General features: G+C 62.9%; 86 protein-coding genes. 39 read left to right on the forward strand and 47 right to left on the reverse strand.

The genetic code is table 11. The features are described from left to right. Window positions 1-640 (forward strand): aldehyde dehydrogenase family protein (locus M653_RS0116205; protein WP_027144297.1); only part of this gene is annotated, 640 nt, incomplete at its 5' end. Between the two features lie 274 nt (window positions 641-914). On the opposite strand, the gene M653_RS0116210 is transcribed toward M653_RS0116205, so the two are convergent. From M653_RS0116210 to M653_RS0116260, 11 genes are all read right to left on the reverse strand, one after another. After that, window positions 915-1,829, reverse strand: a complete 915-nt coding sequence (locus M653_RS0116210) for a hypothetical protein (RefSeq protein ID WP_027144298.1) — start codon at window positions 1,827-1,829, stop codon at window positions 915-917. A gap of 316 nt (window positions 1,830-2,145) precedes the next feature. Continuing rightward, entirely contained in the window at window positions 2,146-4,830 is a 2,685-nt protein-coding gene (locus tag M653_RS0116215; protein WP_027144299.1) for a nitrate reductase, read from the reverse strand. A gap of 3 nt (window positions 4,831-4,833) precedes the next feature. Continuing rightward, a complete protein-coding gene (nirD, locus tag M653_RS0116220) occupies window positions 4,834-5,163 on the reverse strand; it encodes a nitrite reductase small subunit NirD (protein ID WP_027144300.1) in 330 nt (109 codons plus the stop codon). 211 nt (window positions 5,164-5,374) lie between these two features. Further along, window positions 5,375-7,825 carry a nitrite reductase large subunit NirB gene (nirB, locus tag M653_RS0116225; protein WP_027144301.1) on the reverse strand — a complete coding sequence of 817 codons (2,451 nt, stop codon included), beginning with the start codon at window positions 7,823-7,825 and terminating at the stop codon, window positions 5,375-5,377. A 20-nt stretch (window positions 7,826-7,845) separates the two neighbouring features. Next, window positions 7,846-9,147, reverse strand: coding sequence for a nitrate/nitrite transporter (locus tag M653_RS0116230; protein WP_027144302.1), 1,302 nt, complete (start codon window positions 9,145-9,147; stop codon window positions 7,846-7,848). A 64-nt stretch (window positions 9,148-9,211) separates the two neighbouring features. After that, window positions 9,212-9,538: a twin-arginine translocation signal domain-containing protein gene (locus M653_RS1000000137695; protein WP_245262169.1), complete on the reverse strand. Its 327-nt coding sequence runs from the start codon at window positions 9,536-9,538 to the stop codon at window positions 9,212-9,214. A gap of 210 nt (window positions 9,539-9,748) precedes the next feature. After that, window positions 9,749-10,975, reverse strand: a complete 1,227-nt coding sequence (locus tag M653_RS0116240) for a CmpA/NrtA family ABC transporter substrate-binding protein (protein ID WP_027144303.1) — start codon at window positions 10,973-10,975, stop codon at window positions 9,749-9,751. Window positions 10,976-10,977: 2 nt separating this feature from the next. Further along, window positions 10,978-11,580 (reverse strand): ANTAR domain-containing response regulator, encoded by a 603-nt coding sequence (locus tag M653_RS0116245; protein WP_027144304.1) that lies wholly within the window; start codon window positions 11,578-11,580, stop codon window positions 10,978-10,980. A gap of 129 nt (window positions 11,581-11,709) precedes the next feature. Continuing rightward, a complete protein-coding gene (locus M653_RS0116250; protein WP_027144305.1) occupies window positions 11,710-12,030 on the reverse strand; it encodes a hypothetical protein in 321 nt (106 codons plus the stop codon). Window positions 12,031-12,152: 122 nt separating this feature from the next. Next, window positions 12,153-12,953 (reverse strand): endonuclease/exonuclease/phosphatase family protein, encoded by an 801-nt coding sequence (locus M653_RS0116255; RefSeq protein WP_027144306.1) that lies wholly within the window; start codon window positions 12,951-12,953, stop codon window positions 12,153-12,155. Between the two features lie 142 nt (window positions 12,954-13,095). Further along, window positions 13,096-14,559 (reverse strand): phosphatidylserine/phosphatidylglycerophosphate/cardiolipin synthase family protein, encoded by a 1,464-nt coding sequence (locus M653_RS0116260; protein WP_027144307.1) that lies wholly within the window; start codon window positions 14,557-14,559, stop codon window positions 13,096-13,098. 320 nt (window positions 14,560-14,879) lie between these two features. On the opposite strand from M653_RS0116260, the gene M653_RS0116265 reads away from it, so the two are divergent. From M653_RS0116265 to M653_RS0116295, 7 genes are all read left to right on the forward strand, one after another. Then, complete coding sequence (locus M653_RS0116265) at window positions 14,880-15,068, forward strand: hypothetical protein (RefSeq protein WP_027144308.1); 189 nt, start codon at window positions 14,880-14,882, stop codon at window positions 15,066-15,068. A 405-nt stretch (window positions 15,069-15,473) separates the two neighbouring features. Continuing rightward, window positions 15,474-15,992 (forward strand): AraC family transcriptional regulator, encoded by a 519-nt coding sequence (locus tag M653_RS0116270; protein WP_027144309.1) that lies wholly within the window; start codon window positions 15,474-15,476, stop codon window positions 15,990-15,992. Between the two features lie 197 nt (window positions 15,993-16,189). After that, window positions 16,190-21,076 carry a YadA-like family protein gene (locus tag M653_RS0116275; protein ID WP_027144310.1) on the forward strand — a complete coding sequence of 1,629 codons (4,887 nt, stop codon included), beginning with the start codon at window positions 16,190-16,192 and terminating at the stop codon, window positions 21,074-21,076. A gap of 91 nt (window positions 21,077-21,167) precedes the next feature. Further along, window positions 21,168-21,716 (forward strand): invasion associated locus B family protein, encoded by a 549-nt coding sequence (locus M653_RS0116280; RefSeq protein WP_027144311.1) that lies wholly within the window; start codon window positions 21,168-21,170, stop codon window positions 21,714-21,716. Between the two features lie 13 nt (window positions 21,717-21,729). After that, window positions 21,730-22,422, forward strand: a complete 693-nt coding sequence (locus M653_RS0116285; protein WP_027144312.1) for a hypothetical protein — start codon at window positions 21,730-21,732, stop codon at window positions 22,420-22,422. Window positions 22,423-22,468: 46 nt separating this feature from the next. Next, window positions 22,469-22,930 carry a DUF4189 domain-containing protein gene (locus M653_RS0116290; protein ID WP_027144313.1) on the forward strand — a complete coding sequence of 154 codons (462 nt, stop codon included), beginning with the start codon at window positions 22,469-22,471 and terminating at the stop codon, window positions 22,928-22,930. 66 nt (window positions 22,931-22,996) lie between these two features. Beyond that, the gene (locus tag M653_RS0116295) at window positions 22,997-23,545 is read left to right on the forward strand and encodes an invasion associated locus B family protein (RefSeq protein WP_027144314.1); all 549 of its coding nucleotides are present in this window, start codon (window positions 22,997-22,999) and stop codon (window positions 23,543-23,545) included. A gap of 19 nt (window positions 23,546-23,564) precedes the next feature. On the opposite strand, the gene M653_RS0116300 is transcribed toward M653_RS0116295, so the two are convergent. Then, on the reverse strand, window positions 23,565-24,875 hold the full coding sequence (locus M653_RS0116300; RefSeq protein ID WP_027144315.1) for a divalent metal cation transporter: 1,311 nt from the start codon (window positions 24,873-24,875) through the stop codon (window positions 23,565-23,567). 284 nt (window positions 24,876-25,159) lie between these two features. On the opposite strand from M653_RS0116300, the gene M653_RS01000000132715 reads away from it, so the two are divergent. Together M653_RS01000000132715 and M653_RS1000000135660 are read left to right on the forward strand one after the other, a co-directional pair. Continuing rightward, window positions 25,160-25,468 carry a hypothetical protein gene (locus tag M653_RS01000000132715; RefSeq protein WP_032935361.1) on the forward strand — a complete coding sequence of 103 codons (309 nt, stop codon included), beginning with the start codon at window positions 25,160-25,162 and terminating at the stop codon, window positions 25,466-25,468. Window positions 25,469-25,556: 88 nt separating this feature from the next. Then, window positions 25,557-25,982 carry a c-type cytochrome gene (locus tag M653_RS1000000135660; RefSeq protein WP_084636721.1) on the forward strand — a complete coding sequence of 142 codons (426 nt, stop codon included), beginning with the start codon at window positions 25,557-25,559 and terminating at the stop codon, window positions 25,980-25,982. Here M653_RS1000000135660 and M653_RS01000000132720 read toward each other — a convergent pair. The 7 genes from M653_RS01000000132720 to M653_RS01000000132725 all read right to left on the reverse strand — a co-directional run bounded on the left by M653_RS01000000132720 (window position 25,954) and on the right by M653_RS01000000132725 (window position 34,311). Continuing rightward, complete coding sequence (locus M653_RS01000000132720) at window positions 25,954-27,393, reverse strand: cytochrome c (RefSeq protein ID WP_245262176.1); 1,440 nt, start codon at window positions 27,391-27,393, stop codon at window positions 25,954-25,956. The genes M653_RS1000000135660 and M653_RS01000000132720 overlap by 29 nt on opposite strands. A 26-nt stretch (window positions 27,394-27,419) precedes the next feature. Further along, entirely contained in the window at window positions 27,420-27,761 is a 342-nt protein-coding gene (locus tag M653_RS0116325; RefSeq protein ID WP_027144317.1) for a hypothetical protein, read from the reverse strand. A gap of 1 nt (window position 27,762) precedes the next feature. Next, on the reverse strand, window positions 27,763-28,365 hold the full coding sequence (locus M653_RS0116330) for a cytochrome c oxidase subunit 3 (protein ID WP_027144318.1): 603 nt from the start codon (window positions 28,363-28,365) through the stop codon (window positions 27,763-27,765). Continuing rightward, window positions 28,362-30,302: a cytochrome c oxidase subunit I gene (ctaD, locus tag M653_RS0116335; protein WP_051442696.1), complete on the reverse strand. Its 1,941-nt coding sequence runs from the start codon at window positions 30,300-30,302 to the stop codon at window positions 28,362-28,364. Before ctaD ends, M653_RS0116330 begins: the two co-directional genes overlap by 4 nt. Next, entirely contained in the window at window positions 30,299-31,279 is a 981-nt protein-coding gene (gene coxB, locus M653_RS0116340) for a cytochrome c oxidase subunit II (protein WP_027144320.1), read from the reverse strand. Before coxB ends, ctaD begins: the two co-directional genes overlap by 4 nt. A gap of 258 nt (window positions 31,280-31,537) precedes the next feature. Beyond that, complete coding sequence (locus tag M653_RS0116345) at window positions 31,538-32,413, reverse strand: cytochrome c oxidase assembly protein (RefSeq protein ID WP_027144321.1); 876 nt, start codon at window positions 32,411-32,413, stop codon at window positions 31,538-31,540. A gap of 143 nt (window positions 32,414-32,556) precedes the next feature. Continuing rightward, a complete protein-coding gene (locus M653_RS01000000132725) occupies window positions 32,557-34,311 on the reverse strand; it encodes a thiamine pyrophosphate-dependent enzyme (protein WP_032935362.1) in 1,755 nt (584 codons plus the stop codon). A gap of 73 nt (window positions 34,312-34,384) precedes the next feature. Between M653_RS01000000132725 and M653_RS0116355 the strand changes: the two genes are divergently transcribed. Both M653_RS0116355 and M653_RS0116360 read left to right on the forward strand, forming a co-directional pair. Further along, window positions 34,385-35,854, forward strand: coding sequence for an Nramp family divalent metal transporter (locus tag M653_RS0116355; RefSeq protein WP_348626235.1), 1,470 nt, complete (start codon window positions 34,385-34,387; stop codon window positions 35,852-35,854). Window positions 35,855-35,940: 86 nt separating this feature from the next. Then, on the forward strand, window positions 35,941-36,438 hold the full coding sequence (locus M653_RS0116360; RefSeq protein WP_027144323.1) for a hypothetical protein: 498 nt from the start codon (window positions 35,941-35,943) through the stop codon (window positions 36,436-36,438). Window positions 36,439-36,494: 56 nt separating this feature from the next. Here M653_RS0116360 and M653_RS0116365 read toward each other — a convergent pair whose 3' ends face one another. Then, window positions 36,495-38,606, reverse strand: coding sequence for a catalase (locus M653_RS0116365; RefSeq protein ID WP_027144324.1), 2,112 nt, complete (start codon window positions 38,604-38,606; stop codon window positions 36,495-36,497). Window positions 38,607-38,840: 234 nt separating this feature from the next. Here M653_RS0116365 and M653_RS0116370 point away from each other — a divergent pair, with 234 nt between their 5' ends. Beyond that, the gene (locus M653_RS0116370) at window positions 38,841-39,425 is read left to right on the forward strand and encodes a sigma-70 family RNA polymerase sigma factor (RefSeq protein ID WP_181165831.1); all 585 of its coding nucleotides are present in this window, start codon (window positions 38,841-38,843) and stop codon (window positions 39,423-39,425) included. Here M653_RS0116370 and M653_RS1000000137305 read toward each other — a convergent pair whose 3' ends face one another. The 11 genes from M653_RS1000000137305 to M653_RS0116425 form a co-directional block, all read right to left on the reverse strand. Further along, the gene (locus M653_RS1000000137305) at window positions 39,426-39,578 is read right to left on the reverse strand and encodes a hypothetical protein (protein ID WP_181165834.1); all 153 of its coding nucleotides are present in this window, start codon (window positions 39,576-39,578) and stop codon (window positions 39,426-39,428) included. It abuts the gene before it with no gap. Window positions 39,579-39,764: 186 nt separating this feature from the next. Beyond that, a complete protein-coding gene (locus tag M653_RS0116380) occupies window positions 39,765-39,983 on the reverse strand; it encodes a hypothetical protein (RefSeq protein WP_027144326.1) in 219 nt (72 codons plus the stop codon). A 29-nt stretch (window positions 39,984-40,012) separates the two neighbouring features. After that, complete coding sequence (locus M653_RS01000000132730) at window positions 40,013-40,912, reverse strand: class I SAM-dependent methyltransferase (RefSeq protein ID WP_245262170.1); 900 nt, start codon at window positions 40,910-40,912, stop codon at window positions 40,013-40,015. 70 nt (window positions 40,913-40,982) lie between these two features. After that, a complete protein-coding gene (locus M653_RS0116390; protein WP_027144327.1) occupies window positions 40,983-41,975 on the reverse strand; it encodes a GNAT family N-acetyltransferase in 993 nt (330 codons plus the stop codon). Continuing rightward, window positions 41,972-43,036: a glycosyltransferase family 4 protein gene (locus M653_RS0116395; RefSeq protein WP_027144328.1), complete on the reverse strand. Its 1,065-nt coding sequence runs from the start codon at window positions 43,034-43,036 to the stop codon at window positions 41,972-41,974. Before M653_RS0116395 ends, M653_RS0116390 begins: the two co-directional genes overlap by 4 nt. Window positions 43,037-43,138: 102 nt before the next feature. Then, window positions 43,139-44,071 (reverse strand): beta-xylosidase, encoded by a 933-nt coding sequence (locus tag M653_RS0116400; RefSeq protein ID WP_027144329.1) that lies wholly within the window; start codon window positions 44,069-44,071, stop codon window positions 43,139-43,141. Then, window positions 44,064-44,825: a TIGR04290 family methyltransferase gene (locus M653_RS0116405; RefSeq protein ID WP_027144330.1), complete on the reverse strand. Its 762-nt coding sequence runs from the start codon at window positions 44,823-44,825 to the stop codon at window positions 44,064-44,066. Before M653_RS0116405 ends, M653_RS0116400 begins: the two co-directional genes overlap by 8 nt. Window positions 44,826-44,827: 2 nt before the next feature. Next, window positions 44,828-45,631, reverse strand: a complete 804-nt coding sequence (locus tag M653_RS0116410; RefSeq protein ID WP_027144331.1) for a sugar phosphate nucleotidyltransferase — start codon at window positions 45,629-45,631, stop codon at window positions 44,828-44,830. Then, window positions 45,631-46,731, reverse strand: a complete 1,101-nt coding sequence (locus tag M653_RS0116415; protein ID WP_027144332.1) for a glycosyltransferase — start codon at window positions 46,729-46,731, stop codon at window positions 45,631-45,633. The genes M653_RS0116410 and M653_RS0116415 overlap by 1 nt, the downstream gene beginning before the upstream one ends. A 14-nt stretch (window positions 46,732-46,745) precedes the next feature. Further along, window positions 46,746-47,342, reverse strand: a complete 597-nt coding sequence (locus tag M653_RS0116420; protein WP_027144333.1) for a histidine phosphatase family protein — start codon at window positions 47,340-47,342, stop codon at window positions 46,746-46,748. Further along, on the reverse strand, window positions 47,339-48,442 hold the full coding sequence (locus tag M653_RS0116425; protein WP_027144334.1) for an inositol-3-phosphate synthase: 1,104 nt from the start codon (window positions 48,440-48,442) through the stop codon (window positions 47,339-47,341). Before M653_RS0116425 ends, M653_RS0116420 begins: the two co-directional genes overlap by 4 nt. Before the next feature lie 156 nt (window positions 48,443-48,598). Here M653_RS0116425 and M653_RS01000000132735 point away from each other — a divergent pair, with 156 nt between their 5' ends. Then, window positions 48,599-50,341, forward strand: a complete 1,743-nt coding sequence (locus M653_RS01000000132735; protein WP_032935363.1) for a hypothetical protein — start codon at window positions 48,599-48,601, stop codon at window positions 50,339-50,341. A 9-nt stretch (window positions 50,342-50,350) separates the two neighbouring features. Here the strand turns inward: M653_RS01000000132735 and M653_RS01000000132740 are convergent, their stop codons facing one another. The 9 genes from M653_RS01000000132740 to M653_RS0116475 form a co-directional block, all read right to left on the reverse strand. Beyond that, entirely contained in the window at window positions 50,351-50,536 is a 186-nt protein-coding gene (locus tag M653_RS01000000132740; protein ID WP_084636728.1) for a hypothetical protein, read from the reverse strand. 95 nt (window positions 50,537-50,631) lie between these two features. Next, window positions 50,632-51,678, reverse strand: coding sequence for a UDP-glucuronic acid decarboxylase family protein (locus M653_RS0116440; protein WP_027144335.1), 1,047 nt, complete (start codon window positions 51,676-51,678; stop codon window positions 50,632-50,634). A gap of 23 nt (window positions 51,679-51,701) precedes the next feature. Further along, window positions 51,702-52,805 (reverse strand): glycosyltransferase, encoded by a 1,104-nt coding sequence (locus M653_RS0116445; RefSeq protein WP_027144336.1) that lies wholly within the window; start codon window positions 52,803-52,805, stop codon window positions 51,702-51,704. Beyond that, complete coding sequence (locus M653_RS0116450) at window positions 52,802-53,896, reverse strand: glycosyltransferase (RefSeq protein ID WP_027144337.1); 1,095 nt, start codon at window positions 53,894-53,896, stop codon at window positions 52,802-52,804. Before M653_RS0116450 ends, M653_RS0116445 begins: the two co-directional genes overlap by 4 nt. Continuing rightward, window positions 53,893-55,023 (reverse strand): glycosyltransferase, encoded by a 1,131-nt coding sequence (locus tag M653_RS0116455; protein ID WP_027144338.1) that lies wholly within the window; start codon window positions 55,021-55,023, stop codon window positions 53,893-53,895. Before M653_RS0116455 ends, M653_RS0116450 begins: the two co-directional genes overlap by 4 nt. 2 nt (window positions 55,024-55,025) lie before the next feature. Next, a complete protein-coding gene (locus tag M653_RS0116460) occupies window positions 55,026-56,126 on the reverse strand; it encodes a glycosyltransferase family 4 protein (protein ID WP_027144339.1) in 1,101 nt (366 codons plus the stop codon). Then, the gene (locus tag M653_RS0116465; protein WP_027144340.1) at window positions 56,111-57,403 is read right to left on the reverse strand and encodes a TIGR04295 family B12-binding domain-containing radical SAM protein; all 1,293 of its coding nucleotides are present in this window, start codon (window positions 57,401-57,403) and stop codon (window positions 56,111-56,113) included. Before M653_RS0116465 ends, M653_RS0116460 begins: the two co-directional genes overlap by 16 nt. Next, window positions 57,400-58,479, reverse strand: coding sequence for a GDP-mannose 4,6-dehydratase (locus M653_RS0116470; protein ID WP_027144341.1), 1,080 nt, complete (start codon window positions 58,477-58,479; stop codon window positions 57,400-57,402). The genes M653_RS0116465 and M653_RS0116470 overlap by 4 nt, the downstream gene beginning before the upstream one ends. Beyond that, window positions 58,476-59,582 carry an NAD-dependent epimerase/dehydratase family protein gene (locus M653_RS0116475; protein ID WP_027144342.1) on the reverse strand — a complete coding sequence of 369 codons (1,107 nt, stop codon included), beginning with the start codon at window positions 59,580-59,582 and terminating at the stop codon, window positions 58,476-58,478. The genes M653_RS0116470 and M653_RS0116475 overlap by 4 nt, the downstream gene beginning before the upstream one ends. A gap of 213 nt (window positions 59,583-59,795) precedes the next feature. Here M653_RS0116475 and M653_RS0116480 point away from each other — a divergent pair, with 213 nt between their 5' ends. Then, window positions 59,796-60,068: a hypothetical protein gene (locus M653_RS0116480; RefSeq protein WP_027144343.1), complete on the forward strand. Its 273-nt coding sequence runs from the start codon at window positions 59,796-59,798 to the stop codon at window positions 60,066-60,068. A 196-nt stretch (window positions 60,069-60,264) separates the two neighbouring features. Here M653_RS0116480 and M653_RS0116485 read toward each other — a convergent pair whose 3' ends face one another. Together M653_RS0116485 and M653_RS1000000137310 are read right to left on the reverse strand one after the other, a co-directional pair. Continuing rightward, complete coding sequence (locus tag M653_RS0116485; protein WP_245262172.1) at window positions 60,265-60,777, reverse strand: response regulator; 513 nt, start codon at window positions 60,775-60,777, stop codon at window positions 60,265-60,267. Window positions 60,778-60,865: 88 nt separating this feature from the next. Then, complete coding sequence (locus M653_RS1000000137310) at window positions 60,866-61,111, reverse strand: hypothetical protein (RefSeq protein ID WP_198028794.1); 246 nt, start codon at window positions 61,109-61,111, stop codon at window positions 60,866-60,868. Window positions 61,112-61,193: 82 nt separating this feature from the next. On the opposite strand from M653_RS1000000137310, the gene M653_RS0116490 reads away from it, so the two are divergent. Beyond that, entirely contained in the window at window positions 61,194-64,304 is a 3,111-nt protein-coding gene (locus tag M653_RS0116490) for a CheR family methyltransferase (protein ID WP_027144345.1), read from the forward strand. Next, window positions 64,301-64,678 carry a response regulator gene (locus M653_RS0116495; protein ID WP_027144346.1) on the forward strand — a complete coding sequence of 126 codons (378 nt, stop codon included), beginning with the start codon at window positions 64,301-64,303 and terminating at the stop codon, window positions 64,676-64,678. The genes M653_RS0116490 and M653_RS0116495 overlap by 4 nt, the downstream gene beginning before the upstream one ends. A gap of 21 nt (window positions 64,679-64,699) precedes the next feature. Here the strand turns inward: M653_RS0116495 and M653_RS1000000137315 are convergent, their stop codons facing one another. Next, window positions 64,700-65,197 (reverse strand): hypothetical protein, encoded by a 498-nt coding sequence (locus M653_RS1000000137315; protein ID WP_198028791.1) that lies wholly within the window; start codon window positions 65,195-65,197, stop codon window positions 64,700-64,702. A 254-nt stretch (window positions 65,198-65,451) separates the two neighbouring features. Here M653_RS1000000137315 and M653_RS0116510 point away from each other — a divergent pair, with 254 nt between their 5' ends. Continuing rightward, window positions 65,452-65,718: a hypothetical protein gene (locus M653_RS0116510; protein ID WP_027144348.1), complete on the forward strand. Its 267-nt coding sequence runs from the start codon at window positions 65,452-65,454 to the stop codon at window positions 65,716-65,718. A 302-nt stretch (window positions 65,719-66,020) separates the two neighbouring features. Here M653_RS0116510 and M653_RS0116520 read toward each other — a convergent pair whose 3' ends face one another. Next, window positions 66,021-68,321 (reverse strand): FdhF/YdeP family oxidoreductase, encoded by a 2,301-nt coding sequence (locus tag M653_RS0116520; protein WP_027144350.1) that lies wholly within the window; start codon window positions 68,319-68,321, stop codon window positions 66,021-66,023. A 200-nt stretch (window positions 68,322-68,521) separates the two neighbouring features. Between M653_RS0116520 and M653_RS0116525 the strand changes: the two genes are divergently transcribed. From M653_RS0116525 to M653_RS0116560, 7 genes are all read left to right on the forward strand, one after another. Then, window positions 68,522-68,740, forward strand: coding sequence for a hypothetical protein (locus M653_RS0116525; protein WP_027144351.1), 219 nt, complete (start codon window positions 68,522-68,524; stop codon window positions 68,738-68,740). 76 nt (window positions 68,741-68,816) lie between these two features. Further along, complete coding sequence (locus M653_RS0116530; RefSeq protein WP_027144352.1) at window positions 68,817-69,419, forward strand: hypothetical protein; 603 nt, start codon at window positions 68,817-68,819, stop codon at window positions 69,417-69,419. A gap of 109 nt (window positions 69,420-69,528) precedes the next feature. Beyond that, window positions 69,529-69,756, forward strand: coding sequence for a hypothetical protein (locus M653_RS0116535; protein WP_032935367.1), 228 nt, complete (start codon window positions 69,529-69,531; stop codon window positions 69,754-69,756). A gap of 389 nt (window positions 69,757-70,145) precedes the next feature. Continuing rightward, window positions 70,146-70,607 (forward strand): hypothetical protein, encoded by a 462-nt coding sequence (locus tag M653_RS0116545; RefSeq protein WP_051442699.1) that lies wholly within the window; start codon window positions 70,146-70,148, stop codon window positions 70,605-70,607. Then, window positions 70,604-71,824: a divalent metal cation transporter gene (locus M653_RS0116550; RefSeq protein WP_027144355.1), complete on the forward strand. Its 1,221-nt coding sequence runs from the start codon at window positions 70,604-70,606 to the stop codon at window positions 71,822-71,824. Before M653_RS0116545 ends, M653_RS0116550 begins: the two co-directional genes overlap by 4 nt. Then, window positions 71,824-72,183 (forward strand): hypothetical protein, encoded by a 360-nt coding sequence (locus M653_RS0116555; RefSeq protein WP_027144356.1) that lies wholly within the window; start codon window positions 71,824-71,826, stop codon window positions 72,181-72,183. The genes M653_RS0116550 and M653_RS0116555 overlap by 1 nt, the downstream gene beginning before the upstream one ends. 2 nt (window positions 72,184-72,185) lie before the next feature. Beyond that, the gene (locus tag M653_RS0116560) at window positions 72,186-72,518 is read left to right on the forward strand and encodes a hypothetical protein (RefSeq protein ID WP_027144357.1); all 333 of its coding nucleotides are present in this window, start codon (window positions 72,186-72,188) and stop codon (window positions 72,516-72,518) included. A gap of 29 nt (window positions 72,519-72,547) precedes the next feature. On the opposite strand, the gene M653_RS0116565 is transcribed toward M653_RS0116560, so the two are convergent. Together M653_RS0116565 and M653_RS0116570 are read right to left on the reverse strand one after the other, a co-directional pair. After that, window positions 72,548-72,874 carry a hypothetical protein gene (locus M653_RS0116565; RefSeq protein ID WP_027144358.1) on the reverse strand — a complete coding sequence of 109 codons (327 nt, stop codon included), beginning with the start codon at window positions 72,872-72,874 and terminating at the stop codon, window positions 72,548-72,550. Between the two features lie 56 nt (window positions 72,875-72,930). Next, complete coding sequence (locus M653_RS0116570; RefSeq protein ID WP_027144359.1) at window positions 72,931-73,182, reverse strand: DUF982 domain-containing protein; 252 nt, start codon at window positions 73,180-73,182, stop codon at window positions 72,931-72,933. Window positions 73,183-73,472: 290 nt separating this feature from the next. On the opposite strand from M653_RS0116570, the gene M653_RS0116575 reads away from it, so the two are divergent. Beyond that, window positions 73,473-74,216 carry a DUF4142 domain-containing protein gene (locus M653_RS0116575; protein WP_027144360.1) on the forward strand — a complete coding sequence of 248 codons (744 nt, stop codon included), beginning with the start codon at window positions 73,473-73,475 and terminating at the stop codon, window positions 74,214-74,216. Between the two features lie 21 nt (window positions 74,217-74,237). Further along, window positions 74,238-74,840 (forward strand): general stress protein, encoded by a 603-nt coding sequence (locus M653_RS0116580; RefSeq protein ID WP_027144361.1) that lies wholly within the window; start codon window positions 74,238-74,240, stop codon window positions 74,838-74,840. A gap of 80 nt (window positions 74,841-74,920) precedes the next feature. On the opposite strand, the gene M653_RS0116585 is transcribed toward M653_RS0116580, so the two are convergent. Next, the gene (locus M653_RS0116585; protein ID WP_245262177.1) at window positions 74,921-75,565 is read right to left on the reverse strand and encodes a GntR family transcriptional regulator; all 645 of its coding nucleotides are present in this window, start codon (window positions 75,563-75,565) and stop codon (window positions 74,921-74,923) included. A gap of 340 nt (window positions 75,566-75,905) precedes the next feature. On the opposite strand from M653_RS0116585, the gene M653_RS0116590 reads away from it, so the two are divergent. From M653_RS0116590 to M653_RS1000000137705, 12 genes are all read left to right on the forward strand, one after another. After that, window positions 75,906-77,033, forward strand: a complete 1,128-nt coding sequence (locus M653_RS0116590) for a BMP family ABC transporter substrate-binding protein (protein WP_027144363.1) — start codon at window positions 75,906-75,908, stop codon at window positions 77,031-77,033. A gap of 45 nt (window positions 77,034-77,078) precedes the next feature. Further along, window positions 77,079-78,194 carry an ABC transporter permease gene (locus tag M653_RS0116595; RefSeq protein ID WP_051442700.1) on the forward strand — a complete coding sequence of 372 codons (1,116 nt, stop codon included), beginning with the start codon at window positions 77,079-77,081 and terminating at the stop codon, window positions 78,192-78,194. Beyond that, window positions 78,194-79,120 (forward strand): ABC transporter permease, encoded by a 927-nt coding sequence (locus tag M653_RS0116600; protein WP_027144365.1) that lies wholly within the window; start codon window positions 78,194-78,196, stop codon window positions 79,118-79,120. Before M653_RS0116595 ends, M653_RS0116600 begins: the two co-directional genes overlap by 1 nt. Next, complete coding sequence (locus M653_RS0116605; RefSeq protein WP_156938208.1) at window positions 79,117-79,836, forward strand: isochorismatase family cysteine hydrolase; 720 nt, start codon at window positions 79,117-79,119, stop codon at window positions 79,834-79,836. The genes M653_RS0116600 and M653_RS0116605 overlap by 4 nt, the downstream gene beginning before the upstream one ends. Before the next feature lie 10 nt (window positions 79,837-79,846). Then, window positions 79,847-81,376, forward strand: coding sequence for an ABC transporter ATP-binding protein (locus M653_RS0116610; RefSeq protein ID WP_027144367.1), 1,530 nt, complete (start codon window positions 79,847-79,849; stop codon window positions 81,374-81,376). Further along, window positions 81,376-82,044, forward strand: coding sequence for a cysteine hydrolase (locus tag M653_RS0116615; protein WP_027144368.1), 669 nt, complete (start codon window positions 81,376-81,378; stop codon window positions 82,042-82,044). The genes M653_RS0116610 and M653_RS0116615 overlap by 1 nt, the downstream gene beginning before the upstream one ends. Beyond that, window positions 82,037-82,387: a cupin domain-containing protein gene (locus tag M653_RS0116620; RefSeq protein ID WP_027144369.1), complete on the forward strand. Its 351-nt coding sequence runs from the start codon at window positions 82,037-82,039 to the stop codon at window positions 82,385-82,387. The genes M653_RS0116615 and M653_RS0116620 overlap by 8 nt, the downstream gene beginning before the upstream one ends. Beyond that, complete coding sequence (gene atzF / locus M653_RS0116625; protein WP_027144370.1) at window positions 82,384-84,183, forward strand: allophanate hydrolase; 1,800 nt, start codon at window positions 82,384-82,386, stop codon at window positions 84,181-84,183. The genes M653_RS0116620 and atzF overlap by 4 nt, the downstream gene beginning before the upstream one ends. A gap of 273 nt (window positions 84,184-84,456) precedes the next feature. After that, window positions 84,457-85,527: a LuxR family transcriptional regulator gene (locus M653_RS0116630; RefSeq protein WP_027144371.1), complete on the forward strand. Its 1,071-nt coding sequence runs from the start codon at window positions 84,457-84,459 to the stop codon at window positions 85,525-85,527. Between the two features lie 575 nt (window positions 85,528-86,102). After that, on the forward strand, window positions 86,103-87,170 hold the full coding sequence (locus M653_RS01000000132745; RefSeq protein WP_051442698.1) for an OmpA family protein: 1,068 nt from the start codon (window positions 86,103-86,105) through the stop codon (window positions 87,168-87,170). Window positions 87,171-87,211: 41 nt separating this feature from the next. Beyond that, the gene (locus M653_RS0116645) at window positions 87,212-88,102 is read left to right on the forward strand and encodes a hypothetical protein (protein ID WP_156938209.1); all 891 of its coding nucleotides are present in this window, start codon (window positions 87,212-87,214) and stop codon (window positions 88,100-88,102) included. A gap of 790 nt (window positions 88,103-88,892) precedes the next feature. After that, a partial coding sequence (locus M653_RS1000000137705) for a hypothetical protein (protein ID WP_027144373.1) occupies window positions 88,893-89,158 on the forward strand: 266 nt, incomplete at its 3' end.

Below are 89,158 nucleotides of genomic sequence, written 5' to 3' on the forward strand. Positions count from 1 at the left end.
TACGACGCTGCGCCGCCTGTTCGTCCATGACAGCGTCTACGACGCCTTGGTGCCGCGGCTGAAGAAGGCCTATCAGAGCGTTTCGGTCGGCAATCCGCTGCAGACCTCGTCGCTGGTCGGGCCGTTGATCGACAAGGCAGCGTTCGATGCCATGCAGAAGGCCCTGAGCGAAGCGACCGCCCATGGCGGCAAGGTGACCGGCGGGACACGGGTCGAGAATGGCCATCCGGATGCCTATTATGTCCATCCGGCGCTGGTCGAAATGCCAAAGCAGGTTTCGCCAGTAACGGAAGAAACCTTCGCGCCGATCCTCTATGTGATGAAGTATTCGGATTTCGACNCCGTGCTTGACGAGCACAATGCGGTCGGCGCCGGCCTGTCGTCATCGATCTTCACCCGCGACCTGCAGGAATCCGAGCGCTTCCTCGGTGTCGATGGTTCGGATTGCGGCATCGCCAATGTCAATATCGGCACCTCAGGGGCCGAGATCGGCGGCGCCTTCGGCGGCGAGAAAGAAACCGGTGGCGGCCGCGAGAGCGGCTCCGATGCATGGAAGGCCTATATGCGCCGCGCCACCAACACGGTGAACTATTCCAAGGCGCTGCCGCTCGCCCAAGGCGTCTCGTTCGACATCGATTGAGAACGCCGCCCGCGATCGGTGTCGATCAAGCTCGGCGAGCATCAATCGACACAGGTGGAGGGTGTACACGCAGCAGTAACGCTGGACAGGCTCTGACGCCTGTCCAGCGCCGGCTTTTCCTGACTGGGCGCTGGCCGAGCCAGCCGACGCTGCCGAGGTCCTCGGCGTCGCGCAGCCACGCAAACGCGGAACCGGTCAATCCACCTGTTCTGGTACAATTCCGGACGAAAACGCTTTACATTTTTCCTGGAATGACTCTCATGCGCGGCGCTGCTCAGCCGTCGCCCTGCGATGCCGGAAAACAGGCCTTGAAGGCGGTGTCGACGACGGCCAGCTTGGCGGCCTGGACGGTCATGTATTCCTCGTAGAATCCGTGCGACACCCACATCACCGAATGGCCGCGCTGACCAAGCCAGCCAACGCTGCCGAGTTCCTCCGCCGTGCGCAGTTTGCGGCCGAGATGAGTCCGCGACAGCTTAAGCCATTTGGCGAAGTCACCGATCGAAACCACGCCGGTCGGAATCCGCTCCAGGCCGGCGTGGTCGGGGTCGATGCCCGACATCAGCCAGTCCATGACGATGCCGCCATTGTTGAGCCAGATGAACAGGGAGAAGGTCTGGTTGGGTTCGCGCACCGGCTTGGACGCAAGCAGGCCGTCAGCCACCAGCGGCTGCAGCGTGGCAAGCATCTCGGGCCGCTCCAGGAATCTGGCCAGCCGGTCGCCGCCGTCGATGTGGTCGAGCGTGCGCAGATGGGCTGTTACCCAGCCGGTGAATCGCTCGATGGTGGCCGCTGTCGGCTGCAGGGGATGCGTGCGGCCGTCGCCGCCCGCCACATACTCGGCGATGTTGTAGTGCAGCATCTCCTTGATGAAAGCGTCCGCCGTGTTGCGGCTGGCCACCGCGTTCTTGTGCACGACCTCGATGAAACGCGATACGGTCAGCTCCTTGCGGCGGTCATTCGGGTCTCGCCTGAAGTGCATGGCAAGACCAACATGACCCAAAAGCCAGCGCTGCTGTGTGGCAAAGATGGAAGCCAGGCGCGGGCTTTCCTCATAGATGCGGATCAGGGACTGCGACTGTTCCTGAACGTAGCGGTGCAAGGCCGGATGGCCGGCTATGTCTTCCAGATTCAGCGCTGATCTCCCGATGCTTTGAATCAACTCGGATGGCGAGGTTGCGTTCCCCATTTTTCAGTCTTCAACACGCCTGTCCAGACGTACCAATTGCGGAGGACAGCGCCAGCCGAGCCACAGATCCACGGCGACGATTTCATGGCGCATTCGCCAACTGCTTGCTATGGCTTGGAAAACACCTCCCAACTGGTCAGCCGAACGGTAGCCACGCGAGCGGCGTCACGCGACGGTCGCCCGCAGGGGCATTTCCGGTTGCTGGTCCATGGCGGCGTCTTTCACCCCATCACCCGCGAAGTCGAATTACTGCTGGACAGGTTCGATCCCACGTTCCGGCCGGAGTTCAGTCCGGCCTGGCGGGGTCATGTCGCCTTCACTCGGCGGCCTGAATCCGGTTGGCCGCGATGATCGCGCGGATCTCGGACCGGCAGGAGCCGCAATTGGTGCCTGCCTTCAGCGTGGCGCCGATGGCGTCCACGGTGGCGCAGCCAGCGGCCACGGCAGCCGTGATCTGGTTGACCCCGACGTTGAAACAGGAACAGACGGTCGCGCCGGCATCGGGCCGTTCGGCACCGGCGCGGCCGGCGACGATCCGGAAGCGCTGACGCTGGCTGGCGTGGACCTCGCCGAGCTGCTCGGCCGCCCAGCCGCGCGACACCGCGACCGGACCGGGCGCGATGAACAAGGCACCCGTCAGATGCTCGCCATCGAAGGCGGCGATGCGGTGTTGGCCGGCCTCGCGGTCGTGATAGGCGAGAACTTCGGTATCCGCGGTATCGAAGAGCGAACCGGCGAAGGCCGTCCAGTCGACATCGTCATTGGCAAAGGCAAGCTCGACCCGCCAGCCGCCCCGGCATCTGGCTACCGCCCAGTAGTCGGCGGCCATCGTCGCGGGTCTTTTGCGTGTCACGGCAAAGCCGAAGGTCCTGGCGGTGAATTTCTCGATGCTGGCCGCGACATGCTTCAACGCCGGCTGGCCTGACACCGGATCGGTAAGCGATGCGGTGAGCGTGTCGAGCCGGGCCCTGGCGGCGAATTGGTCCGTCCAGTGCATCGGCGCGAACAGGCTGCCCTGGCGCTGGCGCGTGGTCACAAGCGCGCGGACCAGCACCTCGCCGCGAGGGGTCGAGACGCGTGCGATGTCGGCATCGCCAATGCCGTGGCGTTGCGCATCCACTGGGTGGATTTCGACAAAGGGCTCGGCGATGTGCTGGGACAGGCGCGGGCTTTTGCCCGTACGCGTCATGGTGTGCCAGTGGTCGCGGATGCGGCCGGTGTTGAGGATGAGCGGGAAGTCGGAGGTGATGCGGGTTTCGACGGTTGGGCGGACGGCGATGAAGCGTGCCTTGCGGTCGGGCGTGTAGAAGTTACCGTTGGCGAAGAAGCGGGTGGATTGGTGCCCGGTCGGGGTGAGGGGGGTGCCTGGGCTCGGCGCTGGCCATTGGAAAGGCGCTAGCGCGTCGTAGTCTTCTCTATCGACACCAGCATAAGCGCCGATGTCGAAATCGCGCTCGCCGTCATTCTCGAATGCCGACAAGGCAGCGTGCTCGGCGAAGATCTCCGCCGGCGTTTCATGCGCAAACGCCCCGTCAAAGCCCATGCGCCGGGCCACCTCGGCAATGATCCACCAGTCGGGCCGCGCCTCGCCGGGGACCGGCAAGAACGCGCGCTGGCGCGAGATGCGGCGCTCGGAATTGGTGACGGTGCCATCCTTCTCGCCCCAGGCCGTCGCCGGCAGCCGGACATGGGCATGGCGGACCGTGTCGGTCTCGGCCAGCACGTCCGAGACCACGACGAAGGGACAGGCCTTGATCGCCGCTTCGACGGCGCCTGCATCCGGCATCGAATCGACCGGGTTGGTGGCCATGATCCACAGCGCCTTGATGCGTCCGTCGGCAACCGCCTTGAACATATCGACCGCCTTGAGGCCCGGTTTGCCGGCAATCGCCGGCGCATTCCAGAAGCGCTGCACGCGTTCGCGATGCTCGGGGTTTTCGATCTCCATATGGGCGGCGAGCATATTGGCCATGCCGCCGACTTCGCGGCCCCCCATGGCGTTGGGCTGGCCAGTGACAGAGAACGGCCCGGCGCCCGGTTTTCCGATACGGCCAGTGGCGAGATGGCAGTTGATGATCGCATTGACCTTGTCGGTGCCCTGGGACGACTGGTTGACGCCCTGGCTGTAGACGGTGACGGTCTTTTCCGTCCTGGCGAACAGGCTGTAGAAACGGCCGAGCTCGTCTTCGCTGAGCCCCGTGGCGGCAGCGACGCCGGCAAGGTTGAACGCCGAGGCGGCGAACAGTGCTTGTCCAAAGCCGGACGTATGGGCCGTGATATAGGCACGGTCGAGCGCATTGTGCTGGCCGAGCCAGGCGAGCAGGCCGGTGAACAGGGCGACGTCGCCATCCGGCGCGATCGCCAGATGCATGTCGGCGATGTCGGATGTCATGGTGCGGCGTGGGTCTACCAGCACCACCTTCATCTCGGGCCGTTTTTCGCGGGCGGCCGCGATGCGCTGATAAAGCACCGGATGGCACCAGGCGAGGTTGGAGCCGACCAGCACGATGAGATCGGAGAGTTCCAGATCCTCGTAGGTTCCCGGCACGGTGTCCGAACCAAACGCGCGGCGGTGGCCGGCGACCGAGGACGCCATGCAGAGACGCGAATTTGTGTCGATGTTGGCCGAGCCGACAAAACCCTTCATCAGCTTGTTGGCGAGGTAGTAATCCTCGGTCAGCAACTGGCCGGAGACGTAGAAGGCGACCGCGTCGGGACCATGTTCGGCGATGGTTTGGGAGAAGGTCGAAGCGACGAGGTCGAGCGCCTCGTCCCAAGAGGAGCCGAAGCCGTGGATTTGTGGATGGAGCAGCCGGTCGTCGAGGCCGGTGGTCTCGGCGAGCGCGGAGCCCTTCGAGCAGAGCCGGCCGAAATTCGCCGGATGATCGGGGTCGCCACGGACGGACACCTGCCCGTCCGCGGCGACCTTTGCCAGTACGCCGCAGCCCACCCCGCAATAGGGGCAGGTGGTCCTCACCTCGCGTGCTTCGTCAATCTCCATGGTTCAGGCCGCGCGGCTGGCCAGCGCTTCCAGCGCGATGAACAGGCGCTCGCCTTCCCGCTTCACGGGAATCGTGCGCACGGCGCCCTCGTCGGCGCCAAGCGCCTTGCCCGTCTCCAGCGAGATCACCCAATTGTGCAGAGGACACGTCACGGCCGCGCCATGGACGATGCCCTGGCTCAGCGGTCCGCCCTTGTGCGGGCAGTGGTCCTCGATGGCGAAGACCTCGTCGTCCGCCGTGCGAAAGACGGCGATCTTGCCTTGCGGTGTGGCGACACAGCGCGCGCCACGCCGGGGAATATCGGAGATGGTTCCGATCGATATCCAGTTCATAGCATTGCCTTTGCTTGATAGGAACGCGCCCAGGCGCCCCCCTCTGTCCTGCCGGACATCTCCCCCTCAAGGGGGGAGATTGGCAGCTTCAGGCTCACCGCCCATTCTGCAACGTTGACAATTGGCGAAGACCGCGATGAGGATCGATCTCCCCCCTTGAGGGGGAGATGGCCGGCAGGCCAGAGGGGGGTGCCTCGCGCTGACATCTCCATCACTCCGCCGCCTGCGCAAACCCGACCGAGGCCATGGGCCGGAACTCGTGCTTGTCCTTGCCGGAGACGCGCTCGGACCACGGATCGACCTGGGCGAATTTCTGCGAAAAAACAAAGCGCTCGTAGTAGGCCTGGCGCTTCTCGCCGTCGTCCATGATCTGGCGCTTGACCTCGGCTATGCCGATGCGCTTGGCCCATTTGTAGATGCGTTCGAGATAGCGGCCCTGCTCGCGATACATCTGCGTCAGCGCCACGATGTGCTGCAGCGCTTCGTCTTCGGTCCTGACCAGGCCGAGCACTTCCGTGCCCTTGATATCGAGACCGGCGGCACCGGCGAAGTGGATCTCGTAACCACTGTCGACGCAGATCACGCCGACATCCTTGCAGGTCGCCTCGGCACAGTTGCGCGGACAACCCGACACCGCCATCTTGACCTTGGCGGGGGTCCACGAACCCCACATGAATTTCTCGATGCGGATGCCGAGCCCGGTCGAATCCTGCGTGCCGAAGCGGCACCAGTCGGAGCCGACGCAGGTCTTCACCGTGCGCAGCCCTTTGGCATAGGCATGGCCCGAGACGAAGCCGGCTTGGCCGAGATCGGCCCACACCGCCGGCAGGTCCTCCTTGCGGATGCCCAGCATGTCGATGCGCTGGCCGCCGGTGACCTTGACCATCGGGATCTCGAACTTGTCGACGACGTCGGCGATGGCGCGCAGTTCGGCCGCATTGGTCACGCCGCCCCACATGCGCGGCACCACCGAATAGGTGCCATCCTTCTGGATGTTGGCGTGGACGCGCTCGTTGATGAAACGCGACTGGTAGTCGTCGGCATACTCGTCCGGCCAGTCGCAGACGAGATAGTAGTTGAGTGCCGGCCGGCATTTGGCGCAGCCGCAGGAGGTCTTCCACTCCAGTTCCTGCATGACCGCCGGAATGGTCTTCAGGTGCTTGGCCTTGATCAGCCGGCGTACTTCGTCATGGCCGAACGTGGTGCAGGAACACATGGGCTGCACCGCGGCCGGGTTGTAGGTGTCGCCGAGGGTCAGCACCATCAGCTTTTCGACCAGCCCTGTGCAGGAGCCGCAGGAGGCCGACGCCTTGGTGTGGGCGCGCACGTCATCGAGCGAAGTCAGGCCCTTGCCCGTGATCGCGCCCGTGATCTTGCCCTTGCAGACGCCGTTGCAGCCGCAGATTTCCGCATCATCCGGCAAGGCTGCAACGGCCGCCATAGGGTCCAGCGGGGCACCCCCCTGGTAGGACTGGCCGAAGATCAACGTATCGCGCATTTGCGATATGTCGGTCTGCTTCTTCTTCAGGTCGTTGAACCAGGCGCCGTCAGCCGTCTCGCCATAGAGCACGGTGCCGATGATGCGATCATCCCTGAGCACCAGGCGTTTGTAGACGCCGGCGGAACCGTCGCGCAGCACGATCTCCTGGCGGTCGTCGCCGTCGGCGAAGTCGCCGAGCGAAAAGAGGTCGATGCCGGTGACCTTGAGCTTGGTCGGCGTGTCCATGTGGACGAAGGCGGCGGTCTCGTCGCCGGCAAGCTGATGAGCGGCAACACGCGCCATCTCGTAGAGCGGCGCCACCAGCCCGTAGACCGTGCCGCCCACCTCGGCGCACTCGCCGAGCGCGAAGATGTCGGGGTCGTTGCTGCGCATCCCGGCATCGACGACGATGCCGCGGTTGACGGCGATGCCTGCATCCTTGGCCAGCGCCGCATTCGGCCTGATGCCGACCGCCATCACCACCAGGGTCGCCGGGATGATTGTGCCATCGGCGAGTTCCACCTGCTCGACCTTGCCATTGCCTGTGATCGCCTGGGTATTGGCCTTGGTGATGACCTTGATGCCGCGTTGTTCGACGGCGCGCTGCAGGAGATAGCCGGCGGCCGGATCGAGCTGCCGCTCCATCAGCGTCGGCATGACATGGAGCACGGTGACATCCATGCCTTGCGAATTCAGCCCGGCCGCGGCCTCGAGCCCGAGCAGGCCGCCGCCGATGACCACGGCCTTGGCGCGCGACTGGGCGGCAAGCATCATCGCGCGGACGTCATCCAGATCGCGATAGGTCAGCACGCCCGGCAGGTTGTGGCCGGGCACCGGGATGATGAACGGTACAGAGCCGGTGGCGATGACAAGCTTGTCGTAGGGCTCGGTCACGCCGTGATCGGAGGTGACGGTCTTCGCTTGGCGGTCGATGGCTACGATCTTGTGGCCCTTGTAGAGGGTGATGCCGTGCTTGATGTACCAGCCGTCGCCATGGATGATGATTTCCTCATAGGCCTTTTCGCCTGACAGCACGGGCGACAGCATGATGCGGTCATAGTTCACGCGCGGCTCGGCGTTGAAGATGGTGACGGCGTAGCGGCCCGGCGCCTGTTCCAGCAGATGCTCCAGCATGCGCCCGGGGGCCATGCCGTTGCCGATGATGACGAGTTTTTCGGTCATGTGCTTACTCCGCTCCCGTGTCACTCTGCGGCGTAGGAAAGGTCTGGAGCTTCGGCGGCTGTCGCGCGCTCCATGCGCCGGATGGAAAAGTGCATCCAGGCAAAGCAGGTGACGACGATCAGGAAGAGAAGCATGAAGCAGCTCGACCAGACGCCGGTGAGGTCGTTGAGCGCGCCAAAGGCGATCGGCAGGATAAAGCCACCGAGACCGCCGATCATGCCCACCACGCCACCAACCGCGCCGACACTCTGTGGATAATAGGCGGGAATGTGTTTGTAGACGGCGGCCTTGCCAAGGCTCATGAAGAAGCCGAGCACGCAGGCAACGGCAATGAAGGCGAGCGGGCCGATCTCGAAATGGAAGGCGATCGGCCCGCTGATGCCGCGTACGACGTAGTCTGCCGAGGGGAGAGACAGAATGAAGGTCGCGACGGCACTGACCGCGAAAGTCCAATAGAGTACGGTGCGGGCGCCGATCCGGTCGGAGAGCACGCCGCCATAAGCGCGGAAGACACTTGCGGGAATTGAATAGGCCGCGCCGATCATGCCGGCGGTCGCGAGACCGAAGCCGTAGACGCCGATCAGATAGCGCGGAAGCCACAGCGACAGCGCCACGAACGCACCGAAGGCGAAGAAATAGTAGAAGGCGAAGCGCCAGACCTGCAGGTTCTTGAGCGGCGCGAATTCCTGCCAGAAGCTCCTCACAGGTGTCGCCTTGCCGGCACGACGCTCGCGAATGACTGGGTCGTCGCCGGTGGTGAACCAGAAGACGACAGCCATGACGACGAGTGCCGCCGCCCAGATCAGCGCAACCGACTGCCACCCCCAGGAAAGAAGCACGAACGGCGCCAGGAACTTGGTGACCGCGGCCCCGACATTGCCGGCACCGAAGATGCCGAGGGCCGTGCCCTGCTTGTCGGCGGGGAAGAAGCGCGAGACATAAGACACGCCGACGGCGAAGGAGCCGCCGGCTAGCCCGACGCCGAGCGCGGCGACCAGCATCTGCGCGTAGGTGTGCGCAAAAGCCAGCAGGAAGGTCGCGATTGCCGCCGCAAGCATGGTCGCGGTGTAGACCAGCCGCCCGCCAAAGCGGTCGGTCCAGACGCCGAGCACCATGCGTACGAGGGAGCCGGTGAGGATCGGCGTGCCGACGAGCAGGCCGAATTCCGTCTCGTTCAGCCCGAGATCCTGCTTTATGCGCACGCCGATGATCGAAAAGATCGTCCACACCGCGAAGCAGACGGTGAAGGCGATGGTGGACATTACGAGCGCCTGCCGGGGAGCAGTGTCCTGGCTGGGCGCGGCTGGGAGATTTGCGGTCATGTCAGGCTCCGGTTTGCGGCATCGCCGCGCTCGTTCTTGGGTGGTGCATGCGGTGCGGCATAGGTCAGCGCGAAGAGGCCGCGCCTTGCGCGATCGTTTGCGGAGCCTTGCCCTCTGGTTTGGCGCCGGTGGGAAACAGCAGGAGCGCCACGGTGAACAGCACCGCGGTCATCGCGCTGCTCACCAGAAAATCGCGGCGGGTGAAATCCTTGAGGGATGTTGTTCCGATCCGTTTCGTCATCGTCGTCTCCGGTTGGGCGCCTGGGGAACGGCGCTCCGTTGATTGCGTGTTCGGGTCCAAAACAAAAAAGCCGCCGTCCAGGCCCTCGCGTCCGTACATCCGGGATCGCGTGTAGACCTGAGCGGCAGCTTTGCCTGTGGCGCCCGCCATTGGACGCCTGTTCGATTGCCCGAGAAGGGCTCGGTTATTTCAAAGCAGGAACCGTGCCAGTTTCTGAGCTGGCCGGAATGTCTAACGAAATCAGTTAGATCACCGACTCATGGTTCGGTCGCGCCAGCAACGGATAAGGTCAAACATTGACCAATCCAGTCGATGGATCGCATAAATTTTGTGCAATGCACAAGAATGGCGCGCGAATGATCAGCGGCGCGACTGGCCCGCAATATAGGCGTCGATCTCATCGGGATCGAAGATCTGGCCGTCGAAGAAGCCGTCCGGGCCGAGCACCAGGCTTGCGCCCGCCGAGCCCACCGGGGTCGCCACCTTGAGCGCGCCCTCGACCTTGGCATTGGCGCCGGGCAGCGCGACGCCGAGCGGCTTCAGCGCCGAGCGGTACAGGTCGGGCCGGTAGCAATCGCGGGCGATGGCAAGGTTTTCCGGCGTGTGCGCGACATGCCCCCAGCGGACCATCTGCGTGTAGAACCACAGTGAATGGCTTTTCCAGGGGAAGTTGGCCGCCTTGTCGAACGGCACGAAGAAGTCCTCGATGTCCAGCTCCGCCCCGCCGCCCAGCCGGAGACGGCCGGTCAGGATCGGCATCTGGACGACCGGCGGCAGGCCAAGGAAGCCACGTTGCGCCATCACCGCGGCCAATTCGTCGCGGTTCGCGGGATCCTGGCACCAGCGCGCCGAGTGATGCAGTGCGCGCAAGAGCGCCGCCAGCGCCTCGGGGCTCTGTTCGGCCCAAGCCTTGCGCACGCCGATCACCTTCTCGGGACTGTTGCGCCAGAGCAGCGCCTTGACGGTAACGATATGGCCGATGCCGGCTGCCACGGCGGCGCTGTTCCAGGGTTCGCCGACGCAATAGCCGTCGATGCGGCCGGCTGCCAGCGCGTCGGCCATGAAGGGCGGCGGCACGATGACGATCTCGATCTCGCGCGAGGGATCGATGCCGCAGGCGGCAAGCCAGTAGCGCAGTTCGTAATTGTGCCCGGAATGGGGATGCACGACGGCAAAGCGCAGTGGGTCGCGGCCGGCGGCCGCCCGCTCGCGGATGAACGCGCCAAGGGCCGCGCCGGCGCGAGCCGGATCGAGATCGGGCACGGCGCCGTGCGCCGCCATGCCGGCCCAGACGGCGTTGGAGATGGTGACGCAGTTGCCGCCGAGCCCCAGCGAAAAGGGCACGATGGTCTCGGAGGCGAGGGGGGTGAGGCCAAGATTGCAGGCGAGCGGCATCGGCCCGAGCATGTGCGCGAGGTCGAAATGGCCGATGGCGATGCGGTCGCGGATGTTGGCCCAGGAGGTCTCGCGGTGAAGGGTGAGATCGATGCCTTCGCGCGCGGCAAAGCCCAGTTCGCCGGCCGCGACCAGGACGGCGCTATCGAAAAGCGGCATGAAGCCGGCGGTGATCTGGTGCTCGGCGCCCATGTCTATTCGTCCTCCGCCGGTCCGAGAAGCCCGGCGGCAGTCACCAGGCTCTGGGCGATATCGCTGATCTTGCGGTTCTGGTTCATCGCCGTCTTGCGCAGCAGCGTGTAGGCGGCCTCTTCGGTCAGGCCGCGCGACTTCATCAGGATGCCCTTGGCGCGGTCGATCACCTTGCGGCTCTCGAGCTCGCTGCGCGCCTCTTCCAGTTCGCGCGCCATGCGCGAGAAAGCGTTGAAGCGGCTCACCGCCATGTCGAGGATCGGCTTGACGCGCTCCTGCCTCAACCCGTCGACGACATAGGCCGAAACGCCGGCATCGACCGCCGCCTCGATCGAGGCCTGGTCGGAACGGTCGACGAACATGGCGATCGGCCGCTTCACCGCACGCGACAGCTGGAACATGTTTTCCAGCATGTCGCGGTTGGGGTTTTCCAGGTCGATGACGATGACGTCGGGCTCGATCTCGGCGATGCGGCGCGCAATGCCGCTGACGTCATGGATGACGGTGACCCGCTCATGGCCCGCCTCGCGCAAGCCGGCCTCGATTATCGAAGCGCGGATGCGGTTTTCGTCGATCACCAGGACGGCGAGTGAAGTTCGGATCATACCCGCATTGTGGGCATGCTGGGGAATTTGTGCAATGCGGCAACAGCCGCGTCCGTGGAAAGACGACTGCCGTCAACGGCTATCCTTGGCGGCAGCCCGCCAAGGATAGGATCAGGAGACGGAGCGGCCTCAGCCGCAGACGCGAACGTCCTCGAACACTCTGTGATGGTGGCGCCAATGCACGATCGTTTCCGTGTGGCAGCGGTGGTGCCGGCGGTGCCAGCGGTAGCCGCCATTGTCGTAGTCATTGTACTGAGCGTTCTGGTCGCCATCATACTGGTTGTCATAGCGGCGCTCATGATGACGGCGAACGACAATCCCGGAATCGTCATCCGAGGAATATTGGTTGTCATCGTCGGACTGGATCGTCAAACTTGCGGCTTGCGTTGGCGCAATGACTGAAGCCGTCGCGGCAAACGCCAATAGGGTAGCCAAAATCACCTTCTTCACGTTTCGTCCTCCTGCGGGTTGACTGGCATCAACTCGCAACAGGACGGGCTTGTTCCAGCTACATACCACACGCTTTCCAACGCGGTGGACATCAAGACGTGACCGAAGCGCGGCAAAAATCACTACAAATGGACGAAGGCGGTCAGCGGCAGATGGTCGGAGGCCACGCGCGACAGCGGCGTGTCATGCGCTTCGACGGCCGCGATAATGCCGTGCCGGTTGGCCATGATCCGATCGAGCGCCAGCAGCGGCAGGTTGGACGGGAACGTGGGGACTGCCGGCGGCTGCGGGCCGAAGGTCGCGTGCAGCGTGTTCAGCGCGGAGCGGTTTCCGAGCCGCCACTCGTTCAGATCGCCGAGCAGGAGCGTCGGCTTCTCATCGGGGCTGTTCATGAGATCGAGCACGACCTGGGCCTGCTGCGAGCGGGAGCGGCGCAGCAATCCGAGATGGGCCGCGATGATGCGCAAGGATTGATTTCCGTCGAAATCAATCTCCGCCACCACTGCGCCGCGCGGTTCGAGACCCGGAAGCCTGATCTGATGCACGTCGCGAACGACGCCCCTTTTGAACAGCAGGACATTGCCGTGCCAGCCATGGCCTTTGCCGGTTGCGGAAATGGGCACCGGCACGAGCCCGGTTTCCAGTTCGAGGCGGTGCAGGTCGAGAAGCCCGACACGGTCGCCGAAACGATTGTCGGCCTCCTGCAGGGCGATGACGTCGGGGGCGATCTCGCGGATGACGCGGCTGGTGCGGTCGGGATCGAATTTGCGGTCGACGCCGATGCATTTGTGGACGTTGTAGGAGGCGACCAGCGTCCCGGTGACGCCGTCCTTCTTCGGCGACGAAGCGTTGGCCTTGCGCATCCGCCTGTCGCGAATGGACAGGAGCATACTGGCCGGCAGGCTGCGCCCGCTCATTCGCATAACCCGCCCATCATCCCTACGGTTCTCACCATGCACCTAGAAATAGAGTCTTTCGGCCAATGTTCCATCGTTGGTGACATGCTACCGGGCAAACACGTCGTTTTGTTAAAGATAGGATTTTTCTCGCAGATAATGGTTTTTTCTAGAGATAGGGCGAACCCAGCCAGAGGATGCGGTCGAACAGGCGGATGATGAAGGGACGCGCCCGCAAGGAGGCCAGCGTGACTGGAACAGCCGTTTCGATCGCCGTTTCGATCCGGGTGTCGATTTCGGTGGCGAAGCCTGCGTCGAGGACCTCCAGGTCGATCTCGAAGTTGAGCCGCAGCGAGCGGGCATCGAGGTTGGAGGACCCGACATAGGCCCACACGCCGTCGATGGAAAGCAGCTTGGAATGGTCGAAAGGGCCATCCGTGCGCCATATGCGGCAATAATTCTTCAGGATCTGGTCGAATTGCGCGGTCATGGCGCGGTCGACAAGGAAAAGGTTGTTCACCGCCGGCACCACGACATCGATCTCGACACCACGCCTGGCCGCGGTGACCAGGGCACTGATCAGTTCCCGGTCCGGCAGGAAATAGGGCGACATCAGGCGTATCGACTTGCGCGCCACCGAGAAGGCGCCGATCAGCAGTTTGTGGTTGGTTTCGTTGCTGGCATCCGGCCCGGATGCGACCGCACGCACCAGCATCGGCTGGCCGGCGGGCGGTGAAACCGGCACGATCCGCCAGGCATCGCACTTCAGCGCCTCCCTGGTGGCGAACCGCCAGTCTTCCGCGGCGACCGAAAAGAGATCGGCGACAACGGGTCCGGTGACCTGGAAATGCGTGTCCCTGGCGCTGTTCGACCCGGCGAACTCCGACGAAAAACCCTTGCGGATGTTCATGCCGCCGGTAAAGGCAACCGTGCCGTCGATCACCAGGATCTTGCGGTGGGTCCGCAGGTTGGCATAGGGCAGGCGCAGGCCCATGACGATGTTGCCGTTGAAGACATCCGCCGTGATGTTGGCGCGGCGCAGATGTCCCAGGATGCTGGGGACGGAGTAGCGGGCGCCGACGGCATCGATCAGCACACGCACGGTGACGCCGCGCCGGACAGCGCCGGCCAGCGCCTTGACGAAAAGCAGGCCGACGGCGTCATTGTCGAAAATATAGGTCTCCAGCAGGACGCTGCGCTCGGCCCCTTCGATTGCCGCGCACATTGCGGGGTAGGCCTCGTCGCCGCTCTCCAGCACGTCGATTGCATTTCCCGGGTTGAGCGCGCGCCGCGCCACCCTGTCGCCCAGCGTCCTGAGGCCGGCGAAGCGCTGTCCATAGCACTCGACGATCAACGCCTCTTCGGCGGCGACGTCGCGCTCATGCTTGGCCGACACCAGGCCCTCGGCGAGCGGGCGCTGCGCGCTGATCGTGGCGCGGCGGATGCGATTGATGCCGGCCACGGCATAGATCAGCACGCCGAGGATCGGCGACAGCACCATGACGCCGACCCAGCCGGTGGCGGCGCGGACGTCCTCCTTGGTCATGACGGCGTGGGCAATGCCGATGGTCGCCATCACCACCGAGATGATCGCCAGTATTTGGGTCCAGTGAATCACCAGGGTCTCGAACATTGCCGGGACTATCCAGCGAGCGCCCGCGGAAGGCAATGCAGCCGGGCGATGTCCACATCCGACCATTGGCCGCGCGTTACCGGGTTGTGTCTACGGATGCAAGAACGGCTGGCGCTTGGTTATTTGAGCAAGCCAACCAGGACGCTGAAAGCGGCGTTCACCCCTGACCCCAGGAAAGCATAGGGCCGTTGTGATCCGGCGTCTTCCCGTGCTGCTTTGGTCATCCAGGGCTTCCTGTACTTTGGTGCCGCATCCATTGTATATCAGAGGGAACAAAATTGCCGATGTAACACTTCGGCTGAAGGCGAGGGGGGCGCCGGATGATCACGTTCAACTTCGAAGGGCCGGCCGACGGCGATATGTCGGCCGATTGCCAGGACCAGTTGCTGCCTCTCATCAATGGGATCGTCCAGGCGGCGGTGGCTGCCGGCTGGAACCGGGACGACGTTCTTCTGGCTTTCGTGGAACTCGCCTGGGATCTGTACGAGAACCGGCGCGGTGATCTGTAGCCGTTCATTTTTCTACCTTTTCCCGAATAAAGATTTTTCTTTGCGCGTGGGAGTTCTTCCCAAGTCAATGTGCGTGCGTTACGCTGTCTTCGGGTCGGGGAAACGGGATTTGAGGCGGCGTCGAGACGGCTGAGGCAGCGTGAATGAAAAATGCGGACGAGGCTCGGGAAAGCGGCGTTTCCCGGGGCATCGATCGGAAGCGGATAGCTCGATACGTCCTGGACAACATTCCTGAAAATGCCGGTCCGCGAAAGGCCGGGCAAGGGAACGTGATCCATTCGGTCCGCAGACCCGGCTCGCGGACATTCCTGGCCAGGGAATACCCCTTAGCGATCGTGCCTGCGCCGATGCGGCCCGCGCATCGTTCGCCGTCGGGACGGGTCGACCATGTGAACGGGCCTGACGATGCAGGCCCGTTGCGATCAATCACGAATTATTTTCCGGGGGAACGAGGAAGGAGTCCTCGGGTTGAACTCCATCCGGGACCTGTCAGGAGGCCGAAGAATGCCGGGCGATGATGATTTCCCCGGGTCGGTTTCCCGAATCAATTCGGCCCGGCAGCCGGAGTTCAATGCCAAAGGCGGGCTTTCTCCGCGCGGCGCACGCAAGGTGCAGGACTTCCTGCGCGAGAACTTCACGCGCAAGCTGGCGCTTGCCGAGATGGCAGCGGTCTGCGGGCTTTCGCCCTCTCACTTCGTGCGGGCGTTTGCCAGGACGTTCGGGGTGCCGCCGCACCAATATGTTCTCGACCTGCGGCTGGACCTTGCCGAAAGGCTGCTTGCCGACAGCCGCATGACGATCGCCGACATCGCCCATTCCAGTGGATTTTCAAGCCAGAGCCATTTTACCACCATGATGAAGAAATACCGGCAGGTGACGCCATTGCAGGCACGGATGCGCAAGCTTAGCGCCAAGATTAGATGAGGCTCCGTTCGCGACATTGTTTGATTACTTGGTTCTAAAGCAGTGGCTAAGGTAACGAGCCGTTAACCTCCGCCGGGTTGCTCGGCTCTTTTCTCACAAGACAGCAATATCGTGAAATACCGCAAGTCGGAATCATGTCTTGCTCTCCTGGATTGGAATTGTCAGACGATTCCATGCCGGCCAGCGGAGAGGGCACCATGACCGACACTCAGATTTCGAGCGGCTCGCTTCTTGTGCAGCGTCGCGCGGCGCATTTCGCCGGGCACTGGATCGTGGGGGCCGATCTGGGCTCGCGCTCGGCCCGGCGCCGTCTGATGGCTGTGCTGCGCATGGCGCATGGCGTGCTCGGGATGGGGCGCAAGCGCCTGGGGCTGGGAACGCTGGGCGTCGGCGGGATGCTCGGGGCCGTCGTCGGGGTCATGTTCCCGCAGACGGCGTTCGCCCAGCTTGCCATCGGGAACGGGGTTCTGACCAACACCGCGAACTGCACGACTCCCTCTGCAGGGGTGCAAAGCACAGCTATCGGTTGCGGCAGCACCGCTACTGGCTCTGCTTCAACCGCCATCGGGACTGGCGCCACGGTGAACGGCAACGATGGGGTGGCGTTGGGCACCGGTATCACCGCAACAGGCAATGCTTCGATCGCCATCGGCTATACGATGAGTGCCACTGGCCTCAACGCCATAGGAATAGGGGTCTTCGCGAACGCCAACGGCGTCAATGCTCTTGCCGTAGGCGGGAACGCTCGCGCACTCGTGGATGGAGCATCGGCCTTTGGTGTCAACAGCACCGCGAACGGGGCGAACGCCGTCGCGCTGGGCTCAACGGCCAGCGCTTCGGGTGGTGCCTCGGTGGCGATCGGATTGTCCTCCAACGCCTCGTCAGCAAACGGTGCAGCCATAGCCATGGGGGTCGGCGCCAAGGCAAACGCCGGTACTGGCGGCGGTTCTCCCGTTGCCATTGGCACGAACGCCAATGCAAGCGGCACCGCTCCTGCCGGCTTCACGTTCGAGGCGGTCGCGCTCGGCACAGCCGCAGCCTCAACGGGGGCATGGTCGGCCGCCGTAGGCTCGAGCTCTTCCGCGACCGGGACAGGGGCAAGCGCGTTCGGCACGTCCGCCACAGCCTCGGCGAACCAGTCCACGGCGATCGGAAACGGAGCAGCTGCGTCCGGTGTCGGAACCACGGCCATGGGTTACCTGGCCAAAGCCACCGGGACGAATGCCGTTTCGATTGGCAACCAGGCCAGCGCCGGGGGGTTGAACTCGCAAGCGCTCGGCAACGTCGCCAACGCTTCGGGCAATTTCGCGTTGGCTCTGGGCAATCAGGCCGTGTCGAGCGGAGTGGGCTCCGTCGCGGCGGGTTCGGGAGCCCAGGCCACGGGGGTCTCGACCACGGCGCTTGGCAACAACGCCGCGGCGACGGCCGCGAACGCAAGCGCGCTGGGCCTGGGCGCCACTGCGGGCGGTGTAGACGGCACGGCGATCGGCAAGCAAGCCAATGCGAGCGCGCAGGACGCCATAGCCCTGGGCACCACCTCAATTGCGAGTGGCACGGCCAGCACAGCGGTTGGTAACGTCGCCGTTGCCAGCGGGGCAAACGCCTCCTCGTTCGGATCCGGAGCAACTGCGGCTGGAGACAATTCTCTCGCCGCCGGCGTCAGCGCCAGCGCCGGCGGAAGCGCCAGCACCGCTCTCGGCATCGGGACCGTAGCCAGCGCCGACAATTCCACTGCCGTCGGACGTGAATCCCGCGCCACGGGACTCAACAGTACCGCGCTCGGCCGCGGCGCCCAAAGTAGCGCCCTGAACTCCATCTCTCTCGGCGCTGGGACGAGGGCGTCCGGAATAGGCGCCGTCTATGTCGGCTCAAGCACTTTTGCAACGAGCGCCAGTGGAGACAACGCCATCGGCATCGGCACGGACGTGACGGCATCGGATGCCGACGCCATTGCAATGGGGCGCGACAGCCAGGCGACGGCAGCCAGCGCCATCGCGGTCGGTCTACAGTCCGCTGCGCTCGCCGCCGACTCCATCGCCATCGGCACCGGCGCGACTGCCGATGGCGGCAAGGCCGTGGCCATCGGCGCTGGCAACACCGCTTATGGCGACGGCGCGGTCGCCATAGGCGATCCGAGTTATGCCAGCGGTACCGGCGCCTTCACGGGCGGCGCCAACAACATCGCCAACAGCGACGGCACGGCAACCGCCACCGCCGCCAACCAGGCGGCGGGCGCCGTCGCCATCGGCAACAACAACAAGGCGATCGGGCAAGGCTCCGTGGCGCTCGGCAACGGCTCCACGGCGGGGGCCGCCGGCCTCGCGGGCAATGTCGCGCTCGGCAATGGCGCGACGGCGGCGGCGAGCTCCGGAGACGTGGCGCTGGGCTCCGGTTCGACGACCGTGGCTGCGGTTGCCACGCCCAGCGCCGTCATCAACGGCACGACCTACGCCTTCCAGGGCACCGCGCCCACCTCGACGGTCAGCATCGGCGCGCCCGGCGCGGAACGCACGCTCACCAATCTGGCGGCCGGGCGGATCAGCGCGCTCTCGACCGACGCGATCAACGGCTCGCAGCTCTTCGCCACCAATCAAGCGGTCGATGCCATCGGCGCCGCCATCACCAACATCAATGTTGGTGGCGGCATCAAGTATTTCCACGCCAACTCGACGCTGGCGGATTCGCAGGCGCTGGGCACCGATTCAGTCGCCGTCGGCCCCAATGCCGTGGCCAACAATGCCGGCGACGTCGCGATCGGCCTCAATTCGGCATCGGGCCCCACGACCGCCGTCGGCGGCACGACGATCGGCGGCGTCAACTACACCTTCGCCGGCGGCACGCCGGCCGGCGCCTTCTCCGTCGGTTCGGCCGGCGCCGCGCGCCAGATCCAGAATGTCGCGGCCGGGCAGTTGAACGGCGGTTCCACCGACGCCGTCAACGGTTCGCAGCTCTTCGCCACCAACCAGCAGGTGACGCAGAACACCACCGACATCGCCGCCATCGGCGGCAACATCACCAATCTCGGCAACACGATCAACAACATCGCCGGCGACACCTCGACCGCCTATACCGACGCCAATGGCGTGGGCATCCGCTACGCCCGCACCAACGAGGCCGGACTGGCGCAGACCGATTCCTTCGCCCAAGGCGTCGGCTCGACGGCCGTCGGCTACCAGGCGACCGCGACCGGCGTCAGCGCGCTGGCGCTCGGCCGCGACAGCGCGGCCAGCATCGACGGCAGCGTGGCGCTCGGGTCCGGTTCGGTCTCCGACCGCGCGATCGCTCCCGCTTCCGGGCAGATCGCCGCCGGTCCGTCGAACTTCATCCAGTACAACACCACCGACAAGACGCTGCTCGGCGCCGTTTCGGTCGGCACCGCCACCGCCTACCGGCAGATCACCAACGTCGCCGACGGCACGCAGGACCAGGACGCCGTGACCGTGCGCCAGCTGGCGGGGGCGATCGCCGCGGTCTCCGCCACCTCGACGAAATATTTCCATGCCAATTCGACAGCGGGCGACTCGCTCGCGGTCGGTGCGGAATCGGTCGCGGTCGGCCCGACCACGGTCGTCAACGGCGACAATGGCGTCGGCATCGGCAACGGCGCGATCGTCGACCAGACGGCGCCCGGCGGCACGGCCATCGGCCAGAACGCCCATGTGATGCTGGCCGACGGCATCGCGCTCGGCACCGCCTCGACCGCTTCCGGCGTCCAGTCGGTGGCGCTCGGCGCGGGCGCCCAGAGCACCTTCGCCAACAGCGTCGCACTGGGTGCCTCGTCGATCACCTCGGTCGGCGCGCAGGCGGGCTACACCGCCTTTGGCCTGACCGCCGCGCAGACTTCCGCCGGCGAAGTGTCGTTCGGTGCCGCGGGTGCCGAACGCAAGCTCACCAATGTCGCGGCGGGCTCGGCCGACACCGACGGCGTCAACGTCTCGCAGTTGCGCGGCGTCTCGCAAAACGTGTCCAACCTGTTCGGCGGCGGCACCACGGTCAATCCCGACGGCTCGATCACCGGCCCGACCTACACCATCCAGGGCAACAATTATTCGACCGTCTATGATGGCTTCACCGCCGTCGACAATGCGCTGACCAACATCAACAATGGTGGCGGCATCAAGTATTTCCACGCCAATTCGGGACTGGCAGACTCGATCGCCGGCGGCACCGACGCCGTGGCGATCGGGCCGGAGAGCGTGGCGAGCGGCACAGACAGCCTGGCCGCGGGCCATGGCTCGACAGCCGCCGGCCAAGGCGCCGTCGCGCTCGGCCAGGGCGCACAGGCCAACAACGCCAGCGATGTGGCGCTCGGTTCGGGTTCGGTGTCGCAGACCGCGGTCGGTACGCCCAACACGGTCATCAACGGCAAGACCTACGCGTTTGCCGGGACGACCCCGACCGGAACCGTCAGCGTCGGCGACGCCGGCTCCGAGCGGACGATCACCAATGTCGCCGCCGGACGCATTTCTTCCGGCAGCACCGATGCGATCAACGGGTCGCAGCTCTACGCCACCAACACGGCGATCGAGGACCTGACCAAAACGATCGGCGGAATCGGCGGCACTGTCCAAAACACCGTGCAATACGACACCGTCAACAATCCGAACGGATCGACGACCAAGACCAACAAGATAACGCTGCAGGGCGGCGATCCGAATGCGCCTGTCGTCATCTCCAACGTCGGCCCCGGCGTTGCCGGCACCGACGCGGTCAACGTCAACCAGCTGAACCTGAATCTGGCCCAGAGCAAGACCTATACCGACCAGGTGGCGGTCACGACGCTGCAGCAGGCCAACAATTATACCGACCAGAAACTGGGCCAGCTCAATTCCGACATCAGCGGCATCAGGGACGAAGCCCGGCAGGCGGCGGCAATCGGACTGGCGGCAGCCTCGCTGCGCTATGACGACCGTCCCGGCAAGCTGAGCGTGGCGGCCGGCGGCGGCTTCTGGCGGGATTCGAGCGCCTTTGCCTTCGGCGCGGGCTACACCAGCGAGGACGGCCGCATCCGTGGCAATGTGTCGGGCACGGCGGCGGGTGGAAATGTCGGTGTCGGCGCCGGCCTGAGCTTCACCTTGAACTGAGGTGGACAACAGGGCGGCAATGAACAGGCGAACCGGCCATGACAGGCTAGACGCGAATCCGGGAAAACCGTCGGGTTTCCCCGGATTTGCCATGGCATGCCTGACCTGCCTGGCGCTTGCCGGCGGGCCGGTGCCGGCTGCCGCGCAGGTGGCTTCGCCCTACAGGATCAAGCCCTCCGACGTGGTCGTGCCTCCCGATGTGAAGCTCGGACAGTACCAGCGCACCATCCGTCCCTTCGAGAACTGGACGCTGATCTGCGACGAGAACCTCAAGGCGCGCAAGAAGGTCTGCAACGTCTCGCAGGTGATCGAGGACGGCGCCGGCAAGATGGCGTTCAGCTGGTCGCTCGCGGCCACCCAGGACGGCAAGCCCTACATGATCCTGCGCACCGCGCCGAACGCCAGGAGCGATGGGCTGGTGTCGCTGAAGTTCGATGGGCGCGCCGAACCGATCGACGTGCATCTGAATGGCTGCAACGAAATGGTCTGCGTCGGCATGCTGCCGGTGGGACCCCTGATGCGCCAGGAGATAGCGCAAAAGGCGACGCCGGCGATTTCGTACCCGACCGTCGATGGCCAGACCATTACCGTCACCGCAACGCTCAAGGGGCTGTCCGAGGCCCTTGCGCCAGTCAAATAACCGAGGCAGCACCGTGAGCCAGCAAGACCCATTCATCTCCGCGACGCGCAGCAATCCGACGGTCGATCCGGACCGCAAAAGGATCGTCGAGCCGGACCGCAAGAGGACGGTCGAGCCGCCGCAGCGGTGGCCGCGCATCGTCGGGTTTTCGCTGTTGGGCCTGGCCATGATGGGCATCGGCTTCGCCGGCGCGAACTATGCCGCGATCGCCGGCCTGGTCGGCAGCCCGACGGCCGCACAGGCCGAGGCCGCCGCCGCTCCCGCGCTGCCGGACACGCCCTTCCTCCAGCACGTCAAGCAGGCCGGCGTACAGGCCTGCTCGACCGTCTTCCCGGTGCTCGGGCAGCTTTTGACGACCGGCACGAAATACAGCGTCAAATCGCTGTGGAACGACCAGGCCGCCGACAAGCACGCCGTCCAGGCCTTTGTCGGCATGGACTATGCCACCGACCGGTACAGCGGCCCGGCGGCCGGCGTGGTCTTCGCATCGCCCACAGCGTCGGGCTGCGAGGGCGCGATGGTGCGGGTGGCGCCGTTCGCCAGCCCGTGCGCGGACATTCCGTCCATTCTTCCGCAAGGCAGCAAGATCACCGACCATCTCGGACAGGTCGAGGTGTACGAGCTTGGCGGCAGCACGGGTGAAGCGCTTCTGCTGCCGACGGGCAACACATGCGTGGTGATCTCGATCGCATCGGCGGCCAAGTGAGGATGTCAGGCGAATGGGCGAGGCGCCCGGGAAAGGATTGCGGACCATGAAATCGCGACGTTTGACAGTCTTGTGCATGGCCTTGCTGTGGAGCGGGCAGGTGGTCTCGGCCGATCTGGTGGAGCCGTCCGAACCGCCGCAGGAGGAGAAAGGTATCTGGGCGGCAATCGCCTACTCCCAGACCGATACCAAGTACGGCTTCTTCTGGGGCGCCGACAAGCGGCAGGAAGCTAAGGACATAGCGCAGAAATATTGCGAGAATGCCGGTGGAAAAGCCTGCAATGTCGTTGCCGTGTTCCGCAATCACCGCCATTGGACCGACGACGACGAGACCGGATTTCCCTACAAGCATTGCGGCGCGCTCGCCGTGGCCGACAAGGTGGAGCACAGGTTCACCCCCTGGGGCGTGAACTCGGCCGAGACCCGCCGGGAGGCGGAGGACCTAGCGCTCCAGGCCTGCGAGGCAGGGGGGATCCAATGCAAGATCCGCGAATGGGTCTGTACGTGAGAATAACGGCGTCTCGAAGCCGACCCTTTGGGCATTTGCCCGGCACAAAAGAGAAGGCCGCATTCATTGGTTCATAGACATTTTTCGCTGAAGGCAGCCGCCATCTGCGCGGCTGCCTTCTCCGCTTCGCTGCCGGCTGCTTTCGCCCAACAGCAGCAGGCGGCGTCGCTCCCGAATGGCGCATCGTCGCTCCAGGAAAGCTATCAGGACTGGCAACTGGCCTGCGGCATGCAGGACAATGCCCGGGTCTGCACGGTCACGCAGGACCAGACGCAGAAAAACGGCCAGAGGCTTCTGGCCGTGGAACTGCGCGTGGGGCAGAAGGGCGGATTGACCGGAACCTTGCTGCTGCCCTTCGGCATCCTGTTCGAGCCCGGCGTGGCGGCGCAGATCGACGACCAGCAGCCCGTCGGACCGTTGAAGTTCAGGACCTGCCTGCCGAATGGCTGCGTGGCGCTGTTTCCGATCGACCGGGCGCTGACGCAGAGGCTCAAGGCAGGCACCGAGCTCAAGCTCAACGTCACCACGGCGGCCGAGACCCCGCTGAGTTTCCCGGTGTCGCTGAAAGGCCTTGGCGCCGCCCTCGATCGCATGGTCGCGCTCAGCGCACGTTGAGGTGCAAGGCGACGGGGCCTCAAAAGGCCCATTGCAGCGCGAGGCCGACCACGGACAGTCCCATTGTGATTGTCGCGAGCCATCCGAGAAAGCACAGCCAACCCCCAACGGCGAATTCGCCCATGATGTCGGAACGTCCGGTCATCAGCATCATGACGACCATTACGGGAACCGCGCATATGCCGTTGATGACGGCGCTCCAGTAAAGCGCCTTGATGGGATCGATCGGCGTGAGCATGATCCCCATTCCCAGCGCCACGGCGGCGGCCAGGGTCGCATAAAATGCCATCGCTGCCTTCGGCTTGCGCTCCAGTCCCACTGGCCAGCGGCACGCCTCGCCCACGGCGAATGCGGCCGAGCCCGCGAGAACCGGCACCGCGAGAAGGCCGGTGCCGATAATCCCCATTGCAAAGATCACAAAGGCGAATTTGCCCGCGACCGGCTCCAGGGCCTTGGCCGCATCAGAGGAAGAATTGATGTCGGTCACCCCGGCCTTGTGCAGGGTGGCAGCCGTTGTGACGATGATCGCGATGGCTATCAGGTTCGAAAAAGCCATGCCCACCAGGGTGTCGGCGCGAATGCGCTGGAAGGCACCCGGCGCTTGCCACGGTGCCCGCTTCAGCGGCTTGGCCTTGGGGTCGATCGTCTCCTCTTCGACCTCTTGCGACGCTTGCCAGAAGAACAGGTAGGGAGAAATCGTGGTGCCGAGTATGGCCAGAAATGTCGTGAAGAAGGCCCGGCTCCATTCCATGTGCGGAAGAACGACCCCCTTGAGGGCCTCGCCCCATGGGATATCAGCCAGAAACGCAGCCACCACGTAGGCAAAAAGGCTCAGCGTTGTCCATTTCAGGACCGTGACGTACCGGCCGTAGTCGAGAAAGACGATCGCCAAAACACAAGCCAGGCCGAACGCAACGACGTAAAGCGAGCTTGGGCCGCCCACCAGCAATCGCAAAGCATCAGCCATCGCGCTCAGGTCCGCCCCGATGTTGATCACGTTGGCGGCGAACAAAAGCAAGGCTACAAAATATATCAGGGGAGACGGGTAGTGTCGGGCCAGATTGCCGGAAATACCTCGACCCGTCGTGCGGCCTATCCGTGCTGCTATCTCCTGGATCGCGACCATGAGCGGAAGAGTGAACACCATGGTCCAACCGACGTTGAAGCCCAGCTGGGCGCCCGCTTGGCTGTACGTGCCGATGCCCGAAGGGTCATCGTCCGAAGCGCCTGTGATGAAACCAGGTCCGATTATGTGCAGGAATCGCTGGAAGGGCCCTTTTGCCCGAATATTGCTCTGTTTTTCAGAGACTTCGGCGCTTATGTCCCTCATGGAGGTGCTCCAAGAACGCGGTCCCTTCGATATCCGCTTGAAGCAGAATTCAGCGCTCGCCGTTCGGTTCCTTTAGCTATCGCTGTAACATCATTGGTGCTTGCTTTGCCGGAAACATGATATTTCTCGCGCGGGTCGGTTTCCGCGACAGGTGAGGGCCATCATCAAACCGATCGGCAAAGAACCCATCCCATAAGAATTTCGCTGAAGACCGGTTCACTCGGAACATATCAGCGAGCGACTGGTTTGGTGGAGGCAGCACACACAACCATGGGAGATCCTCCATGATTACCAAACTTCTCTCCGCCACGGTGCTTGCGGTCGCTCTGGCCACGTCAGCCATGGCACAGTCGAACGGCACCGGATCCAACAGCGGTTCAGGCTCGATGTCCGGCACCACCAATGGCGCAAATGGGACTGGGACCGGCACCGGCTCTGGTGCAGGGGTAACGCCCACCGATCCGAACGCTACTAATTCGACAAAATCGTCGAGCGGCATGACCGACCGCTGCAAGGATGCCGCGGGCAACGACATCGACAACAACACCGCCTCCGGCGCGACAACGTCGAACATGCAGAACTGCAACACATGAGCCGGTGGCTAGGAGCACCGCCCGAAGTCGCTCTTCTCTCCGGGGCGACCAATCGGGCGGCGTTCTCGTTGCAACGCCGCAGGCGCAGATGAGCCGACAGGCCGTCAAGCAGGCGCCATCGGCCCTGCCGTGGGCGGCAGGCGCTTCGGCGGCTACCCTTATTGCGTTGTCGGTCTGCGCGATCGGCTTGATGCGCAGCAGCAATCTGCGAGAAACCACCATCCTGCAGGCGGTTGGTGGAGATCCTGACCGCGCCGTCCCGGCAATGATCCGCAATGGCTGTGGCGGATGCCACGAAATTCCGGGAGTCCCTGGTGCCCGTGGCACCGTCGGTCCGTCCCTGCGAGGCGTCGCCGAGAGAGAATATGTCGGGGCGTCGCGAACGTCCCCAGACGCGATGATGCGTTGGATCAGCAAGGCGCGCGACGTCGATCCCAAGACGGCCATGCCCAACACAAATCTGTCGCCCCAGGAGGCGCGCGACATCACCGCCTATCTTTATGCACGAACATGAGACGCGCTGAGGGCAGTGCTGGGCGCAGTCGTTTTGCCAGCAGAAACAGTAGACCAAGGAGCAATCCGGCGCCTCCAACCGCCAGCGCCTGTCCCGCCAGAACCAGGACTGTCTGCGCCGTTGACGTGCCGGCCCGCATCTGACGCACGTCGGCCGCCGTAACGCTCGCATCCGGATTTCCGAATTGCGCGGTCACATAATTTGCAAGTATCGCCACCTGGGCGTCGTCCAACCAGCCGGCGAAGGCCGCCATTGATTTGCGTTCCGCCACGTCACCAGCCTTGACGCCTTCAAGGATCGTCATCACGACATTGTCAGGCACGGCCGCGCCGGGGGAGGTGTTGTGGGTCAGTGATGGGGCGGAGCCGTCCGCTGATCCGCCTCCATTTGCTCCATGACACCCCGAACAGAGCGACCGATAGAGATCGCCGCCGGCCGCGGTTCCGCTACCTTGCGCCTTGCTTCCAGCATTGTCCGCGATCGTGGGCACATTGCCCCATGAAAAACGCGGCTGCCTTTCGTCCCCGGGTCGTGCGGGCACATCCCTGAGATAGGCGACCATGGCACGGATGTCGTCGTCCGACAGATGTTGCAGGCTGTTCATGACCGTTTCCGCCATCGGGCCGCTAGCATATGCCTTTCCGGGCACGGCGCCGGTCTTGAGAAACCGAAACAGCTCTTCATCGCTCCAGCCGCCGACGCCTGCGATCTTGTCACTGGTGATGTTGAAGGCTTGCCAGATGCCGGCGCTGCCGCCGGCAAGCTTGCGATTGTCATCCATGCCGAATGTCGTATTTCGCGGCGTGTGACAGGCACCGCAGTGACCGAGCACTTCGACAAGATAGGCCCCTCTGTTCCATGCGGCGGTTCGGCTCCGATCCGGCATGAAACCGCCGCTGTGCAAGTTCGCGAGCTTCCACAGCGCCAGAGTCCATCGCTGGTTGAACGGAAAAGGCAGGATGTTTGCTGGGCGCGGCTGGGAGATCGGCGGCTGCGCCAGCAGATACGACCGGATCGCGAGCACGTCCTCGCGGCTCATCGCTGCGAAGCTGTCATAGGGCATGGCGGGATAAAGGTCGGCCCCGTCACGCCTGACGCCTTGCTGGACGGCTCGTATGAACTCGTCCGCGGAATAGCGCCCGATCCCCGTATCGAGGTCCGGTGTGATGTTGGTGGAAAAGACGTCGCCAAACGGCGTTGGGACGCGATAGCCTCCGGCGAATGAGCGGCTGGGATTGGACGTGTGGCAGCCGATGCAGTCGGCCGCCCGGGTAAGATATTCACCCTTCTGGATTTCGCTCGCCTGCAGGTGCGTGCAAAACGCCAACGATGCCAAAACGGACGCGATCGCATAAGAGATGGCGGCCGGGACTGGAGCGCTCACCGCATGCCGAAGCGCACGGCGGCGCACGGCCAATAGCCCGCTTCGTGGCGCCATCACAGTTCGCACCCGCTGAAGGTCAGCCCTGCCAACATTTGTGTCAGCATCACGAGCGTGAACAGCGCTCCAATGCCGACCGAAGTCCTGGCCAGAAACATGCGAGTGCGCGCTTTAAGGGGCGGGCTCGTGCCATGGCCTCGGTCATGAATCGCGCGCCACGACAGCAGCGCGCCTGCCGTGGCGGCGGCGGCACCTATCAACGAGAACAAGGCAGTGGGCCAAAAGCTGGCGTGGCATTGCCAGAACGCGGTTGAATAATCGAGCTGCAGCGTTATGGCCCACGCGGCTGGTCCACTGACCAGGCCTGCCCAGGAAACGCCGGTGCGGATCGCCTGCATCTCACATCCTCGGGACCCAGTAGATGATAAGATAGAGCACGACCCATGAGACGACCACGAAGTCCCAATAGAAGGCGTTGTCCGAGACGTCGCTGAAGCGTCGGCCGGCCTTGCCTTTTGGCGTGAACATGAGAACCGCAAGGACGATCGTGTCCCCGACATCGGTAAGAAGATGCGTTGTGTGCAGTCCGAGCAGGAACCAGACGATCGAGCCGTAGGCGTTCTGATCCCAGGAAATCCGCAGCGCCGGAAATTCCCAAACACGAACGATCAGCGGAAGAATTCCGGCGATCGACATGATGATCATGCCAAGGCGAACTTTCGCGAGGTCCTGACGGCGCGCCCAAAGTTCGAGCAGATGGTTGGGCACGATGCTCGCCAGCAGAATAACCAATACTGTCGTGCCTGGCAGCAGATCTGGTGCTGGCGCCCCGATCGGCCAATGCGGGGCCAGCACAGCCAGATAGAAATAGGTACCGATCGCCAAGGCGAAACCCGTCGCCTCAAGGGCGATGAAGGCAAGGGTTCCCCACCACATCGGGCTTGCCGCCCCGAAATCATATGTGGGCAGGTGGCTGACATCGGCGACAGGGCGCTGCCTCATTCCTCGTCCTCCGGTTCGCCTTTCGGCCAGAACCAACAGATGAAGCCAATCGAGACCGGTATAGCGCCCCAGACCACCGCCCATGGCGTGAATATCGAGCCGAGAAATGCGCCGCCAACCGCGATGGCCGAGAGCAGCGGCCAAATCGAATTGTCGGCCGATGGCACCCTCAGTTGCGGCACCGCGTCGGCGACCGTGCCGGCGAGCACCTCGCGGGCATCGACGCGCAGGCCTTCGACGACGAGGAGCATGTCGGGTTCGGCCCAGAGCGGTTCGCGGTGGTTTACCACCGGCAGCCGCGAAAAATCGTAGGAGGGCGGCGGCGAAGCCGTCGCCCATTCGAGCGTGCTCGCCTGCCAGGGATTGTCTCCGGCGATGCGGCCGTTGCGAAGGCTGAGCAGGATGTTCAGGAAGAAGAGCGCAAAACCGGCGAACACCACCAGCGACGAGAGGCTGATGAAGAGGTTCATCTCGCCCCAGCCGCTCGCCGGCGGATAGGTGTAAACACGGCGCGGCATGCCTTGCAGACCCAGAATGTGCATGGGGAAGAAGGTGAGATTGAAGCCGAGAAAGACCAGCCAGAAGTTCCAGCGGCCAAGCCTCTCAGACAGCATGCGGCCGGTGATCTTGGGAAACCAGTAATAGACGGCGCCGAGCAGGGGAAAGACGGCCCCGCCGACCAGCACGTAATGGAAATGGGCAACCACGAAATAGGTGTCGTGCACCTGCAGGTCGAGCGGTACCGAGGCGACCATGACCCCGGTCAGTCCGCCGATCACGAAGGTGAAGATGAAGCCAAGCACGAAAAGCATGGGCGTGGCGAAGCTCGGCCGGCCGCCCCAGATCGTCGCAATCCAGCAGAAGATCTGAATGCCGCTCGGAATGGCGATCATCATCGAGGAAGCGGTGAAGAAGCTCTCGCCGAGCTGAGGCAGACCGGTGGCGAACATGTGGTGCACCCACAGGCCAAAGGAGAGGAAGCCGATCGCGACCAGCGACAGCACGATCCCGAGATAGCCGAAGACCGGGCGCCGGGCGAAGGTCGGCAGGATCGCGGAGACAAAGCCGGTCGCCGGAATGAAGATAATGTAGACCTCGGGATGACCGAAGAACCAGAACAGATGCTGCCACAGCAGTGCATCTCCCCCCGCGGCAGGATCGAAAAATTTCGTGCCGACCAACCGGTCGAGGATCAGCATCGTGCTCGATACCATCACCGCGGGCATGGCGAACAGTATGACGAAAGCGGTGACGAGGACCGACCAGACATAGAGCGGGATGCGGTCGAGCGACATGCCCGGCGCGCGTTGTTTGAACACTGTCGCAATGATCTCGACAGCGACCGCGAGTGCGGACACTTCCGTATAAGTCACCATCTGCGCCCAGAAATCGGGGCGCTTGCCGATGCCGTATTCAGGTCCGGCGAGTGGAACATAAGAGAACCAGCCGGCGTCGGCGCCAGTTTCGAAGGCAAAGGCGATCCAGATCATCAGCCCGCCAAAAAGATAGACCCAGTAGCTGAAGGCATTGAGGCGCGGGAAGGCGACATTGCGGGTGCCGATCATCAGCGGCACCAGGTAGATGGCGAACGCCTCCATCACCGGCACGGCGAACAGAAACATCATCGTTGTGCCATGCATGGTGAACAGCTGGTTGTAGAGATCGGGACCGATGTAGCCGGCTTCGGGCCGGGCAAGCTGGAACCGCATCGCCAGCGCGGACAGACCTGCAAGGATGAGGAACAGGAAAGCCGTCACGATATAGCGCCGGCCGATCAGCTTGTGATCGACAGTGACCAGCCAGCCATAAAGGCCTTTCGGCGTTCGCCAGGCATGCGCCAGAAAGGCGCGCAGCCTCGCCTCATCGAGGCCGGTGTCCCGCACGCCTTTCAGCACCTCCTGTTCATGCTTGGCTGACGTTCCCGCAACGCCGCTCATTCGAGGCTTCCAAGATAGGTGACGACGGCATTGAGATCGTCGGCGCTGAGGGCAATGCGCGGCATCTTGGCGCCGGGCTTCATGGACTGCGGATCGGCTATCCAGGCAGCAAGCGCCCCTGGGGTCATGGCCAACGTATCAGCAGCCAGTGCGCGTCGGCTTGCGAGATGGGTAAGATCAGGTCCAAGCGTTCCCCCGGCCGGTGTGCCTCTTATCGTGTGGCAGAGTGCGCAGCCGGTGGAAAGAAAAGCCCGCTGACCGCGGCGTTCTTCGTCGCCGGCCGGTGCGGGCGTCGCGGCCTCTTGCTTGGATCGCCATGCATCGAAAGCTTCGCGGCTTTCCGCAACGACGGTGATGGCCATATGGGCGTGCTGATAGCCGCAGAACTCGGCGCACTGGCCGCGATAGGTTCCGGGTTTGTCCGCAATAAGCGTGAGCTCGCTTGGCCGGCCCGGGATGAGATCCCTTTTGCCGGCGAGGCTTGGCACCCAGAAGCTATGAATGACATCGAGCGAATCGAGCTCGACCTTGACCGGGTCGCCAACGGGAATATGGATCTCGTTTGCCGTGACGATCGCTTGCGACGGTTCATTCCCGAAGTAACGGACCTCCCACCACCATTGATGCCCGGTGACCCGGACGGTGAGCGTTTCCGTTCCGCTCAGCGAAGCAATGGATTTGCCCGCGAAAAAGCTCATCGTCGTCAGTATGACGAGCACGAGAACGGTCAAAGCGATGGCGCTTGCGACAAGGCGCGTAAACCGACGTTCCTGCCGGACATCGATCTCAAGTGGCAAATGCGTTGTCTCGGTCAGACGGCGACGCAGAAGCGCTGCCGCCAAGACCAGCATGACAAGCAGCCATGTGCCCGTCGCAACCGCGCTGAAGGACCAGATCAGGTCAAGGATCCTTCGGGCATTCGCACCGTGTGGATGAAGCGCGGACTGCCAGTCGCTGCATCCGGTCAGGACCAGCATTGGCGCTGTGCTGGCCCACTGTTTTGGCCATGTGCAGGTGAGCGGCATCAGCGGTCGTTTCCGCGTACGAGGGCGGGCCACCGGACTCACGCACCTTGCCATGAAGGATCCACCATCGTTGCCAAGGCCATAACGCGGTTGGTTGCAAAAGGATGCTTGGCAACGCTACCGTCCCTGGAAAGAGCGCGAACTCAGGGAATACTTTGTCGAACCAAGGCGAGGGGCGGCCGTTCTTCAGCATACGGCGGAAGCGCGGCTCTAGATGATGGGCAGGTGGGAAGCGTGCCGCCGCCCGCTTGTTCCAATCCAGAAAGCGGCCAGGAGCAGTGCGGCTCCGCCATAGATCAGGCCGGCCGGAATCCACATCAACAGGCCCGCCAATTGCTGATCCTCGAGTGGGCTGAGGCCCCACAGTTTCGAGCCGATGGCATTTTCCGGGTACCACAGCCTGCGCGAAACGACAAACAACGCCCCGAGCAAGCCGGTGTGCAGCGAGGTGAAGAAAAGATGCATGACCGCACCGCCACAGTCTTGTTCGCGGCCAGGGCGGGGCAGCAGCACCCACCAGAACAGGAGCCCGGTGCCGAGAAAACTCGCATGCTGGGCATAGTGCAGAAAGCCCTGCTGGAGCGCAGCCTCAAACAGCGCTGGAACATGCCATGTCCATATCGCGATTCCGTGCAGGAAAGTCGCGACCACAGGGCGGCTCATGACAGCCCAGATCACCTGAAATATGTTTGTGTGCCCAGCCGCGCCGAGCGTCTGGCGCAGCCGCGCGGGCAGCGCCCACATCATTGCCGCCATCGGTCGGGAAGCGACCAGCAGCGGTGCCGCGATGGCCATCAGCAGTTCGTGCTCGACCATGTGAGCGGCAAACACATGTTCGCCCAATGCGTGGATCGGGCTTACAAGCGCGACCGCCAGTGCGGCCCAGCCGGCGAAAAACAGCAAGGCCTGCCGCGACCGCAAAGGACGTCCGCGTCCGCTCCGACGCCAGAGCCGGCTGGCGCCAGCAATGTACAGCGACACAGCCGCCGCGAGCGGAAATGTAATCGGAAACGCCAGCGTCCAACCGGCTTGCGGGGCGCCGCTGCCATAGCAGATAGAGGTCGAGAAGAGTGCGTCGAAGCTCATCCTCCGCCTCTGGGGCATTGCTCTCCTGGCTGCATTTCGCGACTCCAGAGTATTTCCGGCGAAAACAGGTTCGCCTCCGATGCTCTATATGTTTGTTACGCAATTCCGAACGCAAACCGCTTCGCATTTTCGCGGGAATTGCTCTAGGCATCCATCATCGACTTCGCCGGCTCCCGGGCAATATTTTCTTCGATGCGCTCGTGCCCCGGCGTCTGCGGCAAGGCCTGGCGGAAATTCTTGGCATAGTCGGGCGGCATCCTGGGCGGCATCAACGGCTCATAGGCATCGACCAGCGCTTCGATCACAACCGGACCTTCGGTTGCGAAGGCCTCGTCGAGAATAGTCTCGATCTGATCGGCCCGCTCGATGCGAAAACCGCTTGCACCCATCGCTTCCGCCGCCTTGGCAAAATCGATCGGCTGCAGTTCGCAACCGAATTGCGGATTACCCAGAAACATCATCTGCTCCCAGGCGATCTGATTGAGCATGTTGTTCTTGACGACCAGAATCTTCAGCGGAATCTTGTAGCGCACCGCCGTCGAGAATTCGCCCAGCTGCATGGCGAAACCTCCATCTCCCACGATAGCGGCGACCGGTCGACCGGGAAATGCAATGCCGGCGGCGATGGCATAGGTAAGGCCGCAAGCCATGGATGCCAGCGATCCGGATACGCCAAACGCCTGGCCGCTTCGAAGATCGACATGGCGGGCGGCAAGCTCCGTGTTCTGACCGGAGTCGGTGACCAGCACCGTGTCGTCGGCCAGTCTTTGACCGAACGCCCGAGCAATCGTTTGCGGCTTCAGCGGATGCGCCCGCGCGTCTTCGGATTGCCTCATCATCTGGCGCCATCTCCTCATGGTTTCCTGGGAGTGTTGCAGGAATTCACCGGAAGGCTTTTGGGTCAGACGTTGATTGAGCGCGCGCAGTGTCTCGGCGGCGTCCCCGACAAGGCCGGCCTCGACCGGAAAGCGCAGGCCAATGCGCTGCGCATCGCAGTCGATCTGGACGCCACGGGCCTGCCCGGGCTTGGGGTAGTATTCGATGTAGGGGAAGGTGGAACCGACGATCAGCACCGCGTCGCAGGTCTCCATCGCTTCTTGTGAAGCCAGGGTTCCGAGGATGCCTATCCCGCCGGTCGTGTGAGGATGGTCGTCCGGCAGCACCGCCTTGCCCAGCAAGGCCTTTGCGACAGGTGCCTGCAGCAGATGCGCGGCATGTTCGAGTTCCGCGGCCGCGCCGACGGCGCCGCGTCCGGCCAGGATCGTCACTCGCGAGGCGCGGTTCAGAATGGCGGCTGCTTCGTCAAGCTCGGCGTCCAGCGGCATGGTGTGGCCGGCGAACATTTGCTGCGGCGTGTGCGCCGGGCGGTTGCGTTTGCTGCGCTTTGAGGGATCGCCCTCTTGCTCCTGCACGTCACTGGCAATCGAAAGATGGGCGACGCCCTTACGCGCCAGCGCGGTTCGGCAGGCGAGGCTGGCAACGTTTTCCATATGCGCGGCATCGGAGACATGGGCATTGTAGACGGAGACATCGTCGAACACGCGCGTCAGATCGACATCCTGCTGCGTGAACGTCTCGATCAGATCGTGGAACTGCATGCCCGTGATCGCAAGCACCGGAGCCTGGTCGAGCTTGGCGTCATAAAGGCCGGTCAGAAGATGCGTTCCGCCGGGACCGGACGTTGCCAGGCAGACGCCTAGCTTTCCTGTCCATTTGGCATAGGCGCACGCCATGAAGGCAGCCGACTCTTCGTGCCGGACCTGCACGAAGGCTATCTTGTCCCGCCGGGTGCGCAACGCTTCCATGACGCCGTTTATGCCGTCTCCCGGCAAGCCGAACACCACGTCCACGTCCCACGCGATGAGTGTGTCGACGAGAATTTCTGCTGCATTTGCCATGTCAGGATCGCTCCGGTGATAGGGCCGAACCGGTGAAGCACGGGTTGGTTCCTTCATCACAAGAAATCGTGACATGTCGGAAAGCGGCGGCCGGGCGGCTGTCGGGACCCCAACGTACTCCAGGAACAAAAAGCCTGACCAGTGGTTCGAGCCGCGTCTTGGCGCAGCTTCAAATCCCGCTTTGTCGGCACCTGGTTGGAATGTTTGTCATGACGTTTTGCATGCCCTCGGTAAAGATGCGCTTCCAATGAGCGAGCCACTGGATAGTGCCGGCCAGAGGAAAAGCGAGCGAAAGGAAGGCGGCGTTGTCCGGGCCCTCGGGCTTGGACTGATTACCGGCGCGGCTGACGACGATTGTTCGGCGATCGGTACCTACGCCAGTGCCGGAGCCCGATTTGGGCCCGACCTGCTGTGGACAGCACCGGTTACTCTGCCGATGATGTATCTCGTCGTCTATCTTTCATCCAAACTTGGTCAGGTTTCGGGTCGTGGGCTATTCAAGGTCATATCCGATTTCTATCCGCGTTGGCTGCTATGGTCTGTTCTGACGGGCGTGCTGATTGGCAATACGATCGAGGCAGCCGCCGACCTTGGTGCCATGTCGGCGGCCGTTATGTTGTTCGTTCCGCTGCCTGGTCCACTGATCGTCATTGTCGTCGCGATCGTCATTTTTGCCCTGCAGGTATTTGGATCCTACACCTTGATCCGCGATGTGTTCCGATGGCTGGCGCTGGCGCTGCTTGCCTATGTGGTCTCCGCGCTGCTTGCCAAACCGGATGCGGCTTCGGTCCTTCGCGGCACGCTGCTGCCAAGGATCGAGTTCAGCCGCGAATACCTGTCCATCCTGGTCGCCATCGTCGGGACGACGCTCTCCGCATATCTCTACACCTGGCAGTCGAACCAGGAGGTGGAGGAGGAGATTGCCAAGGGCAGAACGACCCTTGAAGAACGCAAGGGCGCCACCGAGGGCGAACTCCGGCGATCCCGCCGCGATATCCTGATCGGCATGACGTTCTCCAATCTGATCATGTATTTCATCATTCTTTCGACAGGGTCGACGCTCTACAAAGCCGGCCAGACTCAGATCGACACCGCTGCGCAGGCGGCCGAAGCGCTGCGGCCGCTTGCCGGCGATGCGGCGGGAATTCTTTTTGCCGCAGGCGTAATTGGCGTCGGCCTTCTGGCTGTGCCGGTCATGACGGCTGGCGCTGCCTTTGATTTCGCCCAAGCGATGGGATGGAAGAATGGCTTGAATGCCAAACCCCGGCAGGCTCCTAAATTCTACATGGCGATCGGGATAATCACGCTGGTGGCGGTGGGTCTCAATTTCCTCGGCTTCAATCCGATGAAAGCCATGGTCTGGTCGGGCATCGTGCAAGGGTTTTCCACGCCTCCGCTCCTGCTTCTCATTCTCATCATGACCAACAATCGCAAGATCATGGGTGACAAGGTCAACAGCAAAAGCACGAACATCCTGGGTGGCGCGACGACCCTGGCGATTTTTTCGGCGTCGGCGGGTCTGGCGGCAAGCTGGTTCCTGTAATTCGCGGGACGTGAAGTATCTTCAGGCGTGGCGGAACATCGGCGATCAATTGTCGTTGACACGCTTGTGAGAGAGAGGACACCGCCATGTCAAACTTCCAGGCCGCCACTCCGGATCGTCTGCGGCAACTCAGGCTAGAGGCTTCAGCTCATTTCACTCCGATGATGCTGCACGAAGCATTGCTGCGGCTTTCCCACGCCTGTGGAGGTGAAAGCCTTGAGCGGTTCGAGAAGGCCATGGTCGCCCAGATCGAAGCGACGAAGGACGACCGGGCCGATTTCGAAACGATCAAGGAATTCGCGATCGAGCAGCTTTATGCCGTGATCCGGGAAGCGAACGATTCGCCCAAGAAGAAACAGTCGCTGGAAAAGACAGAAACCCGCAGGACGCCCGGCCGCTCCGAAGAACCGCAGACGCTCGAGGATCAACTGCAGGCCGGGTTGGAGGATTCTTTTCCCGCGAGCGACCCGCCAGCGGTCGTGTCCACAGCCATTCCAGGCGGAGCAAAGAAGCTGGTCGGGACCGACGAGGTGCTGAAAAAGCAGCGAGAAGAGGCGGCCAGGAAGGCCAGCCAACAACCATAGCGCCAAGGCCTGGCTGCAAACCAGGCCCGCAGTCAAGAGCTGGCATCGCTGTCCTATCAAAGCTTGACGGCTGTCTCCCGCGCCCACAGGCGCAGTTTGCGACAGGTCTGCACGAATGTCTTCACGGAAGCTGCGGTATCAAGCCCTATCAGCCCCTCATCGGCATCGGGAGCGACGCCCGCCCTGGCCAGGAGAGGCCCGGCTCCCGGTGTGAAGCCGATGAACTTGCAATGAGCGAAGGCATCGGACACGAAGTCCTTCGCGGCCGCCTCATTGAGCAGCATCTCGGCGCCTTCCTCGGAGAGGAGCAGCACCACCGCGTCGAACAAGACCGATGGACCGCCGTCGATCATGTGCCTGGCCTCGATGTTGGTGCCGTCAGCCGCCTCGACGCCGCCAACCTTGGGCGCAACCACCTCCATTACCGCGCCTTCCGCTTCGATGGCGGAACGCAGTTCTTCGAACAGTGCGATGTCGGCTCCATTGCTAAGCAAGGCGCCGACTTTGCGGCCTTTGAAACTGTCGGGCCCGTTTTCGATGATGCTGAGCGCCGGCGACGGCGGCAAGTCGTTGCGCGTCGGAACCGCTGTCTCGGCGGGTTCGGGCATATCGCGAATGCCGAGCTTACCGGCGACGGTAGTCGCCAGGGTTTCGTCGATGTTCAGCAAATGCGAGACCATGCGTTCGCGGATCGCCGGTGCCTGGACCTTGCTTAATTCAAACGTCAGCGCCATGGCGATGTGACGCTGCTCCGGCGGGGTCTGGCTGTTGAAAAATTGCCGGGCCTGGCTGTAGTGATCGGCGAAGCTTTCCGCGCGCAGGCGTATTTTCTGGCCTTCCTCGGCATTGCCGAAGGAACGGAAGCCGCGTTGCGGATCCTCGCGCGGTCCCAATCCCCATGAATTCGGCTCGTAGTTGGCGCGTCCCACTGGATTCCGCATGGCCATGTGACCGTCCTGTTGAAAATGGGCGAATGGGCACTTCGGGGCATTGATCGGGAGATGGGTAAAGTTCGGGCTGCCCAGCCGTTTCAATTGGGTGTCGAGATAGGAGAAGTTGCGGCCCTGCAGAAGCGGATCGTTGGAGAAGTCGATCCCGGGCGGCACATTCTGCGTCATGAATGCGACCTGCTCGGTCTCGGCGAAGAAATTGTCCGGCATCCTGTCCAGCACAAGCCGCCCGACCGGGATTGGCTCGAGTATCTCTTCAGGAATGATCTTTGTCGCGTCCAGGATGTCGAAGTCGAAGTTGTCGGCAAACGCCTGATCGAACAATTGCACCGTCAACTCCCATTCCGGGAAATTGCCGGACTGGATGGCTTCCCACAGATCGCGACGGTGAAAGTCGGGGTCGGCGCCATCGATCTTGACCGCCTCGTTCCAAACCACTGATTGCATGCCGAGCTTAGGCTTCCAGATGAATTTGACGAAGGTGGATTCGTCTTTCGCGTTGACGAGGCGGAACGTGTGCACGCCAAAGCCCTGCATGAAGCGGAAGGAGCGCGGGATCGCGCGATCTGACATGATCCACATCACCATGTGCATCGATTCCGGCATCAGGCTGATGAAGTCCCAGAAATTATCGTGCGCGGTCTGGGCTTGAGGGAAGGCCCGGTCCGGCTCCTGCTTGGCGGCATGGATCAGATCGGGAAACTTGATCGCGTCCTGGATGAAGAAGACCGGAATATTGTTGCCGACCAGATCCCAATTGCCTTCCCTGGTGTAGAGCTTGACCGCAAAGCCGCGCACGTCCCGGGCGAGATCGAACGAGCCCTTGTTGCCGGCAACCGTCGAGAACCGCACAAAAGCCGGCGTCTTTTCGCCGGCTCTCTGGAAAATGTCGGCACGTGTGTATTGGGCCAGTGACCCGTAGGTCTCGAAGTAGCCATGCGCGCCGTAGCCGCGGGCATGGACGACCCTTTCCGGGATGCGTTCGTGGTCGAAGTGAAAAATCTTCTCGCGAAAATGAGAGTCCTCGATCAGCGATGGTCCGCGTTCGCCGATCCGCAATGTGTTTTGATCATCGGAGACGGGTGTTCCGAGCGCTGTGGTCAGAGTGGGCGTCTCACCTCCGGCGATCTGGTGCAATTCCCCGCCGTTTCCACGCGCGCTATCCGGTTCCAGTCCACTTGCCGATTGGCGAGCGGAGCGACGGGCGGATTTGGCCATGAAAGATCCTCGATTTGATGCCGGAAGATTAAAGTATTCAGGGCGTCAAACTGCCGGTGTGCGGCTTTGTTCCCAAAAAGAACGGGTGCGCTGCGGATCCATCATCGAAGGAGGCGTCATCGTTGCGGCCTGCCGAATTTCTGAAGAGTTGTCCTCGGTGCGAGGAACGAACCAAACTTCCATGCATTTAGCAGGGGCTGCATTCGTACACTCTTTCTTCTGGGAGCTGGACCATTGTCATCCGGAGGCTACATTTCGGCCGACCAGGAAACCAATGAAGTTTCCATCGTTGACCTCATACCCGCCCTCCGGGCTTTCGCGCGTACCTTCTGTCGCGTCCCCGACGATGCCGACGATCTGGTGCAGGAGACGCTGACCAAGGGGCTCGCCAACATCGACAAGTTCGAACCCGGCACACGCATGAAATCGTGGCTCTTCACCATCATGCGCAACACTTACTATACCCGGATCAAGATTGCTGCCCGGGAAGCGCCAGGCCTGCTCGACTGTGCATCTTCAAGGCCGATTTCGGAAGCGACCCAGGAATGGAGCGTTCAGAGCAAGGAAGTTCACGGCGCCATTCAAAGGCTACCTGAACACCAACGCGAGGTTCTGATGCTGATCGGCGTTCTGGGAGTAAGCTATGAGGAAACGGCCGAGATATGCGGCTGCGCGGTAGGGACGGTCAAAAGTCGGCTGAATCGTGCCCGCGCCAATATTCTCGAGTTGCTTGGGGAGAGTTCACTGCAGACATTGATGGAGAGACGAAATCATCTATCGGATGGTCAACTCGGTATCGAGGGTGACAGCCGCAGATAGTCAGTTCTTCACGTCACGTCGACGCTTCTCGATCAGCGCGTTTTGCAACTCCATCGCCAGCCTGGTCAGCCGGTCTGGAATTTTTTCCTGCTCTATGGCGTCGAGGAGAGAAGTGATCTCCTGGTCCATAGCCAGACCGAATTGCGGGTCCACCGTATCATCCCTCGAACGAGACATCCAAATTCTCTTGATAATAGCAGTCCCTTGACCTTAGTGTGGTGACAAATGCTCGAGATTACAAGGCGATATCCACCGCCGGCATGATTACCGGCGGCCCTTGCACAGGTTTATTTCCTTAATCTTACATCGCCGCGGGCCAAGAATGCGGTGTGACGCCGTTCAATCCTTCGGCAACTGGTTCGCGGCATGGTCCTGATATTGGTCGGACTTGATGCGATTGCCATCCAGTCCGCGCTCCTCGCTGTGCTGTTTCTTGTCGCGATTGGACAGAACCGCGTTTTCTCCGACCTTGTCCTTGGGCAGGTCGGTCATCGCGCCGGCGCCGGTACCCTTGCCCTGGGTGCCGCGGCCGAAATGTTTTTTGTCGCCGGATGCCATGATTTCCTCCTTCGGATCGGTGACGCTCTTCAGCGCCTCTTGTTCGACGTCCGAACTGGCGGCGCGCGGTAATGTTCCGCCGCACGAGCAAGCAGGAAGGCGTCGCCATCCCACGACCGAAACGGCTTCTCGCCATTGATGACGACCCGCAATTGGTGAGCTTCCGCCAGACGGCCGATATCGGTGCGGTCCAAAAAAAGCGATCCGCGATAGGAATAGTTCAGCAGGGCCAGCCAGCCCGGCCGTTTCAGAATGCGTGCGATCTCATCGAAATGCCGCTCGGCCATGCCGGCCAGAACCAGATAAGGAAAGCTGTCGACCGCCAGCACGCAATCGAAACTGCTGTCGTCGAATTCGGTCAGATCAAGACCGCAGGTTTGACGCAACTCGACATTGCCCAACGCGGCGCATCGGTCGGAGGCAATGGAGATCATCCGCGAGGATATATCGATGCCCACCATCCGGTTGAATGATTTGGCAAGCGCACGCTCGAAACGGCCGATGCCACAACCAATGTCCAGAATGTCCCGGCCGGTTCCGGTGAAGTCCTGCTCCTTGAGCCATGCAGCGACTTCCTCGGTCGTGGCCGACAGCCTTTCCTCATCACCGAGCGATGCGAGCTGGACACTCGCTGTTTGCGAAATCGCTGCCGCCGCATCGAAGCTCAACGCCAGCCGCCTGACGACAGCGGCATCGGTCTCGTCGTCGTCGCGTGCGTGCCGAACGGCCGCTCCCGTCGCTCGCAAGGTCGCAAAGGCGCCGGGTTTGCGGCGAAGCAGCCCGGCTACCTCTTGCAGCCGTTCCTTTTCTTGCGAATTCGAGGGAACGACCTCCAGCACGATCTCCGCCAATTCCGCCACCCTGATCTCCACCCGCAGGTGAAGCGCCAGCCTGGCGACGACGGCTTCGGCGCAAACACCATCGGCCATGCAGCCTTTTACGACCGATCTAATCGCCATCCGGCGCTGGGCGGATTTTGACCCGGCTGCACTCATGCTATCAGCTCCGCGTCCAGATCCTGCGCATCGTCCACCTGTCGATGGCGCCCCAGCCGTATTTGTAGGCCTCCTGACCACGCAGGAAATCGAACTCGCGGGCACCCTCGCGGATCGACTCCGCGATCGCGTGGCCGATCAGGATCGCACCTGGACTCTCCTCGGCATAGGCAGGGTCGAAGCCGCCGAGATAGGCATAGGCGCGACCGCGATGGTGGAAGCCGTAATAGGCGCCGACGGTCTTGCCATCAATTGCCAACAGCCAGCATCGGACTAGGCCGCGAGCGTCGAGCAAGGGTACTGCGCGCCTGTGGAATTGCTCCACGGCGACATCGGCCAACACGCCACCTCCGTGTCCGGCCCAGCGCGCGTGGTGCAGGCGGATCAACTGGTCGAGGAAACTTTGGGCATCGCCTCGTGCCGACGACAACGCGGTCCGGCCGCGTCTGGACGCCGCTTGGTGCGCCCGTCGTAACTGCCGCCTGCGTCGGGAGGGCACGCAGCCCGCAAGGGTTTCGTCGCCGGCGATGGCGAGCACGGGGCAAGCGCCATGTGCGGCTGGCCGCCCCGCCTTCAGATCGGGGTGTGTAACCGCAAGACCGGCACCGCCTTCCGGCAAATCCGACAGAATCCATTGCGACCAGCCGACCGAGAGGATCTTTTCGGCAATGATCGCGACGACCTGAGCCTCGGTGCCGGGGACACACAGGATGTCCAGATAGTCGCTGAGCGAGATGCCGACCGGAAGAAGTTTCGACCCAGCGGTTCCGTGCTCGAGATAGAGCGGCGCCAGCCCAATCAGATCGCCTCCGCGCCAGACCGCGACCGTCGCCAGGTCGCCGGGCGCGAATGTGCGCCACCATGGCACCAGCCAGGCGGGAGATTGAAACGGCGTCGCCGAGGAACTCTGCTCCCACAATCTCCACCAATGCGGCGCAAGGGTATCGAATCGCGCCGGATCATCGATGATCTCGCTGCGCAACACAGGCTTGCTCACGGTGTGACGGCGAGGCGCCCGGCATCGGTGCCGAGTCGTGCCAGCGCTTGATAGGCGTCCATGTAAGACGAGATCATTCGTTCCAGCGAAAACCGCCGCCGCGCCTCGGCCCGGCATGTCTCGGGGTCGAGGCTGGACGCCGCAATGATGGCTTGCGCCATCTCGTCGATCGTATTGACGAGAAAGCCTGTCCTGCCATGCTCGATGACATCGGGAAGCGCACCATTCGGAAAGGCGACCACCGGTGTGCCGCAGGCCAGCGCCTCCATGGCGACAAGTGAGCTGGTCTCGGCGGCAAGGCTCGGGATGACCAGACAGCGCGCTGCGTTGAGAAAGCGCCGCTTGGCGGTGAAACCGAGCGGACCAAGGAAGCGGCGGCGGCCATCGAGGCGAGGTTGGACCTCGTCGCGAAAGTAGCGCGCGTGCGTTTCATAGGGATAGACCTTGCCGCCGACAACCAGCGGCACACCTGCTTGCTTGGCTGCGTCCAGCGCCAGGTGGATGCCCTTTTCCGGGCAGATCCGGCTGAGAACCAGTGCAAAGTCGCGCTTCGCTTGCGGCAGGCTGAGCGCCTCTATGTCGACGCCGTTCGGAATCGGCGCCGCCAGTCTGGCGCCTGATGGCGCGGTTTTCTGCTGGGCGGCCGAGACCGCATGAAGCCACAGGTCGTCGCGCGTCGGGCGCAGTGCCTCGGCCGGATACCAATCCAGCGGCAGGTGAAGCGTCACCAAGGTCGGGCCACCGTCTGGTAGATAGGCATCGAAATCGATGCCGTGTAGATGAACCACATCGATCGGCCAGCTGGCGCGGGCAGCGGCGATCGCGTCGCGATGAGCCTGCTGCGCGCGGCTCTTGGCCGCCTCGTCGAGCACGCCGCTTTCCGCCGGTGTCTCCACAAGCGTGCCGCTCGCGCTGGAGCCCCGGCAGCCGACGACGATCGACCGGTGACCCGTGCGAACCAGTGCCCGATCGAGCATCGACAGGACCTGTTCGGCACCCCCGACCGCATCCGGTCCGACAGGCGCGAGGGGATAGGCGACATTGAGGACGGTGAGCGTCATGGCCGGCCGAGCCACGGTGCCAGAGGCAGTGAATTGGTGGACCCGTGAGCTTCTACTTCGGTCGATGCAGTCAATGATCGCGGACCGGGTCGCATGAGAGCCTCACGCAGCCGAGGCCCGCTGCGTCGGGCGCGAGGCGGATATCATGACGGGCGCGTAGCGGCGGACCATCGTTGCACAGAACTCGGCGAATTCCTCGGGCACCAATGGAGGGCTGGTGTGGTGAGGCATCATTCCACGATGTTCAGGCGTGAAGCAGAAGGTGGCCGTGACGTCGAAATCCGCAAGTGCCTCCATCTGTCGATCGAACCAGTCCAACGCATTCGGCCTGAAGCTGTCGGCCCAGGAAAGCCCCGTGCGCATGTTGGTGACGCCGAGCCGCTTCATCCAGGCGACGGCGTCGTCCAGTCGCGGGTCCTCGAAATGAAACCACTGCACCAGCCCCATTGCGGGTGTGTAGCGCAGGAATTCCTCCAGCGCCGGCTTCGGCGTGCCGTCCTGGCGCAGCAGCCCCATGTGGAAATGACGATAGTAGGAGGATCCCTCCGCTTCGCGATGCCGCGTCGTTGCTTCCCATTCACGCGGAAGGTCGTAGAGGCTGTACCACTGGATACGTGGTGCGTTGCCGAGCAGCAATTCGGCGGTGCGCTTCAGTCCCCAGACCTGTATTTCCTCGGCCCCGAAGGTCGATACGCCGACCTCGCTGACCCAGATGGGGAGATCGGTGACGTTCGCGATCTCGCCGATCTTCTGCGGCCATTCCTGAATTTGCCACAGGTTCCAGTCGAGAGGAAAGCCGTGCACCGCGACGGCATCGACATGGTCCAGCACGCCGTATTCCTTCATGCGGGTGATAAAGCCGGGGTCTATCGGCGAGATGCCGCCAAGCACTTTTGTCAGAGCCGGGTTCTCGGACGCGATCGCGTCCGCCGACAGGACCGCCATCCTGGCAAAGCGGCTCCAATCGGGGTCAAGCTCGGGGTCCCAATGCGATTTGTTGTTGGGCTCGTTCCAGATCATCGCGGCTTCAATCATGGAGCTTTCCTTTCGACGGGTAAATCGCACCGCCGCCGGCCGGCGCGCCGGCAGCGCGGCAGAAATAGACCTCCTGCTCGGGATGTAGAACGATCTCGAAACCGGCGCTGCGCAGCATCGCTTCGGTGCAGGCCCGGTTCGGTATCCACCAGTTGGTCGGATCGTCGGCATAGCGGTGTTCGATGAAATGCAGCTTGGGAAATTCCGGCCGGTCGAACAAATCATGCGTCCAGAAATGATAGTTCTCTTCCAGCTCGGGCAGCTCCTTGCTGCCTCGTTGCATCGACTGGAAGATCATCAGATCGCCGGCGACGTGCTCACGGATCAGGTCGAGGGCGAGCAAGGGGTGGCGCAGATGGTAAAGCACTCCCATGAACAGCACGACGTCGAATGTCTCGCGCAGGGCACCGACGTCGTAGACCGACAGTTTCTGGAATTCGATCTCGCAGTCCGCGATCTCGGCGGCAAAGCGGGCCTGCGCCAGATAGGCCTCGTCGAAATCGATGCCGAGGACGTGGGCGGCGCCTCGCCGTTTCATCTCGATTGAGTAGAAGCCGGCGTTGCAGCCAATATCCAGCACGGTCTTGCCGGCCAGATCGGCGGGTATGGCGTCGGCGAATTTGCGCCATTTGATCAGCGGGTAATTGCCGAGAAAATGGTCGGGCGCGGTTTCGACGCCGGCCAGTTCCATGTTGTGGAACCACGGGCCGAGCGCGTCGATGCGCCGGCGGATTTCGGCATGGGAATGCAACATGTTCAGGCTCCTTCGCCCGGAACGACGGGTACATGCGAATGCGTGCCGGGCATGATCGTTGCGGACTGTTGATGAGCTGACGGGACGCCGTTTTCAAGCAACCGCAGGGCTGTGCGATAGCCGTTGAAAGTGCCGACATCGACATAAGCGGAGCCGGCTTTGATCCCGTAGGCTACACCCCCGGCCGCAAGGTAGGCGTTGATCAATGTACCGATATATTCGTCACGACCATCCCGCTCGCGCCAGAGTGCCGCAAGCCGATGCAGGATCTGGCCGGGCATCTTGAACGCGCCCCAAACCCAGTTCGTGGAGGCATCCTGTCGCTTGACCTGGATTTCGATCACGCGCTCGTCGTCCTCGGTACAGACGGCGTCGAAGAATTCCGGGCTGTCCACCGGGAAGAGCAGAAATGAAAGCTGATCGTCGGGCAAATGACAGAATCCGTCCTCGGGAAACCAGATCGTATCTGGAAGGCCGACCAGGACGACCTCGTCGGGCGCCACGAGGGGCGCTGCCCGGAAAATCGCATCGCAGAGACCGATGGGGTTGGGCTGCACCACAAAGAGCGCCGCCGCGTCGCCGTAGCCGGCTGCGTAGTATTCGAGAATGTCGGATTTGCCCGATCCGATGATGAAGCAGATCTTGTCGACGCCGGCCTGGACCATGCGCCGCACCAGATACTCGCTTACAGCGCAGGGACGTTCGGTCTGGCCGTCGATCCGGCTGCCAACCGGCAGCAGCTCCTTCGAGAAACCGAGCGGTTGAATGCGGCTGCCGCGTCCGGCAGCGGGCACAATGCCCAACATCAGACTGCTTCCTCGATCGGTTCGCCGACCGGATTTTGCAAGGCGTCGGCCAGCATTCTATCCAGTTCCGCTGCACGCCTGGCGGACGTGTGCTCGCTCAAGACCCGCTCGCGGGCACGCCTTCGGATGCCGTCGAGTTCGTGCTCGGGCAATTGCAGCGCGGCGACCACGTCATCCGTGTCATGCGCCAACAGGACTTCGCGGCCGGGTTCGAAGAAGTCCGCGAGGCCTGGCCATGCGTCGGTGATGATGGCAGCCCCACACGCGGCCGCTTCGAAGAGCCGTCCCGACGGGCACCAGCCCTTTTGTGCCATGGCTTCCCGGGTGACGTTCAGCGTCAGCCGCGACGATGAGAAGAACGCCGGATGGTCGGCGGGCGGCAGATGCCTGACGAAGAAGATGTTGTCGCTCCACGGGAATTCCTGCGGATACTGTGCGCCGCCAATGATGAAGCGTTGATCGGGCAGGCGCATGGCCGGGCGGACCAGCAGCTCTTCGACGCCGGCCTGGCGATCCGCCGCGTAGGTCCCGAGATAGGACAGATCGCCGGCGAATTCGGCCCGCTTCTCGGCCGGCCGATGCCGGTCGGGATCGACATGCCCGTAGAGGGGCATCACCTGGCGCGCACCCAGAACGGTCTTGAGCGCCTCGAGCGCCGAGCCGCCGGTGTAGCTCAGGACGAGGTGGTAATCGGCAAGGCCCTCTGGTCCGAAATAGGGCGGACGCTCACCGTGCTCGACGCGGGCAAGCGTGACTGGAGTATCGAGATCGTAGAAGACACGCAGCCCGCGACTTGCCTGCTGGGCCAGGCGCGAAGCCTCAACGGCGTCGGGGCAGTAGGAGGTGACGAGGACGACATCCGCTTGCTTCATCGCCCGCTCCGCAACGCGGCGGATGTCCTCCCAGTCCGGATAGATCACGACATTGCCGCCGTCGAGCTGATCCAGATCGCGGGCCCCGGCATAATAGGGAGTGTCGCGCTCGAAAAAGGTGATGGACCAGCCCAGCCGGGCGAGAGCGCGGATCAGCCCACGCCACAGCGTGGCGTGGCCGTTCCCCCATGAAGACGTGACGGTGAGACCGAAAATGACCATCCGCATCCGGAATTTCCTCGTCAGGCCGCTTCATTCATTCGCAGGAGCTTGGAGCCCCAATCGCCCGACACGATGGTCGTGATCGAGGCGGGATCGATGTCGAAGCGGAAGCAGTCGCCGACCGGCAAGCCAAGCACATTGCAGACGGCGGCCTTGATCACGTCGGCGTGGCTGACCAGGGCGACGCACTGGTTCTGATGCAGTTCGCGGACGCCGTTCATCAGCGAGACCATGCGCTGCTGGACATCCAGCATGGTCTCGCCGCTCGGGGTCCTGGCCTCCTGGCGCTGGTCGTTCCAGGCGCGCCAACCGGCGTCGCCGTTCAATTCATCGAAAGTCTTTCCCGACCAGTCGCCGAAGTCGATCTCGTCGAGTTCGGCGCAGATCGCGATTTCGCCGACGCCGCAGGCGAAAGCGATTGGCAGCGCCGTCTCCTGCGTGCGCTCGCGCGGGCTGCACAGGATGGCTGCAATCGTCTCTTGGGCCATGCGGCGGCCAAGCTGCTCGGCCTGAGCCTTACCGGCCTCGCCGAGGCAAACGCCGGCCATGCGCCCGGCAAGATAGGAGCCGACATTGTCGTGCGCCGCGTGGCGGATCAGGAAGAACGTGGTGGTCATTCCGCGGCATCCAGCAAAGGCTCATCCTTGCCGGCGATGAAAGCGAGCGTGCGCTGCCGGGCTTCGGCGTCGGTGAACTGTTCGGGAGGCGACTTCATGAAATAGCTGCAAGGACCGGTCAGCGCCCCGGCGATGCCGCGGTCGAGCGCCAGCTTGGCGCAGCGCACCGCATCGATCACCACGCCGGCTGAATTGGGCGAATCCCACACCTCCAGCTTGAGCTCGGCATTCAGCGGCACGCCGCCGAAGGTGGTGCCTTCGACACGAATGTAGGCCCATTTGCGATCGGTGAGCCAAGGCACATGGTCGCTCGGTCCGACATGGATGTTGCCCGGCTCCAGCGGAACATCGAGCTGGCTGGTCACCGATTGTGTCTTGGAGATCTTCTTCGATTCCAGCCGCTCACGTTCCAGCATGTTGAGAAAATCGGTGTTGCCGCCGAAATTCAGCTGATAGGTGCGATCGATGCGCACGCCGCGCTCGCGAAAGAGGTTGGCCAGCAGCCGGTGCACGATGGTCGCGCCGACCTGGCTCTTGATGTCGTCGCCGACCAGCGGCAGCCCGCGTTGCTGGAAGCGCCGGCGCCATTCCGGACGCGACGCGATGAAAACCGGAATGCAATTGACGAAGGCGCAGCCGGCCTCGAGCGCGCATTCAGCATAGAAGCGTGTCGCCTCTTCCGAACCCACCGGCAGGTAGGAGACCAGCACGTCGGCTCCGCTGTCGCGTAGGGTATCGCTGACATTGGCAACCGGTTCGGGCGCCTCTTCGATCTCGTCGCGCAGATATTTGCCGATGCCGTCGAGCGTCGGTCCGCGTTCGACGCGAACACCGGTCGTCGGCGCGTCGGCAAAGCGGAACGTGTTGTTCGGGGCGGCGTAGATCGCATCCGCGACGTCGCGGCCAACCTTGCTTTTGGCGACATCGAATGCGCAGACAATTTCGATGTCGTCGACGTGATAGCCACCGAGATCGGCATGCATCAGCCCCGGGATCGGTTCGTTGCTTTTTGCATGACGATAATAGGAGAGGCCCTGCACCAGGGAGGATGCGCAATTGCCGACTCCAACGATGCCAACACGAACCTTTTTCGATCCCACGAAACTGCCGCCCTATGCTGTTCAAAGGTAAGTTCCTTGCGCCGAACCACCACCGTGCCGGAATGTTCCTTGGTCGCTCGAAAAATTGCGCGAGACGGCATGGATCGAAGCTGCACCCGCCGCGTTGCCCGCACGGCAAGCATTGGAAATCGATCGATGATCGTCTACGGCGACCACAAGCGGACCGAGAACGCACGACAACTTCAAGAGGCAGCGATCGACTTGGCCCAAAGCCTCGATCGGATGTCTCGCGGCATCCGGCGCCATGCTGCATTGGTCGGGCTATTCATCAGCGTGTCGGAATTGGTTCAGGGGCTCGCCGATGTGGACTTCAAGGTCCTGGGCGTCGACACCAATTCGCCTTCGCAACGGCAAGGCGCCGAGTTGCTGGTCGGGCTTGCGGCAGAGGTGGCGAAGTCGTGGCGAAGCGGTTTCGCCGTGGGCGGTGGCATCGATCCGCGACTGCTCCAATTGCTGGCGGCGCTCGAGTGCAAGGCAGAGGTTTTGACCGGATCGGGCGAGGGTTACGCGCATTATGCGCTTTATCCCGAGAGCTATCTGGGCGCGGCGCAGGAATCAGGTCTCGACGCGAACACATGTGTGATCGGCATCCGCAGTATCGGCTTGGGGCTTGCGGCCATGGTGGCCGCCGCCATCGGTGCGCCGCCGCCGATCAGTCTGCGTCCGATCGGCCATCCTTTCGATCGGCGGGTCAATGCCGATCCGCGGTTGGTCGCTGCCTGGAGGAACGAGCCGTCGGCTCGGTTCGCTGTCGTCGACGAAGGTCCCGGCCTGTCGGGAAGTTCGATCCACGCCGTCGTCGCGTGGCTGCGGGACCTGGGTGTCGATAGGAGCCGCATTCACCTGTTCCCCAGCCATTCGGGCGATCCGGGCGCCGAAGCGTCGCAGGACGTCCGGGAGACATGGATGCGCTGCCGCAAACATGTGGCGATGACGTTTGAACGCACCTTTCCCGAAAGCTCGCAAATTCCAACGCTGCGCGATTGGGTAGCCGAGGCGGTCGGCAGTCCGGAATTGCGTTTGACCGAAATATCGGGCGGCGCGTGGCGAACCCTTCACTATGCCGACGAAAAGCGCTGGCCACCGAGCACTCGCGGCACCGAACGGCGAAAGTTCCTGGCGTCCGCGGGTCCAGATTGCTGGCTCGTCAAGTTTGTTGGCCTCGGCGAAACTGGGCAGCGCAAGATGCGGGCCGCGACGATGTTGCATCAGGCCGGATTCGGGTCGCAAGTCGCCGGACTCTGCCACGGTTTCCTGGTTGAACGGTGGGCCGACGGCACCACGATGGATCAACTGCCGCTGCCCAGACAAAGACTTGTCGCGGAGTTCACGCGCTATCTGGCCTGGCGAGCGACCAATCTGCGAACCCGCGAACCGGGTGCTTCATTGCCCGCCCTCGCGGAGATGGCCGTTCACAACGCTTCCGAGGCTTTGGGCGAAAACCAGGCGGCGAAACTGTGGAACTGGTTTTCGAAACAGGCTGTCCCGCAGGTATTGGAACGCGTCGAAATCGACGGCAGGCTTCACCCCTGGGAGTTTCTGATCGGTGCAGACGGCACGCTGGTCAAGACGGATGCCGTAGACCATTGCCGGGGACACGATCTGATCGGCTGCCAGCCGATAGAATGGGACATTGCCGGCGCTTGCGTCGAACATGGTTTGTCCGAAGGCGAGGCGGCGTCGTTGATCGGCGGCATGGGTGACCGCATCGACGTCGGGCTCATCGAGTATTTCCAACCTTGCTACCTGGCGTTTCAGCTGGGGCTGTGGAGCATGGCCGCTCAATCCGAGGACGGACGGGAACGAGCAAGGCTGGCGGGGACAGCCAACCGATATGAGGCAGGACTGACACGGTTCCTGGACAAGGCCAGGGCGTGACAGTCGCCATCAATCCAGGCTTCGCAGCATGTCGGCTTCCTGCTCGAGAATACTGGCCACTTCTTCCCGCTGCAGGTGGGTCATCATCAGGCTGACGCAGCACTCCAGATAGGTGATCGAGGCTCGCCGCAGATAGGCGGCCGTCTCCTGTTCCGCCATCTTGTCGATATCCGGTGCGGATCGCTTGGGTCGCATGAGGATGTCCTCCATATCTGGTCCTCTCGCCAAACCACAAGCTTGAGCGGATGTTCCGCCCGAATCGATCGCGAAGGGATGGCTGCGGTCCGGCATCAGACAGGGAGGTTCTGCAGCCCGCCTGATGTGGACCTCGCCCTCGTGGCGCGACCTGCTATTTGATCGCCGATCGGAACGCCTTCGAGGCTCGCGAAATAGCCGATCGTCCGGGCGAGCCCCTCGTTGAGAGGCACTCTTGGCATCCAGCCGAGCAGCGCTTTCGCGCGCGAGATATCGGGCTGCCTGCGTCGAGGATCGTCCTGCGGCAGCGGCAGAAACGTCATCTCCGATTTGGTGCCGGTCATTGCCTTCACCAATGCCGCCAGCCGCATAATGGTGAATTCTCCGGGATTGCCAAGATTGATCGGTTTGCCCGGATTGGGATCGAAGTCCATCAGACGCATCAACCCGTCGATCAGATCGGAGACGTAGCAGAAAGACCGCGTCTGCAAGCCGTCGCCGAAGATCGTCAGCGGGCGCTTCTCGAGCGCCTGCATGATCAGGTTCGAGACGATGCGGCCGTCCGCCGGATCCATCCTCGGACCGTAGGTGTTGAAGATACGTGCGACACGAACATCGGCCTTGGCGGCTCTCAGATAGTCGAAGCAAAGTGTTTCGGCGGTGCGCTTGCCCTCGTCGTAGCAGGCGCGCGGGCCGGTGCAGTTCACATGGCCGACGTAATCTTCCCTCTGCGGATGTTGCTCCGGATCGCCATACACTTCGCTCGTGGAGGCCTGCAGCAATCGGGCATCGTTACGGGCGGCGAGTTCGAGCAGATTCAATGTTCCGATGACGCAGGTTCGCGTGGTGTGGATCGGATCGGCCTGGTAACGCGGCGGCGAGGCGGCGCATGCCAGGTTGAAGATGCGATCCACCGGCTCACCAAGCTCCAATGGACGGCAGATATCCTGCTCGATCAACCGGAACCCCGGCTTGTCCATGATCGCGCTGATGTTCTCCATGCGACCGGTGAGAAAGTTGTCGGCGCAGATCACGCGCCAGCCATCGCGTAACAATGCTTCGCAAAGATGCGAACCGAGGAAGCCCGCGCCACCGGCGACAAGCACCGTCTTTGCCCTTTGCGCCTTTTTTGTTCGTCGCATCGCGATTTTCTCCTGTCTGCCAGTCATGCTGCACTTCCGATGTCGAGGTCGAGGACCTCCGCCTCCTTTTGCGTAAGCGCCGTGATGAATTCGCGAGCCCTGGCCACGCCGGTGTGGGACGCAAGGACGAGTTCGCGTGCCCGGTCGGCCATGGCGAGACGTGTGCGAGCCGATTCCCGGGAAAGAATGACGACGACATCGTCCGGCTTCTTGGCCGTGTGGATCGTCGATGCGGGAAAGAAACTGTCGAGGCCTGGCCAGCGGTCGCTGATGATCGGCGTGCCGCAAGCCGCTGCTTCGAAAAGGCGAACGCTGGGCGACCATCCCGCTGCAATCATTGAACGGCGGGTGACGTTCAGCGTGTAGCGTTGGCGGCTGTAGAACGCGGCGTGCCCGGCCGGCGGCAGATGTTCGATGCGCTCGACATTGTCGGGCCAGTCGATGTCGGTGGGATATTGCGAGCCGGCGACGACGAAACGGCGGTCCGGCATGCGCCGTGCAGGCTCGAGCAGGAGCGCGTTGAGCGTGGCTTGCCGGTCCCCGCTATAGGTGCCGAGATAACCGAGATCCCAGCGGACCGGGTCGGCCGTGCGGTGATGCCGTTCCGGATCGACCGAACAGTAGAGCGGCTCGGCGCGGCGTGCGCCGAAGGTCTGCGCCAGATCGTTAAGCACCGGGCCGCCGGCGAAAGAGAAATAGATGTCGAAGTAGGGGATCTGGCGCCAGCTCAGATAGTCGCAATCGTCCGCCGACAGCTTTGCCAGGGTCACCGGCGTGTCGATGTCGTAGAAGCAGAGTTGTCCTTTGCAAAGTGAAGCGACGATGTCGATAACCGCCCGCCCTTCCGGCACGAAGGAGCCGATGACCACGATATCGGCCTGTTCCAGGCACCGTGCATGGTCGCGCTGAAGTTCCGGTACGGTTTCGTAGTAGCGCAAGGCGCAGAAGTCCGGATCGCGCAAATCGCGGTGATTGGCGTACCACGGCACATCGCGCTCCAGAAAAGTCACGCGATGGCCGAGTTCGTGAAGACCTTTCAGCAGACCTCGAAAAGTGGTGGCGTGGCCGTTTCCCCAGGACGAGGACAGCGACAGGCCGAGAAAGACGATGTTCAACTGCTTGGTCATTCGGCCGCCTCCACGGTCCCCTGCGTCAAATGGCGTTTGAAGACTGCATCGGTCACGGCCGCGCGCAGTGCGTAGGTATGGTCGGCGAGAACACGGCGAAGCGCGGCTTGGCCGATTGCCTTTGCCCGACGGGGGGTAAGCGCCTGCATGATTTCGGCGACATCGTCGCCGTCGCGCGCCACAAGGATCTCCTCGCCGGGTTTCAGGAACAGCTCGACGCCCAACCAGGCATCGGTGATCAGGCAGGCGCCGGCGCCGGCCGCCTCGAAGACACGCGTGGCCGGTGAAAAACCGTTCGCGGCCATGCTGTCGCGGCTGATGTTCAAGACGGCCTTTGGCGTGACATTGAAGGCGTTGTGATCGCGGGTGCCGACATGGCCGAGCCAGCCGACATTGGCGGGGAGCGGCTTGTCGCCCCAGCCCGATCCGCCGAGCAGAAAACGTTGTTCCGGCAGTTGGCTCGCAGGATCGAGGAAGAACGATCCGACACGGGCTTCACGATCCGGCAGCCTGTTTCCGAGGAACGCCAGATCGCAGGCAAAACGCGCATTGCCGGCGACCGGGTGGTGCGTTTCGGGATCGAGCGCATTGTAGATGGGCACGCACTCGTTCGCGCCCATGGCACGATAGGCCCAGACGACGGGATCGCCGCCGCCATAGGTCAACACAAGGTCTATTTCCAGCAGCGCACGATGGAGCGGGTGGTCCGGCTCGTCGCGCAACCGGGCGAGCGTGGCCGGCGCGTCGACGTCCCAGAATACGGTGAGCGCGTCGCTGCGGGCGTGATCGAGCACGGCGCGCAGCAGCGCCTCATCCTCGAAGCCGACACCACTCGCCTTGACGACGATATCGGCCTCGGCGGCCCGCTCCGCCACCTGCATCAGCGCGTGCCGGGTCGCCTCATAGACAACGACGGAGCACCAGTCCGGCGCCTCGATGTCGCGGTTTTTCTGCCGGTCATAGACGTCAGGCTCATAGAAGGTGATTTCATAGCCCAGTTGCGAAAGCGCCTTCAGCAATCCACGGTAATAGGTCGCGGCACCGTTCCAGTAGGACGACAAAAGGCTCGATCCATAGAATGCGATCTTCATTCGGCGGCTTCCTTTGCGGCGGTCGGGTCGACGGTGTGCAGGTTCGTGCATTGCCAGAGCACGTCGAACAATTCGTCGACGCGGTGACGACAGGTGTGCCGCGAGCGGATGGTCTCAAGACCCGAGGCCACCAGGGAGGCCGCGAAATCGGCATCGGCCAGCACCGCCTGTAGGTGTTGCCGCATTTGCGAGCCATTCTCGGCAAACAGGAAGTCGACGCCGGGCCTGAAAAGCCGCTCGACATCGGACCACGGTGCTGAAATCAGCGGGATGCCGCAGGCGAGCGCCTCGAACATGCGGATCGTCGGAATTCCAGGCAATCTTTCACGATAGGGGCGCCGCGGGATGTGCACCGTGACACGATGCGTGGCAAAGGCCTTCGGCACGTCGGCATTGGCGATCCATCCTTCGTAGCGCAGACCGGCAGCGGCCAGATCGGCAAGTGCCGGCTTGGGATAGCGGACACCGTGAACAGTGGGCTCAAGGCCGAGATCGCGCACCGGTTCGATCAGGAACTCCCTGAGTTCGGCGGTCCGCTCGTCGTCGCCCCAGTTGCCGATCCAGACCAGATTGGACGTAGCGTGGATTTCCGGGTGCGGCTTGAACAGGCGATCGTCCGCCGCTTCATGCCAGGTGAAGACACGCTTGCCCCAGCCGGCGCGCAGATAGCTCTCGCGCAACGCTTCGCCAAAGGCGAGAACGCCGTCATAATGCTCCAGATGGAGCGCCGAGATTGCCTCGGTGGCCGACACGGCCCGGTGATGGGTATCGTGAAACAGAAGGATGAAGTTGCCGCCATCGGCCCGCGCACGGCCGATGCGGGCGACAAGGTCCGGGTCGGTCCATTCGTGGACGATCACCACGTCGGCCTCGGCGATCCAGGCTTCGTGGTCGAACCCGGCATCATAGGTCACGGGCATCAATTCGGGGAAATCCTTGCGGAAGCGTTCGATCGCGAAGGATCCCTTCTCGGCCAGCAGGTTTGACCGGCTCCAGCCGTCCGCGGGCTCCAGAGCGATGGCCTGATGCCGGCGCGCCACCAGTTCGCGCATGACGCCGCGAAGGAAATGGGCATTGCCGTGGTTCCAGTCGGAGACGAGCGAGTGGGTGTAGAACAAGAAGCGCATGATCAGCGCTCCGCCACGGCTAGCGCCGCCTTTTCGTAGACATCGCGCATGGCCGCGGCCTGCCTCGCCAGCGTGTACCTGCGGCTTCGGCGAAGGGCAGCCTGGCCGAGCTCTCGCCTATGCCCGGCATCGCTGGAAAGACGATTGATGCAGGCAGCGAGATCGTGCGGGTCGCGCGCGTTGAAGAACATCGCGGCCCCGTCCCAAATCTCGCGATAGGTCGAGATGTCCGAGAGCACCAGGGGCGTTGCCGACATAGCCGCTTCCAGCGCCGCCAGACCGAACGGTTCGTAGAGCGACGGCGATACAAAAATGCCGGCGCGGGCCATCAAGGAGCGCACCTCGTCATACGGCAGCGCCCCGAGAGAAACGGCGTGGTTGACGGTGGCACGCTCGCCGTTCGGGCCGTGAATCGAACCGGCTGTAAAGATGGGCCATTGCGTCAACGAGGCGGCCTCGTCGACCGTCAAGACGTTCTTTCCCTCGTCCCACCAGCGGGCTGCGGCGAAGACCAGCGGCTGGCGGTTTTCGGCCTTCGGGACCGGACGGGCGCCATTTCCGACGACGTGCAGGCGTGCGATCGGGCCATAGCAGGTCTCGAGCAACTCGGCATGGCTGCGGCTCGGCGCGATAACGACATCGGCCCTGTCGAAGCCGCGCCTGTTGCGCTCTTTCTGCCAGGTCCATGCGCCGTCCAACGCCTGTCCCCTGACGGCGTGGAACCATGTCGTCACGCATGAATGCGAGACCGCTATGACGGGGCAGGGCGCATCCAATTCCACCGCCTGCGTCGGCGCGTTGAGATGGACGACGTCGATGGCGTGGTCACGCATCAGCGCACGCAATTCCCCCGGCAAACCGTCGAGATCGCCGGCGTCGTGGGTTATCCAATCCAGCGGCGTGTTCAGCCAGATCAGCGTCGCGAAGGACCGCGCCTCTTCGGCCTGTTGCCCGGATGGTTGCGGTCCTAGCCCGGCGAACACGATGCTGTCGCCGCCGTTGACCAGCTCCCGGCCGAGATCAAGCGCATAGCGCCACACCCCGCCCATGGCGTCGACGGTCATCAGGATGCGGCGCTTGCGCGGCCTTAGTGTCCGCAACATGCCGCCTCCAGCTCCGCCAGCGGACGCGGGCGCTTTTCCTGAATGTCGCTGAACTTCTGGAAGGAGGCGAGGTAATGATCATGGGCGCGCTCCCAGGCGAGATCGTCGGGTTCGCCCCAAAGCTCGCGATAGCTGGGCGAACTCGGATAAGGATAAAGCGGTACGGGTTCATTGGCCCACACGCCATTGTCGATCAGATGGGCTCGCCAGTAATCGACAAGGGCAGGATCGTCCTCGACAACGCCGATCAGATTGGCCTGGACGAAGGGAACGTGGCGTCTGGCCTTGACCAGCAGCGCGGCGAGTTCCTCGGTGCCCAGCCGGCAGCGCTTCGCCAGCATCGCCCGCCCTTCCACCGTCAGGCTTTCGAGCCCGGCTTCGATGGAGACGCAGCCTGCCGCGCCCAGTAATTCCAGCAGCTCGGGTTTCCATAGATCGATGCGGGTCTGTACGCCGAATTTCACATCGCGCTCGACCAACGCCTCCAGCAACGCTTTTTGCGGCAGGAAAATTTCGTCGATGAAGTAGATATAGCCGACGCCTTGGGCAATCAGCCGATCGATTTCGGTTACCACCGCTTCGTGTTTCCGGCGGCGATAGGCATCGCGGAAGTCGGTCTTGGCGCAGAAGCTGCAATTGTAGGGACAGCCGCGTGACGCCTCGACCTCGGCGCCGAACCCATGCTGTTGGTCATCGAACCTGTGATGGTGGTGCGAATGGGCGGCGATCCAGTCGGATGACCATTCAAGCGGCGGATGATCGACAAAGGAACTGACATGAACGCCGCCGTTCGAAACCAGCTTGGCGTCCCGCAGATAAGCGGTCGAGGGCACCGCGCTCCAATCGTCGCGCCGGGCAAGTTCCGCGACGATTTCCTCGCATTCGCCGCGCACGACAATATCGACGCCAAGCTTGCGCAACGTCGGCACCGGCGTCGCCGAGCCATGCGGCCCGACCGCGACGGTGCGTCCGCCACGCCCGGCGAGACGATTGAGGAAATCGGCCGGCACGCGCAACTCCGGCGGTGCGCAGCGCCAGAACAGATAAGTCGGCGCGGTGCTGACGACCGTCATCGCCGGCGCGAACTCAGCCACGCGTTCGCAGAGCCCGGAATTGTCGAGCTTCTGTAACTGCCCGTCCAGCAGCAGCACCTCGTGACCGGCGACTTCGAGCAGGGCTTTCGAATAGCCGAGTTCCAGCGGCAGATGCGGTTGGCGGCAGCCGAAATAGATGCTGTCGTCGTACGTCCAGAAGGGGTTAACCAGGGCTATTCTCATGCGACGTACCTCACGGCTTCGGGGCGAGGCTCGAGCCGGTGGCGCTGCAGCCAGTCGGCAAGATCGCGAATGCCCTCGCGCCACGTGACCTGCGCCTTCCAGCCAAGCGCGGCCTCGATCTTGCGGGTATCGGCGACGAAGAAGGGCTGATCGCCGGTCCGTTCCCCATCGTGGCGGATCGAAAGCTCACGGCCGGTCAGGCCCTCAATCTCGCTCAACAGCATACGCAGGCTGAGCGCATTTTCTGGTCCGCCGCCAAGATTGAATGCCTGGCCCCTGGCGGTCTCGATCCGGTCCAGCACGGCCCTGTAGGCGGCGACCGCATCGGAGACGTGCAGGATGTCGCGCACCTGCCTGCCGTCGCCGTAGATGGTGATTTGCCGTCCCGTCAGGGCGCTGAGCAGGAAGTGCGCCACCCAGCCCTGGTCCTCGGTTCCGAACTGGCGCGGTCCGTAGATGCAGCTCATCCGCAGCACCGCCGTCGGCATGCCGTAGGATTTGGCATAGTCGAGTACATACTGGTCCGCCCCTCCCTTGGAGCACCCATAGGGTGTGCAGAAATCCAGGCCGCGGGCCTCATCGATGCCGTCGGCCTGGATGGCGCTGTCGCAAGGTATGTAGCGGTCGCCGTCCTCGCGAACCGCGACGTCGGGGAGGCTGCCATAGACCTTGTTGGTGCTGGCGAAAATCACCGGGATGGGCTCACCGCTCAGTCGCGCCGCTTCCAGCACGTTGAACGTTCCCCGAAGGTTGATGTCGAAATCCTCGTCCGGCCGGACTAGGCTCGTGGTGACGGCCGTTTGCGCGGCCAGATGGAAGATCGCCTTGGACCTCATGAGAACCGGCGCCAGGGCATTGGCGTCCCGCACATCGATGGTCTCGACGGTAAGGCTTTCGCCATGTTTCTGGGCCAGCCATTCAAGGTTCTGTTCGACGCCTGGACGGCTGAGATTGTCGACCACCAGCACCGGCTCGCCATCCGACAACAGGCTGTCTGCCAGGTTCGATCCTATGAAGCCGCTGCCGCCGACGATGGCGACCGGCGCTTCGCGACGGTTGCGTGCGCCCGGGCTCATGACACCAACCCACGCTCTTCGAGCTCGCGCTTCATTTCGGCGCCGCGGTCGATGGCCGCCGTGTTGCGCACCCAGGAAACGAAATCGCCGAGAGAGTTCTCCAATCGGCGGCCCGGTTCGAAGCCGAGCAACTCACGTGCCTTGGAAATATCGGCGAAGCAGTTGCGTATATCGCCGGAGCGCGCCTTGCCGAGCAGCTCGGGCGAGCGGTTCGGGGTTCCCATGGCCTCTGCCAGCAATCGCGCGACTTCGCTGATCGCATAGGCCCGGCCGCTGCCGATGTTGATGACGTGGCCCTTTGCCTGACGTTGCTGCAGCGCAAGGCGAAAAGCGCGGGCGACGTCCTGCACATGAACGAAATCGCGCTTCTGTTCGCCATCCTCGAAGATCATCGGCCGTTGGCCATTGGCGAGACGTGAAGCGAAGTTGGCCAGCACGCCGGTATAGGGATTTGATAGTGCCTGGCCGGCACCGAAAACATTGAACAGGCGCAGCGCGACCGCATCGATGCCGTACGCGTCGCCGAAGATCAGCACGGCGCGCTCCTGGGCGTATTTCGTCAGCGCGTAGATCGAGGCGAGATCAACCGGCTTTTCTTCATCTGTCGGCACCGGCGAAAGGGGTTCACCTTCCGGCGACAGCGGATTCCACTGTCCGCTTTTGATGTCACTCGGCTTGCGCCGGGCATTGTCGATGCGCCGGCCGTCGGGCATGGCATAAAGGCCCTCGCCATAGACGCTCATCGAGGAGGCGACGACGATCCGCTCGACCGGGTGTTTGATCAACGCCTCGAGCAGCGTCGCCGTGCCGAGGTCGTTGGTGCCGACATAGCGCGCTATCTCGTACATCGACTGTCCGACGCCGACTTCCGACGCCAGGTGAATGACCGCGTCGACGCCTTCCAGCGCCTCGGTAACGGCCTCGCGGTCGCGGACGTCGCCCTTGAGCAGTTCGGCTCCGGCAGGGAGCGCGATCGCTTCGCCCGCATGCACCTGCTCGAGCAAGGCGTCGAGAATGCGAACCGAATAATCCTGGGCGATGAGTTCTTGTGTGACGTGGCGACCAATGAAGCCGCAGCCTCCTGTAACCAATATGCGTTTCACGACGACTCCTCAGACGAGTGACCTCGGCGCCCCGAACTTTTCGGCAAAAGGTTTGTTCCCTGTGGTTCAACAAAGTTCCCTTCCGGACCTTCGTGCGAAGCAAGACACCGCGGTCAGCCCTTGACGCTGGAACATTGCCGCCGGTGTGCTGTTAGGACGCTCGACAGCCGCCGTGACGCCGACAGGGCGAGGCCGATGATCAAGGAGATTTCAATGTCGCAGTCCCAGACGACCACCAATCATGACGAAATTCGCAAATGGGCCGAGGAGCGGCAGGGTCGCCCGGCGGTGGTTCGCACCAAGGGCGAGGGGGGCATCCTGCGGATCGACTTCGGCGAGCCCGAGGAAGCATTCGAGCCCATCGATTGGGACGAGTTCTTCCGGATATTCGACGAGAATGATCTGGCCTTCCTGTATCAGGCCAAGACCAGCGACGGAAAAGCCAGCCGCTTCAACAAATTCGTCGAGCGCGATCGCAAGGGTTGAGAAGGCTGGCCTGGCAGCTGATCCTGGCCGATCCAGAAAATCTCGAAATTCGATGGAACAATCGACGGCCCCATTGCTTCGGGCGCTGAGCCAGAAAGGCGATCCGGCAAGATCAAGCCCCTGAACGCAGTTGCGGATGATGGACGATCGCAACCCCCAAGGGAAGCGACTTAGCCTCGGGCTCGGAGGACAAAATTCAATGCATCAGCTTTGCGCCGTGGTCTTTCACCACCTCTCGCATGATGTCGTTGAGCCAGTTTTCGGTCGACTGGCCAAGCCGCCTGTGGTCGACGTTCCGGATCGCTTGCTCGAGTGTCCTCTCGACCAGCCGATCGGATGCGTTGACATCTCCCAGCAAAAGACGCGCCGCGAGCCGCAGTTTGGGCAAAAGCGCGAAGACGTCGTCTGGCGGAGGGGACACGGTGATGCCAGCTCGTTCCGACGCCTGCGCTGGAAAAAGGGCATTGAACACGGCTTTGCTGCCCGAGGACTTTCGCAAATTGCTGGCGTAGCGAAGATGTTCGGGAATGGCGATGTCGTTGTCGCCGCTGAAGAACACGAACGGGATGCCCCGGCGCATCAACTTGTCCGCGATCGGAAACACGCGTCGGCCGTTGAGATTGACGTCCAGGATTGCAGCTTCGGCCTGATCGGTGTGTTCGGAAGCCTGCTCGACGGTGGCCGCGGGTCCGAGGATGATGGCGCCCATGTTGCTGAAAAACCGTGCGAGATCTCCCGCCACCGCCCATTCGTCTTCGACAATCAGAATGTGCAATCCCCGCAGATCGCGCACGTCGTCATCCTTTCTTCGAATGGAGTTTAGGATGCAGAGAAGTTGTTCCCCAGTTTCTGTCATCCAGCGCCGCCTGCAATCGTTTCGCAAGCACCAGCATGCGATCCGGGACGGGCCCTGCACCGAGATATTCGATTGATTGAGGCGCCCCCGGCGCCATTGGTGCCAGGAGCTTCAGGCCAGCAGAGCGTTTCGTCATTGAACCACCACGGATGTCGGGTTCAACGTCATCCGTGCTGTCTTGTTCCATCCTGTCCGCGCGCTATATGGTTATGTCCTGTCCGAACCGACCTTGAGGGAGTTCATGTCGGGTCGGGGAAGAGGGATATGCCGTGACAGCGCAATCAATCAAGTTCCCCATCGTCGGCATCGGCGCGTCCGCGGGTGGCATTCCCGCGATGGAAGGGCTGTTCAAGGGCATCACCAGCCAGCCCGGCATGGCGTTCGTGATCATCACGCACCTCAGTCCCAAGCGCAACAGCCTGCTGCATGAGGTTATCGACCGCTACACCGAGATGCCTGTCGTGGTGGTGGAGGACGGCGTGGCTGTTGAACCGGACCACGTCTATGTGATGCCGGAAAACGTCACTCTCGTCATCGAGAATGGCATGCTGCGCCTTAGGCGGCCAAATGGGCTTACCCAAGAGCGCAAACCCGTCGATATCTTCTTCAGCGCACTGGCCGACGACCAGGGCGAATACGCGGTCGGCGTCATTCTGTCGGGCGGTGATTCCGATGGAACCTTGGGAGTCAAGGCCATCAAGGAGCGGGGCGGGCTCACCGTGGCGCAAGCGGCTGACGGCTACGGTCCGCGCAATCCCGACATGCCGCAGAGCGCCATCGCCAGCGGGCTCATCGACGTCGCCGTGCCTGCCGAGGAGATTGGGGCGAAGCTGGAGGCTTACGCCCGCGGCTTCGACGCGCTGGACGGGCTGACGAACGAAGAGGACGTTCATACGGCCGACATAGATCAGGTCCGCGAACAGATATACGGGATCTTGCGCAGCCACTCCGGTCATGACTTTTCAGGTTATAAAACCAAGACCTTCCTGCGCCGGATCAAGCGGCGCATGCAGATCGCCCAGATTCAGTCCATCGGCGCCTATATCGATTGGCTGAAGAAGGACCCTCGCGAGGTGATGAACCTGTTTCGCGATCTGCTGATCAATGTCACCAACTTCTTCCGCGATCCCGACGCCTTTGAATTGCTGGAACAAAAGATCATCCCGCGGCTCTTCGACGGCAAGACGGCGAGCGATACAGTCAGGGTCTGGGTTCCCGGCTGCGCCACAGGCGAAGAGGTGTTCTCCATCGGCATCCTGCTGCGTGAACACATGGAAACGCTCTCGGCCGTGCCTCGCGTCCAGATTTTCGCCACCGACATAGACGAGCCGGCGCTGGCGGTGGCGCGCGCGGCACGCTATCCCGAAGCGTTGATGCAAGGACTTTCCCCGGAACGCAAACAGCGGTTTTTCAACGGCGATGGCGAAAGCTACGTCCTCAGCAACGAGATCCGGGAGCTATGCATCTTCTCGCCACATAGCGTCATCCGCGATCCGCCCTTCTCGCGCATGGATCTGGTTTCGTGCCGTAACCTACTGATCTATTTCGGCCCAGCTATTCAAAGCCGCGTTCTTCCTGTCTTCCACTATTCGCTGAAGCCCGGTGGTTATCTTTTCCTCGGCACGTCTGAAAGCGTCGGGCAGCACGAAAATCTGTTTGCCACAGTCGACAAGAAACATCGCCTCTTCCAGGCACGGGAGCATGTCTCGCCGCACATCAGGCTGCCGGCCCTGATCGGCGATGTTCCTTCCGGCGTTTTTCCCGCCGAAACCGCTGGCTTGAAGAAGGGAACGGTCGGCTATCCACTGCGCCAGGCTGTCGAGGCGCAGGTGCTGGAGCGGTTCGCGCCGCCGCATGTCCTCGTCAACGCCGAAGGCGACGTCGTCTACTATTCGGCGAGGACCGGCAGATACCTCGAAGCGCCGCAAGGGATCCCCAGCCGGCAGTTGCTGACGATGGCGCGCCGCGGGCTTCGGCTGGACCTGCGCGCCGCATTGAGGGAGGCGACGACGACACGCCGCACTGTCGTGCGGGACAACCTCGCCGTCGAGGAAGATGACGAACGCGTCCAACCGATCAGGCTGACGATCGAGCCGCTCGCCGAGAGGGGCAATGGTGAGCCGCTTTACCTTGTGCTCTTCGAGCCGTCGGGACCGACGCAGGCCCGATCCGATGAGGACGGCGGCAGTCGTGACAGCGACAGCACCGCCGATCTCGAGCGGGAGTTGCGCGACACAAGAGAGCGTCTTCAATCCACCATCGAGGAATACGAGACGGCGCTCGAAGAGGTGAAATCCTCGAACGAGGAACTCGTCTCCGTCAATGAAGAGGCGCAATCCACCAATGAGGAACTCGAAGCGTCCAAGGAAGAGATGCAGTCGCTCAACGAAGAGCTCAACACCATCAACGCGGAGTTGACCAGCAAGATAGAAGAGCTCGATCACGCCAACAGTGATCTGCGGAACCTGTTCGAAAGCACGGATATCGCGACCATTTTTCTCGACCGCAGTCTTGTGGTGCGGACCTTCACGCCGGCGGCCTCGTCCTTCTTCAGCCTGCGCCCCTCCGACGTCGGCCGGCCGTTGACGGATCTTTCGAGCCAACTCGATTACCCCGAGTTGAAGCAGCACATCGACAAGGTGTTCGAGACAGGCGAGATCCTGAACCACCATCTTGCGCGCGATTCCAGGGGCCTGTTTCACATGGTCCGCATCAACCCCTATCGGGACAAGGGCAACAGGATACAGGGCGTCGTGGTGACACTGGTCGATGTTACCACCCTGGCGCGGGCGGAAGAGCATCAGCAGGTGCTCATCTCGGAGCTGAACCATCGCGTCAAGAATATGCTCGCGGTGATCGCCAGCATCGCCAACCGCATGCGGGACAGTTCCGATACGAAGGAAGAGTTCGCGGACGCGTTGATCGGTCGGCTGCACGCCATGTCCCGGGCCTACGGGCTGCTGACCCGCGAGAGGTGGAAAGAGGCTTCGGTCAAGGAATTGCTCCACCAGGAACTCGAACCGTTCGGCATCGAACGGATCGAACTCGATGGCGACGACGTTAAACTCGGCCCGCAACAGGGGCTTTCCCTCAGCATGGCCATTCATGAACTGGCCACCAATGCGGCCAAGTATGGCGCCCTGTCCAAACCCCGAGGCAGGATCGGCGTCAAATGGGCGATGGATGGCGACAATTTCACGCTTGGCTGGCGCGAAAAGGACGGCCCTCCCGTCAGGGAGCCGTTGAACAATGGCTTTGGGCTGAACCTGTTGAAGGGGGAAATCGGCTACAGGCTCGGCGGCGATGTCGAGACCTCCTTCCGCAAGGACGGTCTCGAGGTTCAGATCGCTTTTTCGGCAAACCATAAGGACGCGCCATGAGCGACAGACCGCACGTGCTGGTGGTCGAGGACGAGTGGCTGATCGCAGAGGACGTCGCGTCTGATTTGCTTGCAGCGGGCTATCCCGTGGTCGGCCCTGTTTCGTCCGTTGCCGCCGCGCTTCAACTTGTCGAGGCGGACAAGGTCGACCTGGCGTTGCTGGATATTCAGCTCAACGGCGAAACGAGCCTGCCGGTCGCGGAAGTCTTGCTGGCTCGCGGCACTCCGTTCGCGTTCGTAACGGGATTTGGGAAGCGTGATGTTCCTGTCCCGTTTCGAAACTGCAAATTCGTGGCAAAACCCGCAAGCGAGGCGGCCATCCTCACTGCTGTGGCTGACCTTGCGTCGCTTCGCGCAGCCAAGAAACGGTCGTGATTTCAAGCCAGCCGGTCGCGATCAATCCAGCGGCTTGTCGGTAGGCCGGGGTGTGGTACTCGCCTGGCGTGGCCGGCCGGCATTTCGATTGGCGACCGGATTATCCAGCGGAACGCTCGACGGCCGGGATGCGCCGGCGGTCTTTGGCGTCACCGGCTTTGCGCCGGCATCCGTTGCGTTGGCATCCCGCCTTGGGTGCGGCAGGCCACCGGCATTAGGCGATCGGACGGCGGGTTTCGAGGTTGAACCTTCCTTGGTCATGGTGGCTCCTTTCCTTGCAAGCAGGGAAAACATCTCATGTAGGCAGGTCAATCGTCGGCGCGATCGAAAGTTCCGAAACCGCAACGACACCACGCTGCCGAGGGCGGCACGAGTAAGGACGGAGTGGTTCTTGTGCCCGTGTGAATGTCCCAGCCATGCGGCTGCAAACGTCTTGCAGAGATCGGATACGGCTTCGAGGTTGGCCCCATGCGTGATCACGAAGAACGCGTCGATCGCGCCGTTCTGGACCTTGGCCAAAAGCGGATCTTCCGTTCAGGCGCGAACAACTCGAATAAGGCGAAGTGGAACAACTGACGTCGATGCAGGTTCGGTGTCGTGCGGCGTCGTCGCTCCCCTTGTTTGACGCTGCACGATCGGGTTCCCCTCAGCCTGATCAGCCCGCGCGCTCCCTTGCCGGGAGGCGCGGGCTTTTCCGTCAGCCGAGCGATCGTGTTTTGAATTCGGGCGGAACAACCCACTCGTTCGGCAGTTCGGCGCGCAGGAGAACCGAAATGCACTATGCCGATGAAATCGCGCTCAGGCGCGTGAAGATGCTGGTCGAACAATATGTTCTCGCCAGAAGCAGGAGGTATGATTTTGTCTCGACCGAGCTGGCGTGCCAGGCCATCCGTCAGGTGGTTCGCAGCCCGATCGAAGATACCGAACTCGATCATTTGCTGGCCCGAAGTGCGGTCAAACAGGGACTTTCCGTGCGGTTCGACCGAATAGGTCACTTGTCGGCTGCTTTACCCGAACTCATTGGAGAAAAGTCAGCATGAGAGCCTTGTGGTCACTGTGTGCGGCATCGGCGTTGCTCGCCTTGGCGGCGTGCAACAACAATGCCGACCCCGTCAAATCCAAGACGGATACGACGAACAGCCAGCCTGTCGACAAGAATCCGGCGACGGATACCAATCCGACACCACAGACCAGTACTGGCGGGGACCAGCAAGGCACGCAGCCAACACAGCCGGCATCGCCCAAGCCGCCTGGCGGTTAAGAGCCATCCGGTCCAGGTGGGCCCGCTGCTTGTCCGGGTTTGTGACGCCGCCGGGAAATGCGAAGCGACGCCTGTCTGGTTTCAGCCAATAATTCTGACTGGAACGGACTTAACTGCGGGAACGTGGGCTTTCTTGGCGCGATGCCAGAGGGGCACCAGAGGATTGAGTTCCGGATAATAGCCGGCGCAGTTGCCTTCAGGCACCGAATAGGATGTCACGCGCAAGCCCCGGACGCGCCGCTCGACACCGTCATCCGCATGGGTTTCGAGATCGATCTGCTGCCCCGCGGTCAATCCGAACCGCTGGATGTCGGCCTCGTTCATCAGCAAGACCATGCGTGTGCCATGGATGCCGCGCAGCCTGTCATCATAACCGTAGACAGTTGTGTTGAACTGGTCATTGGAACGCACCGTTATCAGCGTCAGGACCTTGTACCCCGATATATCGATGTCGGGATTCGTCTCGAGCGTCGTCGGAAGCTTGAAATTGGCCTTCTTGTTCGGCGTCTCCCAAATTCGTTTCGACGCCTTGATGTCGCGATGAAAGCCTCCCGGCGTGAGGAACCGTTTGTTGAACTGGCGAAAATGCTGAGGGATGCAGCGTTCGATCTCATCGCGAATGCGGGAATAGTCGGCAACCCACTCGTCCCAGGGGATCGAGCTCGTGCCCGGTACGGTAGCCTTGGCCAGCTCGGCGACGATCTTCGGCTCTGAAAGCAGATTTGGCGAAGCGGGCGGGCGCGATCCGAAGGAGCCATGGATGCAGGCGGTGGAATCCTCCACGGAAACCGTCTGATCGCCGCTTTCCTGCCGGTCTCTCTCCAGCCGCGACAGGCAAGGCAACAGATAAGTTACCGCCCCGGGGATGAGATGACTGCGGTTGAGCTTGGTCGCGATCTCGACATGCAGGCCAAGTCCCCGCCAGGCTTTCTCGACCAGGCCGGTTTCAGGCACGGCGCGCACGAAATTACCCCCCAGGCCGATAAAGCCCTTCACCGAGCCGGCAATGACGCCTTCGCAGGTCTCGACCGTATCGAGGCCTTTTTCGCGCGGGGGCTCGAAAGCATAGAATTCCGCGAATTTGTCGAGCGGAACGAGTTCAGGCTTTTCGGATATGCCGACGGTGCGCTGGCCCTGGACGTTGGAGTGGCCACGCAGCGGCGAAATGCCGGCGCCGGGTTTTCCGACGTTGCCACGCATCAGCAGCAGATTGCACAACATCTGAACGTTCTCGGTGCCGTGCCTGTGCTGCGTCAGACCCATCCCGTAATTGCCGATCACCGCATTGGAGCGGCCGTAGACTTCAGCCACATGCTCCAGATCCGCTCGCGCGATGCCCGACCGTGTGACGATGTCTTTCCACTCGGCAGCGCGTAAATAGGCTTCGAACTCAGCAAAACCATGCGTGTGTTCGGCGAGGAACTCGACATCGAGGACACGCGAATTTCCATTCTCCCGAGCCGCGTCGTCGAGTGCCAGCACCGCCTTGGCAATCCCGGTCATCGCGGCAATGTCGCCGCCGCTGCGGACCTGGAAGAAGTCGCTGGACATCTTGGTGCCGGGGCCTGGCGACAACATTTCGACGGGATCCTGCGGATTCTTGAAGCGCTTAAGGCCTCGCTCCGGCAAGGGGTTGAAGGTGAACACCGGCACGTCGCGTTGACGAGCCTCCTGCAGCGGGTGCAACAGCCGCGGCGCCGTCACGCCGGTGTTGTGGCCGAAGAAGAACATCATGTCGCATTTGGAAAAGTCTTCGAGCTGCACGGTCCCAACCGGCGAGCCGATCGACTCAGGAAGTCCGACCGAGGTCGATTCGTGACACATGTTGGAAGAATCGGGCAGGTTCGACGAACCGTAGATGCGGGCGAAGAGCTGATACATGAATGAAGCTTCCAGCGAGGCGCGGCCGGATGTGTAGAAGACGACCGACTTCGGATCGAGCCGCCGAAGTTCCATGCCGATCTCGGCAAAGGCTTCATCCCAGGAAATCGGCTCATAGCGATCGGTGACAGCGTTGTAGCGCAGCGGATCCGTGAGCCTGCCTTGCTTTTCCAGGTCGCGATCCGGCCAATCGAGCAGTTCGGTAACCGAATGCCGTGCGAAGAAGTCCGGAACGCAACGCAGCTTCGTCTGGTCCCACATGGTGGCCTTGGCGCCATTTTCGCAAAACTCGAAGGGCCGCGGCACCGCTGGCTTGGCCCATGAGCAGGAAACGCACATGTAGCCGTCTGCCTTGTTCTGCTTGAGCAGCGTGCTCCATATTCCCGACATCAGCAGGCCTTCGCCATATGCCTTGCGGATCAAGGAGGACAGGGATCCCCATCCACCCGTCGGGTGGTCGTATTTCTTGATTTCGACATGATCGGTAACGGCGGGTTCCATGACGGTCGTCCTTGCGAATGCCAATACCAAACCTCGCCCTTGCTTGATTGTTCCCGAGTCCGTGAAGCGAACGTCGCCGGTGCAATTCGGCCGCGCTTGCCAGGTGGTACGGACGACAACCGGTGCCTCGGCATCGGTTCGCGCCTGCGTGTGGAACTATTTTCGTCATTGGCTGTTCGGCAAGGGAAGGGAGCAGCACGATGGAGCGACGCAACGCGGTAATCTCGCTGGCGATAGCCGCGGTCATTATCATCGGTTTCCTGATCGGTTTTCACTACGTTGACATGGGCTGGCGCACTTCGCCCCTGAAACGGGCGCCTGAGCAGAACCAGGGCGGCAACGCTCCCGCGGATACTTCACCGGCCGCGGGCGTCCAGAAAAATCCCAAGGAAAATACCGAAATGCCGGGGCAGCAGTGATCGACCACTACCAGACAACCCCAGCTTGGCTCACCAGTGTCGCTATCCTTCATATGAACTCGGACGAGAGGACGTTGTGCTGTCAGATCCCACCGTTCTGATCCTGATGTATTTTCTTCTCCCGGTCTGGTTGGTAGCTGGTTTTGCAGACTGGCTCTGCCATCGCGCTTCGCATATCGAATCGACGACCGGCGCCAAGGAATCGTTGATCCATCTCCTGATGTTCATCGAGGTCGGCATACCGCTGCTTGCCGCCATGTTCCTCGACGTGAACGCCCTGGTCATAGCCATCATGATCGTCACCTTCTTCATTCATGAGGCCACCGCGATGTGGGACGTTCGCTACGCCACATCGGCGCGCACGGTAACGCCGATCGAACAGCATGTGCACAGCTTTCTGGAGATGATCCCGCTGATGGGGCTGGTCAGCGTCGTGTCCCTTCATTGGGGACAGTTTCTCGCATTGTTCGGGGCAGGACGGGAAACCGCGCGCTTTGATTTTGCCTGGAAATCGCAGCCGCTGCCGGTGACTTATATCGTCTGCGTGATGGCTGTGATCCTGCTTTTCGAATTGCTCCCTTATCTGGAAGAATTCGTCAGGGGGTTACGTGCCAATGGCGGCAGGCTCATTCCACCGAAAGCCAGACGACGCGACCCAGGCCAGACGACCTTGCGGTGAAGCGCTCAGCGGAAACGATGTCCCAGCCGTCTGGGCGCTGGCGCCCTGTGCGGAACATCTCTGCCGGACTGCCCATTATCAGAGGGTGACACGGACATGGAGTGTGGTGATGGGCATACTTTCCGATCTGGACAAGAAGCTGACGGACAACATGTATGAACATGGCAGCGCGCTTACCGATGCCGTTGCGGATCTGCCGCGGGCGGTCGTCGAAACTGTCGACCGGCTGATGCCTTTCATTCAGCCCGAAGCGCGCGAGACAGTGAGAAGTCAGGTTCTCGGCCTGGTCCACGAATACAGGGTCGAGACCCCTCCAGGCGCGGCCGAACAGGATTGAACTAGCCGTTCTGGTCTATCGCGTGGGGCGCGGGTTGGCTTCCGTTTTGCGCTTTGTGGCCGCTGAACCACAACCATGCCGCGATGATCACGACCGCCACGATCACTATCCAGGCTATGAGACGAGGCATTGCGGAATCCTCCGTGCCAGCAGTCCATCCACGTCGATGCGGTGATCAGGACGGGTTGAGGTCGGTTCGCCTCGTATTCCAAATACCGCAAGCGATCGTTTGTTCCGCTTGAGTTGGTTTCAATCGTGGCCGGCGGTTCCCTGTCACGGTCCATGTCTTGCGATGGCACTCGTGGGATCATTGATTGACGGGCACACGGGGCACTCTAGATCAATTCATGCCGATCACGATTCGCTTCGGTTGCGGGGAGACTGTTCTTGTGGCGCACCAAACGCCGGCTTTGACCTTCAGTGGCCGTCATCTCAGGCTGGATTATCTGTGCGCCCTGTTGCTTCTGGGCGTTTCGGCGGGATGCTCGTCTTCCGATCGGATCGAGCAGCAATCACAAACTGCGGCATCCGCCGCACAGACCGTATCGATGGTGCTCGATGCCTGGACAAGCGGTGCGGCGCCGTTCGCATACACCGCCGGCACGCTGCAATCGGTCGGCAAGACACTGGCCGATGCCGAGGCGCAAATCCGATCGGCCGAAACGGCCGAACCCGCCGAGCAGGCTGCATTGGCGACAGCGGTCAAGGATCTGTCGGTCGCGGTGGCTCACGCCGGGGCGGGATTGCAGGCAGGCAATCGAGCGGGGGTCCAAAAAGCAAAACAGGATCTTCAACTGGCCTCGCGCTCGCTTGCCGCCGCCTATGCAAAATATTTCGCGCCGAAGCCATGAAGAAGCTCGTGGAAATATCGCTCGGCGTCGTTACCAGCGTTGGCGGCTTCCTCGAAGTCGGATCGATGGCGACGGCGGCGCAGGCAGGCGCGACTTTCGGTTTCCAACTGATCTGGGCCGTGGTGCTCGGCACCATCTGCATCATCTTTCTGGTGGAAATGGCCGGCAGGTTCGCGGCGGTGAGCCATCACACGATCTGCGATGGCATTCGCGAGAGATTTGGCTTCAACGTCTTTGTGTGGCCGTTGCTTGCCACCTTCTTGCTCAGTCTCATGGTGCTCTCCGCCGAGATCGGCGGCGTTGCCATCGCACTCGAACTTGCCACCGGCATCGGCTTCCAGTGGTGGGCGCTGCCGGTGGCTTTTCTGGCGTGGCTGCTGCTCTGGAAAGGCACGTTCGGCCTCATCGAGAAAGGCGTGTCGATGCTCGGTCTGGTGACCTTGTGTTTTGTCGTCGCGGCCGTGATGCTGAAACCCGATTGGACAGCGGTCGCTGCCGGCGCCGTGCCTTCGCTGCCAGCCCACGATACCGCCAGTTACTGGTTCATGTCGGTCAGCATTCTCGGCGCTTCGATATCGCCGTACCTGTTCATGTTCTATTCCTCCGGGGCCATCGAGGACCAGTGGGACAAGAGCTATCTCGGTGCCAATCGGGCCATAGCGGGACTGGGGATGTCTTTCGGCGGCACCATTTCGGTCGGCGTGCTGATCGTGGCCGCCCTCGTGCTGGCGACGCACGGCATCGACCAGGTGGACGATTATCACCAATTGCCGTTGATGCTGATCCCGGTATTCGGCTTCTGGGGTTTCGTCCTGTTCGTAGCCTCTCTCGCCATTGCCTGCTTCGGCGCTACGCTCGAAGTCGGGCTGCAGCAGGCTTACCTCGTGGCTCAAGGCTTCGGCTGGACGTGGGGCGAGGACCGCAAGCCGCGCGACAACCCAGGGTTCAGCGCGGTGTACACGGTATCGTTGTTTCTTGCCGCCATCCCCATCATGCTTGGTCTCGATCCGCTGAGGCTCACCATCTTTTCCATGGCGCTGACGGCGGCCAGCCTGCCGCTGACCGTGGTTCCATTCCTGTTTCTGCTGAACGACAAACGCTACGTCGGCGAGCATCGCAACGGCATTCTCTCCAACGCCGCGGTCATCTTCATCATCGCGCTCGGCTTTGTGCTGGCCGTGGTGACGATCCCGCTGCAAATATTCGGAGGCACATGATGAAATTGCTGCGTGATCTCCTGGACAAGCAGGTGGTTGACCGCGAACAGGTCAAGATCGGCAAGATCGATGGGCTGGTGGTGGAGTTGCGGCAGGGCAAGCCGCCAAGGATCATTGCGATCGAACTCGGCTCCATCACTTTGGCGCGCCGCCTCGGCGCAGGACCCGGGCTATGGATGGCGCGACTCGCGGCAAAGCTGGGTGGCAAGCGCCATGGCGAGCCGCATCGGATCGCCTGGCACAAGGTGAGGGATATCGGCACCGACATCGAGTTCGATGTGGATGTGCGTCAGACGTCGATCTTCGCCTGGCAGGACTGGTTGCGCGATCATGTCATCGGACGCATTCCGGGAGCTTGATGATGACCATCGTCAATCTCGAACGTCTGGCTGGGCGACGCGTGCTGTCGCAGCGAGGCAAGAGCATCGGCTATATCGAGGAAATCCGCGCTGAACGGGATGGCGACGATTTCGTCGTTACCGAATTCCACGTCGGCATCCACGCTGCTTTCGAGCGTCTTTCAGCGTCGGCCATAGGCGTGGCGGTGCTCGATCTGTTTCGGCTGCGCCGCCGCGATGGTCTGTACCGCATCCCTTGGGACAAGCTCGACATCTCCGACCCGGCGCGCCCGCGGCTGCTGTGCCCGATGACCGAACTCTCCGGCATGAAGAGCGCACCCGATCGTCGCGAATAGGTCGCCGCCGCGCATCGTCGTGAACATTTTCAGCGCAGCATGCTCGCGCCCAGAAAGACTGCGGCGGCTATCAAAACGACAGCTGCAATGACAAACAGCGGCCAGTTGCCGCGAGGCCGCAGTTCCGGTTCGCTTTCGATCGGCCGCATCGCATTGGCGAAGCTGGCGTCGTTCTCGAATTTTGGCCGGGAACGTGGCGGCTCTGCTCCAGCGACCGGATTTTGTGTGTCGGCCGCCTCGGCGTCGGTCTCCAGCGGGACAATGGCGGGATCGAAGCCTGGCGTTTTGTCCTGCGTCGCTCCCGCCTCAATCTCGCCTCTGGCAGAGGCAGGGGTAGGATTTGACATCTTGGCCATGACCTCTCTCTTTCGAACCAAACTCTGCCAAATCGGCAGCGGTGGTTTTGAGACGGCTATATTTGCTCGAGCAGAATCCTGGCGTCCTTGGCCGCAACGATGAACGCCTGTCTTGCGACCTTTGGAGGCTTTTCGCCACGCATCACGGCAAGGCACGCCCTGAGCGCGGCAAGACGCATTTCGGATTTCGGCTTTGGCCAGTCCCGCAGCAGCACTTCAGCGGCATCGGACACAGAGACCACGACCCTGTCTCGGTCAATGCGGCCAGGTTGAATGATGATCGGCTTTCTGAAATGGCCCGCACGCACTTGCCCCTCCAAGACCTGCCCGTTGCTTTACAAAGCCTGCCCAAGGACGAGCCGCGCAGACCGCACGCTAACTCCGCGACCGCCGATTTGTTCCAGCGTACCTGGCGTTGGAATAGCGATGCCTGGAATCACTCGTTTTTCACGGCGTTTTTTTGCAGCCACGCCCGACGGCTCCTTCACGGATTTTGCCGCTGAATGGTCCGCTGGCATGCCGTCTCGATGGGGGAACAAAGCGCATCCCGGCTTGTTAGGTCGCAACGCAAATTCGCTCACCGACAAGGACAAAGCCGATGAAAACACGACATCTTCTCGCCTCCTTCGCAGTTGCTTGCGCTGTTCTCGCAATGCCCGCCTTTGCTGCCGACAGCGCCCAGGATTTCGTCGACAAGGCTGCCGTCGGCGGCAAGTTCGAGGTCGACTCGAGCCAGATTGCCCTGGACAAGGTTCAGGACCAACGCATCAAGGATTTTGCCCAGATGATGATCCGGGACCACGGCGCCGCCAACGCCAAGCTGGAAGCGATCGCGGGCGAACAGAAACTGAAAGTACCGCCGGCGCTCGATGCCCAGCACCAGGGCGATCTGGACAAGCTCAAGAATGCGCAGGGTCCGATCGATCCGGCTTACGTCGACCTGCAGCGCAACGCGCATGACGACGCCGTCAAGCTGTTTGAAAATTATGCCAGCGGCGGTGACAACGCCGCACTTAAGACTTTTGCCCAGCAAACGGTCGGTACGTTGAAGATGCACCAGCAGACGATCGAGAAGATCGCCGCCAGGCAAGACGCCATCACGGGAGCGACAACGCCGGCGGTGAAGACCGACAATATTCCCAACGCCGCCGCTCTCGTCCCCGGCGCAAACAGCTTCACCGAAGCCCAGGCCAAGAGCCGGATCGAGAATGCGGGATATTCGAACGTATCGAAGCTTACCAAGGACGACCAGGGCATCTGGCGCGGCCAGGCGGCCAAAGGAGGCGAAAACCTCAACGTAGGGGTCGACTACCAGGGCAACGTCGTTGCCTCGAGCAAATGAGCATGGATCAGGAGAAATCACATGAAGACGGTAACCGGACTGTTCGACAATTATGACGACGCGGCCGATGCGGTCGGCGAGCTCGAGGCGACGGGCGTCCCACATTCCAATATCAGCATCGTCGCCAACAACTCGGATGACTGGTATGAGGCAAACCGTTCCGAGGCCGCCGAAGACGCTGGCAGCGGCGCGGGAATCGGAGCTGTGATCGGGGGTGCCGGGGGCCTGCTCACGGGGCTGGGCGTCATGGCCGTCCCGGGTGTCGGCCCGGTGGTCGCGGCCGGATGGCTCGCCGCCACCGCCGCGGGGGCGGTTGCCGGCGCCGTGGCTGGTGGAGCGGCCGGCGGCATTATCGGCGGTCTGACAGAGTCGGGTGTGCCCGAGCGCGACGCACACGTCTATGCGGAAGGTGTACGCCGCGGCGGCACCCTGGTGACGGCCAAGGTGGACGACGAACTCGTGCCGAATGCCGAGGAGATTTTGGGTCAGTCCCGATCGGTCGACCTGGCTGAACGCCGCAGGATGTACGAGGCGGACGGCTGGACCGGCTTCGACGTCAATGCAGGCGAATACGCACCCAAGGACGTCGATCGCGACGGCGGCCGCGCAATCAATCGACCCTGAAAGCGGATCCCGGCCCTGGCTGCGACGAGGCCATGAGCGCGCAGTGCGGCCGGGTGGAACCATTTCTTCTCGATATGCCTCTAAGGGTGTAGCGGCGCGGCTCGCGCCTGGTCGTCAACGACAAACACGGCGCTCGCTTCACTGACGATGGACACGTGTTCCATGGCGGCCTTGCCCGCAGCTGGGCCATCGCCACGCAGGATCGCGGTGACGATGGCGTCGTGCTCCTGCCAGGATTTCGCCAGGCGTCCGGTCAGCCTGAACTGGGCGCGGCGAAAGGGGGCCAGCCGGCTGCGCGTCATCGCGGTCAACTCGTAGATGTGCGTGCTGTGGGCACCGCGATAGAGCCGGCTGTGGAACTCGGTGTTGAAATACTCATAGTCTTCCTCGGCACCCAGCCGTACCAGCCGCGCCGAGGCCTGATGCTCGGTCTCGAGCGCGCGGCGCTCGCTGCCGGTCATGCGCTCGGCGCAGAAGCGCGCGCATATGCCTTCCAGTTCGGCCATGCTCTCGAACATCGAGGCGAGGTGCTCCTGCGTGACGACGGCGACGATGGCGCCCCGGTTGGGCCGCCGCTCGACGAGGCCCATGGCGCTGAGTTGGCCAAGCGCCTCGCGCACCGGCGTGCGTGAAACCTCGAAGCGGGCGGCAAGCGAGACCTCGTCGAGTTTTTCGCCGGGACGCAGCACGCCGGTGACGATGCGGTCGCCGATCGCCCTCACCATCTGATCGACCGTCGTGCCCGTCCGGATCAGGCTGCGCTTTCCCGACAAAACTGCTTCGCCTCCCGTGCTTCGGTGTTCCAGGTTCCTGAAATCCTGCGGCCGAACGGCACGACCCCGACTCGGCCGCACCCTCTATGCCTATGTTTTAATCTGCCTGTCAAATTGTCTGTTTTCAAGGCAAAAAGTGCATGCAATTGCCTTTCGCTTGTGCATGTTGCCTCATGAGTCTCATTGATTTTATTTATGAAATTTTGACGATCGAATTGGCACAGCGATTGCATGCACTTTCTTGAGAAGGCGTTAACCGACCCGGAAGGGGTCCTGCAGGGGAGCATAAGAGATGACCGACAGATTCATGCTAAGCCGTCGCCAGTTGCTCAAGACCTCCGCCGCTGGAGCAGCTTTAGGGCTTGCTTCCGCGGCCTTTCCCATCGGCAAGGCATTCGCCGCCGCCACGACCGTCGGCTTCATCTATGTCGGGCCGAAGGACGACTACGGCTACAACCAGGCGCATGCCGAGGGTGCCGCAGCGCTGAAGAGCATCGAGGGTCTCACCGTCGTCGAGGAGGAGAACGTGCCGGAGACGGTCGATGTTCAGAAGACGATGGAATCGATGATCAACCTCGACGGCGCCTCGCTGATCTTCCCGACCTCGTTCGGCTACTTCGACCCCCACATGCTGGCCATGTGCAAGAAGTTCCCCGACGTGCAGTTCCGCCATTGCGGCGGCATGTGGGACAAGGCCAAGCACCCGATGAATGCCGGCTCCTATTTCGGTTATATCGGCATGGGCCAGTATCTCAACGGCGTGGTCGCAGGCCACACCTCGAAGACCAAGAAGCTCGGCTTCGTCGCGGCTAAGCCGATCCCGCAGGTGTTGCTCAACATCAACTCCTTCCTGCTCGGCGCACGCTCGGTCGATCCGTCCATCACTTGCCAGGTCATCTTCACCGGCGAATGGTCGCTGGCGGTCAAGGAAGCGGAAGCCACCAACGCGCTGGTCGACCAGGGCGCCGACGTCATCACCAGCCATGTCGACAGCCCCAAAGTGGTGGTCGAGACGGCCGCCGGGCGCGGCGCCTTTGTCTGCGGTTATCACGCCAACCAGAGCCCGCTGGCGCCCGAGAAATACCTGACCGGGGCCGAGTGGAACTGGGCCAAGGTCTATAAGATGTTCGTCGCCGACCTCGTCGCCGGCACGCCGCTGCCCAACTTCACGCGCGGCGGGTTGGCTGACGGTTTCGTCAAGATGAGCCCGCTCGGCCCCGCCGTCGGCGAGCCCGCGCGCAAGCAGTTCGACGCCACGCTGGCCGAAATGATGAAAGGCGGCTTCGCCGTCATCAAGGGACCGCTGAAGAGCAACAAAGGGGCTGTCGTGGCCACTGCGGGCCAAGCGTTCCCGGAGGCCGCCATCGAACTCGAAAGCATGGACTATCTGGTCGAGGGCGTCGTCGGCTCGACCGCCTGATCTGAGGGGAACGGGGCGATGACGGATACGGTGACAGGGGCCGGCATGCCGGCACTATTCGGCGCCAGGGGCTATCCGGCGGCGCTGGAATGGATGGCGCGGCGGGCAGAGACGTTTGTCATTCCGCTCGCGGCGCTGATCGTCGGCATGGCGCTGTTAAGCCTGTTCATCGCCCTGGTCGGCAAGTCGCCGGTCCTGCTCTACGAGACCATGTGGCGGGGCGGCTTCGGCTCGTGGTTCTCCATCCAGAACTCGCTTTCGCGGGCCGCACCGCTGTTGCTGGCGGCGCTTTGCGTGGCGTTGCCGGCGCGGCTCGGCCTCGTTGTCATCGGCGGCGAGGGCGCTATCGTGCTCGGCGGCGTCGCCGCCGCTGCCATCGGCGTGGCGCTCAGCGGCGCGCCTTCCTTCATCGTCATTCTTGCCATGGGCGTGGCGGGCATGGCCGCCGGCGGCATCTGGATCGGTGCCGTCGGCGCGCTGCGCCACTACCGGGCGGTCAACGAAACCATCTCCAGCCTGCTGATGGCCTATATCGCCATCGCGCTGATGAACCAGTTGGTGGAGGGGCCGCTTCGCGATCCGGCCTCGCTCAACAAGCCGTCGACCCAGCCGCTGGCGGACATCTACCGCATCGGCAACATTCCGGGCATGGATGTGCATTGGGGACTGATTGTGGGCGTCGTCGCCTGCCTCCTCTCCTGGGTGCTCATCGAAAAGACGCGCTGGGGCTTTGCCGCGCGCATCGCCGGCGGCAATGTGCGGGCAGCGCAAGTGCAGGGGCTGGCCGTTGGGCCGCTCATCGTCGGTTTCACGGCACTCGCCGGCGGCTTTGCCGGGCTCGCCGGCATGCTGGAGGTCGCCGCCGTGCAGGGCAGCGCCAACGCTTCGCTCGCCGCCGGCTATGGCTACACCGGCATCCTCGTCGCCTTCCTCGCCCGCCACAATCCGCTGGCCATCGTCCCGGTCGCCATCCTGCTTGGCGGCATCGATGCCTCGGGCGGGCTGATCCAGCGCCGCATGGACCTGCCCGACGCCACCGTGCTGGTGCTGCAAGGCATGATCTTCATCGTCATCCTGTTCAGCGAAACCTTCTACGGCCGCTTCAAGGCCTTCAATCCCGATCTCTGGACGAGGCCCGATCTCCCGAGGGGGGCTGCCTGATGGACGCGACCGAGATCGGCCTCTGGGGCGTGCCGCTCGCCATCCTCGGCGGCGCCATCCGCGTGTCGACGCCCTTCATTTTCGTCTCGCTGGGCGAGGCGATCACCGAGCGTTCCGGCCGCATCAATCTCGGGCTCGAAGGCACGCTCGTCTTCGGCGCCATGACGGCTTATGCGATCGCGGTGATGACCGGCTCGCCCTGGCTCGGCCTCGTCGCCGCCGCCGGCGCCGGCCTGTGCTTCGGCCTGTTCCATGGCTGGATCTGCAAATTCCCGAAGGTCAACGACATCGCCATCGGCATTGCACTGATGCTGTTCGGTTCGGGTCTCGCCTTCTTCTTCGGCAAACCGTTCATCAAGCCGAAGGCGCCCAACCTGCCTGCCATTCCCTTCGGCGGCTGGTCCGACGTCCCGCAGGTGCAGGCAGCGCTCGACGTCAACGTGCTGTTCCTCATCGGGGCCGTGCTGTCGGTCGTCCTGTGGTGGGCGTTCCGCAACACCCGCGCCGGCCTCATCGTGCGCGTCGTCGGCGACAGTTCGGATGCTGCCCGCGCCATGGGCCTCAACCCCAATACGGTGCGGCTGCTGGCCACCGGGGTCGGCGGTGCACTGGCCGGCATCGGTGGGGCCTATCTGTCGCTCTACTATCCCGGCAGTTGGACAGAACGCATCTCGTCGGGCCAGGGCTTGATGGCGGTGGCGCTGGTCATCTTCGCGCGCTGGAACCCGCTCGGCTGTTTTGCCGCCGCCCTTCTGTTCGGCGGGGCAGGCGCGCTCGGCCCGGCGCTGCAATCAGTCGGCGTGACGCAGGGCTACTATCTGTTCTATGCCGCCCCCTACATCCTCACCCTCATAATCATGATCGCCACCTCGTCGCCGACACGCTCGCTCGCCGGCGCGCCAGGCGAATTGTCGATCACCAAATGACTGGAGCTTTGCCCGTGAACGCCAGAGCCGAAATCACCCAGCACACGATCGATGCAGAGCCTTATCCGTGGCCCTACAATGGCGATCTGCGGCCCGACAACACGGCGCTGATCATCATCGACATGCAGACCGATTTCTGCGGGCCGGGCGGCTATGTCGACCACATGGGCTACGACCTGTCGCTAGTGCGGGCTCCGATCGAACCAATCAAGGCCGTGCTCTCGGTGATGCGGGCCAAGGGCTACACCATCATCCACACGCGCGAGGGGCATCGGCCCGATCTCGCCGACCTGCCGGCCAACAAGCGCTGGCGCTCGCGCCGCATCAATGCCGGCATCGGCGACCCAGGTCCGTGCGGGCGCATCCTGGTACGCGGCGAGCCGGGCTGGGACATCATCCCCGACCTCCACCCGATCGAGGGCGAGCCGATCATCGACAAGCCGGGCAAGGGCTCGTTCTGCGCCACCGATCTTGAGCTGATCCTCAACCAGCGCGGCATCGAGAACATCGTGCTCACCGGCATCACCACGGATGTCTGCGTCCACACCACCATGCGCGAGGCCAACGACCGCGGCTATGAATGCATGATGCTGGAGGATTGCTGCGGGGCCACCGACCACGGCAACCATCTGGCGGCGATCAAGATGATCAAGATGCAGGGCGGCGTCTTCGGCACGGTGTCGAATTCGAAGGCGCTCGTCGCGCAGCTGCCGTGAGGAGGGCGCTATGAGTGACAGCGTCAGAAAAGCCGTCGGCGTCGAAACCATCGGCATGACCATGCGCTTCGGTGCCTTCACGGCGCTGGACGCCGTATCGGTGAAGGTGCCGGCAGGCTCGTTCCACGCGCTGCTCGGCGAGAACGGCGCCGGCAAGTCGACGCTGGTCAAATGCATGATGGGTTTTTATCACCCGACTTCCGGCGACATGCTGGTCGATGGCCGGGAGGTCAAGATCACCAGCCCCAGGGATGCCTCGGCGCTCGGGCTCGGCATGGTCTACCAGCATTTCACGCTGGTGCCGTCGCTGACCGGAGCGGAGAACCTTGTCATCTCGCGGGAAAAGGTGCCCGGCATCATCGACTGGCGCAAGGAGCGGGGCGATCTTGCCGTGTTCATGGAGCGCATGCCGTTCAAGCTGCCGCTCGACGTCAAGGTGGCGGAGCTTGCCGCCGGCGAGAAGCAGAAGCTCGAAATCATCAAACAGCTCTATCTCGGCCGCTCCTTCCTGGTGCTGGACGAGCCGACATCGGTGCTGACGCCGGGCGAAGCGCAGGAGGTGCTGGGGCTGGTGCGCGACATGACCAAGGCCGGCGACCTCACAGTTCTGATGATCTCGCACAAATTCCATGAGGTCATGGCATTCGCCGACGATGTCAGCGTGTTGCGCAAGGGCAAGCTGACGGGAACTGGCCGCGTCGCCGACCTCGACCACAAGGCGATGGCGGCGATGATGATCGGCGACCAGCCGATCGTCACGCTTGACAGCCGCGCGACGCCGAAACCCGATGCCGAGATCGTGCTCAAGGTCAAATCGCTGAAGGCGCCGGATCGAACCGGGATGAAGTCGATCAGCATCGAGGACCTCGGCGTGCGCTCCGGCGAGATCGTCGGCATCGCCGGCATTTCCGGAAACGGCCAGAAGGAGTTTCTGGAAGTGCTTGCCGGCCAGCGTCCGCGTGACGCCGGCGAGGTGTTGGTGCGCGGTGCCGCCTATGCCGCGACGCGTGCCGAGGCGCGGGCGCTCAATGTGCGGCTCATTCCCGAAGAGCCGCTGAAGAATGCCTGTGCGCCGAAAATGACGGTGGCCGAGAACATCTCCTTCCGCACCTTCGACATGGACGGCAATGGCAGACGGGTGAACTGGATCAGCACCGGCGCCATTCGCGCCTTCAGCGCTCGCCTGGTCGAGCAGTTCAAGGTCAAGACCGCCTCGCTGTCCTCGCCCATCGCCTCGCTGTCGGGCGGCAATGTGCAGCGCGCGGTGCTGGCCCGCGAACTGACCGGCGAGGTCGACCTGCTGATCGTCTCCAACCCCTGCTTCGGCCTCGATTTCTCGGCGGTGGCCGAAATCCGCGCCCGCATCATGAAGGCGCGCAACGCGGGTACGGCCGTGCTGTTGATGTCGGAAGACCTCGACGAGCTCTTGGAATTGTCCGACCGCATTTTCGTCATGTCGGATGGCGCGCTGGTCTATGAGACGCCGATCGGCCGGGCGAGCGTGCAGACCATCGGCGAGCATATGGCGGGACATCATTGATGGCGGAAATCGACGCGCAGCCGTTCGCCTTTGCGTTCAAGCCCGACACGATGGCGCTGGTCGTCATCGACATGCAGCGCGATTTTGCCGAGCCCGGCGGCTTTGGCGCCAGCCTCGGCAACGATGTCAGCCGCATCGCCGCCATCGTGCCGACAGTGAAGAAGCTGATCGAGGGGTTCCGTGCCGCCGGCCTGCCTGTGATCCACACGATGGAGTGCCACCGCGCCGACCTCTCCGACCTGCCGCCGGCCAAGCGCAACCGCGGCAATCCGTCGATCCGTATCGGCGATGTCGGACCCATGGGCCGCGTGCTGATATCAGGCGAACCGGGAACGGCGATCCTCGACGAGTTGGCGCCGCTGCCCGGCGAGATCGTCATCGAGAAGCCGGGCAAGGGCGCCTTCTATGCGACGAGCTTCGGTGACGAACTGAAGCGGCTTGGCGCGCAGCAACTGGTTTTCGCCGGCGTCACCACCGAGGTCTGCGTGCAGACGACGATGCGCGAGGCCAATGATCGCGGCTATGAGTGCCTGCTCGCCGAAGATGCGACGGAAAGCTATTTTCCGGAGTTCAAGGCAGCGGCGCTTGCCATGATCCGCGCCCAAGGCGCCATCGTCGGCTGGACGGCGACGACCGACCAGGTGCTGCAGGGAGTAGCGAATGGCTAATCTGAGTTTTGCCGGTCTCGTCGGTGGCGGCTGGCGCGAGCTGGCGTTCGAGCCTTTTCGCGACGGCATCACGGTGCATTGGCTGCTCAAGGGCGGACCGGTCGAGCCGTCGGTGGCGATCCTCGACTACCGGGCCGGCGCCGGCGTGCCACGCCACCGCCATGTCGGGCTGGAAACCATCGTCGTGCTCGAGGGCACGCAGAGCGATGAGAACGGCGATTATCCCCGGGGCAGCGTCATCCTGAACCCGGTCGGGACCGAGCACTCGGTGTGGACTAAGGACGGCTGCGTCGTGCTGATCCAGTGGGACCTGCCGGTAATTATTCTGGGGGAGGCCACATGAGTGAGATCCGCTTCGATATCGTCAGTCTGCACGCGGCCTATGCCAGCGGCGTGACTGTCGCGGATATGATCGATGCCGTGCATGCCCGCATCGTGGCGGCTGACGATCCCGGCATCTTCATCCATCTGCCCGGGAAGACGGACATGCTGGCGCAGGCACAAGAGCTCGGACCGTTCGATCCAGCGACCAAACCGCTGTGGGGCGTCCCGTTCGCGGTCAAGGACAATATCGATGTCGCCGGCATGCCGACCACAGCAGCCTGCGCCGAATACGCCTATGTGCCGGAGACGGACGCTACTGTCGTGGCGCGGCTGAAGGCGGCCGGCGCGCTGGTCGTCGGCAAGACCAATCTCGACCAGTTCGCCACCGGACTGGTCGGCGTTCGCACGCCTTACCCGATCCCGAGGAACGCTGTCGATGCCAGCCTTGTGCCTGGCGGCTCGTCCTCAGGGTCAGCGGTGGCGACGGCGCGTGGCATCGTCTCCTTCGCGCTCGGTACCGACACGGCTGGGTCCGGCCGCATCCCCGCCGGCCTCAACAATATCGTCGGGCTGAAGCCGACTGTCGGTGCGCTCTCGGCCGCCGGCGTGGTGCCAGCCTGCCGCACACTTGACTGCGTCTCCGTGTTCGCACTCACCGTCGAAGATGCCTATACGGTGTTCGGCGTCGCGGCGGCCGAGGATCCGGCCGACGCCTATTCGCGCGCGATCAAGGTGCCGGCGCTTGCCGCCCGGCCGCCCGTGCTGAACGTCGGGGTGCCGGCGAAAAGCGACCTGAAGTTCTTCGGCGACGCTTCGATGCAGGCCGGCTTCGAGGCAGCACTTGGCCTTCTGGAAACGCTTGGCTGCCGGCTGGTCGAAATTCCGTTCAGCGATTTCTACGCCACCGCCAATCTTCTCTACGAAGGCGCCTGGGTCGCCGAGCGCTACGCGGCGATCAGCGACTTCATGGACGCCAACGAGGCTGCCATGCATCCGGTGACGCGCAAGATCATCGGCGGCGCCAGAAGCCTTTCGGCGGCCGACGCCTTTCGCGGCCTCTATGCCTTGCAGGCCTACAAGGCGAAGCTCGCCCCGGTCGTCGCCTCGGTCGACCTGTTCTGCGTGCCGACCGCGCCTACGCATTACACCACAGCCGCGGTGCTTGCCGATCCGGTCGTGACCAACAGCCGGCTTGGCACCTACACCAACTTCGTCAACTTGCTCGATATGTGCGGCGTCGCTGTGCCGACAGGCAAACGCGGCGACGGCCTGCCGATGAACGTCACCTTGCTGGCGCCGGCCGGCCGCGATGCGCAGACGGCGATGCTCGCCCGCGACCTGCATGCGCAGAGCGGCCTGCCGCTCGGCGCAACGGGTTGGCCGCAGCTCGGCCCGCGGCCGGCCGCCGTGCCGCCATGCGACGGCATGATCGACCTGGTGGTGGTCGGCGCGCATCTGTCGGGCATGCCGCTCAACGGCCAGCTCAACCAGCTCGGCGCGCAATTCCTGCGCGCGACCAGGACCGCCGCCGCTTACAAGCTCTATGCGTTGGCCGGCCAGTCCGTGCCCAAGCCCGGCCTGATCCGCGTCGCCGATGGCGGCATGCGGATCGACGTCGAGGTCTGGCGGCTTGGGCCTGAGGCTTTCGGCCGTTTCGTCGCCGCTATTCCGGCTCCGCTCGGCATCGGCACGGTCGAACTCGACGACGGCACCCCCGCCAAGGGTTTTCTGGTCGAAAGCGCGGGCTTGGACGGTGCCTCCGACATCTCCTCATTCGGCGGCTGGCGCCGCTTTGTCGCACGCGGCAATAGTTGAATGAGCGACCCGAGACATAGGTGACGTATCGTACCGGACACATGGGTGACGACGCAACGAGTGACGACACCGATTTGGGCAGATAGCAAGACGTCGATAGTCCTCTGCGCAACGTGTTGCGGCGTACGACGAAGCCCGGAGACGAACGGCTTCTCGGCGTCTTCATCTGACCCTGCGTCGAACGCGGTCGGCCTGAGAGATACCTCCTTGGCCGGCAATTTGCTATTGTCCTCGTTCGCAGCACAATAAGTAGGCTGCGTAAGATGGGCGCGAATGTTTACAGAAATTCTCGATGCGCTTTATGAAGCTGCGTTCATAGCGGAAAAGTGGCCCGCTGTTCTCGGGCAGATCACCAATGTGTCGGCATCAAAAGGCGGTGCGCTCTTTGTATTCGCGGATGGCATGCCGATTCGGGGAAAGGCCGTGGCACAGCTGCAGGATTTGATGGACGAGTTCCTTGAGGACGAAAGCTTGCGCTTGTCCACAGCCGCTGCGCGTATGGGGGCCGTTCGTCCGGCAAGCTTCGTGGATGTAGACAGATTCATGACGGCCGACGAGGTGCGGGATGATCCTATGCGCATTCGGCTGCGCGAGCGTGGCCTGGGCGTGAATGCTTGCGCGGCTATTGCCATGCCCACAGGTGAGATCGCGATGTTTGTTTTCCAGCGCGGGCTCGACGAAGGAGGCTACGAAGAGCAGCAGCTTGAAGTCCTCGACAGGATCCGACCCGACATGGCGCGCGCCACGCTCGCGGCAGCCCGGCTTGGTCTTGTGCAGGCGCGCGGCGCCGTCGACGCGTTAGCCAGGATCGGGCTTCCGGCCGCTGTTCTCGCCGCCAACGGGCGGGTTCGGGTGACCAACAGCCTATTCGACCGCGAGAAGTCGCTTTTTCTGCCGACGGCATTCGGCGGCGTCGCCCTCGCCAACAATGAGAGCAACCGTCTGTTCCAGGCCGCGCTGCAGGCGATGCGTGGCGAACTGCCCCCGCGATCTATCCCTGTGCGGGGCACACCGCCGGCGGTGGTGCATGTCCTTCCGCTCAAACGGAGCGCGCATGACCTTTTCGACGGAGGTGATCTGCTTGTCGTGGCGACGGCGATCTCGGCAAGCGCTCTCGTCCCGTCCCCGACCATCTTGACCGGGCTGTTCGACCTGACACCTGCCGAGGTAAATCTTGTGATCGCGTTGGCCAAGGGACATAGCCTCAAGGCGGCGGCAGCCGAAGCCGGGCTGCAATTCTCAACCGTGCGCACTTACCTCAACCGCGTTTTTCGCAAGACCGGTACAAACCAGCAAAGCCAGCTGGTTGCCCTCCTGAAGTCGGCGCACCCGCTCCCGCGCTGACGAGCCTTCCAGAGGGGGCCCCTTCCTTCGAACGCAGTCCGCCGCTTTCCATCATCATATGATGATAGGCGACGCCCGGTTTTCGCGGCAATTTCTCCTGCGACGCTTGGTGCTGTCCCGCAGACGAGAGCGACGCCGCAATTCGTCCACCAAAGCAAGGCCCGTCGGCAAGGGGGAGTGACGATGCTGGGAAGCGTTGTCCGCGGTTCACAATCCGCTGAGAGCCTGCTGAAGCGGGACGACAATCATCGTGCTTGGCGTCGAGCTAATGACCATCCTTGTGACCTGCAAGAGGATCCCAAGCACGCCGGCATATTCGAGCAGGCGATCCCCCCTGTGTCATCACGCCGAAACGCGCAGCAGATTGGGATCGAACATGGCCAAGTCATGGCGCCAATATCCGGCATACAATCATTCAATTTCCCCAATCAGATCACGGCCCCAGCAATGGGAGCAGCGCTACAGCTGCTTTCGGCCGAATGTCTCCGCTGCGCGTCGCGTTGGCGGTTCCGGTCTGCGGTTTGTCGGCGCAGCAGTCCACCCCGTTTGCCTCGAGGTATAAGACGATGAGAACCATGGCCAGCGCGAAGGGGATCGGCTCCATCGCCGTGCTGCTGATCATAGGCGGTCTGGGCATCGCGCTGCCTGTACGGGCGGCCGATGTCGAAGGTAGTTCCGATCACCTGCTGGTCGGGCGCTACGACGGCTCCGAGATCGTCGGTTACAAGACGACGGAATTCGACGAGGCAAACCTCGTCGAAGCTCCCTTTTCGCCGACGAGCACCAATGGCGGCACTGGCTTCAAGACGGTCGAAGGCCACATCACGCTCATCTACTACACACTGCCACAAGGCCGTTCGACGCTCGAGGTGCTCCGCAACTACGAGGAAGGCCTGAAGGCGAAGGGCTTCTCGGAGGTCTTCACCTGCGCCACCAAGAATGGCTCCTGCTTCGAATCCGGCCAGCCCGAAGGTGGATATCTTCTCGGCCAGGCCGTGGGCGATCCGCTCACCGTTCCCAAGCTTGCGGATGACTACGTTCAGAACTGGTTCCAGGAAGGCGGACGCTACCTCCTCGCCCGGCTCGACCGCCAGGAGGGAGCGGTCTACGCGGCTCTCTATCTTGGTGAAAGCAGCAGCGGCAACGTCGCCGTCGTCCGGGTCGTCGAGACCAAGGAGATGGAGACCGGCAAGATCCGGGTGGTCACCGCGAAAGAGATCGGGACGGCACTCTCCGACACCGGAAAGATTGCGGTCTATGGGATATTGTTCGACTTCGACAAGGACGTCATCAAGCCTGAGTCCAAGCCGGCGCTCGACGAGATCGCGCAGCTACTGACGTCGGAGCCGGACCTGAAGCTGCGCGTCGTCGGCCACACCGACAGCCAGGGCGGCGCAGACTACAATCTCGATCTGTCCCGGCGGCGCGCTGCCAACGTCGTTGCGGCGCTTGTCTCCCAATACGGCATCGCCGCCGATCGCCTCGCCTCTGATGGCGCCGGCATGACGCAACCGGTCGCATCCAATGACACCGAAGAAGGGCGTGCCAAGAACCGCCGCGTCGAACTACAGCGGGACGACCTGGGCGGTGGTGCTTCTGGCGGTAGCGGCGGCGCCGCGGCCAAGTCAAGCAACGCCGGTTAGGCAGGACAAGGCACGTGACAGTAAGCGAGAAGGACCGTCAAATGGCTGCCAAAGAATGCCGGACTGGGGCCGGCGGGTTCCGGCTCCTTCTCCTTTGCATAGCTACCCTGCTTATCTTGGAGTCGCCGGCTTTAGCTGCTTCGAATTTCGACTTCGTGCCCGCGGCAGGCACAAGCAGCGGCAACAAGCACAAGACGCTCAGACCGGCCGGCGGCGATGAGGCCGGGGGAGGCGGCACGCCTCAAACGCCGGCGGATATGGGCGACATGCCGCCGATGCAGCAGGCGGATGGCACCTGCGGCGATGGCAATGCAATGGCGACGGTGGTCATCAACCAGCCGGGCCTCGACAAGCTCAACGTGCGCAGCGGTCCCGGTGGCCAGGTGGTCGGCACAGTGCCGGAAGGCGGCACCGTGTCAGTGGTCGGCCCGTGCGGTGCGATCAGCGGGGCGGCGGGCTTCGCCAAGCCGAAGACGCAGCAAGGCGGCGGTGCCGGAGGTTGGTGCCAGATCAGCGCGCCGGTGCACGGTTGCGTGTCGTCCCAGTTTCTTGCGTTCGGTGGCGACACCGGCCTGTCCGGGGGTGCGGCCGGCTTCGCGAAGCCGAAGAGCAAGCCGCAGGTGCCCGCGGCGGCGGCGGCCGGCTTCTCGGGACGCTGGGCCGCCAATGCCGACAACATCGCTTACAGCTTCTCGCTCAAGCAGAAGGGCAACAGCGTCTCCGGCAACTATCAGGGCGCCGACGGCAGCGCCGGAAATATCAGTGGCAAGATGAGTGGCAACATTCTGCGCTTCTCCTGGGTCCAGAAGGACGGCGCCCGCGGGAGCGGCAAGTTCGTGCTCGCCGACGACGGCCAGTCGTTCGACGGCACCTACAACTTCTCCAACAATCCCGATGCCGTCGAGGGCAGTTGGAACGGGACGCGGCAATGATCGCGAGGACCAGATGTTTTCGTCGGACGCAGCTTCAACAGGTACCCGAAGGAGTTGAGCCATGTCTTTCGAGCGAACGGCGCGCCGCTTGTGGGGGCTCCTCGCGGTATTGACGCTGATGTCTCTTCCCCAACCAGACCCGGCGCATGCCAGCGACTGCACGTCATTCTCAGGCGTCTGTGTGGATGAGCGCCTGACGTTCAACGGGAACTCACGCGTCCTCGAGATTACCCTGTGGCCAGATGGAAATACTGACGTTTTTAACGTAATCGTGCCCGGACAACCCCAGACGGAATGGAAAACTGGTTCAGTCCTAAGGCTGGCGGTTCAGCCGGATGGCACCGTGAGCTATTCGGCACAGGGTTGCTACGGCGGCAAATATGGACTCTCGTCAAGTTGCGGGAATTGGCGCCAGGTCACGCGACGATTCCCGCCCCTCCATTCTGCCAGCACCGGCGGAAGCGGAGGAGACTCGACTGCCGAAACGGGGGTCGATCGACCGGGACACGATTACGACCGGTTCGACTTGGAGGCTACAATCGCAGGCTTCGGACCCTGCAAATCGGCGTGCGAATCCGACGCAAACTGCAAGGCTTGGACTTACATCAAGCCCGGCGTTCAGGGTCCGAAACCAATATGCTGGCTGAAATCGGCTGTGCCGCCGCCAACGCCGAACGGCTGTTGCGTCTCGGGTGTGAAGGCGGGAACAGCCTCGGCCCCTCCGTCGCCGCCGGAGAAGCCTGTCAAGCACACCGGCAGGAGCAACGCGTGTGTCGCCTATGGCGATCGCATGTCCGCCATTGCCAGCGAGGCGCGCGGCCTTGGCTGTAAATTCGTCCAGACCGCCCCCTGGAACAACCCCCAGGACTATTGGCTGCAGCGATGCGTGGCGCATTCCGGCGACGGTGTCGCCGATTCCGAAGAGGCTAGGTTCAAGCAGCGATTGAACGACTGTAAGGCCGGCGGTGGAAGTAGCGCCGCCGCGGCGGGTGACGGTGGTGGCGGGGCCGATGCCTCCTGTGGCGGAGGGACGGCGACGGTGGTGATCAACCAGCC

Origin of the sequence: Mesorhizobium sp. WSM3626 (genome assembly GCF_000513935.1) — a bacterium.
In the GTDB taxonomy this organism is placed as follows: Bacteria; Pseudomonadota; Alphaproteobacteria; order Rhizobiales; family Rhizobiaceae; genus Mesorhizobium; species Mesorhizobium salmacidum.

Excerpts from the sequence above, each read along its gene's own strand:
- coxB (WP_027144320.1), bottom strand. The coding sequence starts at position 31,279 with ATGCTGGTCCTGACCGGATGCAGCGACTGGCAGTCCGCGCTTCATCCA.
- M653_RS01000000132735 (WP_032935363.1), top strand. The coding sequence starts at position 48,599 with ATGATCGTCTACGGCGACCACAAGCGGACCGAGAACGCACGACAACTT.
- M653_RS0116255 (WP_027144306.1), bottom strand. The coding sequence starts at position 12,953 with ATGCGAATGAGCGGGCGCAGCCTGCCGGCCAGTATGCTCCTGTCCATT.
- M653_RS0116620 (WP_027144369.1), top strand. The coding sequence starts at position 82,037 with ATGGCTAATCTGAGTTTTGCCGGTCTCGTCGGTGGCGGCTGGCGCGAG.
- M653_RS0116415 (WP_027144332.1), bottom strand. The coding sequence starts at position 46,731 with ATGCGGATGGTCATTTTCGGTCTCACCGTCACGTCTTCATGGGGGAAC.
- M653_RS0116380 (WP_027144326.1), bottom strand. The coding sequence starts at position 39,983 with ATGGCATCCGGCGACAAAAAACATTTCGGCCGCGGCACCCAGGGCAAG.
- M653_RS1000000137695 (WP_245262169.1), bottom strand. The coding sequence starts at position 9,538 with ATGGCGGGCGCCACAGGCAAAGCTGCCGCTCAGGTCTACACGCGATCC.
- M653_RS0116245 (WP_027144304.1), bottom strand. The coding sequence starts at position 11,580 with ATGATCCGAACTTCACTCGCCGTCCTGGTGATCGACGAAAACCGCATC.
- atzF (WP_027144370.1), top strand. The coding sequence starts at position 82,384 with ATGAGTGAGATCCGCTTCGATATCGTCAGTCTGCACGCGGCCTATGCC.
- M653_RS0116630 (WP_027144371.1), top strand. The coding sequence starts at position 84,457 with ATGTTTACAGAAATTCTCGATGCGCTTTATGAAGCTGCGTTCATAGCG.
- M653_RS01000000132745 (WP_051442698.1), top strand. The coding sequence starts at position 86,103 with ATGGCCAGCGCGAAGGGGATCGGCTCCATCGCCGTGCTGCTGATCATA.
- M653_RS01000000132740 (WP_084636728.1), bottom strand. The coding sequence starts at position 50,536 with ATGCGACCCAAGCGATCCGCACCGGATATCGACAAGATGGCGGAACAG.
- M653_RS0116550 (WP_027144355.1), top strand. The coding sequence starts at position 70,604 with ATGAAGAAGCTCGTGGAAATATCGCTCGGCGTCGTTACCAGCGTTGGC.
- M653_RS0116455 (WP_027144338.1), bottom strand. The coding sequence starts at position 55,023 with ATGCGCTTCTTGTTCTACACCCACTCGCTCGTCTCCGACTGGAACCAC.
- M653_RS0116395 (WP_027144328.1), bottom strand. The coding sequence starts at position 43,036 with ATGACGCTCACCGTCCTCAATGTCGCCTATCCCCTCGCGCCTGTCGGA.
- M653_RS0116300 (WP_027144315.1), bottom strand. The coding sequence starts at position 24,875 with ATGAGGGACATAAGCGCCGAAGTCTCTGAAAAACAGAGCAATATTCGG.
- M653_RS01000000132715 (WP_032935361.1), top strand. The coding sequence starts at position 25,160 with ATGATTACCAAACTTCTCTCCGCCACGGTGCTTGCGGTCGCTCTGGCC.
- nirD (WP_027144300.1), bottom strand. The coding sequence starts at position 5,163 with ATGAACTGGATATCGATCGGAACCATCTCCGATATTCCCCGGCGTGGC.
- M653_RS0116445 (WP_027144336.1), bottom strand. The coding sequence starts at position 52,805 with ATGACCAAGCAGTTGAACATCGTCTTTCTCGGCCTGTCGCTGTCCTCG.
- M653_RS0116580 (WP_027144361.1), top strand. The coding sequence starts at position 74,238 with ATGAAGACGGTAACCGGACTGTTCGACAATTATGACGACGCGGCCGAT.
- M653_RS0116450 (WP_027144337.1), bottom strand. The coding sequence starts at position 53,896 with ATGAAGATCGCATTCTATGGATCGAGCCTTTTGTCGTCCTACTGGAAC.
- M653_RS0116600 (WP_027144365.1), top strand. The coding sequence starts at position 78,194 with ATGGACGCGACCGAGATCGGCCTCTGGGGCGTGCCGCTCGCCATCCTC.
- M653_RS0116595 (WP_051442700.1), top strand. The coding sequence starts at position 77,079 with ATGCCGGCACTATTCGGCGCCAGGGGCTATCCGGCGGCGCTGGAATGG.
- M653_RS0116485 (WP_245262172.1), bottom strand. The coding sequence starts at position 60,777 with ATGGGCGCCATCATCCTCGGACCCGCGGCCACCGTCGAGCAGGCTTCC.
- M653_RS0116330 (WP_027144318.1), bottom strand. The coding sequence starts at position 28,365 with ATGAGGCAGCGCCCTGTCGCCGATGTCAGCCACCTGCCCACATATGAT.
- M653_RS0116400 (WP_027144329.1), bottom strand. The coding sequence starts at position 44,071 with ATGATTGAAGCCGCGATGATCTGGAACGAGCCCAACAACAAATCGCAT.
- M653_RS0116615 (WP_027144368.1), top strand. The coding sequence starts at position 81,376 with ATGGCGGAAATCGACGCGCAGCCGTTCGCCTTTGCGTTCAAGCCCGAC.
- M653_RS0116460 (WP_027144339.1), bottom strand. The coding sequence starts at position 56,126 with ATGTTGCGGACACTAAGGCCGCGCAAGCGCCGCATCCTGATGACCGTC.
- M653_RS0116610 (WP_027144367.1), top strand. The coding sequence starts at position 79,847 with ATGAGTGACAGCGTCAGAAAAGCCGTCGGCGTCGAAACCATCGGCATG.
- M653_RS0116365 (WP_027144324.1), bottom strand. The coding sequence starts at position 38,606 with ATGGCCAAATCCGCCCGTCGCTCCGCTCGCCAATCGGCAAGTGGACTG.
- M653_RS0116440 (WP_027144335.1), bottom strand. The coding sequence starts at position 51,678 with ATGCGACGAACAAAAAAGGCGCAAAGGGCAAAGACGGTGCTTGTCGCC.
- M653_RS0116280 (WP_027144311.1), top strand. The coding sequence starts at position 21,168 with ATGGCATGCCTGACCTGCCTGGCGCTTGCCGGCGGGCCGGTGCCGGCT.
- M653_RS0116240 (WP_027144303.1), bottom strand. The coding sequence starts at position 10,975 with ATGGGCGCCGAGCACCAGATCACCGCCGGCTTCATGCCGCTTTTCGAT.
- M653_RS0116405 (WP_027144330.1), bottom strand. The coding sequence starts at position 44,825 with ATGTTGCATTCCCATGCCGAAATCCGCCGGCGCATCGACGCGCTCGGC.
- M653_RS0116465 (WP_027144340.1), bottom strand. The coding sequence starts at position 57,403 with ATGAGAATAGCCCTGGTTAACCCCTTCTGGACGTACGACGACAGCATC.
- M653_RS0116605 (WP_156938208.1), top strand. The coding sequence starts at position 79,117 with ATGACTGGAGCTTTGCCCGTGAACGCCAGAGCCGAAATCACCCAGCAC.
- M653_RS0116355 (WP_348626235.1), top strand. The coding sequence starts at position 34,385 with ATGTCGGAAAGCGGCGGCCGGGCGGCTGTCGGGACCCCAACGTACTCC.
- M653_RS0116325 (WP_027144317.1), bottom strand. The coding sequence starts at position 27,761 with ATGCAGGCGATCCGCACCGGCGTTTCCTGGGCAGGCCTGGTCAGTGGA.
- M653_RS0116565 (WP_027144358.1), bottom strand. The coding sequence starts at position 72,874 with ATGGCCAAGATGTCAAATCCTACCCCTGCCTCTGCCAGAGGCGAGATT.
- M653_RS0116470 (WP_027144341.1), bottom strand. The coding sequence starts at position 58,479 with ATGAGCCCGGGCGCACGCAACCGTCGCGAAGCGCCGGTCGCCATCGTC.
- M653_RS0116410 (WP_027144331.1), bottom strand. The coding sequence starts at position 45,631 with ATGTTGGGCATTGTGCCCGCTGCCGGACGCGGCAGCCGCATTCAACCG.
- M653_RS0116215 (WP_027144299.1), bottom strand. The coding sequence starts at position 4,830 with ATGGAGATTGACGAAGCACGCGAGGTGAGGACCACCTGCCCCTATTGC.
- M653_RS0116345 (WP_027144321.1), bottom strand. The coding sequence starts at position 32,413 with ATGAGCTTCGACGCACTCTTCTCGACCTCTATCTGCTATGGCAGCGGC.
- M653_RS0116575 (WP_027144360.1), top strand. The coding sequence starts at position 73,473 with ATGAAAACACGACATCTTCTCGCCTCCTTCGCAGTTGCTTGCGCTGTT.
- M653_RS0116360 (WP_027144323.1), top strand. The coding sequence starts at position 35,941 with ATGTCAAACTTCCAGGCCGCCACTCCGGATCGTCTGCGGCAACTCAGG.
- nirB (WP_027144301.1), bottom strand. The coding sequence starts at position 7,825 with ATGACCGAAAAACTCGTCATCATCGGCAACGGCATGGCCCCCGGGCGC.
- M653_RS0116210 (WP_027144298.1), bottom strand. The coding sequence starts at position 1,829 with ATGGGGAACGCAACCTCGCCATCCGAGTTGATTCAAAGCATCGGGAGA.
- M653_RS0116520 (WP_027144350.1), bottom strand. The coding sequence starts at position 68,321 with ATGGAACCCGCCGTTACCGATCATGTCGAAATCAAGAAATACGACCAC.
- M653_RS0116560 (WP_027144357.1), top strand. The coding sequence starts at position 72,186 with ATGACCATCGTCAATCTCGAACGTCTGGCTGGGCGACGCGTGCTGTCG.
- M653_RS0116260 (WP_027144307.1), bottom strand. The coding sequence starts at position 14,559 with ATGTTCGAGACCCTGGTGATTCACTGGACCCAAATACTGGCGATCATC.
- M653_RS0116535 (WP_032935367.1), top strand. The coding sequence starts at position 69,529 with ATGGGCATACTTTCCGATCTGGACAAGAAGCTGACGGACAACATGTAT.
- M653_RS0116265 (WP_027144308.1), top strand. The coding sequence starts at position 14,880 with ATGATCACGTTCAACTTCGAAGGGCCGGCCGACGGCGATATGTCGGCC.
- M653_RS1000000137310 (WP_198028794.1), bottom strand. The coding sequence starts at position 61,111 with ATGGAACAAGACAGCACGGATGACGTTGAACCCGACATCCGTGGTGGT.
- M653_RS0116275 (WP_027144310.1), top strand. The coding sequence starts at position 16,190 with ATGACCGACACTCAGATTTCGAGCGGCTCGCTTCTTGTGCAGCGTCGC.
- M653_RS0116480 (WP_027144343.1), top strand. The coding sequence starts at position 59,796 with ATGTCGCAGTCCCAGACGACCACCAATCATGACGAAATTCGCAAATGG.
- M653_RS01000000132725 (WP_032935362.1), bottom strand. The coding sequence starts at position 34,311 with ATGGCAAATGCAGCAGAAATTCTCGTCGACACACTCATCGCGTGGGAC.
- M653_RS0116270 (WP_027144309.1), top strand. The coding sequence starts at position 15,474 with ATGCAGGCCCGTTGCGATCAATCACGAATTATTTTCCGGGGGAACGAG.
- M653_RS0116230 (WP_027144302.1), bottom strand. The coding sequence starts at position 9,147 with ATGACCGCAAATCTCCCAGCCGCGCCCAGCCAGGACACTGCTCCCCGG.
- M653_RS0116590 (WP_027144363.1), top strand. The coding sequence starts at position 75,906 with ATGACCGACAGATTCATGCTAAGCCGTCGCCAGTTGCTCAAGACCTCC.
- M653_RS0116525 (WP_027144351.1), top strand. The coding sequence starts at position 68,522 with ATGGAGCGACGCAACGCGGTAATCTCGCTGGCGATAGCCGCGGTCATT.
- M653_RS01000000132730 (WP_245262170.1), bottom strand. The coding sequence starts at position 40,912 with ATGGCCGATGGTGTTTGCGCCGAAGCCGTCGTCGCCAGGCTGGCGCTT.
- M653_RS0116420 (WP_027144333.1), bottom strand. The coding sequence starts at position 47,342 with ATGACCACCACGTTCTTCCTGATCCGCCACGCGGCGCACGACAATGTC.
- M653_RS1000000135660 (WP_084636721.1), top strand. The coding sequence starts at position 25,557 with ATGAGCCGACAGGCCGTCAAGCAGGCGCCATCGGCCCTGCCGTGGGCG.
- M653_RS0116585 (WP_245262177.1), bottom strand. The coding sequence starts at position 75,565 with ATGGTGAGGGCGATCGGCGACCGCATCGTCACCGGCGTGCTGCGTCCC.
- M653_RS0116495 (WP_027144346.1), top strand. The coding sequence starts at position 64,301 with ATGAGCGACAGACCGCACGTGCTGGTGGTCGAGGACGAGTGGCTGATC.
- M653_RS0116555 (WP_027144356.1), top strand. The coding sequence starts at position 71,824 with ATGAAATTGCTGCGTGATCTCCTGGACAAGCAGGTGGTTGACCGCGAA.
- M653_RS0116645 (WP_156938209.1), top strand. The coding sequence starts at position 87,212 with ATGGCTGCCAAAGAATGCCGGACTGGGGCCGGCGGGTTCCGGCTCCTT.
- ctaD (WP_051442696.1), bottom strand. The coding sequence starts at position 30,302 with ATGAGCGGCGTTGCGGGAACGTCAGCCAAGCATGAACAGGAGGTGCTG.
- M653_RS0116290 (WP_027144313.1), top strand. The coding sequence starts at position 22,469 with ATGAAATCGCGACGTTTGACAGTCTTGTGCATGGCCTTGCTGTGGAGC.
- M653_RS0116510 (WP_027144348.1), top strand. The coding sequence starts at position 65,452 with ATGCACTATGCCGATGAAATCGCGCTCAGGCGCGTGAAGATGCTGGTC.